General features: G+C 69.9%; 100 protein-coding genes. 40 read left to right on the top strand and 60 right to left on the bottom strand.

What is annotated here, in order from left to right; translation table 11 throughout:
* From DS837_RS25985 to DS837_RS25975, 3 genes are all read right to left on the bottom strand, one after another.
* On the bottom strand, positions 1-373 hold a 373-nt coding region (locus DS837_RS25985), incomplete at its 3' end, for a GntR family transcriptional regulator (RefSeq protein ID WP_149167382.1).
* A 295-nt stretch (positions 374-668) separates the two neighbouring features.
* Positions 669-1,553 carry a lipid kinase gene (locus DS837_RS25980; RefSeq protein ID WP_149167381.1) on the bottom strand — a complete coding sequence of 295 codons (885 nt, stop codon included), beginning with the start codon at positions 1,551-1,553 and terminating at the stop codon, positions 669-671.
* Positions 1,550-2,227: an HAD family hydrolase gene (locus tag DS837_RS25975; protein ID WP_149167380.1), complete on the bottom strand. Its 678-nt coding sequence runs from the start codon at positions 2,225-2,227 to the stop codon at positions 1,550-1,552. The genes DS837_RS25980 and DS837_RS25975 overlap by 4 nt, the downstream gene beginning before the upstream one ends.
* Before the next feature lie 228 nt (positions 2,228-2,455).
* Here DS837_RS25975 and DS837_RS25970 point away from each other — a divergent pair, with 228 nt between their 5' ends.
* The 3 genes from DS837_RS25970 to DS837_RS25960 all read left to right on the top strand — a co-directional run bounded on the left by DS837_RS25970 (position 2,456) and on the right by DS837_RS25960 (position 5,954).
* Positions 2,456-3,571, top strand: coding sequence for an AI-2E family transporter (locus DS837_RS25970; protein ID WP_149167379.1), 1,116 nt, complete (start codon positions 2,456-2,458; stop codon positions 3,569-3,571).
* 325 nt (positions 3,572-3,896) lie between these two features.
* Positions 3,897-4,511, top strand: a complete 615-nt coding sequence (locus tag DS837_RS25965) for a DUF2076 domain-containing protein (protein WP_170295978.1) — start codon at positions 3,897-3,899, stop codon at positions 4,509-4,511.
* A gap of 384 nt (positions 4,512-4,895) precedes the next feature.
* Positions 4,896-5,954 (top strand): Glu/Leu/Phe/Val dehydrogenase dimerization domain-containing protein, encoded by a 1,059-nt coding sequence (locus DS837_RS25960; protein WP_149167378.1) that lies wholly within the window; start codon positions 4,896-4,898, stop codon positions 5,952-5,954.
* Between the two features lie 10 nt (positions 5,955-5,964).
* Here the strand turns inward: DS837_RS25960 and DS837_RS25955 are convergent, their stop codons facing one another.
* Positions 5,965-6,630, bottom strand: coding sequence for a MarC family protein (locus DS837_RS25955; RefSeq protein ID WP_149167377.1), 666 nt, complete (start codon positions 6,628-6,630; stop codon positions 5,965-5,967).
* A gap of 253 nt (positions 6,631-6,883) precedes the next feature.
* Here DS837_RS25955 and DS837_RS25950 point away from each other — a divergent pair, with 253 nt between their 5' ends.
* The 3 genes from DS837_RS25950 (at position 6,884) to DS837_RS25940 (ending at position 8,987) form a co-directional block, all read left to right on the top strand.
* The gene (locus DS837_RS25950) at positions 6,884-7,885 is read left to right on the top strand and encodes an alpha/beta hydrolase family protein (RefSeq protein ID WP_247890136.1); all 1,002 of its coding nucleotides are present in this window, start codon (positions 6,884-6,886) and stop codon (positions 7,883-7,885) included.
* Between the two features lie 60 nt (positions 7,886-7,945).
* A complete protein-coding gene (locus DS837_RS25945; protein ID WP_149167375.1) occupies positions 7,946-8,629 on the top strand; it encodes a class I SAM-dependent methyltransferase in 684 nt (227 codons plus the stop codon).
* 124 nt (positions 8,630-8,753) lie between these two features.
* The gene (locus tag DS837_RS25940; protein WP_149167374.1) at positions 8,754-8,987 is read left to right on the top strand and encodes a hypothetical protein; all 234 of its coding nucleotides are present in this window, start codon (positions 8,754-8,756) and stop codon (positions 8,985-8,987) included.
* Positions 8,988-8,990: 3 nt separating this feature from the next.
* Here DS837_RS25940 and DS837_RS25935 read toward each other — a convergent pair whose 3' ends face one another.
* Positions 8,991-9,809, bottom strand: coding sequence for a coiled-coil domain-containing protein (locus tag DS837_RS25935; RefSeq protein ID WP_149167373.1), 819 nt, complete (start codon positions 9,807-9,809; stop codon positions 8,991-8,993).
* A 351-nt stretch (positions 9,810-10,160) separates the two neighbouring features.
* Here DS837_RS25935 and DS837_RS25930 point away from each other — a divergent pair, with 351 nt between their 5' ends.
* On the top strand, positions 10,161-10,940 hold the full coding sequence (locus tag DS837_RS25930; protein WP_149167372.1) for a response regulator transcription factor: 780 nt from the start codon (positions 10,161-10,163) through the stop codon (positions 10,938-10,940).
* 38 nt (positions 10,941-10,978) lie between these two features.
* Here DS837_RS25930 and DS837_RS25925 read toward each other — a convergent pair whose 3' ends face one another.
* The 7 genes from DS837_RS25925 to fliF are packed head-to-tail and all read right to left on the bottom strand — an operon-like array spanning position 10,979 to position 16,575.
* Positions 10,979-11,620 (bottom strand): hypothetical protein, encoded by a 642-nt coding sequence (locus DS837_RS25925; RefSeq protein WP_149167371.1) that lies wholly within the window; start codon positions 11,618-11,620, stop codon positions 10,979-10,981.
* 11 nt (positions 11,621-11,631) lie between these two features.
* Complete coding sequence (locus tag DS837_RS25920) at positions 11,632-12,660, bottom strand: flagellar motor switch protein FliG (RefSeq protein ID WP_014200129.1); 1,029 nt, start codon at positions 12,658-12,660, stop codon at positions 11,632-11,634.
* A 9-nt stretch (positions 12,661-12,669) separates the two neighbouring features.
* The gene (locus DS837_RS25915; protein ID WP_247890135.1) at positions 12,670-12,993 is read right to left on the bottom strand and encodes a hypothetical protein; all 324 of its coding nucleotides are present in this window, start codon (positions 12,991-12,993) and stop codon (positions 12,670-12,672) included.
* Between the two features lie 4 nt (positions 12,994-12,997).
* Positions 12,998-13,780, bottom strand: coding sequence for a flagellar type III secretion system pore protein FliP (fliP, locus tag DS837_RS25910; protein ID WP_149167369.1), 783 nt, complete (start codon positions 13,778-13,780; stop codon positions 12,998-13,000).
* Positions 13,781-13,814: 34 nt separating this feature from the next.
* Positions 13,815-14,156, bottom strand: a complete 342-nt coding sequence (fliN, locus tag DS837_RS25905) for a flagellar motor switch protein FliN (RefSeq protein WP_149167368.1) — start codon at positions 14,154-14,156, stop codon at positions 13,815-13,817.
* Positions 14,144-14,875, bottom strand: a complete 732-nt coding sequence (locus tag DS837_RS25900; RefSeq protein WP_149167367.1) for a FliH/SctL family protein — start codon at positions 14,873-14,875, stop codon at positions 14,144-14,146. The genes fliN and DS837_RS25900 overlap by 13 nt, the downstream gene beginning before the upstream one ends.
* Positions 14,875-16,575 (bottom strand): flagellar basal-body MS-ring/collar protein FliF, encoded by a 1,701-nt coding sequence (gene fliF, locus DS837_RS25895; RefSeq protein ID WP_149167366.1) that lies wholly within the window; start codon positions 16,573-16,575, stop codon positions 14,875-14,877. The genes DS837_RS25900 and fliF overlap by 1 nt, the downstream gene beginning before the upstream one ends.
* A 187-nt stretch (positions 16,576-16,762) precedes the next feature.
* Here fliF and DS837_RS25890 point away from each other — a divergent pair, with 187 nt between their 5' ends.
* Genes DS837_RS25890 through DS837_RS25865 form a run of 6 tightly spaced genes read left to right on the top strand, consistent with a single transcriptional unit; the run spans position 16,763 to position 21,747 of the window.
* Positions 16,763-17,263, top strand: coding sequence for a flagellar basal body-associated FliL family protein (locus DS837_RS25890; protein WP_149167365.1), 501 nt, complete (start codon positions 16,763-16,765; stop codon positions 17,261-17,263).
* 17 nt (positions 17,264-17,280) lie between these two features.
* Positions 17,281-18,384: a flagellar motor switch protein FliM gene (gene fliM / locus DS837_RS25885; RefSeq protein WP_149167364.1), complete on the top strand. Its 1,104-nt coding sequence runs from the start codon at positions 17,281-17,283 to the stop codon at positions 18,382-18,384.
* Positions 18,365-19,006, top strand: a complete 642-nt coding sequence (locus tag DS837_RS25880; RefSeq protein ID WP_149167363.1) for a DUF6468 domain-containing protein — start codon at positions 18,365-18,367, stop codon at positions 19,004-19,006. The genes fliM and DS837_RS25880 overlap by 20 nt, the downstream gene beginning before the upstream one ends.
* Before the next feature lie 3 nt (positions 19,007-19,009).
* Complete coding sequence (locus DS837_RS25875) at positions 19,010-19,732, top strand: MotE family protein (protein ID WP_149167362.1); 723 nt, start codon at positions 19,010-19,012, stop codon at positions 19,730-19,732.
* A gap of 47 nt (positions 19,733-19,779) precedes the next feature.
* A complete protein-coding gene (locus tag DS837_RS25870; protein WP_149167361.1) occupies positions 19,780-21,081 on the top strand; it encodes a flagellar hook-length control protein FliK in 1,302 nt (433 codons plus the stop codon).
* 15 nt (positions 21,082-21,096) lie between these two features.
* Entirely contained in the window at positions 21,097-21,747 is a 651-nt protein-coding gene (locus DS837_RS25865; protein WP_149167360.1) for a flagellar hook assembly protein FlgD, read from the top strand.
* Between the two features lie 73 nt (positions 21,748-21,820).
* Here DS837_RS25865 and DS837_RS25860 read toward each other — a convergent pair whose 3' ends face one another.
* The 5 genes from DS837_RS25860 to DS837_RS25840 are packed head-to-tail and all read right to left on the bottom strand — an operon-like array spanning position 21,821 to position 25,976.
* A complete protein-coding gene (locus DS837_RS25860; protein WP_145626312.1) occupies positions 21,821-22,441 on the bottom strand; it encodes a NapC/NirT family cytochrome c in 621 nt (206 codons plus the stop codon).
* Complete coding sequence (locus DS837_RS25855; RefSeq protein WP_109070348.1) at positions 22,438-22,932, bottom strand: nitrate reductase cytochrome c-type subunit; 495 nt, start codon at positions 22,930-22,932, stop codon at positions 22,438-22,440. The genes DS837_RS25860 and DS837_RS25855 overlap by 4 nt, the downstream gene beginning before the upstream one ends.
* A gap of 11 nt (positions 22,933-22,943) precedes the next feature.
* Positions 22,944-25,454 carry a nitrate reductase catalytic subunit NapA gene (gene napA, locus DS837_RS25850; protein WP_149167359.1) on the bottom strand — a complete coding sequence of 837 codons (2,511 nt, stop codon included), beginning with the start codon at positions 25,452-25,454 and terminating at the stop codon, positions 22,944-22,946.
* A gap of 44 nt (positions 25,455-25,498) precedes the next feature.
* The gene (locus tag DS837_RS25845) at positions 25,499-25,792 is read right to left on the bottom strand and encodes a chaperone NapD (protein WP_149167358.1); all 294 of its coding nucleotides are present in this window, start codon (positions 25,790-25,792) and stop codon (positions 25,499-25,501) included.
* Positions 25,793-25,799: 7 nt separating this feature from the next.
* Positions 25,800-25,976, bottom strand: a complete 177-nt coding sequence (locus tag DS837_RS25840; RefSeq protein ID WP_149167357.1) for a periplasmic nitrate reductase, NapE protein — start codon at positions 25,974-25,976, stop codon at positions 25,800-25,802.
* Positions 25,977-26,285: 309 nt separating this feature from the next.
* On the opposite strand from DS837_RS25840, the gene DS837_RS25835 reads away from it, so the two are divergent.
* Together DS837_RS25835 and DS837_RS25830 are read left to right on the top strand one after the other, a co-directional pair.
* On the top strand, positions 26,286-26,933 hold the full coding sequence (locus DS837_RS25835) for a DUF47 domain-containing protein (protein ID WP_149167356.1): 648 nt from the start codon (positions 26,286-26,288) through the stop codon (positions 26,931-26,933).
* A gap of 110 nt (positions 26,934-27,043) precedes the next feature.
* Positions 27,044-28,249, top strand: coding sequence for a S41 family peptidase (locus tag DS837_RS25830; protein ID WP_149167355.1), 1,206 nt, complete (start codon positions 27,044-27,046; stop codon positions 28,247-28,249).
* A 4-nt stretch (positions 28,250-28,253) separates the two neighbouring features.
* Here DS837_RS25830 and DS837_RS25825 read toward each other — a convergent pair whose 3' ends face one another.
* The 4 genes from DS837_RS25825 to DS837_RS25810 all read right to left on the bottom strand — a co-directional run bounded on the left by DS837_RS25825 (position 28,254) and on the right by DS837_RS25810 (position 30,376).
* A complete protein-coding gene (locus DS837_RS25825) occupies positions 28,254-28,427 on the bottom strand; it encodes a DUF1328 domain-containing protein (RefSeq protein ID WP_014199667.1) in 174 nt (57 codons plus the stop codon).
* Between the two features lie 146 nt (positions 28,428-28,573).
* On the bottom strand, positions 28,574-28,888 hold the full coding sequence (locus tag DS837_RS25820; protein ID WP_149167354.1) for a hypothetical protein: 315 nt from the start codon (positions 28,886-28,888) through the stop codon (positions 28,574-28,576).
* 100 nt (positions 28,889-28,988) lie between these two features.
* A complete protein-coding gene (locus tag DS837_RS25815) occupies positions 28,989-29,414 on the bottom strand; it encodes a PAS domain-containing protein (protein ID WP_149167353.1) in 426 nt (141 codons plus the stop codon).
* A 35-nt stretch (positions 29,415-29,449) separates the two neighbouring features.
* Positions 29,450-30,376 (bottom strand): PDR/VanB family oxidoreductase, encoded by a 927-nt coding sequence (locus DS837_RS25810; protein ID WP_149167352.1) that lies wholly within the window; start codon positions 30,374-30,376, stop codon positions 29,450-29,452.
* Between the two features lie 290 nt (positions 30,377-30,666).
* Between DS837_RS25810 and DS837_RS25805 the strand changes: the two genes are divergently transcribed.
* A complete protein-coding gene (locus DS837_RS25805; RefSeq protein ID WP_149167351.1) occupies positions 30,667-32,421 on the top strand; it encodes a thiamine pyrophosphate-dependent enzyme in 1,755 nt (584 codons plus the stop codon).
* A gap of 33 nt (positions 32,422-32,454) precedes the next feature.
* On the opposite strand, the gene DS837_RS25800 is transcribed toward DS837_RS25805, so the two are convergent.
* Positions 32,455-33,582: a saccharopine dehydrogenase family protein gene (locus DS837_RS25800; protein WP_149167350.1), complete on the bottom strand. Its 1,128-nt coding sequence runs from the start codon at positions 33,580-33,582 to the stop codon at positions 32,455-32,457.
* Positions 33,583-33,713: 131 nt separating this feature from the next.
* Between DS837_RS25800 and DS837_RS25795 the strand changes: the two genes are divergently transcribed.
* A complete protein-coding gene (locus tag DS837_RS25795) occupies positions 33,714-34,142 on the top strand; it encodes an Lrp/AsnC family transcriptional regulator (RefSeq protein WP_040138311.1) in 429 nt (142 codons plus the stop codon).
* Between the two features lie 45 nt (positions 34,143-34,187).
* On the opposite strand, the gene DS837_RS25790 is transcribed toward DS837_RS25795, so the two are convergent.
* The 9 genes from DS837_RS25790 to DS837_RS25750 form a co-directional block, all read right to left on the bottom strand.
* Complete coding sequence (locus DS837_RS25790) at positions 34,188-34,727, bottom strand: hypothetical protein (RefSeq protein ID WP_149167349.1); 540 nt, start codon at positions 34,725-34,727, stop codon at positions 34,188-34,190.
* 114 nt (positions 34,728-34,841) lie between these two features.
* Positions 34,842-35,942 carry a flagellar biosynthesis protein FlhB gene (gene flhB, locus DS837_RS25785; RefSeq protein ID WP_149167348.1) on the bottom strand — a complete coding sequence of 367 codons (1,101 nt, stop codon included), beginning with the start codon at positions 35,940-35,942 and terminating at the stop codon, positions 34,842-34,844.
* Positions 35,943-35,966: 24 nt separating this feature from the next.
* Entirely contained in the window at positions 35,967-36,725 is a 759-nt protein-coding gene (locus tag DS837_RS25780; RefSeq protein ID WP_149167347.1) for a flagellar biosynthetic protein FliR, read from the bottom strand.
* 25 nt (positions 36,726-36,750) lie between these two features.
* Entirely contained in the window at positions 36,751-38,844 is a 2,094-nt protein-coding gene (flhA, locus tag DS837_RS25775) for a flagellar biosynthesis protein FlhA (RefSeq protein ID WP_149167346.1), read from the bottom strand.
* A 70-nt stretch (positions 38,845-38,914) separates the two neighbouring features.
* Positions 38,915-39,685, bottom strand: coding sequence for a lysozyme family protein (locus tag DS837_RS25770; RefSeq protein WP_149167345.1), 771 nt, complete (start codon positions 39,683-39,685; stop codon positions 38,915-38,917).
* 1 nt (position 39,686) lies between these two features.
* On the bottom strand, positions 39,687-39,953 hold the full coding sequence (gene fliQ / locus DS837_RS25765; RefSeq protein ID WP_149167344.1) for a flagellar biosynthesis protein FliQ: 267 nt from the start codon (positions 39,951-39,953) through the stop codon (positions 39,687-39,689).
* 117 nt (positions 39,954-40,070) lie between these two features.
* Entirely contained in the window at positions 40,071-40,433 is a 363-nt protein-coding gene (gene fliE / locus DS837_RS25760) for a flagellar hook-basal body complex protein FliE (RefSeq protein ID WP_149167343.1), read from the bottom strand.
* Between the two features lie 13 nt (positions 40,434-40,446).
* Positions 40,447-40,866 (bottom strand): flagellar basal body rod protein FlgC, encoded by a 420-nt coding sequence (gene flgC, locus DS837_RS25755; protein WP_149167342.1) that lies wholly within the window; start codon positions 40,864-40,866, stop codon positions 40,447-40,449.
* A gap of 20 nt (positions 40,867-40,886) precedes the next feature.
* Complete coding sequence (locus DS837_RS25750) at positions 40,887-41,279, bottom strand: flagellar basal body rod protein FlgB (protein WP_247883365.1); 393 nt, start codon at positions 41,277-41,279, stop codon at positions 40,887-40,889.
* 125 nt (positions 41,280-41,404) lie between these two features.
* Here DS837_RS25750 and fliI point away from each other — a divergent pair, with 125 nt between their 5' ends.
* From fliI to DS837_RS25730, 4 genes are all read left to right on the top strand, one after another.
* Positions 41,405-42,745, top strand: coding sequence for a flagellar protein export ATPase FliI (fliI, locus tag DS837_RS25745; protein ID WP_149167341.1), 1,341 nt, complete (start codon positions 41,405-41,407; stop codon positions 42,743-42,745).
* The gene (locus tag DS837_RS25740) at positions 42,742-43,380 is read left to right on the top strand and encodes a hypothetical protein (protein ID WP_149167340.1); all 639 of its coding nucleotides are present in this window, start codon (positions 42,742-42,744) and stop codon (positions 43,378-43,380) included. Before fliI ends, DS837_RS25740 begins: the two co-directional genes overlap by 4 nt.
* Before the next feature lie 73 nt (positions 43,381-43,453).
* The gene (locus DS837_RS25735; protein WP_149167339.1) at positions 43,454-44,464 is read left to right on the top strand and encodes a hypothetical protein; all 1,011 of its coding nucleotides are present in this window, start codon (positions 43,454-43,456) and stop codon (positions 44,462-44,464) included.
* 2 nt (positions 44,465-44,466) lie between these two features.
* Positions 44,467-45,495: a hypothetical protein gene (locus tag DS837_RS25730; RefSeq protein WP_149167338.1), complete on the top strand. Its 1,029-nt coding sequence runs from the start codon at positions 44,467-44,469 to the stop codon at positions 45,493-45,495.
* 12 nt (positions 45,496-45,507) lie between these two features.
* On the opposite strand, the gene DS837_RS25725 is transcribed toward DS837_RS25730, so the two are convergent.
* Complete coding sequence (locus DS837_RS25725) at positions 45,508-46,380, bottom strand: LysR family transcriptional regulator (protein WP_149167337.1); 873 nt, start codon at positions 46,378-46,380, stop codon at positions 45,508-45,510.
* Positions 46,381-46,530: 150 nt separating this feature from the next.
* On the opposite strand from DS837_RS25725, the gene DS837_RS25720 reads away from it, so the two are divergent.
* Positions 46,531-47,727, top strand: a complete 1,197-nt coding sequence (locus DS837_RS25720; RefSeq protein WP_211102412.1) for an MFS transporter — start codon at positions 46,531-46,533, stop codon at positions 47,725-47,727.
* A gap of 15 nt (positions 47,728-47,742) precedes the next feature.
* Here DS837_RS25720 and DS837_RS25715 read toward each other — a convergent pair whose 3' ends face one another.
* From DS837_RS25715 to DS837_RS25685, 7 genes are all read right to left on the bottom strand, one after another.
* Positions 47,743-48,777: a hypothetical protein gene (locus DS837_RS25715; RefSeq protein ID WP_014199647.1), complete on the bottom strand. Its 1,035-nt coding sequence runs from the start codon at positions 48,775-48,777 to the stop codon at positions 47,743-47,745.
* An 88-nt stretch (positions 48,778-48,865) separates the two neighbouring features.
* Positions 48,866-49,660 carry a DUF1217 domain-containing protein gene (locus DS837_RS25710; RefSeq protein ID WP_119510512.1) on the bottom strand — a complete coding sequence of 265 codons (795 nt, stop codon included), beginning with the start codon at positions 49,658-49,660 and terminating at the stop codon, positions 48,866-48,868.
* Positions 49,657-50,034: a FlaG family protein gene (locus DS837_RS25705; protein ID WP_149167336.1), complete on the bottom strand. Its 378-nt coding sequence runs from the start codon at positions 50,032-50,034 to the stop codon at positions 49,657-49,659. Before DS837_RS25705 ends, DS837_RS25710 begins: the two co-directional genes overlap by 4 nt.
* 5 nt (positions 50,035-50,039) lie before the next feature.
* Positions 50,040-50,477, bottom strand: coding sequence for a flagellar biosynthesis repressor FlbT (locus DS837_RS25700; RefSeq protein WP_149167335.1), 438 nt, complete (start codon positions 50,475-50,477; stop codon positions 50,040-50,042).
* Complete coding sequence (flaF, locus tag DS837_RS25695; protein ID WP_109072449.1) at positions 50,467-50,859, bottom strand: flagellar biosynthesis regulator FlaF; 393 nt, start codon at positions 50,857-50,859, stop codon at positions 50,467-50,469. The genes DS837_RS25700 and flaF overlap by 11 nt, the downstream gene beginning before the upstream one ends.
* 110 nt (positions 50,860-50,969) lie before the next feature.
* Positions 50,970-52,214, bottom strand: a complete 1,245-nt coding sequence (locus tag DS837_RS33150; RefSeq protein WP_149167334.1) for a flagellin N-terminal helical domain-containing protein — start codon at positions 52,212-52,214, stop codon at positions 50,970-50,972.
* 339 nt (positions 52,215-52,553) lie between these two features.
* Positions 52,554-53,348 carry a response regulator transcription factor gene (locus tag DS837_RS25685; protein ID WP_149167333.1) on the bottom strand — a complete coding sequence of 265 codons (795 nt, stop codon included), beginning with the start codon at positions 53,346-53,348 and terminating at the stop codon, positions 52,554-52,556.
* Between the two features lie 355 nt (positions 53,349-53,703).
* Between DS837_RS25685 and DS837_RS25675 the strand changes: the two genes are divergently transcribed.
* From DS837_RS25675 to DS837_RS25640, 8 genes are all read left to right on the top strand, one after another.
* The gene (locus DS837_RS25675; protein ID WP_149167332.1) at positions 53,704-54,177 is read left to right on the top strand and encodes a hypothetical protein; all 474 of its coding nucleotides are present in this window, start codon (positions 53,704-53,706) and stop codon (positions 54,175-54,177) included.
* A gap of 179 nt (positions 54,178-54,356) precedes the next feature.
* Positions 54,357-55,310: a DMT family transporter gene (locus DS837_RS25670; RefSeq protein WP_149167331.1), complete on the top strand. Its 954-nt coding sequence runs from the start codon at positions 54,357-54,359 to the stop codon at positions 55,308-55,310.
* Between the two features lie 152 nt (positions 55,311-55,462).
* A complete protein-coding gene (locus DS837_RS25665; protein ID WP_149167330.1) occupies positions 55,463-56,395 on the top strand; it encodes a sugar kinase in 933 nt (310 codons plus the stop codon).
* Positions 56,396-56,417: 22 nt separating this feature from the next.
* A complete protein-coding gene (locus tag DS837_RS25660; RefSeq protein ID WP_149167329.1) occupies positions 56,418-57,182 on the top strand; it encodes a GntR family transcriptional regulator in 765 nt (254 codons plus the stop codon).
* On the top strand, positions 57,179-57,814 hold the full coding sequence (eda, locus tag DS837_RS25655) for a bifunctional 4-hydroxy-2-oxoglutarate aldolase/2-dehydro-3-deoxy-phosphogluconate aldolase (RefSeq protein ID WP_149167328.1): 636 nt from the start codon (positions 57,179-57,181) through the stop codon (positions 57,812-57,814). The genes DS837_RS25660 and eda overlap by 4 nt, the downstream gene beginning before the upstream one ends.
* Before the next feature lie 6 nt (positions 57,815-57,820).
* Positions 57,821-58,855, top strand: a complete 1,035-nt coding sequence (locus tag DS837_RS25650) for a Gfo/Idh/MocA family protein (protein WP_149167327.1) — start codon at positions 57,821-57,823, stop codon at positions 58,853-58,855.
* A gap of 290 nt (positions 58,856-59,145) precedes the next feature.
* The gene (gene msrP, locus DS837_RS25645) at positions 59,146-60,093 is read left to right on the top strand and encodes a protein-methionine-sulfoxide reductase catalytic subunit MsrP (protein ID WP_149167326.1); all 948 of its coding nucleotides are present in this window, start codon (positions 59,146-59,148) and stop codon (positions 60,091-60,093) included.
* A 1-nt stretch (position 60,094) separates the two neighbouring features.
* Positions 60,095-60,748 (top strand): protein-methionine-sulfoxide reductase heme-binding subunit MsrQ, encoded by a 654-nt coding sequence (locus DS837_RS25640; protein ID WP_149167325.1) that lies wholly within the window; start codon positions 60,095-60,097, stop codon positions 60,746-60,748.
* Here the strand turns inward: DS837_RS25640 and DS837_RS25635 are convergent.
* Genes DS837_RS25635 through DS837_RS25625 form a run of 3 tightly spaced genes read right to left on the bottom strand, consistent with a single transcriptional unit; the run spans position 60,736 to position 63,603 of the window.
* Entirely contained in the window at positions 60,736-61,554 is an 819-nt protein-coding gene (locus tag DS837_RS25635; RefSeq protein WP_149167324.1) for an ABC transporter ATP-binding protein, read from the bottom strand. The two genes, DS837_RS25640 and DS837_RS25635, sit on opposite strands and share 13 nt — an antisense overlap.
* Positions 61,551-62,543, bottom strand: coding sequence for a FecCD family ABC transporter permease (locus DS837_RS25630; protein WP_247890134.1), 993 nt, complete (start codon positions 62,541-62,543; stop codon positions 61,551-61,553). The genes DS837_RS25635 and DS837_RS25630 overlap by 4 nt, the downstream gene beginning before the upstream one ends.
* Before the next feature lie 13 nt (positions 62,544-62,556).
* Positions 62,557-63,603: an iron ABC transporter substrate-binding protein gene (locus DS837_RS25625; protein WP_149167323.1), complete on the bottom strand. Its 1,047-nt coding sequence runs from the start codon at positions 63,601-63,603 to the stop codon at positions 62,557-62,559.
* 317 nt (positions 63,604-63,920) lie between these two features.
* On the opposite strand from DS837_RS25625, the gene DS837_RS25615 reads away from it, so the two are divergent.
* Together DS837_RS25615 and purT are read left to right on the top strand one after the other, a co-directional pair.
* On the top strand, positions 63,921-64,418 hold the full coding sequence (locus DS837_RS25615; protein WP_149167321.1) for a hypothetical protein: 498 nt from the start codon (positions 63,921-63,923) through the stop codon (positions 64,416-64,418).
* Positions 64,419-64,508: 90 nt separating this feature from the next.
* Positions 64,509-65,678 carry a formate-dependent phosphoribosylglycinamide formyltransferase gene (purT, locus tag DS837_RS25610; protein WP_149167320.1) on the top strand — a complete coding sequence of 390 codons (1,170 nt, stop codon included), beginning with the start codon at positions 64,509-64,511 and terminating at the stop codon, positions 65,676-65,678.
* A 22-nt stretch (positions 65,679-65,700) separates the two neighbouring features.
* On the opposite strand, the gene DS837_RS25605 is transcribed toward purT, so the two are convergent.
* The 10 genes from DS837_RS25605 to DS837_RS25560 form a co-directional block, all read right to left on the bottom strand.
* Positions 65,701-66,471 (bottom strand): SDR family NAD(P)-dependent oxidoreductase, encoded by a 771-nt coding sequence (locus tag DS837_RS25605; protein ID WP_149167319.1) that lies wholly within the window; start codon positions 66,469-66,471, stop codon positions 65,701-65,703.
* A 26-nt stretch (positions 66,472-66,497) separates the two neighbouring features.
* Entirely contained in the window at positions 66,498-67,211 is a 714-nt protein-coding gene (locus DS837_RS25600; RefSeq protein ID WP_247890133.1) for an ABC transporter ATP-binding protein, read from the bottom strand.
* Positions 67,198-67,947 carry an ABC transporter ATP-binding protein gene (locus DS837_RS25595; protein ID WP_149167318.1) on the bottom strand — a complete coding sequence of 250 codons (750 nt, stop codon included), beginning with the start codon at positions 67,945-67,947 and terminating at the stop codon, positions 67,198-67,200. The genes DS837_RS25600 and DS837_RS25595 overlap by 14 nt, the downstream gene beginning before the upstream one ends.
* Before the next feature lie 38 nt (positions 67,948-67,985).
* Positions 67,986-69,245: an ABC transporter substrate-binding protein gene (locus DS837_RS25590; protein ID WP_149167317.1), complete on the bottom strand. Its 1,260-nt coding sequence runs from the start codon at positions 69,243-69,245 to the stop codon at positions 67,986-67,988.
* A complete protein-coding gene (locus DS837_RS25585; protein WP_170295976.1) occupies positions 69,242-70,246 on the bottom strand; it encodes a branched-chain amino acid ABC transporter permease in 1,005 nt (334 codons plus the stop codon). Before DS837_RS25585 ends, DS837_RS25590 begins: the two co-directional genes overlap by 4 nt.
* Before the next feature lie 5 nt (positions 70,247-70,251).
* Positions 70,252-71,109, bottom strand: coding sequence for a branched-chain amino acid ABC transporter permease (locus tag DS837_RS25580; protein ID WP_040137922.1), 858 nt, complete (start codon positions 71,107-71,109; stop codon positions 70,252-70,254).
* A 100-nt stretch (positions 71,110-71,209) separates the two neighbouring features.
* Positions 71,210-72,487: a metal-dependent hydrolase family protein gene (locus tag DS837_RS25575; RefSeq protein ID WP_149167315.1), complete on the bottom strand. Its 1,278-nt coding sequence runs from the start codon at positions 72,485-72,487 to the stop codon at positions 71,210-71,212.
* A gap of 124 nt (positions 72,488-72,611) precedes the next feature.
* Positions 72,612-73,007 carry a DUF1636 domain-containing protein gene (locus tag DS837_RS25570; protein WP_149167314.1) on the bottom strand — a complete coding sequence of 132 codons (396 nt, stop codon included), beginning with the start codon at positions 73,005-73,007 and terminating at the stop codon, positions 72,612-72,614.
* Entirely contained in the window at positions 73,007-73,771 is a 765-nt protein-coding gene (locus DS837_RS25565; protein WP_149167313.1) for an alpha/beta fold hydrolase, read from the bottom strand. Before DS837_RS25565 ends, DS837_RS25570 begins: the two co-directional genes overlap by 1 nt.
* Before the next feature lie 38 nt (positions 73,772-73,809).
* Positions 73,810-74,691 carry a fumarylacetoacetate hydrolase family protein gene (locus DS837_RS25560; RefSeq protein ID WP_149167312.1) on the bottom strand — a complete coding sequence of 294 codons (882 nt, stop codon included), beginning with the start codon at positions 74,689-74,691 and terminating at the stop codon, positions 73,810-73,812.
* 222 nt (positions 74,692-74,913) lie between these two features.
* Between DS837_RS25560 and DS837_RS25555 the strand changes: the two genes are divergently transcribed.
* A complete protein-coding gene (locus tag DS837_RS25555) occupies positions 74,914-75,690 on the top strand; it encodes a FadR/GntR family transcriptional regulator (protein WP_149167311.1) in 777 nt (258 codons plus the stop codon).
* Positions 75,691-75,718: 28 nt separating this feature from the next.
* On the opposite strand, the gene DS837_RS25550 is transcribed toward DS837_RS25555, so the two are convergent.
* From DS837_RS25550 to DS837_RS25520, 8 genes are all read right to left on the bottom strand, one after another.
* A complete protein-coding gene (locus DS837_RS25550) occupies positions 75,719-75,994 on the bottom strand; it encodes a cytochrome C oxidase subunit IV family protein (protein ID WP_149167310.1) in 276 nt (91 codons plus the stop codon).
* Between the two features lie 4 nt (positions 75,995-75,998).
* Positions 75,999-76,601: a cytochrome c oxidase subunit 3 family protein gene (locus tag DS837_RS25545; protein WP_149167309.1), complete on the bottom strand. Its 603-nt coding sequence runs from the start codon at positions 76,599-76,601 to the stop codon at positions 75,999-76,001.
* Between the two features lie 110 nt (positions 76,602-76,711).
* Positions 76,712-76,867, bottom strand: coding sequence for a hypothetical protein (locus DS837_RS32190; protein WP_170295975.1), 156 nt, complete (start codon positions 76,865-76,867; stop codon positions 76,712-76,714).
* A gap of 93 nt (positions 76,868-76,960) precedes the next feature.
* Positions 76,961-78,166: a CoA transferase gene (locus DS837_RS25540; RefSeq protein ID WP_149167308.1), complete on the bottom strand. Its 1,206-nt coding sequence runs from the start codon at positions 78,164-78,166 to the stop codon at positions 76,961-76,963.
* Positions 78,167-78,266: 100 nt separating this feature from the next.
* A complete protein-coding gene (locus DS837_RS25535) occupies positions 78,267-79,019 on the bottom strand; it encodes a glucose 1-dehydrogenase (protein WP_040137916.1) in 753 nt (250 codons plus the stop codon).
* Positions 79,020-79,153: 134 nt separating this feature from the next.
* Positions 79,154-80,113, bottom strand: a complete 960-nt coding sequence (locus DS837_RS25530) for a LysR family transcriptional regulator (RefSeq protein WP_014199620.1) — start codon at positions 80,111-80,113, stop codon at positions 79,154-79,156.
* Between the two features lie 112 nt (positions 80,114-80,225).
* On the bottom strand, positions 80,226-81,914 hold the full coding sequence (locus tag DS837_RS25525) for an acyl-CoA dehydrogenase family protein (protein ID WP_149167307.1): 1,689 nt from the start codon (positions 81,912-81,914) through the stop codon (positions 80,226-80,228).
* A 42-nt stretch (positions 81,915-81,956) separates the two neighbouring features.
* Positions 81,957-84,635 (bottom strand): 2-oxoglutarate dehydrogenase E1 component, encoded by a 2,679-nt coding sequence (locus DS837_RS25520; protein WP_149167306.1) that lies wholly within the window; start codon positions 84,633-84,635, stop codon positions 81,957-81,959.
* A gap of 373 nt (positions 84,636-85,008) precedes the next feature.
* Here DS837_RS25520 and DS837_RS25515 point away from each other — a divergent pair, with 373 nt between their 5' ends.
* The 7 genes from DS837_RS25515 to DS837_RS25480 all read left to right on the top strand — a co-directional run.
* Complete coding sequence (locus tag DS837_RS25515) at positions 85,009-86,094, top strand: TRAP transporter substrate-binding protein (RefSeq protein ID WP_145626188.1); 1,086 nt, start codon at positions 85,009-85,011, stop codon at positions 86,092-86,094.
* 103 nt (positions 86,095-86,197) lie between these two features.
* Entirely contained in the window at positions 86,198-86,845 is a 648-nt protein-coding gene (locus DS837_RS25510; protein ID WP_247890132.1) for a TRAP transporter small permease subunit, read from the top strand.
* A 169-nt stretch (positions 86,846-87,014) separates the two neighbouring features.
* Positions 87,015-88,805 carry a TRAP transporter large permease gene (locus DS837_RS25505; protein ID WP_345772129.1) on the top strand — a complete coding sequence of 597 codons (1,791 nt, stop codon included), beginning with the start codon at positions 87,015-87,017 and terminating at the stop codon, positions 88,803-88,805.
* A 31-nt stretch (positions 88,806-88,836) separates the two neighbouring features.
* Positions 88,837-89,820 carry a ketopantoate reductase family protein gene (locus tag DS837_RS25500; RefSeq protein ID WP_149167304.1) on the top strand — a complete coding sequence of 328 codons (984 nt, stop codon included), beginning with the start codon at positions 88,837-88,839 and terminating at the stop codon, positions 89,818-89,820.
* 151 nt (positions 89,821-89,971) lie between these two features.
* The gene (locus DS837_RS25490; protein WP_149167303.1) at positions 89,972-91,426 is read left to right on the top strand and encodes an aldehyde dehydrogenase family protein; all 1,455 of its coding nucleotides are present in this window, start codon (positions 89,972-89,974) and stop codon (positions 91,424-91,426) included.
* A 29-nt stretch (positions 91,427-91,455) separates the two neighbouring features.
* Positions 91,456-92,925: an FAD-binding oxidoreductase gene (locus DS837_RS25485; protein WP_149167302.1), complete on the top strand. Its 1,470-nt coding sequence runs from the start codon at positions 91,456-91,458 to the stop codon at positions 92,923-92,925.
* A gap of 31 nt (positions 92,926-92,956) precedes the next feature.
* Positions 92,957-93,417, top strand: a 461-nt coding sequence (locus DS837_RS25480; protein WP_149167301.1) for an electron transfer flavoprotein subunit beta/FixA family protein, incomplete at its 3' end; no start/stop codon positions are given.

The following is a 93,417-nucleotide window of genomic DNA, read 5'->3' as shown; positions in this document are numbered from 1 at the left end:
CGAAGGTCTCGTGCAGGTCGGCCATGCCGCGCTCGTCGGCGCGCTCGACGAAGAGGCGGGCGGCCATGCCCTCCAGCGCCGCGCAGACGGTGATCATCTCGATGATCTCCGCCTTGGTCTTGCGCACCACGAAGATGCCGCGCCGGGGCATGGAGCGGATGAAGCCCTCCTGCTCCAGCAGAGCCATGGCCTCGCGCACCGGGGTGCGGCTGACGCCCAGCGCCTCGCAGAGCTGGCGCTCGTCGAGGCGGATCTCGCTCGGCCCGCCATAGATGTCCATCTGGGTGATGGCCTGGCGCAGCGACTGGTAGGCCTTGGCCTTGAAGCTCATCCCCTGATCCAGGGGTGCGACCGAGAAACTCATCGTCTGCATTGGCGTTCCCGTCCCTGACTCTTCTTTCCCCTCGCGTGGGAGGGCCCCCGGCTGAAGGGGTCTGGGCCGCGGTTTCGTTGCCCCGGAGAAGGGAAGCGGCTTGGATTGGTGATACGGTATACCAGATACCACTAGCCCGCAAGCGATTATGTTCGCTCAGCGAATTGTTTCACGAGCGCACAGGGAGTGCGGGGAGAATGTCGCGCAGGGGTTGCGGGGAGGGCTGACGCTTCCCCCACCCCGGCCCTCCCCCGCTGGGCGGGAGAGGGCTAGGGAGGGGGCAAAAGTCCGCGCCTCACCGCGGCGGCGCGATCACCGCGACGGCTCCGGGCCGTACGCGGAAGCGCGCCGGGGTGTGGGTGGTGATGTCGCCGTCCGTGTTCACGGGGCGGCGGTGGCGGGTGGTGATCTCCACCTCCTGCCCGTACCAGGCGTGAACGTTCTTCCAGTGCCCGTGCCGGCCGCGCCGGAAGTCCGGGTACAGCAGGGGCCACTCCCACCAGCCGCGCAGGTCGATGCTGTAGACGTCCAGCTGCCCGTCGTCGGGGGCGGCGTTCTCCTGCACGGTCATGCCGCCGCCGTAATGGCGCCCGTTGCCGACTCCGATCTGCACCGACTTGACGCGGTGCCGCGTCCCGTTGATGCGGATCTCGGCGCGGAAGGGCGCCATGCGCCGCGCCACGCGGAAGGCCGCCACGGCGTAGCCGAACACGCCCCAGCGCCGCTTCATCTCGCGCGTCAGTTCGCGGGCCAGCTCGACGCTGAGCCCGATGCTGGCGACGTTGAAGAAGGCCACGCCGTTGACCTCGCCCAGGTCGATTCGGCGGATCGGGCCGCTGACCGCCAGCTTCGCCGCCTCCCGCACATCCAGCGGGATTCCCAGCGTGCGCGCCAGATCGTTCGCCGTGCCCATCGGCAGGATGGCGAGCGGCAGGCCGGTGTCGGCCAGCGCCGGGGCGGCGGCGTTCATCGTGCCGTCACCGCCCCCGATGATGACCATGTCCACCGAGTCGGCATGGTCGCGGATCGCCTCGGCGATGTCCTCCCGCTCGCGGCACTCGGCGCGGATCAGGGTGACGCCCGCCTTCGCGGCCTCCTCCCGGATGTCGTCGAGCGCGCGCCGCCCCTGGCGGGCCTTCCCGTTGACGATCAGCAGCGCACGGCGTCGGTCGGCGCTCAGCGTCGGCCTCCCACCTCGTCGAGATGCTCCAGCAGGCTGGCCGGGTCCTCATAGACGCGGAAGGCGCCGGCCCGCTCCAGCTCGTCCTGCCCGTAGCCGCCGGACAGCAGCCCGATGCTGAGCGCGCGGGCGCGCCGCGCGGCCAGGATGTCCCACACGCTGTCGCCGACCACGATGGCCGACTCGATGGGCACGGCCAGCCGCTCCGCCGCGGCCAGGAACAGGTCAGGGTCGGGCTTGGCGTATTTCACCTGATCGCGCGTCACCACCGGTATCCTGTCGGGGTCGACGCCCAGAGCCTCAAGGCCGGAGCGCGCCGTCTCGATCCGCCCGCTGGTCGCAATGGCCCAGGGGATGCCCGCCGCCGTCAGGTGGGACAGCAGCTCCTGCGCGCCGGGCAGCGGGCGGACGCGCCCGGCCAGCCCGCGGAACGCCTCGGCATGGCGGCGGCGCAGCCGTTCCAGAAGCTCCGGGCTGATGGCGAGGCCGGTCTCACGCAGCAGCATGTTGGCGAACAGGCCGCCGCTCATGCCGATCTTGCGGTGGATGCGCCAGACCGACAGCTCGATCCCCTCATGGTCCAGCGCCTCCTGCCAGGCCAGCACATGCTGGTAGACGCTGTCGATCAGCGTGCCGTCGAGGTCGAACAGGAAAGCCGTGTTGATGCGGTCCATGGCGTGTGTCCCCAAGGCTGAATCCCGCTCCGGCGGAGCCGGCCCCAGTGAGTTGGTGCCGGGCCTGCTGCGCCGCAACGTCCCCCCGGCGGCAATTCTGCGCCCCCGCCGGGAACGGGGCGCGGCGGAACATCGCGGCCGGTTCCGCGTCAAGCTCATGCTGCCCCTCGGGCGGCGCATTGCAACGATAGGCGCAACGACAGGCGCAACAGCGGGGAGCGGACGGCCTTGGCACAGCGAGAGGACGCGAACGGGAATCGGCGCTGGTCCATCGACCGGATCACGCTCGGCCTCTGGCTGCTCGGCCTGCTGGCCGCCCTGGCCGTCCTGTGGGGCCTCGGCGCCGCCGCGCCGGTGCTCATCCCGCTGGCCGGGGCCTTCTTCGTGGCGGTCGCCGTGGCGCCGGTCGGGCGCTGGGTGCGCGACCGGGTGCCGCCGCGGCTGGCCTTGCTCGGCCCGCTCGCCGCCATGCTGACGGTGCTGCTGGTGCTGGCCGTCTTCGCCGGGGGCCTGTGGTTCATCGGCCAGCGCGTGGCCGGCGAGGTGCCGCGCCACGCCGAAGAGCTGCAACGCCTGTGGGGGCAGGCGAACGGCTGGATCGACGGGCTGCGCGAGCGGTTTCTCGGCAATTCCAGCAGCAGCGACTCCGGAGGCGGCGGGGCGGAGGCGCTGTCCGGCCTCGTCGCGTCGGTGCTGACGGCGGCCCGGGAAGCCGTCTCGACGGTGGTCATCGTCCTCTTCCTCGCCCTGCTGATGCTGGTCGAGGCGCCGGTCTGGCGCGAGAAGATCGTCAAGACGCTGGGGCCGGAGCGCTGCGCCACCACCGTCACCGCGGTCACCGCCATCGCCCAGCAGTTCCGCCGCTTCCTGCTGGTCAGCACGACGCTGGGGCTGATCACCGGGGCGCTCTACATCGGCTGGCTGTCGCTGTTCGGGATCGACTTCCTGTTCCTGTGGGGCTTCCTGGCCTTCCTGCTGAACTACATCCCGGTGATCGGGTCGGTGGGAGCGGCCACCCTGCCCGTTCTGATGGCGCTGGCCCAGAGCGGTTCGTCCACCGCCCTGATGGTCGCCGGCGGGCTGCTGGTGATCGAGCAGGTAATGGGCAACTTCATCGGCCCGCGGCTGGAGGGCAAGCAGCTCGCCATCTCGCCCCTGGTGATCGTCAGTTCGCTGCTGCTGTGGAGCTGGCTGTGGGGGGCCGCCGGGACCGTGCTGGCGGTGCCGATGACCGTCCTGATCGCCATCGCGCTCAGCCACATCGACGCGCTGCGCCCCTTCGCCTTCGTGCTCAGCGACAAAAGCGACCGCCGCCGCTTCGAGGCGCGCACCCGGCCCGAATAACGCAGCGCTGTTTTCCGTTGTTTTTCTGGCGCCCCCCTCTCTTGACAGGTTTCCCGGCCCTCCCCACGTCTCCGAGACCTGTGATCCGGGCCCCTCTGGCGACTTAGACGTGGTCGCGATGTCGGATCTCTTCACCTGCTCTTGCGCCGACGGGCGTGACCGCACTTGGAGGGACTGAATGCTCCCATGGACCCGCGATCCCCAGACCTCTCCCACACCCTCCACATCTTTCCGGCCCCCTCCGGACGCCGCCGCCCATCCAATGGGCGACGCACCGGGGCACGGCCGGACCATCCCTCAAACCACCGAGAGCACGAGCACCGCCATGGACCAGACCGAACGCCAGATCATTGACGACCTCTTCGCCAAGCTGCGTCAGGCCGAGGCCCAGTCCGGCCCGCGCGACCCGCAGGCCGAAGCCCACATCCGCGACACCATCGCCCGCCAGCCGGGCGCGCCCTACCTGATGGCCCAGGCCATCGTCATGCTGGAGCAGGCGCTGGCCGCCTCGCAGAACCAGAACCAGGAGCTGGAGCGCCAGCTTCAGGAGCGCCCGGCCGCGGCGGCCGGCGGCGGCGGCATCTTCGGCGGCCTGTTCGGCGGCGGCGGCGCCAAGCCTGCCCCCGCCCCGCAGCAGCGCCCCGGCGGCTCGCCCTGGGGCCAGGCCCCCGGCGCCGCCCCGGCCTACGGCGACCCGCGCGTCGCCGCCTACGCCCAGCAGCCGCAGCGGGCCGGCGGCGGCTTCATGGCCGGCGCCATGCAGACCGCCATGGGCGTGGCCGGCGGTATGCTGATCGGCAGCGCGCTGTCCAGCGCCTTCTCCGGCGGCGGTGAGGCCATCGCCCAGGAGGCCCAGGGCGCCGTCGATCAGGTGGCCGAGGAGATCCCCAGCGAAGAGGATTCGTGGGGCGGCTTCGGCGGGGACGAGGAGGAATTCTGATCCCGCGGGGACCGGCCGGGCGGGCTCCCCCCAACGCCCGGCCGGTCCCCGGCCTCTTTCCCATAGGATAAGCGGACCGGAAATTATCGTTCGCGGTCCCGTCCGCGACACTTTCCCGCCGCCGGACCGCCCCGGCGCTCATCTCCTTGCTTTTTGCAGGCCGGCCAACCGTCCGTCTTGCCAGCATTTTCATGCGCATCTAGTTTCCTTCAAGAGAACAGCCCGTCGCTTCCCCGCCCGACCATGCAGGGGTGAAGCACAGGGCAAGGAAAAGCGGACACGCCGTACCACCGCACGGCGCGCGGACCTCTTCCGCGCGCAACGCCCGAGCTTTGCGTCCCGGTGATTTCCGCTTTTTCAAAAAGAAAAAATTTGGAGGAAGCCGTGCAACTGTTCGACCATCCCGATTTCGACGACCATGAGCAGGTGGTCTTCTGCTCCGACGCCGCGTCCGGCCTGCGCGCCATCATCGCCATCCACGACACCGCGCTCGGCCCGGCGCTGGGCGGTTGTCGCATGTGGCCCTACGCCAGCGACGAGGAGGCCCTGCGCGATGCGCTGCGCCTGTCGCGCGGCATGACCTACAAGTCGGCCCTGGCCGGCCTGCCGCTGGGCGGCGGCAAGTCGGTCATCATCGGCAACCCGCGCACGGACAAGAGCGAGGCGCTGCTGCGCGCCATGGGGCGCCACGTCGAGCGGCTGGGCGGACGCTACATCGTCGCCGAGGATTCCGGCACCGGGGTCCCCGACATCAAGACCATGGCGCTGGAGACCGCCCATGTCTCCGGCGTCGTCGAGAAGGCGACCGCAAGCGGCGGCACGCGTAGCGGCGACCCTTCCCCCTCAACCGCCTACGGCGTCTTCGTCGGGCTCCGCGCGGCGGTGCGCCATCGCCTGCACCGCACCGACCTGGAGGGGCTGACCGTCGCCATCCAAGGGGTGGGCAGCGTCGGCGGGCATCTCGCCCGCTATTTGGCCGAGGCCGGGGCGCGGCTGTGGGTCGCCGACATCGACGAGGCGCAGGCGCGGCGCGTGGCCGACCGCGTCGGCGCCACGCCGGTGTCCGCCGACGCCATCTTCGATCTGGAGGTGGACGTCTTCGCCCCCTGCGCGCTGGGCGCCGTTCTGAACGACGCCACGATCCCGCGGCTGACCGGCCCGGTCGTCGCGGGCGCCGCCAACAACCAGCTCGCCGAGGCCCGGCACGGGCAGGCGCTGGCCGACCGCGGCATCCTCTACGCCCCCGATTACGTCATCAACGCCGGCGGGGTGATCGACGTTCATTACGAGCGCGCCGGTTACGACCACGGCCGCGTGATGAGCCACATCGAGCGGATCGCCGACACGCTGACCGAGATCTTCGCCCGCGCCGACATAGAGCGCAAACCGACCGCCGCCGTGGCCGACCGCATGGCCCGCCAGCGCGTGGGGCGCGCACGCTGATTTGGGCTGGTCAGCGCCCCGAGGCCAGCGCGGGGAAGGCGTCCAGGATGCCGGTCAGCAGGATCTGGACGCCGACGCAGAACAGCAGGAAGGCGAACAGCCGCGTCAGCACGCGGGCGCGGGTGTGGCCGAGCAGCGCCACCAGCCGGTCGGCGGAACGGTAGGACAGCCAGATCAGCAGCGCGATGGCCAGCGCCGCCGCCGACACGCCGATGAAGAATTCGGCGAGCCCCTCTGTGCCTCTGGGGCGGGTGGCGCCGAGCGCGATGGCGACGGAGATGGTGCCGGGGCCGGTGGTGAAGGGAATGGTCAGGGGGAAGAAGGCCGATTCCCCGACATCGGATTCCCCGGCATCCTCCGCCGGTGCGGCCTGCTCCTGCTTGCGGGCCTCGTGGGCTTCCGGCGCGCTCAGCAGCGCCCAGGCGCGCTCCGCCACCACGAAGCCGCCGGCGATCCGCAGCGCCGCCAGCGAAATGCCGAAGAAATTCAGCACATAGGACCCCGCCCACAGGGCCGTCAGCATGACGATGGCCGAATAGACGGCGACCAGCGTGGCGAGTTGCACCCGCTCGCCGTGGCTGCGCTCCGCCGTCACTTGGCTGAAGATCAGCGCCATGGCGATGGGGTTGACGATCGAGAACAGCGCTGTGAAGGCGAGAAGGAAGCTGTCGAACATGGGACGGGCCGGCCTGTGCCTTGGCGGTTCGCTGGGCTCACCGCCGTGGTACAGCGCGGCCCGTTCCTTGGCAAGGCGCTATGATTTGCGGATCCCATTGTTCAGGCCCCATTGTTTAGAGGGAAGACACGACGCTCTTGCCGTTCGACCGGCAAGACGGCCACACTCCCCCCTAGCGGGGAAGGCTTCGAGACATAATGCCGGAGGGGTTGCGATGAGTCCGCGAACACGGCGGTGGGTTCTGGCTCTTGTGATGACCGGGCTGCTCCCGATCCTGCCTGCGCGGGCGGAAACGCCGGCCCAGTTCCGGGCGGCGGTGTCGCAGATCGCCTACGCCGATCCGGGCACGGGCAAGACGGTGCCGATCCTGTTGCTCTACCCGACGCGCGATCCCGTCCAGCCGATCCGGCGCGGCCCCTATCACCTGAACGTCGCCCCGGAGGGCGGGCCGGCGCTGAATTCCATGCCGCTGGTGATGATGACCCAGGGACCGGCGCGCAACGGGCTGGCGATGGTCAGCGTCGCCCTGTTCCTGGCGCGCCGCGGGATGATGACCGCCATCGTGACCCATCTCGGCGGCATGGAGCCCGGCGCCGATCCCGGAACCGGCAGGGGCGACCGGGTCGGCACCGTGCCGCTGTGGCCGGAACTGCCGCTGCAGCTCCGCGCGGCACTGGACGCCGTGCTGGCCTCCTCGCCCATGGGCTTCCGGGTGGACCGGCAGCGCATCGGCGTGCTCGGCTACGCGGCCGGGGGCCATGCGGCGCTGGCGGTGGCGGGCGGGGTCGCCGAACCGGGGCGGCTGGCCCAGGTCTGCACCACCCATCCGGACAATAGCAGCCTCTGCCCGGCGGGCGCCAAGACCACCGCCGCGGCCGCCCCGAAGCGGCTGGAAGCCGCCACCGACTCCCGCATCCGGTCGCTGCTGCTGATGGACCCGGTCGGTGCGCTGTTCGGGGACGGCGCGCTGTCCCGCGTCACCGTCCCGGTGCGGCTGTACGAGGCGGAGAAGGGCGACGAGAGCGGCGCCCTCCAGGTGGCGCGGGTGCGCGGCCTGCTGCCCCGGCCGCCGGAATACGACCTCGTCCCCGGCGCCGGCCACTACGCCTTCCTGACGCCGGTCCCGGCCAGCGCCGCCGCCCGCTTCGGCGCGACGGTGCAGGACCCGCCGGGCTTCGACCGCGCCGGCTTCCACGCGCGGCTGAACGACGAGGTCCTCGACTATTTCCGGCGGACGCTGAACGCCGCGCCCTGACCCACCAGGGCCGGAACGCCCCCAACACCTGCCAACCATCAAGAAAAACGGAAACGCACCATGACGACGATGACCCTGAAGGACGCCCTGGCCGAGATTCTGGACCCGCGGGACCGGACCGTGGTGGATGTCGGCTGCGGCGACGGGGCGCTGACCCGCCATTTCGCGGGACTCGGCGCCCGGGCCATCGGCATTGAGATCAGCGAGGGCCAGCTCGCCCGCGCCCGCAAGGCGGAACCGGTGGCCGGCGCCGACTACCGCGTCGGCAAGGGGGAGGCGCTGCCGCTGGCCGACGCGTCGGTGGACGCCGTCGTTTACTCCAACAGCTTCCACCACCTGCCGCTGGCGGTCATGGCCGACGCGATGGCCGAGGCGGCGCGGGTCCTGAAGCCCGGCGGCACGTTGGTGGTGGTGGAGCCGATCGCCGAGGGCGCCTATTTCGAGGTCATCCTGCCCATCGAGGACGAGACGGAGGTGCGCGCCGCCGCCTACGACACGCTGAAGCATCCGCCGCTGCCGCTGCAGGCGGTGGACGAGACGGTCTACGGCACGGTGGTGCGCTACCGCGACGCCGATCATTACCTGACCCACGTCACCGCCGTGGACCCGGCGCGGCGCGAGCGCCTGCCTCCGGTCGAGGCCGAGGTCCGCCGCCGCTTCGCCGCCAGCGGGCGGATCGACGCGGAGGGGATGACCAAATTCGACCAGCCGATGCGGCGCATGGTCTTCAAGAGGCTGTCTTAAGCAGGACCCGCTTGGCAGCGATACGGCGGCGTGACAGCATGAGCGCCGCCGTTTGGTCACAGGCGCGCCATCGCGCGTCCGGGGCATAGTGGAGCGGCGTCACTCCATTCAAAGGTCGAAGACCATGCCACGCCCCGCCCTGTCCCGCCCTGCCCTGTCCCGCTCCAGCTTGTTTGCCACCGCCCTGATCCTTCCGGCGGCCTTGTTTCTGACCGGTTGCGGGGTGGTGGTCGCCACCGTGGACACGGCGGCCAGCGTCGCCGGGTCCGCGGTCAGCGTCGCCGGCGACGTGGTGTCGGCCACGGCCCATGTGGCGACCGCGCCCTTCCGCGGCGGCGATAGCAAAGACGATGAATAAAGCTCAGCGCTGGAACAGGCGGCGCCACCAGGGGCTCTGCCGCCGCGCCAGCTCGGTCACCAGGATGCGGCATTGGTCGCGCATCGCCTCGTAGGCAGCGACCTCGGCCTCGCGGTCGCGGCGCAGGCCGTCCAGCGTGCCGGTCAGCCGCTCCAGCCGTTTCTCCAGCTCCACGCCGGTCCGGCGCTCCCGCTCCAAGGCCGTTTGCGCCTCCTCGCTGCGGCGTTCCGCCGCCTCGATGCGCTGACGGAAACCGCGTTCCCGCGCCTCCGTGTCGGCGATCAGCCGTTCCACGAGGTCGCCGATGCGCTTGCGCTCCGCCTCCCGGTCGGCCTGGAGCCGGTCCAGAGCCACCGCGTGGGACAGGCGCAGGGCGGCGATCTCAGAATTCACCGCGGACAGCCGGTTCTCCGCGTCCTGAAGCGCACGGGCCATGCCCTGCTCGCGCGCCGAGGTTTCGGCGATCAGCGTCTCGACGAGTTGATTGATGCGGTCGCGCTCCGCGTCGCGATCGCCTTGGAGGGTCCCGACCTCCCCGGAGCGCACCCGCTCCACCTGCCCGATGGCCTCGCGCCAGCGTTCGCGTTCGGAGGCGTGCTCGGCGATCACCCGCAGCCGTTCCGCCCGTTCGCTGTCCGCCGCGGCCTCGGCCTTGGCGATCTGTTCGCCCAGCGTCGCGACCTGGTCGCCATAGACGCGCAGGAGTTGCGTGGTTTCCTCCGACGGCGCCTTTGCCGCGCGCTGACGGGTGGTCCGCTTGGCCGGCGCCGCGGGCGGAGGCGTCGTATCCTCGGCGTTGGAGAGCGGCATCATCTCGGTCATCGCGGCTTATCCTGACAGTCGGGCCTGCACCGCCACAGTAGCGCGTCCGGCGCGCCGCGCACAGGGACCTTTTTCCATAGGCCAGGACAGGGAGACAGCCGGCAAAAGCGGAGCCGAGAATTCGTCCTGTATTTTCACGGCTTTCGCCGGCAAATTTCCCAAAATCATTTCTGTTAACGGGTTTTAAAACCGCTTTAACGCCGACTCCCGTCTCTCGCCAAGGTATTAACTCCAACGATTGACAGTACGGATTTCGATTGGTTTTTTGAATGATGTTTGCAGGCGCGAAAAAAGACTTTTCCTAAAAAGCAAATCAATCGCCCTGGCCGATCCGATTCTGCGGAGAACCCCATGCGTGCTGTCCTGGTTGAACCAAATCCGTTGATCGCCGACGCGCTCGGCCGTCAGCTCGGCATGGGGAAGATCCGCTACGACCGCCAGGACTGGGCCGGGCTGGAGGAGCTTCTGCGGGAGCAGGGCGCGGACGGGCTGGGCTACGACGCCATCGTCCTGGGCGGCGTCGATGACCCGGCGCGCTGCGTGGCGGCGCTGCGGGCGCATCAGGTCGGGGCGGCGATCCTCTGCCTGCTCGACCGGCGCTGCGTGACGACGACGGTGGAGCTGCTGCACGCCGGGGCCGACGACGTGCTGGTCAAGCCGGTGGTCAGCGCCGAGGTGCGGGCGCGCATTGAGGTGGCGCGGCGGCGCTCGCGCGGCCTGCTGAGCAACGCGGTGCGGGTGGGCCGGCTGACGGTGTTCCTCGACGGGCGCGACCCGGACGTCGATGGCGAGCGGCTGCGGCTGAGCCAGCGCGAGCACGCCATCCTCGGCGTCCTGGCCGCCCATCACCGCCGCGTCGTCTCCAAGGAGCACATCTACGACGAGGTCTACGGCCTGTCCGGCGCCGACCCGCTGGACAAGGTCATCGACGTCTACATCTGCAAGCTGCGCAAGAAGATCGCCGAAGCCACCGGCGGCGCCCGCTACATCGAGACCGTCTACGGCCGCGGTTACAAGTTCGAGGCCCCGCCCGAGCATGAGGACCCTGCCCCGGCCCTGCCGGCGCGCCGCGTGTTGCCGGGCTATGTGGGGTTCGGGCGCGGGGTTGGCGAGGCGCGGCTGGCGGGGTGAGGGGGAATTGGGGGCCCGGCGCGACCACCTCCCACGCCCTACCCAGACCAGTCCGCGCTGAGCGCCTCCTCCTCCAGGTCCAGCCACGCCCCGGCCAGCGGTCCGACCGTCAGGTCGCCGCCCAAGCCCGCGTCGCCCATGGCGCCGGCGAAGCCGTCCTGCATGTCGGCCAGCGCGGCGGAGGACAGGCCGCCGCCGGTCTGCAGGGTCACGTCGAACCGCCGCCCCTCCCCCGCCGCAACGAGCTGCACCGCCCCCAGCGCCGGCAGCCGCATCTGCAGGACCAGCGCGCTTCCCGTCTGAAGGTCCGCCCCGTCGGATATGGCGCAGAGCAGACCGCGGCAGCCGCCCGCCGCCGTGCCGTCCATCACGGGGATGCTCATCACCCGCCACTCCCGGCCGTCGGCGGTGCGGCGGTGGCGTGGCGCCAGCGCCAGGTCGAGGTCGTCCAGCAGGGCGCCGCCGTCGAGCTGCTCCAGCAGGCGGCAGCGCTTCGGCCCCAGCCACGCCCGCGCGCCGTTGGCGGTCGCCGCCAGGAAGAAGGCCAGCCCGAGACCGAAAGTGGAATCGCAGCGCGGCAGCCCGCCGCGCAGCTCCTGCGCCGCCCGCGGCTCCAGCGCCTCCACCACCGCCAGCAGATGGCCAACCTCGGCGACCGCGTCCGGCATCAGCACACCCATCGGTAGACGACTCAGTAGACCACGGCGTCCGCTTCGTCCGATTGCGGAAGGACAATCGCACCGTCGTCGGCCATGGCCTTGGCGACCTGCACGATCTCCGCCTGCGCCTCGTTGACGTCGCGCATGCGCACCGGCCCCATGTTCTCGATCTCGTCCTGGAGGATCATGCGGGCGCGCTCGGACAGGACGGACAGGAAGTGGTCGCGCTGCAGCGCCTCCGCCCCCTTCAGCGCGATGGCGAGCTGGCCGGTGTCGCAACGCCGGATCACCGCCTGGAGCGACACGCGGTCAAGCCGCAGCAGATCCTCGAAGGTGAACATGAGCTGGCGGATGCGGTGGGTCGAATCCGGCATCACCGCGTCCAGGTCGGTGAAGATGTCCGCCATGGTGTCGCGGTCGATGCGGTTGAAGATGTCGGCCATCCGCTCGTGCGTGTCGGCGCCGTGGGTGCGGGCGTAGTTCGCCATGAACTCGTTGTGCAGGATGGATTCGATGTCCAGCAGCACCTCGCGCTGCACGGATTCGATCTGGATCATCCGCTCGATCACCTCCAGCCGCAGCGCCGGGGCCAGCAGCGGCAGCACCTTGGCGGCGTGGTCGCTGCGCATGCGGGACAGGATGACCGCCGCCGTCTGCGGGTACTCGCCGGCCAGATAGGTGGCGAGCACGGCCTCGTTCACGTTGGACATCTTCTCCCACATGGTGCGGCCGGCCGGGCCGCGGATCTCCCCCATGATCTCCGACACGCGGTCGTCGGGCAGGAAGCGGGAGAGCATGCGCTCCGTGCTGTCGTAGGAGCCGACGACGGAGCCGGTGTTGGCGAAGCGCTCCGTGAAGCTGCGCAGCAGCGCCTCGACGAGGTTGGAGGTGACGTTGCCCAGGCTGGCCATGGCGCGGCTGACCATGCGGATCTCGTCGTCGTCGAGCTTCTCCATCAGGCGGGAGCCGCGTTCCTCGCCCAGCGCCAGGAAGATGACCGCGGTCCTCTCCGACCCGCTCAGGCTCTTGAAATTGTCTCGGATCTTGATCGGCATGCCCATGCTGGCACCTCAGAAGAAGCGGTCGGCGGTCAGGGTGGAGTGGTCGGAATCGTCGTCCCGTTCCAGCGGGCGGTCGCCCTGCAGGCGGTCGTGACGGAAGGCATTCGCCAGGACGCTGCCGGCGACCAGCACCATGCGGTGCGGCACCAGCGGGTTCGGGTCGAGCGCGTTCAGAAGCGTGACGACGGCCGTCTCGTCGTCCACCGTGACGCCCCGCCGTCTGGCGAAGGCGGTCACGCTGTCGGCCATCCCCGACGCCCCGGAGGGGGGTGCTGTGGGAGGCGCCGACAGGCCGGCGGAGGGAACGGCGGGCAGCAGCCGGGGCTCGGTCATCGCGTCAGGTTCCCCCATAGGAGCGGATCAGGCTGTTGGCGATCAGGAACCAGCCGTCGGTCAGCACGAAGAAGATGATCTTGAAGGGCAGCGCGATCATCACCGGCGGCAGCATCATCATGCCCATCGCCATCAGCACCGCCGCCACCACCATGTCGATCACCAGGAAGGGCAGGAAGATCAGGAAGCCGATCTCGAAGGCGCGGCGCAGTTCCGACAGCAGGAAGGCCGGGACCAGCACGCGCAGGTCGGCGGTGGCCGCCGTCTTCGGCTGCTCCGCCTCCGGCTTGCCGGTGAAGCCGACGAAGGCCGACAGGTCCTTGTCCCGCACCTGGGAGGCCATGAAGTTGCGGAAGGGCTCGACCATCCGCTCCAGCCCCTGCTCCTGGGTCACCTGCTCGTTCAGCATGGGGCGCAGCCCGTCCTGCCACGCCGCGTCGAAGACCGGTCCCATGATGTGGAAGGTCAGGAACATGGCGAGGCTGATCAGCACCATGTTCGGCGGCGACTGCTGAAGCCCCAGCGCCGAGCGCAGCAGCGACAGCACGACGATGATCCGGGTGAAGGAGGTCGCCATGACCAGCAGGCCCGGCGCCACGCTGAGCACCGTCAGCAGGACGATGCCCTGGATGACGCGCCCGGACAGCGACCCGCTCTCCCCCGTGGCGCTGCCGAGCGCGCTGCCGATGGAGGACAAGTCCAGCCCGCCGCTCTGTGCCCAGGCCGCCGCGGGAAGCAGAACGGCGAGGACGAGGGCAAGGGCGGGCGGAAGCAGGCGTCGGATCATGGTGGGAACCCGGTGGGTGCGGTGCCGAGGGGTTTCAATCGATGGCCAGATCGGTGCGCACGATCTCGGTCAGCGTGACGCCCAGACGCTGATCCTCGACGATCACCACCTCGCCGCGGGCGACCAGACGGTGGTTCACCAGGACCTCCACCGGCTCGTCCACCTTGCGCTCCAGCTCCACCACGGCGCCGCGGCCGAGCTTCAGGAGCTGCGCCACCAGCATGCTGGTGCGGCCCAGAACGACCTGCACGTCCACCGGGACGTTGTAGATGGCGTTCATCGATCCGCCGGCCACGGCCGCGGCGGGGATGCCGGCGGCGTCCTTCTCGCCGGGCTTGGCGTCGTCTTCCAGAACGTCGAGGTTCAGTGGGGCCATGATGCGGTGCTTTCCGTGTCGGTGAAGAGGTCATGTTCGGTGGACAGGGCGGCCAGCGCGCGGTCGCACAGGCCGTCGACGGCGCGCTCCACCGCGGCGGGGTCGTAGCGCAGGCCCCCGGCCTCCCAGGCGGCGTCGAGCCCGCCGGGCGGCAGGGACGGGTCGGCGACGACCTCCAGCGAGCCTTTGAAACCAAGGGAGTCAGGGTCGGCCAGCTTGGCGCGGACGGGCTCCGCCAGAGCGGGATGGACGCGCAGCCGCAGCCGCGGCGAGCCGCCGGCCAGCCGCAGGGCGTCCATGGCGAGCCGGTCGGTCTCCGCCGCACCGATGCGCTCCAGCAGCGCCGGGGCGAGGCGGCGGACGAGCGCCAGCATCACCGCCGACCCTTGCGCCTCGACCCCGCGCAGGGCGTCGGCGAAGCGGTCGTCCAGCGCGGCCAATTGCTCGTCGAGGTGGGAGAGCGCCTGCGCCAGAGCGGCGTCGGTGCGCGCGGCGGCCTCCGCCGCCCCCTCGCGCCGGCCCTGCTCCACGCCCTCGGCGAAGGCGCGGACTTCGGCGCCGTAGACGGCGGCCTGGAGATGGCGTTCGGAATGGACAATCTCGTCGAGCGGATCGACGGGGTCTGGCTCGGGAGGGGCGCCGAACTCCGCCGCAGCCTGCGCCGCGGCCTGGGCCGTGCTGTCGAAGCGCAGGTCGAAGCGGTAGCGCGGGTAGCCCATCAGACCGCCTCCTCGTAGAGCCAGGAGCGGAGGATGTCGATCGCCTCGTCGGGATACTGGTCGACGATGTCGCCCAGCCGGCGGATCGAGGAGGCGCGCACCCGGCCCTCCACCGTGCGCAGCTCGATGAGTTGGTCCATCGTCTCCTCGATGCCCGGCAGCGCCGCGGTTGCCGGATCGCCCGCGTCGGTGAGCTGCGCCGCCTGCATGGCGGGATCGCCGCCCATGGCCGGGCCGGTGAGCTGCGGCATCGCCCCTCCCGCGGTCAGCGCCGGGGCGGCGGTTTCCGCCGCCGCCGGTTCCGGCGCCGGGAAGACGCGGCGGATCAGCGGGCGCAGCCCCAGCACGATCAGCAACCCGCAGAGCACCAGCAGGATCACCCACTGGATCAGCGTCATCACGTTGCGGCTGAGCGTGTCGACGATCTCCGCCATCGGCTCGCGGGCGCCCAGCTCGGGGGCGAGGTTGACGAACTCCAGGTTGTCGACCGTGACCCGGTCGCCGCGCGCCTCGCTGAAGCCCATGGCGGAGCGCACCAGCTCGGTGATGCGCTGCAACTCCTCGGGCGAGCGGCCCTCGTAGCTGCGGGTGCCGTCCTGCGCCGTCGCCCAAGTGCCGTTGACCAGCACGGCGACGCTGACCCGGCGGATGTCGCCCGGCTCGATCACGGTTTCGCGGGCGACGTTGGAAATCTCGTAATTGATCGTCTCCTCCTGGCGTTTGGAGTCGGAGGAGGAGCGGTTGTTCTGGGCCTGGGCGCGGACCTCGCGCTGCGGCAGGTTCTGCTCGGCGGTGACCGGCGGCTCGCCCGTGCTGTCCAGGCTGCGGTCCTGCTCCTGCACCGTCTGGGTGGAGCGGACGACTTGACTGTTCGGGTCGAAGCTCTGGCTGCGCACGACCTCGCGCTTGGTTTCGACGTCGACAGCAACCTGAACGCGAACATTGCCCTGCCCGAGCCGCGCCACCAGCATCTGCTCGATGGCGCGGGAGATGCGCGTCTCGTGGCCGGCGCGCAGCCCGTCCACCTTCGCCGAGGACCGGGCGTCGCCGTCCTCCTCGGTCAGCAGCACCTCGCCGGAGGCGTCGAGCACGGTGACGGCGCTCGGCTTCAGGTTGGGCACGGCGGCGGAGACGAGGTGGCGGATGGACAGCGCCTGCCGCCGCTCCAGCGGCGCCCGGCCCCGCATCCGCACCACGATGGAGGCGGTGGGCGTGGGGGCGGCGCGCGAGAACTCCTCGCGGTCGGGCAGAACGATGTGGACGCGCGCCGCCTCAATGCCGGACAGCGTCTCGATGGTGCGGGCCAGTTCGCCTTCCATGGCGCGCAGCCGGTTCATCCGCTGCATGAAGCTGGTGATGCCCAGCGGCTTGTCGGTGTCGAACAGCTCGTAGCCGATGCCGCCGCGCGACGGCAGGCCCTTCTCGGCCAGCAGCATGCGCAGCCGCGGCACCTCGGCCTCCGGCACCTGGACGGCGGTGCCGTCGAAGGCGGCGGACACCGGCACGCCCATGGCCTCCACCGCCTTGACGATGCGCCCGGCCTCCGCCGGTTCCAGACCGGTGTAGAGCGGCGTCATGTGCGGCCGCGACAGCAGAACCGCCATGGTGGCGACCGCCAGGACGATGCCGACACCCGTGCCGGCCAGCACCAGAAGGCGCGTGCGCCCAAGCGTCCGCAGATTGTCGATCAGTCCCGTCACGACACCCGCACCTTTAAAGTTTCCGAAAAGCGGGGACCGTAATGTTCACCCCGTGAGCCTTCACAACCTACCGGGATGACTTTTAAGCGGAGTAAAAGCCGCGAAGATAGACCGGAAGGAAGTCGCTAAAACTTGATCGTTTAAAACAGTATCTCAAATTTTCGGTATTTTGGAGGCGCCGGCCGCGATGAATACAGATGCTGGAAAGGCAAGGACGGGAACGCCGGGCCGGCAGCGGATGTACGTCATCGTGCTGCCGCTGGCCCGGCTGGCGCTGGGGGCGGCCGCCCTGTGCGGCGTCGCCGCGGCCGGGTTCGGCGGCTACTGGATGGCCGTGGGGCCGGACGGGGTGGCGCGGCTGTTCGAGGGCACGCCCATCGTAGAGCCCGCCCAGGCGACGCTCGACCTGCCGGAACTGCTGGTGAACCTGCGCCCCGACACGCCGTCGCGCTTCATGAAGATCGGGGTGACGCTGGCCCTGGCGCCCAAGGACCGCGGCCGGGTGGAGGAGGCGATGCCCCACCTCGTCAACGCCCAGCAGGAGTTCCTGCGCAACCTCGACCAGCACGACCTGCGCGGTTCCGCCGGCCTGCTGCGGCTTCGCGAGGAGCTGCGCCGCCGCTTCAACCTGATCCTCGGCCCGGACACGGTGTCCGACGTCCTGCTGCGCAGCCTTCTCACCCAATAGCCGACCCAGAGGAACGGATGAGCACTCCCATCGACACGGACGACGGCGGCGAAAACGGCGGCACTGGGGACGATCTGGACTGGGGCCTGGACGCCGGCTCCGGTGAGGCCGAGGCCGCCGCCCTGATGGCCGACACCAAGGAGCTGAGCCAGGAGGAGATCGACCGCCTGCTGAACTTCGCCGTCGGGCCGCAGACGGAATCCGCCGGCCAGACCCGCGCCATCGAGCGGCTGATCAGCACGACGACGGTCAACAAGGACCGGCTGCCGATGCTGGACGTGGTCTTCGACCGCATGGTCCGGCTGCTCAACACGTCGCTGCGCCAGTTCTCCTCGACCAGCGTGGAGGCCAGCCTGCTGCGCATCGACTGGCTGCGCTACAACGAGTTCCTCGACACCATCGAGCTTCCGGCCCTGGTCGGCGTCGCGCGGGCGGAGCAGTGGGACAACCACATCGTCGTGTCGGTGGACAGCGCGCTGATCTACTGCATGATGGACGTGCTGCTGGGCGGACGGCGCAGCCGCGCCCGGCGCATCGACGGGCGCACCTACACCTCCATCGAGCGCAAGATCACCGAGCGGCTCATCCGGGTCATCCTTCAGGACCTCAGCCAGTCCTTCGACCCGATCACGCCCATAGACTTCACCTTCGACCGGCTGGAGACGAACCCGCAATTCGCCACCATCACCCGCGCCACCAACGCGGTGATCCGCGTGCGCATCGCGGTGGAGGTGGAGCGCCGCGTCGGCCACGCCGAGGTGGTCATCCCCTACGCCACGCTGGAGCCGGTGCGCGGCAAGCTGGTGCAGACCTTCATGGGCGAGAAGTTCGGCCACGACACGGTGTGGGAAAGCCACCTGAAGGCCGAGCTGATGCGGGCCAAGCTGGACCTTGTCGCCGTGCTGCAGCAGACGCAGGTCTCGCTGGGCGAGGTGCTGAACTGGGAAAAGGGCACCTCGCTGAAGCTGCGCATCGACCCCGACGCGCCGGTGGTGCTGCAAAGCAAGACCACCCCCCTCTTCGCCGGCCACATGGGCCAGCGCAACGGCAACATCTCCGTCAAGATCGACACCGACCTGGAGACCAAGCAGGAGCTGATCGATGGTCTCATTCCTCATTGACGCCGTCCTGGCGATCATGCTCGTCACCGCCACGGTGTTCCTGGTGATCGTCAACAAGCGGTTGAAGGTGATGCGCTCCAGCCAGGCCGAGATCGGCGCGCTGATCGGCACCTTCTCTAAGACCATCGACGAGACGGAGGCCTCGGTGCAGCGGCTGGTCGCCGCCGCGACGGAGGCCTCGGCCAAGCTGTCCGACGGGCTCGACCGCGCCAAGGGCGTGACCGAGGAGGCGGCGCTGGTGCTCGGCTCCTGCGAGCGGGCGTCCAAGCGCATCGAGGCGTCCGTGCAGGAGGCCCGCGCCCTGGTCCGCCGGCTGGAGGACGGCCCGGCGCCGCGCCCGCGGCCCCGCCCGGTGCCACCGCCCGCCGCCATGGTGGAATCGGTGCCCACTCCCGCGCCGGACAGCGACGCGCCGGAGGATGAAGACGGCTTCCGCCCGATGCGCGTCGCCGCGCTGGCTGGCGCCGCCGCACGACCGGTGAATGAGTCGCCGCACGCCCCGGAGGCCGCCCCGATGGCCGTCACCGAGACCGCCGAATCCACCGTTGACATCGGCGGCGCGCGGCAGCAGGCCGCCAACGCCTTCTACGCCCGGCTGCGGGCCATCGGACCGGAGCGCTGAGCCATGCTGCGCGTGCTTCCCATCACACTGGTGGCGATCCTGATGGTGCTGCCGCTCAAGCTCGGCTCGCTGATGGAAGGGCTGCCGGTGGTCGCCCAGCAGTTCGACCGCGAGTTCGGCAAGCATGAGCGCCCCTGGGCCAAGGACCTAAAGGGCGACGCGGAGTCCTCCTCCCCGGACGCCCCGCCAGCGCCGGCCCCCGCCCTGGCCGCGCTGCCGATGACCGCAGCGGCTCCGCCCGCCGACGCCGCCCTGCCCGTGGCGAGCTGCACCGATCCGGCCCTGCGCGCCGCCATCGCGGAGCAGAAGGCCGACGTGACCGCCCGCACCCGCCATCTCGGCGAGGCCGAAGCGGTGCTGACCGCCGCCGAGACCCGCGCCACCGCCCAGATCCAGAAGCTCAGCGCCATCAAGCGCGACGTGGAAGCGCTGATGCAGCAGCGCTCCAACCTCCAGGCGGAGGATCTGAAGCGCATGGTGACGATCTACGAGACGATGAAGCCGCGCGACGCCGCGCGCATCTTCAACGACCTGGAAACCGACATCATCATCGACGTGCTGGACCGCATGGCCGAGCGCCGCTCCGCCCCGATCATCGCGGAGTTGGAGGACGGCAAGGCGCGCGAGGTCACCCGCCTCGTCCTGCAACGCCGCGCCCTGCCCGGCGACCGCCCGCCGCCGCCCGCCCCGCTGCCCGTCCGCCTGATGCAGACGCCGACGAATTGAACCCGGCCCCCGCTGCCAAACACGCGGTTCTCTCACCAAGAGACATCATGCCCAGCCTTCCCGACGTCATCGCCGCCCCGCCGCCCCGCCCCGCCCGTTCCGCGGAGGCGACGGCGGCGCCGTCCCCCGGAGCGCCGGGCGAGCGCGAGGCGTCCGGCACGCCCTTCGCCGACCTGCTGGACGACGCAGCGGGACGCAGCGGAGCCGATGCGGACGGCGAGCCCGCCGACCACGCCGAGACCTCCGCCCAGAGCGGCGGCGCGCCGGCCGGAGCCGACGCCGCTCTGGCCGCACTCCTGCCGCTGCTGAGCGCACCGCCGCCGGCGACAGTGCCGGGCCTTGCGGACTCCGGCTTGGTGCCGGAGGCCCTGCCCGCCGCCAACGGTCTTCCCCTGGTTCCTCCCGTCGCGACACCCCCGGCGGAGACCGCCACGGCGCCCCAGCCTGCGGTCCCGGCCCAACCCGGTGCGCAACCGCCAGCCGCGGTGCTCGCCGCCGCGGCAGGACCGGCGATCCCGGATGCCCCGCCCGACGGAATGACGCCGGAGGCCACGGCCGACAGCACGCCGCCCGCCGCCCCGGCCGTTCCGTCGCCGGCCTCCAACGCCAAGCCGGACTCGGCACCGCTGTTCCAGGCCGCAGAGCCCGCGGCACCCGCCAAGGCGGACGCGCCGCAGGCTCCCTCCCCCCAGGTTCAGCAGGCGATGGCCCAAGCGGGCGGCAACGCCGCGTCCAACGGCGGCACCGGCCAGAATTCCGGCCAGGGCCGTGGCAACCCGTCCGCCGGAGCAGAGGCGCTGTCGGCATCCTCCGCCCTGACCGACCCCGCCGGGACGCCGCCGCTGCCCGCCGCCCTGGCCCCGCCGGCCGCCCACGCGGTGGCCCATTACGCGGCGCATCCCGGTGACGCCGCCGCGGCGCGGCTGCCCGCCGCCCAGGTGGCCGGCCAACTGATGCGCGTCGTCGAGGCGGGCGGCGGGGAGTTCCACATCGACCTGAAGCCGGAGGAGCTTGGCCCCGTCCGCGTCGTCGCCGAGTTGAGCGGCGCCCGCGTCTCCCTGCATGTCCAGGCCGAAAGCCCGGAGACGCTGGCCCTGCTGCGCCGGGACATCCATCATCTGGAGCGCGCGCTGTCCGACGCCGGGTTCGAGCTGGACGGCGGCACCCTGAACTTCTCGCTGCGCGGCGACGGCGAGCCGCGCGGCTTCGCCTTCTCCGGCCAGGGCGACGGGACGGGCGGACGGGAGGACGGCCCCGGACGGGCCTTCCGTCCCGCCGATCCCATCGGCGCCCTGCCGCCGGAACGCGCCGCCCGCCCCATCGACGGCCTCGTCGACATCTCCGTCTAGCCGCAAGGACCCGCCATGACCACGACCGCGGCCACCAACACGGCCACCACCCCCCCCTCCGCCGCCGCGAAGAAGCAGACGGTGGATTACGAGGCGTTCCTGAAACTGCTGACCGCGCAGCTCCGCAACCAGGACCCGCTGTCACCCATGGACGCGACCCAGTTCATGACGCAGCTCGCCCAGCTCTCCACGGTGGAACAGGGCGTGCAGACGAACCAGACGTTGGGGCAGGTGCTGGACACGCTGAAGAACAGCGGCATGCGGCTGGACATGGCCTATCTGGGGCGCAAGGTCGAAGCGGCGTCGGACCGCATCAGCCTGTCGGAGGGCAAGGCGGAAATGGCCTACGCCATCGACGGGGCCGCCGCGTCGGTGAAGATCGAGGTGGTGAACGACGCCGGGCAGGTGATCTACAGCGCCCCGGGCAGCCCGAAGACCGGCCGGCAGACCTTCACCTGGGACGGCAAGCGCAGCGACGGCGCCACCGCCGCGGACGGCAGCTACCTCGTGCGCGTGACGGCGAAGGACAAGGCCGGCGCGTCGCTGACCACCGCCACCGTGACGACCGACACGGTGAAGGAGGTGCGCAGCGTCGACGGCGAGACGCAGTTCGTCCTGAAGGGCGGCGCCGTCGTGAAGGGCACGGACATTCTGTCCGCGTCGTAAAATCCGTCTTCAACAAACGAAAACCCCTTCTTCCGGTCTCGGAAGAAGGGGTTTTTCGTTGTGATCCGGCGCGTCACTTCGCCGACACGGTTCCGGTCCAGCCGGGCTCGACGCCCTTCATGTCGGGAAGCCGGTGGGCGATGCCCTTGTGGCAGTCGATGCAGGTCCGCTCACCGGTGAACAGGTAGGTCTCGTGCATCTTGGCCGCCCGCGGGTTCTGGCGGGTGATGTCCATGGATTCCGCGCTGTGGCAGTTGCGGCATTCCAGGGAATTGTTGGATTTCAGCCGGTCCCATTCGTGGGTGGCCAGTTCCAGCCGCTTGTCGAGGAACTTCTCGCGGGTGTCGATGGTGCCGAAGATCTTGCCCCAGACCTCCTTCGAAGCCTGCATCTTGCGGCCGATCTTCTGCGTCCAGTCATGCGGGACGTGGCAGTCCGGGCAGGTGGCGCGCACGCCGGAGCGGTTGGTGAAGTGGATGGTCTGCTTCAGCTCCTCGTAGGGGTTGTTCTTCATCTCGTGGCAGGAGATGCAGAAGGCCTCCTTGTTGGTGACCTCCAGGGCGGTGTTGAAGCCGCCCCAGAACATCACGCCGGCCAGGAAGCCGCCCAGCGTCAGGAAGCCCAGGCTGAAATGCACGCTGGGCCGCGAGAAGACGCGCCAGAAGCGTCCGGCGAGACTCAGAAGGCCCTTCATTTGGCGCCTTCCTTTCCGCCGGCCTTTCCGCCCGCCAGGATGCTGTCGATGTCGCGGAAGCGGTTGCCGGTGATCGGCTGGGCGTCGGTCTGCGGCACGTGGCACTGGGTGCAGAAGTAGCGCCGCGGGCTGACCGCGCCCAGCGTCTGGCCGTCGCGGTCCTGGAAGTGGGTGACCGAGATCATCGGGGCCTGCGAGCCCTCGGTGTTCTTGCGGTCATGGCAGGTCATGCACTTGTTGATGTTCAGGTCGATCTGGTAGTCGCGGATCGCGTGCGGGATCAGCGGCGGCTGGTCGGCGTAGTTCCGCGCCCGCTTGTGATCGTCGGTGATCTCCTTCGCCATCGGATCGGCGGGGATCTCCTGGGTGATCGGGTGCGGGCCGGAGGGAACCTTCGCGGGGGCGGCCCCGTCCGCGGCGAACACGCCGGACACCAGGAGCGGCATGGCCGCGGCCAGCGCGAGGGCGGCAAAGGTGATGCGGGTCTTCATGGACGGGCTCCTCACGCGACAGGAATGATCTTGACCGCGCATTTCTTGAAGTCGGTCTGCTTGCTCAGCGGGTCGGTGGCGTCCAGCGTCACCTTGTTGATGAGCACCGTGTGGTCGAAGAAGGGCACGAAGACGAGGCCCCGCGGCGGCTTGTTGCGGCCCCGCGTCTCGACCCGCACCCGCACCTCGCCACGGCGGGAGGCGATGCGCACCTCCTGCCCGCGCCGCAGGTTCAGGTCCTTGGCGTCGTCGGGATGGATGAAGACGACGGCGTTGGGGAAGGCCTTGCGCAGCTCCGGAACGCGCAGCGTCATGGAGCCGGAGTGCCAATGCTCGACCACGCGGCCGGTGCAGAGCCAGAACGGGTAGTCCTTGTCCGGCGATTCCGCCGCCGGCTCATAGGGCAGCGCGAAGATGTTCGCCTTGCCGTCCTTGTTGCCGTAGAAGCGCACGCCCTCCCCCGCCGGGACGTAGGGATCGAAGCCCTCGCGGTAGCGCCACTTCGTCTCCTTGCCGTTCACCACCGGCCAGCGCAGGCCGCGCTCCTGGTGGTACATGTCGTAGGGGGCGAGGTCGTGGCCGTGGCCGCGCCCGAAGGCGGCGTATTCCTCGAACAGGCCCTTGTGGACGTAGAAGCCGAAGGCCTGCGACTCGCGGTTCTCATAGGCCGGGTCGCAGTCGGACAGCGGGAAGGCGTTGACCTGGCCGTTGCAGTACAGCACGTCGTAGAGCGTCTTGCCGCGGACCTCCGGCTTCTTGGCGATCAGCTCCTCCGGCCACACCTCCTCGATCGCGAAGCGCTTGGAGAATTCGATGATCTGCCAGAGGTCGGAGCGCGCCTCGCCGGGCGCGCCGACGAGCTGGTGCCAGACCTGGGTGCGGCGTTCCGCGTTGCCGTAGCCGCCTTCCTTTTCCACCCACATGGCGGTCGGCAGGATCAGGTCGGCGGCGAGCGCCGTCACCGTCGGATAGGCGTCCGACACGACGATGAAGTTCTCCGGGTTGCGGTAGCCCAGATAGGTCTCGTTCGCCGTGTTCGGCGCCGTCTGCATGTTGTTGTTGCACTGGACCCAGTAGGCGTTGAGCTTGCCGTCCTTCAGCATGCGGTCCTGCTGGACGGCGTGATAGCCGACCTTGTCCGGGATCGTGCCTTCGGGCAGCTTCCAGATTTCCTCGGCGTGCTTGCGGTGTTCCGGGTTGGTGACCACCATGTCGGCGGGCAGGCGGTGCGAGAAGGTGCCGACCTCGCGCGCCGTGCCGCAGGCCGAGGGCTGGCCGGTCAGCGAGAAGGGGCCGCAGCCCGGCTGGCTGATCTTTCCGGTCAGCAGATGGATGTTGTAGACGAGGTTGTTGGCCCAGACGCCGCGGGTGTGCTGGTTGAAGCCCATGGTCCAGAAGGACATGACCTTCACCTTCGGGTCGGCGTACAGCTCGGCCAGCGCCTCCAGCCGGTTCTTCGGCACGCCCGACAGCTCGTGCGCCTTCTCCAGCGTGTAGGGCTCGACGAACTTCGCGAACTCCTCGAAGGAGATCGGGTCGGACTCGTTGGCCTTGGCGGCGTTCTTCGCCTGCTTCTCCAGCGGATGCTCCGGCCGCAGGCCGTAGCCGATGTCGTCGCGGCCGCGCTTGAAGTTGACGTGCTTGGCGATGAACTCCTGGTTCACCCGCCCCGTCTTGATGATGTGGTTGGCGATGTAGTTGAGGATCGCCAGATCGGACTGCGGCGTGAAGACCAAGCCGATGTCGGCAAGGTCGAAGCTGCGGTGCTCGTAGGTGGACAGGACGGCGACCTTGCAGCCCTCATGGGTCAGCCGGCGGTCGGTGACGCGGGTCCACAGGATGGGGTGCATCTCCGCCATGTTGGAGCCCCACAGCACGAAGGCGTCGGCCTGCTCCATGTCGTCGTAGCAGCCCATCGGCTCGTCCATGCCGAAGGTGCGCATGAAGCCGACCACCGCCGACGCCATGCAATGGCGGGCGTTGGGGTCCAGGTTGTTGGAGCGCAGGCCCGCCTTCATGAACTTGGAGGCGGCGTAGCCTTCCATGATCGTCCACTGGCCGGAGCCGAACATGCCCACCGCGGTCGGACCCTTCTTCTTCAGGGTCTCCTTCCACTTGGTGGCCATGATGTCGAAGGCCTGATCCCAGGAGATCGGGGTGAATTCGCCTTCCTTGTGGAACTGGCCATCCTTCATGCGCAGCAGCGGCTGGGTCAGCCGGTCCTCGCCGTACATGATCTTGGACAGGAAATAGCCCTTCACGCAGTTCAGGCCGCGGTTGACCTCGGCCTTCACGTCGCCGTGGGTGGCGACGATGCGCCCCTCCTTCACGCCGACCATGACGCCGCAGCCGGTGCCGCAGAAGCGGCAGGGGGCCTTCGACCAGGTGAGCTTGGCGTCGGCGCCGGCCGTCAGGGTGCCGGCCTCGGCGGGCTGGATGACGGACGGCAGGCTCACACCGGCCGCCGCCGCCGCTGTCACGGCGGCTTGGACCTTCAGATAATCACGGCGGGTCAGGGACATAGGGGGGTGCCTCCTGGGGCGGGTCGTCTTTTCTTGGACGGACGTCAATGGGCGTGAGGGACGAGAGCGGTGTCGGCGGGCATCGGCTCCGCGCAGCGCTCGGCGTCCTCGTAGTGGTGGTAGACCAGCGTGGTGGTGTGGACGCCCGCCATGGCGTTGATGTCGGCGATGCGGTCCAGGACCTCGGCCTCCGTCGCGGTTTCCAGCGTGACGATGGCCTTGCCGTTCTCCGACGCGTGCCAGTCGGCGCCGGCGAGCGCCAGGACCACCTCCTTCAGGGCGGTGGTGCGGTCCGGCGCGTGCTGGATGACGAGGCTGGAAATGTGCAGTTCGGGCATGGCCGCCTCACATCCCGCCGGAGTGTGACAGGATCTGGTACATCCAGACGGAGAAGCCGTAGGCCCCGACCAGCCCGATCGCCAGGAACGGCCAGATCAGGATGGACAGGGCGAAGAAGACCAGCCCCTCGAAGCGGCGGGTCGGGGCGGCGGTATCGGCGGTGCGGACGGGCGGCGCGTTCATGGCGATCCCATGGATTGATCGAACGTTATCGCCGCGGAGCTTCATCCTTTCGCCCAGGAAGCGGCTTGACCAAGGTCAAGTGCCGGCACCCTCTCCATCCCTAAGTACCGGCACTTTCGTCGTTCTGGACGTTTTGCCGCACATGCACGCCGTCCCGCCCCAGAAGGGGTTCGCACCACAGGCGCCGGAAGAAGGGATGGGGCGCCTACGTCAGGGCAGACAGGCCCCGCCCGTATGACGTTTTTGCTGCTAATTCATGACGCCCGGCGTTAAGAGGAAACGGCAGAACCGATCGAGAGAACCGTTTCCATGCTGCTGCTGCGCGCCATCCGCTCCATGATGCCGAAGGAAGAACGGGTCATTGAGCAATTCATCGAACAAGCCCGCCACATCGTCGACGCCGCTGCCGCCCTGGAAGCCGTCATGCAGGCCGGGCCGGAGGAGCGGGGCGAGCGCACCGCCGCGCTGAAGCGGATCGAGAAGGATGCCGACCGCATCGCCAAGGACGCCGGGCGCGGGCTGCACCGCACCTTCATCACTCCCTTCGACCGGTCGGAGATCCAGGCGCTGATCAACGCGCTGGACGACTGCATCGATCTTATGGACGAGGTTCCTGGCCTCGCCGCGCTCTACGGCATCGAGACCTTCGACGACCGGATGATGCGCATGGCGGCGATCGGCCGCCGTCAGGCCGCCCTGCTGTCCGAGGTCATGCCGCTGCTGACCCGCATCACCGTCAACGCCGACCGCATCCTGCACATCTGCGGCCAGATCTCCGACCTGGAGGACGAGGCCGACGAGATTCTGCGCGACGCCATGAAGTCCCTGATCGCCGAGCGCCCGGAGATGATCGACTTCCTGGGCCGCCGCGAGGTCTACGAACTGCTGGAAGCCGTCACCGACCGCTGCGACGACGTGGGCGACCTGATCGAAGGGATCACCTTGGATCAGGCGTAAGGGCCGATCACAGGCAGGAGCCAACACGCTCCGGTTATGGTTAACGGTGCATAAACCAATTCACGGCTAATTTCGAAGCATCGCCGCTCCGATCCCGAGAGATTGCCGCCGTGAAGCTGCGCCTCGTCACCGCCGCCGCCCTTTGCGCCTTCCTCGCGATCCCGGGGGGCATGACCACCGGACGAAGCGCGCAGGCTGCGGGCGACTCCACCCCCTACGGCCACAGCACGGAGGCGGAGGAGGTCGACCGCTTCCTGCGGGCGCTGCGCACCATCCGCGGCCAGTATGTCGAACCGCTGACCGACCGCGAGCTGGTGGACATCGCCATCAAGGCCATGGCCGGGCAGGACCGCTACTCCGCCTATCTGGACGACGGCGAATACCGGCAGTTGCAGGCGTCGAACGACGGCGCCTTCGCCGGGCTGGGGATCCGCTACGAGGCCCACGGCACCCGCGTCCGCATCGCCGAGACCGTTCCCGAGTCCCCGGCGGAGGCCGCCGGGCTGCGCTCCGGCGACGTCATCCTGGCGGTGGACCAGCAGCCGGTGGGCGGGACGGAGCTGGCGACCGTCAAGCAGATGCTGAGCGGGCCGGAAGGGGCGGCGGTGTCGCTGACCGTCCTGCGCGCCGGAATGCCGGACCCCTTCGAGGTCAGCGTCGTCCGCGGCAAGCTGCGCATCCCCTCGGTTCGGCTGGCCGCCGTCGGGACGGTGGGCTACATCCGCATCGCCCGCTTCGACCGCCAGACCGCAACCGGAGTCAGCACGGCCATCCGCTCGCTGCGCGAGCGGATCGGGCCGGACATCGGCGGCTTCATCATCGATGTGCGCGACAACCCCGGCGGGCTGGTGCAGGCGAGCGTCCGCGTCGCCGACGCCTTCCTCGACAAGGGAACGATCCTGACCGCCCGCGGCCCCGGGCGCGGGGCGGACAAGACCTACATTGCCACGCCGGGCGACGAGACGGACGGCCTGCCGCTGGTGGTGCTGGTCAACGCGAAATCCGCCTCCGCCGCGGAGATCCTGACCGGGGCGCTGAAGGACCACCGGCGGGCGACGGTGATCGGGGCGACGACCTTCGGCAAGGGGATCATTCAGAGCGTCATCCCTTTCGACAGCGGGGCGCTGAAGCTGACCACGGCGCGCTACTACACACCGTCGGGCCAGTCGATCCACCAGATCGGCATCCAGCCCGACGAAACCATCGCGGAGCCGGCCGCGGAGGACGGGCCATCCGCCCCGCCCTCCGGCGGCATCCCCAGCGCCGCCGACGATCAGGCCTTCGCCCGCGCGCTGTCCATACTCCGGTCCCGCTGACGGATCAGAAGATCACCTCGCCGGCCAGCAGGGCGAGCACCAGGAAGACCAGGAAGATGATCAGCGCGATCCCGAAGAGGATCTTCGCGACTCCCGCGGTGGCCGACGACACGTTGGTGAAGCCGAGCGCGCCGGCGACCAGAGACACCACGAAAAAGATCAACGCCCATTTCAGCATGGACCGCTCCTGCGCGTTCTGAAACCCAGCCGGCACGTCCGGCAGGGAAGGAACCTCGCGGACCGCCGCAGGTTCCAGCGCAGACCGGTCAGGCTCCCCCTATTCGCTCGAATCCGGAATTCCGCAGGATGCCGCGCCGTTGCGGGTTACCACCCGGTGCCGGAGCGGTTCGGCAGGGACTGGCGCGTCATGCCCTGGTCCATGCCGGATTCGTTGGGCGACCGTGTGCGGCTTTGCGGCTCGCTCACCCCGGACCCGCTGTAAGGGCCGGGGCTGGAACTGGTCGCGTTCGGATTGACGTCGGGCTCGTCCACGCCCTGGCTGCCGGACGTGCCGCCGCCCGTAAGGCCACCGCCGGAGCCGCCGCTGTTCATCCCGCTGCCGCTCGTTCCGCCGCCACCCATGCCCGAACAGGCGGTCAGAAGCATCGCGGCCGACGCCGCGATTATCAGATTGCGCATGACGCACTCCCTACGCTGATGTCTTGAGGATATCGCCCCCTCTCAACGGACCCCGTCCTGGAGGGTTCCGATTTTGGGCGCCCGGGCATCAACGGGCGTTTCAGCGTCCGGCGGCTTGGCGGCGCAGGGCCTTCACTTCGTCGAACCGGGCGGTGACGTCGCGCATGACCGCCGCCATCCCCAGCATTGCGCCGTCCGCGTCTTTCAGAGGCACGATGGTGAACTCCACCGAGATGCGGGTTCCGTCCTTGCGCGTCGCCGGCACCGACAGCAGATCGCCGCTGCCGTAACGGCTTTCCCCCGTCTTCATCACTTGGTCGTAGCCGTCCCAATGGCGTTGGCGCTGACGGTCCGGAATGATGATGTCCAGCGATTGGCCGAGCGCCTCGTCGGCGGTGAAGCCGAACACGCGCTCGGCCCCCGCGTTCCAGAAGCGGATGATGCCGTCCCGGTCGGAATAGGCGATGGCCTCGGCCGGGCTGTTCAGCAGCGCAAGCCCCAGCCGTTGCAGGTCGTTCTCGGTCATAAATCCCCCTATCCTTCCGTTGCGATGCGCCCGATTCAAATGTCCAAGACAAGACGTGCGCTGCGGGCGCGCGACACGCAGATCATCATCGTCTTTCCGGCGGCGCGTTCGGCGTCGGACAGGACGCTGTCGCGATGGTCGGGTTCCCCCTCCAGCACCGTCGTCTCGCAGGTGCCGCAGATGCCCTGCTCGCACGAGGAGGTGACCGGAACGCCCGCGGCGTCGAGCGCGTCGAGCACGCTGGTCCCCTCCTTCACCGCGACGGTCACGCCGGAGCGGGCGCAGACGACCTCGAAGCGATCGTCCGGCGCCGCGTCACGCCCCGCATCCGAGCGCGGCGTGAACCATTCGAAGCGCACATCCTGCGACGGCCGCGCGGCGCTCGCGACGGCGTCCATCAAGCGTTGCGGGCCGCAGCAATAGATCAGGGCATCGTCGGGCGTCGCCTCCAGGAGGTCGGGCACCGCCAGCCGTCGGCCTTCGTCCGCGGCGTGAGCCACCACGTCGCCGTTGCCCAGCGCGCGAAGCTCGGCGAGGAACGGCGCCTCGGCCGCGCTGCGCACGCAGTAATGCAGGACCCAATCGGCTCCCCGGCGCGCCGCCTCGCGGATCATCGGCAGCAGAGGCGTGATGCCGATGCCGCCGGCGATGAACAAATAACGCGGTGCGGCGTCGAAGCGGAAATTGTTGCGGGGCGGAGCGATGGCGACGGGGGTGCCGAGCCGCAATTCCCCATGTATGAAGCGCGATCCCCGCCCACCCGGCAGATTCAGGACGGCGATCCGATAGGCGGAGCGATCCGCCGGGTCGCCGCACAACGAGTAGGAGCGCACCGCCCCGTCCGGCAGATGCACGTCGATGTGCGCGCCCGGCTCGTAGGGCGGCAAGGCCTCGCCGTCCGGGTCGCGGAGTTCCACCAGGAGCACTTGCGGCGCCACCCGCTCCGTATGATGGACGTGCAACGACCGCGTCGTCGAAGACGGCCGCTGTGCACTCTCCCTTTGAACGGTTGTCGTCATTCCTTCGCCCGCCACGGTGGTTGTTCGATCCTGCACACCGGCCTGCGTTCGGACGCCCGGACTGGGCAGAGCGTCACTGGCATGCCAGATACATTGGCGCCATTCTAAAACCTCAACTTAACTTGAGGTCAAGGCCCAATAAGATCCCACCGTTCGGGGAACCGTCCCGGCTCCGCTCGGTTGCCGAAGGGTTGAGCGACTTCATCACGACCGTTTGCGACGGAGACTCCCGCATGGCGAGCACGGCTTCCGACATCCTGGTGGATGTTCTGGTGGATTGGGGCGTGGACACGATCTTCGGCATGCCCGGCGACGGCATCAACGGCATCGTCGAGGCGCTGCGCCGCCGCCAGGACGAAATCCGCTTCATCCAGGTCCGTCACGAGGAGGCGGCGGCCTTCGCCGCCTGCGGCTACGCCAAGTTCACCGGGCGGCTGGGCGTGTGCATCGCCACCTCCGGCCCCGGCGGGCTGCATCTGCTGAACGGTCTCTACGACGCCAAACTGGACCATCAGCCGGTGCTGGCGATCACCGGGCTGCAATACCACGACCTCGTCGGCACCTACACCCAGCAGGACGTGGAGCTGGACAAGGTGTTCCAGGACGTCGCGCTCTACAACCAGCGCATCATGGGGGCGGCGCATGTCCGCAACATCGCCAACTTGGCCTGCCGCACCGCGCTCGCCCACCGCGGCGTGTCGCACATCACCATCCCCGTTGATTTGCAGGAGCAGGGCATCGGCGCCGACATGCGGGCGCCGCGCAACGTGAAGGGCCACAACACCGCCCTGTTCGCCCCCCAGCTTCCCGTCCCGTCGGAGGCGCAGACCCGCCGCGCCGTGGAGGTCCTCGACGCCGGCAAACGCATCGTCATCCTGGCCGGCCAGGGCGCGCTGAGGGCGACCGATCAGCTCGAACGGCTGGCCGACAAGCTGGGTGCGGTGATCGTCAAGGCGCTTCTGGGCAAGGCCGCGGTGCCGGACGACAGTCCCTTCACCACCGGACAGGTCGGTCTGCTCGGCACCGCCCCCTCGCAGGAGGCGCTGGAGACCTGCGACACGCTGCTGATCGCCGGCTCGACCTTCCCCTACATCGAGTATTACCCGAAGCCGGGGCAGGCCCGCGCGATCCAGATCGACATCGACGCGGCGCGCATCGGCCTGCGCTATCCGGTGGAGGCCGGGCTGGTCGGCGACTGCGGGCTGGCGCTGGACATCCTGACCGAGCGGGTGCGGCGGCACGAGGACCGCTCCTTCCTGAAGACGGCGCAGGCGGGCAAGGCGGAGTGGATGACGCTGATGGAGGAGCGCGGCACCCGTCCTGACCTGCCGATGAAGCCGCAGGTCGTCGCGTGGGAGCTGGGCAAGCGACTGTCCGACACGGCTATCGTCGCCTGCGACAGCGGGACCATCGCCACCTGGTGGGCGCGGCAGATCCCGGCGCGGCGCGGCCAGATGCATTCCCTGTCCGGCAACCTCGCCACCATGGCGCCGGGCGTCCCCTACGCCATCGCGGCGCAGCTCGCCCATCCCGGACGGCAGGTGATCGCCTATGTCGGGGACGGCGGCTTTTCCATGCTGATGGCCGACTTCGCCACGGCGGTGAAGTACAAGCTGCCGATCAAGGTCATCATCAACAACAACAACTCGCTCGGCCAGATCAAGTGGGAGCAGATCGCCATGCTCGGCAACCCCGAGTATGTCTGCGACCTCCAGCCCATCGACTTCGCCAAGGTGGCCGAGGCCTGCGGCGGCCGGGGCTTCACCATCACCGACCCGAAGGACTGCGGCGCCACGCTGGACGCCGCGCTCGCCCATCCGGGGCCGGTGGTGGTCGACTGCCTCGTCGACACCAACGAGCCGCCGATGCCGCCGAAGGTCCAGGCCAAGCAGGCCCTGCACTTCACCGAGGCGCTGGCCCGCGGCACCCCCGACGCCCTGAAGATCGCCGCCACCGTCTTCAAGGGCCGCGCCCGCGAGGTGATCTGAGGCGCGGCCCGGCGGGGAAGGAGGGGCGGCCGCTCAGGCGGCGCGCCCCGCCCCCTGCTGCGATCCCTGCTGGGGCGCCGCGTCGGTCATCGCGTAGTTGCGCCCGAAGCGGTTGGCGATGAAGTCGGCGTAGCGCACCTCCTCCTGCTTCACGAAGCCCCGCTGCGGCAGCGTGCCGTCGGCCAGCAGGTCCAGCACGGCGCACATGCCCGACGCGGTGGTGATCTGGATGCCGTTGTAGAAGGTGCCGCCGATCTCCCGCCCGTAGATCTTGTTGGCGTAGGTTTCCTGGAGCAGCCGCCCCCGTTTCGTCCCGGTCACCGTCACGAAGATCAGCACGACGTCCTGGAGGGTCGCCGGGATCGAGTGCTCCAGAATGTCCTTCAGCAGCTCCCGCCGGCTGCCCAGCCGCAGGTCGTGCAGCAGCGCCTTCATCAGGTCGCGGTGCCCCGGATAGCGGACGGAGCGGTAGTTGAGCGTCCGCACCTTGCCCGCCAGCGTCTCGCACAGCGTGCCCAACCCGCCCGAGGTGTTGAACGCCTCGTACAGCACGCCGTCGAGGGAGAATTCCTCGCGCTCCTCCAGCGGTGGCACGGAGACGAGGCGGCCTTCGACGATGGCCTCGCAGGGCTCCAGATACTCGTTGATGACGCCCTCGGTGCTCCAGGTCAGGTTGTAGTTCAGGGCGTTGGACGGATACTTCGGAAGGGCGCCGACGCGCATCCGCACCGTGTCCAGCGTGTCGAAGCGCGAGGCCACATCGTTGGCGACGATGGAGATGAAGCCCGGCGCCAGCCCGCATTGCGGGATGAAGGCCGAGCGCGCGCCGTCGGCCAGCTCCTTGACGCGCCGCGTGCTCGCCACGTCCTCCGTCAGGTCGAGGTAATGGGTGCCGGCGTCCCGCGCCGCTTCCGCCACGCCGACCGTCAGGTGGTAGGGCAGCGCGCTCAGCACCGCGAACTTGCCGCGCATCGCCTCGGCGAGGTCGGCGGGGTTGGCGGCGTCCACCACGCGCGCCTCCATGCGCGGATGGGAGGGCAGCCGCTCCAGCGCGTCCGCCGAACGGTCGGCGACGGTCACCCGGTAATCGCCCGTGGCCTTCAGGAAGTCGCCGATGGTTTCGCCGATCTTGCCGCCGCCCATCAGAAGAATGTCGCGCATCGTCCCGTACCCCCTGTTTGTTGGCTTGCGTCGTTATGACGCAATCTTGACCGGACGGCCTGTCGATGTGCAGGGTGCAGGGTGCCGAAACGCCTGATAATGGTCGGCGGATTGACGGAAGGGCCGGCGATATGATGGACGAGCTGGATCAGCATCTTCTCGACGCGCTTCAGGACAACGCGCGGGAGCCCACCGCCGCGCTGGCCCGCCGCCTGCGCGTGTCGCGCAGCACGGTGCAGAGCCGCATCCAGCGGCTGGAGGAGCGCGGGGTGATCGCCGGCTACACGGTGCGGCTGTCGGACGAGACGGCGCGCCGGATGATCCGCGCCCATGTCTCGATCAACCTGTCGCCCAAGCTGACCGCCGCCGTGGTCCAGGCGCTGAAGCGGATTCCGGAGGTGCGGGCGCTCCACGCCATCAGCGGCGCACACGACCTGATCGCCGTGGTGCGGACCGGGACCATGGAGGAGATGGACGCGCTGATCGACCGCATCGGCGCCATCGACGGCATCGAGCGAACGACCTCGTCGATCATCATGGCGACGAAGTTCGAGCGGTGAGGGTTCGAACGGTGAAGAAAGGTGACAGCCGCCCGGCTGCCGCGATCAGCGCTTCACGGCGGGCGTGATCTCCCCCGCCTCTTCCAGCCGCCGCAGGCAGGCGACCAGGGCGCGCTGGAAGTTGCGGCCCTCGGAGGGGAGGTTCACCCCCTGGCCGGTCGTCCAGAACTCCACGAAGGCGCAATCGGCCGCGCGGTCCGCGGTCGGCCATTCGATGGCCACGCCCAGCCCGAGTTCCGCCGTGCGGCGGCGGCTGTCGGTGACCAGGATCTTCGCTTCCCAATGCATCCCGCCGCTGCCCGCCTCGGCGCGGCGGTGGCTCCACAAGCGCAGGTAATCGCGGAAACTTTCGGATGAGCGGTCGTGCTGAAGGTAGCTGCCACGGTCCACCACCGCGGGGGCGAGGCGCAGCGTGTAGCGGGCCTGGGCGAGCGCCTGGGTCACCTCCGGGATCAGCCGGTCCATCTCGGCGAAGCTGCGCCGCACGTTGTCGGCCAGCGCGGCGGCCAGCGCCTCCCCCTTCAGCGCGCCGGAGGCCGCGCGGTCGGAGCGGTACATCTCGAACAGGTCGTCGCCGTCGCTCATTGCCGTGATGCGCCGCGGAAGGTGAGGAGTTCCTTCGTCTACCGCCAAACCCGTTGAGAAGACATTAAGCTGAATTCCAAACCATCCGGCGTCCGCCGGATCATGCCCACCCCATCACGCCCGCTGTGCCGGCTGCGTGCCCCCGCCGTTCTTCAGGCGCAGCACATACATCATCACCTCGGCCACCGCCTGGTAATGCTGGAGCGGGATCACCGCGTCGACCTCCGACGCGGCGTAGAGGGCGCGGGCCAGCGGCGGGTTCTCGATCACCGGCACGCCGTTCTCCTCCGCCACCGCGCGGATGCGCAGCGCCACGAGGTCGGCCCCCTTGGCGAGGCAGACCGGCGCCGGCATCCGGGCGCGGTCGTACTCCAGCGCCACCGCGAAGTGGGTCGGGTTGGCGATGACCACCGTGGCGCGCGGCACGTTCGCCATCATGCGGCGCTTCGAGCGGTCGCGCCGGATCTCGCGCAGCTTCGCCTTCAGATGCGGGTCGCCCTCGGTCTGCTTGAACTCGTCCTTCAGCTCCTGGAAGGTCATGCGCAGGCGGCGCCGCCATTCCAGCCGGTTCCACAGCACGTCCACGGCGGCCATCACCACCGTCGCCAGGAGGACGGCCAGCAGCAGCCGCAGGGTCAGATCCCGCAGCAGGTCGGGCAGCGCCGCAACGTCCATGCCCACGATCCCCTCCGTCCAATCGATGTAGGGCGCCACGGCGAACCAGACGGCGCAGGCGATGATCGCCAGTTTCACGAGACTCTTCACGAATTCGACCAGCGCGTGGCGCGCGAAGATGCGGCGCCAGCCGCTGAGCGGCGACAAATGCGACAGCTTGGGCCGGATGCGGTCGCTCGCTGCCAGCAGCGGCCCCTGCCCGACCGCCGACACCACCGCCCCGCCGACCAGCAGGCCCAGCACCGGCAGCATCGCCACCGCCACCCCGCCGATCAGCCAGCGCAGGCTGTTCATCACGTCGTAGGGGCCGCCGTCGAGCCGGATGTCGTTCGGATTCTCGATCAACGGCAGCAGCACCTCGGCGATGCGGGAGGCGGCGAGCGGCCCGCCGGCCGCGGCGATCAGCCAGGCCGCCGCCATGGTGGCGGCCAGACCGACATCGCGGGCGCGAGGGACGTCGCCCTTGTCCATCGCCTCGCGCAGCCGCTTCTCGGTCGGCTCCTCGGTTTTCTGTTCCTCGTCCTGGGTGTTGTCGGACATCGCCGCCCCCTCACCGCCCCCTTCTCATCGCCCGCCGAGCCAGCCGGCCAGCGCCGCCAACGTGGCGGTGACCATGGCGCCGGCCGTCACCAGGAAGACCAGCATCCCGCCGCCGACCATCGCCGGGGTGGCGACGAAATAGACGGGCATGGAGGGCATCACGCGGTTGACCAGGGCCAGCGCCATGTTGGCAATCATGCCGAAGACCAGGAAGGGAGCGGCCATCTGCACGCCCAGCCGGAAGGTGACGCCGACGAGCTGGGCGTAGCGCCCCGCCACCATGCCGGGATCGGGCAGCGTCGCCGCCGGCCAGCTTCCGTAGGAGCGCACCAACGCGTCGATCATCAGGTAATGCAGGTCGAGCGCGAACAGCAGCGCCAGCCCGGCGATGACCAGCGTGCCCGACAGGATCGATCCGCTCTCGAACCCCGCCGCGTCGGTGCCGAAGGGATTGGCGAGGCCCATCGCCTGGGCGGCGATGTTGCCCGCGACCTGGAGCGAGGCCAGGAACAGCTTGGCCCCCAGCCCGAGGAAGGCGCCCGCCATCGTCTCCGCGAAGATCTGCTCCAGCATCACCGCGGCGTCGGGGGGCAGCCGGTCGGGCAGGCCGGGCACGGTCGGGGTCAGCGCCAGCGCAACGGGAATCGCGATGCACAGCCGCACGCGCGGCGGCACCGCCAACTCGCCGAAGCCGGGCAGCAGGCTGACCGCCGCGGCGACGCGGGCGAAGACCAGGAAGGCGCGGTAGACCTCCAGGCTGAGCAGGTCGGCGAGCGTGTCCATCACTGTTCTTTTCCTTCCCGGCCCTTCACACCTGGTCGATCGTCTTGACGGACACCTTGCGGTGCAGCTCCGCGTGGCTGATGACCGGGGTCATCGGGCTGACCCGCTCCAGCAGGGAGCGCACGAAGGGCCGCACCTCCGCCCCGACCAGCAGCGCCGGCCAGACCTGCGGCGTGGCGTGCTTCTGGATGGTGATGCGCAGCGCCGTCAGGAACTCCTGCACCTGGGTCGGCGGCATGGCGAAGCGGCGGTCCTCGCCCTCCGCGATGACGCTCTGCTGGAGCGCCTGTTCCCACCGCGGGGTCAGGACGATGACCGGGACGAAGCCGTCGGGGGCGGTCAGCGACTGGCAGATCTGCTGGCCCAGCCGCGCCCGCACATGCTCGGTGACCAACGTGATGTTGCGCGTCCAGTTCACCGCCTCGGCGATGGCCTCGACGATGGCCGGCAGGTTGCGGATCGACACCCGCTCCGCCAGCAGCGCCTGGAGCACGCGCTGCACCACCACCAGCGTGATGCGCGACGGCACCATGTCGGCGATCAGCTTCTGGTACTCCCGGCCCAGCCCGTCGATCAGCTTCTGCATGGCGGCGAAGGTCAGCAGGGTCGAGAGGTGGTCCTTGATGACCTCGGTCAGGTGGGTGGTGATGACGCTTTCCGGGTCGACCACCGTGTAGCCCTTGGCGATGGCCTCTTCGTGCCGCGCCGGGTCGATCCAGCGGGCCTGGAGGTTGAAGGTCGGCTCGCGCGTCGCCTCGCCGGGCAGGTCGGGGGCGGCCCCGCCGGACGGGTCGATGGCGAGAAGCTGCTTGGGCCGCACCTCGCCGCTCGCCACCTCGACGCCCATGACGCTGACGACGTAGCCCTTGGGCGGCAGGAAGCTGCTGTCCTTGATGCGCACCGACGGCAGGATGAAGCCGAATTCCTTGGCGAAGCGCTTGCGCAGCGTCTTCACCTTGCCGGTCAGCGGGCCGTTCTTGTTGAGGATCAGCGGGACGAGGTGGTTGCCGACCTCGACCTTCACCTCGTCCACCTTCAGCATGTCCTCCACCGATTCCTCGGCGGGGGCGGTCGGGGCCTTGCGGCTTTCCTCCAGCCGGGCGAGTGCGGCGCGGCGCATCTTGCCGCGCATCGCGTACCAGCCCGCCGCGCCGAAGCCGCCGCCCAGCAGGACGAAGGGGGCGGCCGGCAGGCCCGGCGTGACGCCCAGCGTGACGAGCAGCCCGCCCGCCACCATCAGCGCCTTGGGATAGCCGCCGAGCTGGGCGAGCACCGCCTGATCGGCGGAGCCGACGTTGCCGCCCTTGGTCACCAGCAGGCCGGCGGCCAGCGAGACGACCAGCGCCGGGATCTGCGTCGCCAGACCGTCGCCCACCGTCAGGATGGTGTAGACCGACGCCGCGGACTCGAAGGACATGCCCTGCTGGGCCATGCCGATGGCCATGCCGCCCAGCACGTTGATGGCGGTGACGACCAGCCCGGCCACCGCGTCGCCGCGCACGAACTTCGACGCGCCGTCCATGGCGCCGAAGAAGGTGCTCTCGTCCTCCAGTTCCTTGCGGCGGCGGCGGGCCTCGACGTCGTCGATCATGCCGGCGGACAGGTCGGCGTCGATGGCCATCTGCTTGCCGGGGATGGCGTCCAGCGTGAAGCGCGCGCCGACCTCCGCGATGCGGGAGGCGCCCTTGGTGATGACCACGAAGTTGATGACGATCAGGATGGCGAAGATCACCACGCCGATCACGAAGTTGCCGCCCATGATGAACTGGCTGAAGCCCTCGATCACATGGCCGGCGGCGGACGGGCCGTTGTGCCCGTGGCTGAGGATCAGGCGGGTCGAGGCGATGTTCAGCGCCAGCCGGAGCACCGTGACGACCAGCAGCACGGTCGGGAAGGAGGAGAAGTCCAGGGGTTTGCTGATCCACAGCGAGACCATCAGGATCAGCACGCTGACCGCCAGCGACAGCGTCAGCCCGAGGTCGAGGAACCAGGTCGGCACCGGCAGGAACAGCACGGCCAGCACCAGCAGGATGCCCAGCGCGAACAGCACGTCGCGGTTCGCCAGCCCGGCATCGCCGAGGCTGGTCATCCGGTTCCGAAGGGTGTCCGTGAAAGCCATGCGGGAACTCCAGGGTGCGGCACCGTTGGTACGCTAGCGCCCCGCGGTAAAACCGGCTTTTACGTCGGGGTCAGTCCGCGCCCGGCAGAAGGGGTTTCGCCGCCGCGTTGGCGTAGAGGCTGGACAGGAAGGACAGGCGGCCAAGCTCGGCCTTGCCCCAGGCGGGCAACGCGCCGGGGGCGGCTTGGGAAGCGGCCGCTTGGGGACCGGCAGCCAGCGCCTTCAGGTAATCCATGGCGCCGGCCACCCAGCGCCGGTTGCCGCCGACCCGCTCGCGGTAGGCCGCCCCGCGCTCCGACTGGGCGGAGTGGTAGCGGGCGATGGCGGCGTCCAACGATCCCTGCGCACGGTGCAGGTCGCCCAGGAAGCGCGCGGCGTAGCGGGCGTTGGCGCGCGGGTCGAAGGCGGTCTCCAGGTCGGGGAAGGCGTCGGGGTGCCATTTCAGATTGACCTGAAGACAGCCGACGTCGATGGAGCGCGTGCCCCGCGCCTGCGCGGCGCGCACGAAGGCGATGGCCTCCTCCCGCGTCGGGAAGTAGCTGGAGGCGCCTTCGGTGTTGACGGTCCAGGGCCAGACGGTGAACAGCCGGTCGGCGGTCATCCGCCCGGCCTCAGTGAAACCCATGGCGAGCAGCATGTGGTCGGTCACCCCCGCCTCACGCTCCGCCGCCAGGATGGCGTCGATGCAGGCGGCCTCCGGCGGCAGGCTGCGCGCGGGCAGGACGCGCGGCGCGTAGAGGGCGGTGGACCAGGTGCCGATCTGCGCGGCCGGCGGCTTCACCTCCGCGGCGGTCGCGGTCCCGGCCAGGAGCAGCGCCGCCAGTCCGGCCAGCCGGCGCATGTCACCGCACCGAGACGATCAGGCTGCCCAGCCGGTCGGCGTAGGTGGTCAGGGCGCCGTACATGAAGGGCAGCGCCAGCACGGTGGTGACCAGGATGGCGACGATCTTCGGCACGAAGGTCAGCGTCATCTCCTGCACCTGGGTCAGCGCCTGGACGAGCGAGATCGCCACGCCCACCAGAACCGCGATGATCAGCGGCGGCGCGGCGATCAGCAGCATCGTCCAGATGCCCGTGCGCAGGACTTCCAGCACGTCGGCTTCGTTCATGGGGGTTCTCCTGGGGGAGCGGTTGCCCCACCCTTCCCGCTTTGCGGGCCCCTTCCCTCCCCTGCGAAGCGGGGGAGGGTTAGGGAGGGGGCAATAACGCTCCAATCACCGCACAGCTCAAATCGCCATCCGCATGACGTCCTGATAGGCCTGCACCATGCGGTCGCGGATCGACACCACCGTCTGCACGGTCATCTCGGCGGCGAGCACGGAGCGCACGACCTCGTGCGTGCCGGCCTTGCCGGCGACGGCGGCGACGGACATGCGCTCGCCCTCGTTCAGCGTCTCCACCGCCTGCGATACCTGCCGGTCGAGGAAGGCGCCGAAACTGCTCTCCGCCGACGCCGCCGTCTCGGTGGACGGCGACGTCACAGCAGCAGCCGCAGGAGACGTGGCGAGCGAGGCGGCGGGCGCCGGCTGGGCCAGGGGCGCGCGGTGGAGGCCGTAGGCGGCGGCGGCGCGGCCGATGGGTTCGATCATGCTTCAGGTCTCCTCAGCCGCGCAGAAGGTCGATCATGCGGCTCATCATGGTCCGCGACTGCTCGATCACGTTGACGCTCGCCTCGAAGGAGCGGCTGGCCTCGCGCATGTCCATCATCTCGATCAGCGGCTGGACGTTCGGGCGCTTGACGTAGCCCTTCTCGTCGGCGGCGGGGTGTGAGGGCTCGTAGACGAGCTGGAAGTCGCTGCGGTCGCGCCCGATCTGCTTGACCTTGACGATCTCCGACCCGGCGGCGCGGTCCATCGTGGTGGCGAAGGAGACGGTCTTGCGGCGGTAGGGATCGCCGCCCGCGGTCATGGCGGTGGAATCGGCGTTGGCGATGTTCTCGGCGACCACGCGCAGCCGGGTGCCCTGCGCCTGCAGGCCCGAACTGGCGATCCGCATCGTCGCGGCCAGGGGATCGGTGAGCATGGGAGGGGACTCCGAGGTCGTCAGCCGGCGCGCCAGGCGGCGCGCAGGATCTGCAGGTTGCGCTGGAACAGGCCGGCGGTCAGGGCGAAGGCGTCGCGCGTCTCACTGCCCTTGGACATCTCCTGCTCCAGCGACACGGCGTTGCCGTCCGGCGTGGTTTCCCACTGCTCGGGCTTGCGCGCCTCCTGCACCGCGCCGGACGGGTTGAAGCCCGTCAGGTGCATGGGCGAGGTGAGCGCGGGCGCCACCGACTGAGGGCCGTCCATCAGCGCCGCGAAGGGCTTCAGGTCCTTCGGCTGATAGCCGGGCGTGTTGGCGTTCACGACGTTGGCGGCGATCAGCTTCTGCCGCTCCGCCAAGTAATCGAGGCGCGCGCCGGTCAGCCGGAACACCGAAATATTGCTAAAATCCATTGGAACGGCCCTATCGCAAAGCCGGAAAGCAAGGCAGGGCCAAGATGACGCCCGCCGTTTAAAACCGGATTTAAAATCCTCGTGGCAGGATCACCGCATTCCGACACGGCGGAGACGTCCCGGCGATGCGCGTGCTTTCCAACCTTCTGTCCGAGATCGAGCGGATGCCGACCCGTTCCTGGCGCGGCGAGATCCGCAGCGCCGCCGGCATGACGCTGGAGGTGGAAGGGCTGCGCCGCGTCCTGGCGGTGGGCGACAAATGCTGGGCGGAGACGGCGCGCGGCCAGCGCCTGCTCTGCGAGACCATCGGCTTCCGCCAGGGCCGCACCCTGCTGATGGCCTTCGACAACCTCGACGGCGTGGCGGAGGGATGCGCCGCCGTCACCGACGACACCGCCTTCACGCTGCGCCCCGGCCCCGGCTGGCTGGGCCGCGTCGTCAACGCGCTGGGCGAACCGATCGACGGGCGCGGCCCCTTGCGCAACGGCCACCACGCCCGCCCGCTGCGCACCGCACCGCCGCCGGCCTACGCGCGCCGTCGGGTGGGGGCGAAAATGGACACCGGCGTGCGCGCCATCGACGTTTTCACCCCCATCTGCCGCGGCCAGCGCATGGGCGTCTTCGCAGGGTCGGGCGTCGGCAAGTCGACGCTGCTGTCGATGGTCGCCCGCCACGCCGGGGCCGATGCCATCGTGATCGGGTTGGTCGGCGAGCGCGGGCGCGAGGTGCAGGAGTTCATCCAGGACGATCTGGGCGCCGACGGCCTCGCCCGCTCCGTCGTCGTCGTCGCCACCTCGGACGAGCCGCCGCTGATGCGCCGGCAGGCCGCCTATCTCTGCCTGACCGTGGCGGAGGAACTGCGCGACCGCGGCCTGCACGTCCTCTGCCTGATCGACAGCGTGACGCGCTTCGCCATGGCCCAGCGCGAGATCGGGCTGGCCGCCGGGGAGCCGCCGACCGCCAAGAGCTACCCGCCCAGCGTCTTCGCCGAACTGCCCAAGCTGATGGAGCGCGCCGGGCCGGGCCGGGAGGGCCAGGGCGACATCACCGGCATCTTCACCGTTCTGGTGGACGGCGACGACCATGACGAGCCGATTGCCGACGCGGTGCGCGGCATCCTCGACGGCCATATCGTGCTGGACCGCCGCATCGCCGAGCAGGGGCGCTACCCCGCCGTCAACGTGCTGCGCAGCGTGTCGCGCCTGCTGCCCGGATGCCACACGGCGGAGCAGAACGCCCTGCTGCGCCGCGCCCGCAGCCTCGCCGCCACTTACGACAACATGCGGGAGCTGGTGCGCATCGGCGCTTACAAGCAGGGCACCGACGCGGAGGTGGATGGCGCCGTCGCGCTGAACCCGGCGCTGGAGGAGTTCCTGCGCCAGGGCAAGGACGACGCCACGCCGTCCCTCGACTCCTTCCGTTTCCTCGACCGCATCCTCGCCGTTCCCGCCGGAGTTGTGCCATGACCGACGCCACCGCGCTCGCCGCCCGCGCGCTTGCCCCGACCACCGCCGCACGGGACGCCGTGAAGGCCACGGCGAAACAGGAGGCGACCGACCTCAGCCTGGATTTCGGAGACCTGCTGGACGCGGTGAACCCATTGCAGCATCTGCCGGGAGTGTCGCAGGTCTACCGCCACGCTACCGGCGACGCGATCGGGCTGCCGGCGCGGCTGGCCGGCGGCTTCCTGTTCGGCGGCCCCATCGGCCTGCTGGGCAGCGCCGCCATGGCTGCCTTCGAGGCGGTGACCGGCGACGACCCGCTGGGCCACCTCGTCACGCTGGCGGAGGGCGGCGCCGAGGAGACGAAGGCCCCGGCGAAGGAAACGCCCGCCAACGCCCCGCCCCTGCCCTTTCTCGCCGACCCGGCGCAAGAGCCGCAGACGGAGCCGCCGCCGGACCATCGCCCGTCCCCCGCCGTGCTGGCGGAGGCGCTCGCCCGCAAGACGCCGGACACCGACGCCGCGGCGGATGTTCCGGCGCCCAAGGCGGAGCAGCCCGCCCCGCAAATCCTGGCGAAGCTCTACGAACTGCACGCCACCCAGCCGGCGGAACGGCGCCACGCCATGACGGGATCGGGGGACGGAGCGGTCGGGGGGTAACCCAAAATGGTTGAACCCTCCACCATTCTGCGTTGAAATGTCGGGAGGTGACGGGGCAGGGACGGGAAACGTCATGAAACAAGAGGCAATCGGCCATGGGCTCGCCGTCACGCTCGCGGCGCTGATGCTTGCGGGATGCGACGGAGCCTTGTCGCACATCGAGACGCAAAAGCGTCTGGACGCGGCCTTTGCTGGCTTTCCTCCGGTCCTCGACGATCCGGTGTTGTCACGATACCGCGCCGCTTACCTGACCGACAAGGCGGCCTACGACGCCAACCCCGACGCCGTCCTGGGTCTCGACAGCCCGGCGCGGGCCTGCGACCTGCCGGAAGACACGCGGCACGCCCTGGCGGACCGCGGTTTTCAGCTCCGTGTCTACGAACGCAATCCCGGCTTCGCCGACTACATGGCCAAGCACGGGCAGGGCTTCGGCACGCCGGTCTACGACCGCGTGACGGTGCGGCGGATCGACGGCGACTGCTCCGGCGGCGCGCTGGACGGGCCGGCCGACATCGTCATGACCTATCTGCGCCTGACACCCCACGGCCAGTTGGGCAGTCACAAGGTCTACGAAATGGTGGTTCGCGAGTCCTGCACCTTCCGCGGATCGCTGCGCGACGGGCCATGCAAGCGCATCGTCCGCACGCGGCACTGGTCGGGCCAGTTCACCAAGGACGGGCGTCTGGTGACCGCTCCGCGGGCGACCTACGAAACGATGCGCGCCCTGAACGCACCGGGGCTGACCGAGCCCAACGACGAGGACTTCATCACCACCACGACCCGCTTCGACTATGGCCCCTACGCCGCCGGGCGCGAGGCCGGGCCGGGCGTGGCCTTCGAGACCACGCCGATCGCCGGGGACGGCGTGAACGCCGTGGAGAACAACACGCTGACCCGCCAGACTTTGCCGGACGGCCGGGTCCGCTACACCGAATATATGGGCGGAACGGTGAAGGCCACCTACCGGCTTCGCGGCGGCGTCCCTGACGGTGAGCTGGTCTGGTCAGTGCCCCAGCCCGGCGGGGAGCAGCGGGAATGCTTCGTCGACGGCGAAAAGGTTCTCACCCGCAACTGCGGAGCGTGATTATGGGCGGAGCGGCGGTGGGGCGTCACGCGACGTTGGGGGTCCTTGCCCTGTGCCTCCTGACGGGCGGTGTCCAGGCACAGGACGGGCCGGGCCTACGGCTCAGCCCCAAGGCGATGGACGCGGTGAAGGAGGCCGCGTCGCGGGACGGCTTCCACCCGCCGTCGGATCAGGCGAGCCGCCCGCCCGACATCCGCGCCACCGGCGGCGGCTACGGCGAAGGCGCGGTCTACATGCGGTTGGGGACCTTCGCCGGCCGGCTGAAGCGGACGACAAACCCGTTCAACGACGCATCGCGGCCCTGGGTCTTCGACGAGGGTCTGTACGTGCTCCACGACGGCAAGCGCTACGCGGGCCGCTTCCATTATTTCCACAAGAATTGGGGCGAGCACAGCCACCACCAGGACGATTGGGTGGTGGCCTTGGACGGCACCTACATCCTGGCCGGCAACCGGGCCGACGCGCAGGGCAAAACCGTCACCGGCCTGTTCAAGGCGGACATCACCCCCAGCGGCGTGTCCGACTTCACCCCGGCGGACGACGCCTATCTCGCCTGGTTCGAAGGGCGCTACCAGGATCAGGTGGCCGCCTTCAAGCGGGCGGAGCTTGCGGAGCGCAACAGCGGCGTTTCCTTCGGGCAGGTCCTGGCCCTGGGTCTCGGCGCCTTCGCGCTGTCGCAGGCCGACATTCCGGCGGTGAAGGCGGTGGACATCGGCGGCGCTTTCGCGGCGGACGTCCTGTCCGGCGGGCGAACGAACGCCCTGTCGCGCCGGACGGAGCCGCCGCGGACCGCCTCGGCGAAGCCAGCCGCCGGCCCGTCCGCGTCCGTGGACGGGCACCGGCAGGACAGCGTGTCGATCACCTGCCCGACCGGCGTGTCGGCCAGCATCCCGCTCAGCTACAAGACGCAGGCCTGCCGGTCGGCGATGATCGACTTCGCGCGCGCCTATTCCTGCAACCTCATCGACGACTTCGCGACGGTCACCCGCCAGTGCGCGAGCGCCTGCGGCAACAACCAGTGCCGGGAATGACGTCCCGCCGGGTCAGCGGAGCGCCCTCGCCAGCGCCGCCGTGAACAGACGGACCTTCGGCGGCACGAAGCGCGAGGACGGGTGGATGGCCCAGACCGCCAACTCGTCCAGCGCGCCGTCGCTCAGGTGAAGCGGGACCAGCGCGCCGGCCTCCACCTCCTCCCGCACGTCCCAACCGGACAGGATCGCGATGCCGAGCCCGGCGAGGCAGACATCCCGAACCCCCTCGATGGAGTTGGCGGTGAAGCGGCCCTGCACCCGGACGCGCCGTTCCCGCCCGTCGGCGATGAAGCGCCAGTGCGTGACCCCCGACAGGCACAGGCAGTGATGCTCCGCCAGATCGGCCACGGCGGCGGGAACGCCGTGGGCAGCCAGATAGCCGGGGGTCGCGTAGAGCGCCCTTGGGTTGGCCGCCAGACGCATCGCGACGAGCGTGCTGTCCCTCAGGGTCGCGATGCGGATGGCGAGGTCGATCCCCTGCCCGACGATGTCCACCAGCGCGTCGGTCAGAAGCAGATCGACCGAGACCTGAGGGTTGTCGGTCATGAACTCCGACACCACTGGCACGATCAGCTTGCGCCCGAAGGCCGCCGAGGCGGTCACGCGCAGCAGCCCGGACGCCCCGGCGGATGACGGGCGGACGCTGGCCCGCGCCGCCGCCTCGTTCTCCAGCATCGCCTGGGCGAAGGGCAGCATCGCCTCCCCCTCCGGCGTCAGGGCGAGGGAGCGGGTGGTCCGCTGCATCAGCCGCGCGCCCATGGCGTCCTCAAGCGCGGCCAGCCGCCGGGTCGCCATCAGCGGCGAGATGCCCAGCCGCCGCGCCGCGCCGGCAAGGCTGCCGGCCTGGGCGGCTTCCACCAGAACGGCGAGTCCGGCAAGGTCCATTGCTTCATATTCCGATGCACAGGCCATTCATTCTGCATGACTGATGCGGTTTTTGAAAGTGCGATAGGGTCCAGTCCAGAAATTACCGCCTTGGGCTTCCGTAACCCTCTCCCCTCTGGGGAGAGGGGATGTTGCAAAAGGACCCCTGTCATGAGCATCACCGACACAATGCCCCACACCTCGACCCACGCACCCGACCAGACCCGGCTCGGGCGCGGGCTGACCTTCGCCATGGCGACCGCCGCGGGGCTGGCCGTCGCGAACATCTACTACAACCAGCCCATGCTGGGCCTCATCGAAGGCGACCTGCCCGGCCCGCTGACCGGCATGATCCCGACCGCGACGCAGCTCGGCTACGCCGCCGGCCTGCTCCTGCTGGTGCCGCTGGGCGATCTGGTGGAGCGGCGGCGGCTGATCGTCGGGCAGTTCCTGCTGCTGGCCGCAGCGCTGGTCGCGACAGCGCTGGCGCAGGGTCCGGCCCTGCTGGTCGCCGCCTCGCTGCTGCTCGGCGTCTCGGCGACGGTGGCGCAGCAGATCGTCCCCTTCGCCGCGCACCTCGCCTCGCCGCAGCGGCGCGGGGCGGCGGTGGGAACCGTCATGTCGGGGGTGCTGACCGGCATCCTGCTCAGCCGCACGCTGGCCGGCTTCGTCGGGACGCACGAGGGCTGGCGCGCCATGTTCTGGCTGGCCGTGCCGCTGGCGCTGGGTGCCGCCGCGCTGATGGCCGTCATGCTGCCGCGCAGCCACCCGAACGCGTCCTTGCGTTACCCGGCGCTGATGCGCTCGCTGGTCCATCTGTGGCGGGAGTTCCCGGCCCTGCGGCTGGCCGCGGTCACCCAGGGGCTGCTGTTCGCCGCCTTCACCACCTTCTGGACCATCCTGGCGCTGCGTCTGGCCGAGCCGCGCTTCGGCCTGGGCGCCGACGCCGCGGGCCTGTTCGGCATCGTCGGCGCGGTCGGCATCCTGGCCGCTCCGATGGCCGGGCGGATCGCCGACCGCAGCGGGCCGCACCGGGTAATCCTGCTGGGCACGCTGCTGACGCTCGCCTCCTGGCTGCTGTTCGGGCTGTGGACGTCGGTCGCCGGTCTGGTCGCCGGGGTGATCCTGCTCGACTTCGCGGTTCAGGCGGCCCTGGTGTCGAACCAGCACATCGTCTACGCCCTGCGCCCCGAAGCCCGCGCCCGGCTGAACACCATCTTCATGGGCGGCATGTTTCTGGGCGGCGCGCTGGGGTCGAGCGCGGCGACGCTGGCCTGGAACGCCGGGGGCTGGACCGCCGTGACCGGTCTGGGCATCGCCGTCGCCGCGGCGGCCACCGCCCTGCAGCTCACCGCGCGGCGCCGGTAGGAGAGATTGGGGGGCCTACCGCCCTCCGCTCCGCGCCGAGCGTTCCAGGGAGCGGATGTGGGACAGGCCCGGCAGAATCTCGGAGCGGATGAACTCCAGCCGGCGCACCGGGCCGCCGCCACTGGAAAAACGGGCCTTCCACAGCGCCATCTTCACCGCCAGCCCGCACAGCACGCCGCCGATGGTGACGTGATGATTGGTGATCAGGTCGCGGATGCTGCGGAAGCTTTGGGCGTTGATGTTGCGCCAGAAATCCTTGGAGCGGTTGTCGAAGCTCTCGAACCGCCCGGTGATCGAAGCGGCGATCTCCGTCAGGTCGCGACCCACCTCGTCGAGCATCCGGGCGTGGCGGGCGTCGCGGCGGACCTCGCTGAAGCCGCGCACCGCGTCCATCCAGGCCAGGAAGGCCTGCACGTCGGGCACGATCTCGTCCAGGCACTGCTTGAAATAGGCCAGCGACAGGAAGATGTCGCCGTACTCCTCCAGGAAGGCCGGGATGTCGGCCATGGCGATGTCCAGCCGGTCGGCCATCATGGTCAGCCGGCGCCGCACCTCCGCCAGATCGGGTTCGGCGAACAGGCGGATCAGGTCCTCGACATTCTGCACCTGCACGTCGTCGCTGCCGTAGACGCTTTCGATCAGCGGCCGGGTGAAGACGCGCATGTAGCGGGTGAGCTGGTCCTTGCGGCGCTGCGACAGGCGGAGCGCCGCGTGCTCGTCCACCGCGATCTTCAGGCGCCGCAGCTCGATGCGCAGGGAATAGACGTCGAAGCTGGCGGCCTGGGCGATCTGCCCGATCATCAGCAGGTCGCGGTCCAGCTCGGGCGAGCGGTTGCCGAAATGCAGCGGCAGCTGGCTGGGCATCACCTGCCCGCTGCCGGCGTGGACGTCGTTGAACAGCTCCACCACCGTCTGGAGCCGGACGTTCTTGATCAGCCGCGCCCGGCGCAGGCCCGGAGTCTCCAGCGGCAGGATGGTCATCGGCAGGATATGAAGGGAGTCGCGGGCGGTGTCCTCGTCCCGGTCGTCCGGGCCGGGCAGCAGGGCCACGACGTGCGGCCACGCACCCGGCGGCCTGGCCTGTCGGCTCGGCTGCACAGCCAATCTCCCGGAATTCGGCCTGCCGGAACTCCGCCGCTCAGAAGCGCGGGAAGTTCAGCAGCGACATGGTGATGGACGGGTCGATGGCGATGATCGAGGAGCGTCCGCGGCTGTTGATCGGCCCGATGTAAGGGAGGTTTGTGGAGGCTCCCGCGGGCCCGCCGTTCTTCAGGTCGTACATGGCCGAGAAGCGGTCCAGGAACTTCCCGAGCTTGGCCGGGTCCTTGAAGTCGGCGATGTCGAAGCGCTTCTTCAGCTTGTCGACCAGCCGGTCGAGGTCGCCCAGCGCCGACTGCTCGGGAATGTCGAGCGCGGTGAAGACCACCTTCTGGAGCGCGCGGTCGGCCATCACCTGGTACCAGTTGGTGATGCGCGGCGCCTTGCGGTCGAAGTAGAGCGCCAGACGGACTGCCGGATTGCTCTCCTCCGCCTTCACCTCCAGCGACACGTCGACGTAGCGGTCGACGATGGCCTTGACGATCGCCGGCTCCTTCAGCGTGGCGCCCCCCGTCTCCTTGAAGGACAGGACGGTGGCCATCTCCTTGAACTTGGCGTCGTTCATGCGGTTGGCCAACGCCTCCGGGTCCTTCACCCCCTGGTCCAGCACCTTGCGGATGAGGGCGCGCGCGTAGGTCTGGCTTTCCAGGTCGAAGGCCACCATGACGAAGCGGTAGAGCTTGTCGTCCTTCAGCAACTCCTCGGCACTGGAGATCTTGCCGATGTTGGCCTCGAAATAGGCGATGTTGCGCTTCACGTCGGGGCGCGAGCGGATCATCGCGTCGTAGCGGTCCTGATTGCGGACGATCTGGCGATAATCCTGGAGCGTGCTCATGCCGTCACCTCCGGGGCCTTCGGCCGCCCGCTCTCCTCCGCCGCGTCCTCCGCCGGATCGGCGTAGGAGGGCGGGATGCGCAGGATCACCTCACCGGTGTGGGTGTCGAGCACCTCGGTGGACAGGCGGCCCGTGCCGGGGTCGAGGTTGACCCGGTAGGGCGGGATGGGGTCGGGCCGGCGGCCGTTGTCGGATTCCGCCGGCGCGCGGGTTTCCTCGACCACCTCGGTGGCCTTGACGGCTTCGACCTGGGCGGCGCGCAAGCGGTCGGCCTGGCGCTGGCGGGCTTCGGCGATCAGGTCGGCGCTGGCGGTGCCGCGCTCGCCGTTGACGCCGGACACGCCGCCGGTCAGCCCCTGGATGGGTGCGGGCATGGCGGTCACGCCTCCACGCGAGTCTCGGGGGCGCGCTCGTCCCGCGGGGGGCGCTGCGCGTTCAGCAGCCCGTCCTCGTAGGCCATCACCGGCCGCAGGCAGGCCAGCGCCTTGTAGTAGTCGCGGTCGCTGACGTTGCGCATCGCCTGCATGATGCGGTCCTGCATCTCCGGATGCATGAAGGCGGTGTAGAGCTTGGCCATCATGCCGGCGACGACGCTGCCGTACTCCTCCGCGGCCTGGGGGTCCAGAAGCATGCTCTGGATCACGAAATAGGCGCGGCGGACCGGCGTGTCGGCCTCGTCCTCCTGCATGATGTCGCTGCCGCGGATGATCTGGGCGAAGTTGCTGACGGTCAGGGTGTAGCGGCGGTTCTCGTTCTGCACGACGCAGCCATTGATGACCACGCGCTCGCAGGGCTTGAGGCGGAGCTTAAGCGCCATAGGACGCCTCCATCGGAGCGGGAGCCTCCGTGCGGGCCACGCCTTGCAGGCCGCGCATGACCGACCGGTTGATGTCGATCAGGACACCCGCGTCGGCCTCGCCGCGCAACACCTGGGTCGTCTGGCGGGCCACCGAGAAGGACAGCGAGACCAGCCCGGCGCGCAGCGCCTCGGGCAGCGCGTTGCCGTCCTCCAGCAGGTCGGCGCGCAGCGTGTTCCAGAGTTCCAGGTTGCGCCACAGCGCGTCCTTCAGCGCCGCCGACCGCCAGCCGGCGTCGCGGTTGGCCTCCAGATCCAGGGTGATGCGGAGGAAGACCAGATATTCGATGCGGCGCGGGTCTTCGCACTCGGCCATCGTCTGCTGGTAGGCGGCGATGCTCATGGTCGCACCTTATGCAACGCGCACGGGGGCGCCGGAATGGGGCTGGGACTGGATGTGAGACGAAAAAATGGCCGGCGCCCCGTCGGGAGCGGGACGCCGGCCGGACCGGGTTAGCGGAACAGCGAGAGAATGTTCTGCGGACCCTGGTTGGCGATCGACAGCGCCTGGGTGGCGAGCTGCTGCTGAACCTGGAGGGCCTGCAGGCGGCTCGATTCCTCGTTCATGTCGGCGTCCACCAGGGAGCCGATGCCCTTGTTCATCGAGTCGGTCAGCTTCGACACGAAGTCGTTCTGCACCGACACGCGGTTCTCGATGGAACCGATCACCGCGGCCTTGCCGATGGCCTTGTCGAGCAGGCCGTTGATGACCTCGAGCGACTTGGTGGCGTTGGAGGTCACGTCGATCTGCGTCAGGTCGGCCAAGCCGCCGAAGGCGTCACTTTCCTTCGAGCCGACCCACAGGCTGTCCACCTTGGCGGTGAAGTTGCCGTCGGTGTTCAGGTCCTGGTCGGTGAATTCCAGCTTGTCGCCGTTGAAGGCCACCTGGAAGTCGCCGCCGGCCGTGGTCAGGGCCGCGTTGACCGCGGTCTCGATCAGGCCCTGGGTGGTCGCCAGATCCGTGGTGTAGTCGATGCCCGACAGGTCCACCGTCACGGCGGTCTTGGTGCCCGCCTCGTTGGTGACGTTCAGGGTCAGGTTGCCCAGGCCCAGGTTCTGGCCGTCGATGAAGGTGGTGTCCGGCGCACCGATGGCGATGCCGACGCTGGCCTTCAGGTCGTTGGTGGAGTCCACCTGCTGCTCGATCGTGGCCTTGCCGACGATCGAGGAGACCTGCATGTCCTGGCGCTGGAAGCTGATGTAGCTCGGATCGACCGTGCCGGCGCTGCGGCTCAGCGACGCCAGGATGTCGACGTTCTGGTCCTTGGCCGTTCCGTCGTTGGAGTAGGTGATGCGCAGCAGGTTGTCGCCGTTGAAGGAGGCGTCGGCGGCAGCACCCTTCACCAGCTTGACGAGCTGGTCGATGTCGTTCTGGATCAGCGACTTGTCGACGCCGTTGGTCTGGCCGGCGATGACGCGGGCCTTCAGCGTCTGCAGGTTCTCGACGATGTTCTTGGACGCCACCGACGCGGTGTTGGTCGTGCCCGAGCCCAGCTCCAGCGATTCCTTCACCGCCTTGAAGCCGGCGACGTCGGCGCGCATGGTCGTGGCGATCGACCAGTAGGCGGCGTTGTCCTTGGCGTTGTTGACCTTGAGACCGGTCGAGATGCGATCCTGGGTGGTCGCCAGATCGTCGGTCACGCGGCGCAGCGTCTGCAGCGCGGTCATTGCCGAGGTGTTGGTCATGATCGAGGCCATGTGTATCTCCATTCGCGAGATGCAGAGCGCCTTTCTGACGCTGGGGCCGGGCTGCGCGGGCCTTCCCACTTGGTTTTATGGGCGCGCAACCGACCATTCGACTGTGACCGACCCCGTTTAAACCGGAGTAAAAAACCGCAGCATTTCCAGGGTGACGCATTCGTCTTTCAACGATGGGCATCTTTTAAAAGTAATCGCGTATTTTATAAAAATGCGGCGACCGCGCAAAGCGGCTCAGCCGCCGTCCTCCGGAGGGCCGCGGCCATGGCGTCTTTCAAAGTGTTGGGGGCAAAATGTCGGAAGCGGAGCGTAAGGCGGGACTTTGAAAGTAAGGCGCCGTCACTCGGCGGCGACGAGACAGCCGGGGTGCAGGCCGGACGCGGCGAAGGGGATGGCCGGGAAGCGGCGGGCGGCGGTGGCGGGTGCGGCGACCGGAGCGGCCTCTTCATGCTCGGGCGGGGCCTCGAACTTGTAGCCGCGGCCGTAGACGGTCTCGATGTAGCGGGCGCCGCCGGTGGCTTCGGCGATCTTCTTGCGCAGCTTGCAGATGTAGACGTCGATGACCTTGTCCAGCGGGTCGGCGCCGGACAGGCCGTAGACCTCGTCGTAGATGTGCTCCTTGGACACGACGCGGCGGTGATGGGCGGCCAGGACGCCGAGGATGGCGTGCTCGCGCTGGCTCAGCCGCAGCCGCTCGCCATCGACGTCCGGATCGCGCCCGTCGAGGAACACCGTCAGCCGGCCCACCCGCACCGCGTTGCTCAGCAGGCCGCGCGAGCGCCGCCGCGCCACCTCAATGCGCGCCCGCACCTCGGCGCTGACCACCGGCTTGACCAGCACGTCGTCGGCCCCGGCGTGCAGCAGCTCCACCGTCGTCGTCACGCAGCGCCGGTCGAGCAGGCAGAGGATCGCCGCCCCGACCTGATGCGCCCGCAGCGCCGCCACGCAACGCGCCGGGTCATCGACGCCGCCCAGAACGATGGCGTCGTAGCCCAGCCCGTCCGCGCCCTGCTCCCGCAGAAGCTCCTCCAGCCCGGCCCAGTCCTGGCGATCGTAGCGGATCTTCCCCATGCCGAGCTGACGGCCGAGCGCGTCGGCGATCAGGGGGTTCGGTTCAACCAGGACAGCGCGCATGGGATTCTCCGCAACAGGGGTTTCAACTAGAGGGCGGGAGGACAAGGCACTTAAAATTTTCCTTAATTCCGAGTGCTTTATTTTCTCACACCCTCAGGTAATAGCCTTCCTGTACCGCGAGTCAACCATTCGGCTTACCTCAAGGGATAATGTTACGGCCCGCTTTTATATGACTTTTAATATCCGTTAAGGCGTAGATTCTTGGCTGCTCTTTGCCTCGAAATTCGAAGCATTTTCCTCCCGAGTTGCCCGCAACGCCGTACCTCCCCAGCCCACCTCGCTCCGGCTTGAACCGGGCTTTAATCCGACTGTATTTCACTGGTGGCGAGAGGATGCGAACGGGGGAGAGGAACCGATGCCGCGCAACAGACAAGCGATTGCCGGAACCGCCCTTGCGGGCGTCCTCCTGCTGGCGGGCGGCTGCGCGATGACCTCCCCGCCCCCAGACACCGCCTACCGGCAGGCGCTGGAGGCGGCGGTGGAGGCCGGGCGGTGCGAGGGGCCGACGGTGGAAGCGCTATGGACCGCCTACGACCGCTGGTTTGCCGTGGCGGCCAGCCTCGCCTCCTACCACCGCGGGACGGAGGCCGGTGCCCTGCTGCGGCAAGGGGAAGCCTTCCGCATCCTGGGCTGCCCCGCCGCGGCGCGCGACACCTATGAGACGCTTCTGCAACGCTTCCCCGACCCCGATTACGAGCTGGAGCGCAACGCCGCCCGCCGCGGCCTGATGGATCTGCCGATCACCCCGCCGACGCCCCTGCTGCGCCCGGCGCCCGCCGTCACCTCGGCCCTGCGCGGCCCCGTCGCCACGGACCGCGACGACGGCTGAACTGCAGGCCCGTCTTGTGGATTCGCGGGGCCGGGCCGTGGGGCCGGGCCGTATGGCTGCCATGACGCTCCGCACCATTGTTCCCAGGCATGATATATCAGTAACCTGACGGTCAACCGGGCCGAGACCCGGGCCATCCTTCAGATTGCTGCCCTCCTGCCTGGAAGCGCCCTCCGGCCATGCCCGACTGCTCCCGCTCCCCGGAAGGGGTGTCCGCCGCCCAGCCTGCGCCGTCCTACGGCCGCGAGCGCCGCGACGATCCCGTGCGCGGGATTCTGATGGTCGTCGCCGCGGTCTTCTTCTTCTCCTGCTCCGACGCGACGGCGAAGTATCTGGCCCAGACGCTGCCCTCCATCGAGATCGGCTGGATGCGCTACGTCGGCTTCACCACGCTGCTGCTGCCGCTGATGATCCGCGGCGGTCCGCCGGTGATGAAGACCGCCAGCCCCAGCCTGCAGGTCCTGCGCGCTCTGGGGATGCTCGGGTCGGCGTTGTTCTTCATCATGGGCATGCGTTATCTGCCCCTGGCCGAGGCGGCGGCGACCAGCTACGTCTCGCCCGTCTTCGTCACGGTGCTGTCGATCCTGGTGCTGGGCGAGAAGATCGGACCGCGCCGTTGGGCGGCGGTCCTGGTCGGGCTGCTCGGCGTGCTGATCGTCATCCGGCCCGGCGGGGCGGCCTTCCAGCCGGCGGCCATCTTCCCCATCCTGTCGGCGATGAGCTGGGCGACCGGCGTGGTCATCACCCGCAAGATGACCGGGCAGGAGCATCCCACCACCACCCTGATCTGGACCGCCCTGACCGGCCTCGCCGTACTGACCATTCTGCTGCCCTTCAACTTTGCCATGCCGACCGGAACGGAGGTGGCGTTGGGCGCCCTGATCGGGCTGGTCTCCACCATGGGGCAATGGCTGATGGTCCAGGCCTACCGCTTCGGCGAGGCGTCGGTGCTCGCCCCCTGCTCCTACGTGCAGATCGTCTGGTCCACCCTGCTGGGCTTCCTGATCTTCGGAGCGCTGCCCGACCACTGGACCTTCCTGGGCGCCGGGATCATCATCGCCAGCGGCCTCTACACCGCCCATCGCGAGCGGCTGCGCAAGAAGCAGCAAAACACCGCAGCGCCCGCGCGATGACCCGCGATCGGCATGACCGGCGCCCGAAAAGCCTTGCCTCGGGCATTGATATATTAGTATACTTGGCCCTAGGAGGCACGGGACTAAAAACCCGTGTTGTTCGAAGTCTTTAGCAGGAACCGGCGGGCTCGACCGCCGGACGGGGGATGGCGATGGGTGAGTCCGCGCGCCGGGTTGCGGCCCTTGGCGAATGCATGATCGAACTGGTGCGCCGTCCCGACGGGACCTTCACCATGGGCTTCGGCGGCGACACCCTGAACACCGCCGTCTACATGGCGCGGCTGGGCGTGGCAACGGATTACGTGACGGCGCTGGGCGACGACACCAACAGCGACGCCATGGTCGCCACTTGGGAGGCCGAGGGCGTCGGCACCGGCCATGTGCTGCGCGTCCCCAACCGCGTCCCCGGCCTCTACATGATCGAGACGGACGACAGCGGCGAGCGGCGCTTCCTCTACTGGCGCGATTCCGCGCCGGCCCGCGACCTGTTCGTGCTGCCCGACAGCCCGGCGCTGGTCGCCGATCTGGAAGGCTACGACCTGCTCTACATGTCCGGCATCAGCCTAGCCATCTGGGGCGAGCGCGGGCGGGAGGTGCTGTTCCCCATGCTCGACCGCCTGCGCGAGCGTGGCGGCCGCGTCGCCTTCGACACCAACTGGCGTCCCCGCCTGTGGCCCGACCGCGAGACGGCGCAGCGCGCCTACGACGCGATGCTCCAACGCACCGACATCGCCCTGCCGGGCGTCGAGGATCTGCGCGGCCTCTACGGCGACGCCGATGCCGACACCGCCATGGCCCGCGTGCGCGGCGCCGGAGTGACGGAGATCGTTCTCAAGCTGGAGAAGCCGGGCTGCATCGTCTCCGCTCCCGGTGTCGAGGAGACCGTGCCGTCGGAAAAGGTCGCCAAGGTCGTGGACACGACCGCGGCGGGCGACAGCTTCAGCGCCGGCTATCTCAGCGCCCGCCTGAAGGGCCTCGGCCCGGTGGAGGCGGCGCGCTCCGCCCACCGCATCGCCGCCGTGGTCATCCAGCACCGCGGCGCCGTCATCCCGCGCGACGCCATGGCGTCCGTGCTGGACGGCTGATCCCCTGACGGAGGGACCCTCCATGCCCCCAGGCCAACCCTCTACGGGCCAACCATCCACAGGCCTAGCCACGACCGTTCCCGCCATCGTCAAACCGCCCCGCGCGTCGCAGCGCGGGACAACGGCGGCGGCGGCCATCTACCGCGACCTGCGGGCCGACATCGTGTCGCTGGCCCGCAAGCCGGGCGACCCGATCGTGGAGAAGCTGGTGGCCGAAGCCTTCGGCGTCAGCCGCACCCCGGTGCGCGAGGCCGTCCTGCGGCTGGCCGACGAGGGATTGGTGGAGGTCTTTCCGCAATCGGGCACCTTCGTGGCGCGCATCCCCATCGCCGACCTGCCGGAAGCCAACCTGATCCGCAAGACGCTGGAGCAGGCGACCGTCCGCTTCGCGGCGGAACGCGCGACGCGCAGCCAGATAGCCGCCCTCCAGGCCAATCTGGAGCGCCAGCGCGAGGTGGACGCCTCGGGCTGCGCCGACGGCTTCCATCAGGCGGACGAGGCGTTCCACGCGCTGATCGCCGACATCGCCGGCTATCCCGGTTTCTGGCCGATCACCCAGCAGGTGAAGGTGCAGATCGACCGCTGCCGCCACCTGACCCTTCCCTTTCCCGGCCGCATGGCGACCGTCATCGCCGAGCACGAGGCCATCGTCGCCGCCATCGCGGACCATGACCCCGACCGCGCGGTGAAAGCGCTCGGCGACCACATCGACGGCCTGCTGCTGACCATCGACGACATGCGGCTCGCCACCCCACTGTATTTCTCTCCTGCCGAGGCCCTGACATGACCCACCCGCGTCTTGAACCCTCCCTGTCCGGCCCGCGCATCGTCCCGGTCCTCGTCCTCGACGAGCCGGACACCGCGGTCGCCCTGGCCGAGGCGCTGGTCGCCGGCGGCCTGACCACGCTGGAGGTGACGCTGCGCACCCCCGCCGCCCTGGCCTGCGCGGAGGCCATCGCCGCCCGCGTTCCGGGCGCCCTGGTCGGCCTCGGCACGCTGATCCGGCCCGAGCAGTTCGCCCAGGCCCGCGACGCCGGCGCCCGCTTCGTCGTCAGCCCCGGCCTGACCGACCGTCTGGCGGAGGCCGCCAAGACCGCCGGCCTGCCCTATCTGCCGGGCATCGCCACCGTGACCGAGGCGCTGATCGCCATGGAGCACGGCTTCCGCGAGCTGAAGTTCTTCCCGGCCATGCTGAACGGCGGCGCCCCGGCGCTGCGCGGCATGGCGCCGCTGATGCCGGAAATCCGCTTCTGCCCGACCGGCGGCCTCAAGGCGGAGCATGTGAAGGAGATCCTGTCGCTTCCCAACGTCTTCGCGCTCGGCGGCACTTGGCTGACTCCGGCCGACGCCGTAAAGGAGCGCCGCTGGTCCGAGATCGAGCGGCTGGCCCGCGAGGCCTCCGCCCTGGCCCAGGGCTGATTGACGATGGCGGGGCGGCGCCGCGTCGGCGTGATCGGGCTGGGCATGGCGGCGACGCCGCACGCCCAGAGCCTGCTGGATCTGGCGGACCGCGTCGAGGTGGCGGGCTGCTTCAGCCCGTCCGCCGAGCGCCGCACCGCCTTCGCGGCGCGCTTCGGCCTGCCGGCGGTGGACCGGGCGGAGTCGATCCTCGATGATCCCACCGTCTCCGCCGTCCTGCTGCTGACCCCGCCGGACACCCACGCCGACCTCGTCGCCCGCTGCGCCGCCGCCGGCAAGCACGTCCTTCTGGAGAAGCCGCTCGACGCCACCCCCGCCGGCTGCCGCGCGGTGGTGGAGAGCATGGAACGCGCCGGGCTGACACTCGGCGTCATGCTCCAGCACCGCTTCCGCGCCGCCGCGGAACGGCTGGCGGAGCTGCTGCGCAACGGCACGCTGGGCCGCCCGCTGTCGGCCTCCGTCGTGGTGCGCTGGTGGCGCGACGACGCCTATTACGCCCAACCGGGGCGCGGCATGAAGGCGCGGGACGGCGGCGGGGTGCTGCTGACCCAGGCCATCCACACGCTGGACCTTTATGTCAGCCTGCTCGGCCTGCCGCGGGAGGTCGCCGCCTTCGCCAACACCAGCGGCCTGCGCCCCATCGACACCGAGGACGTGGTGTGCGCCGCCCTGCGCTACGACGGCGGGCTGCTCGCCACGGTGGACGCCACCACCGCCGCCTATCCCGGCTATCCGGAGCGCATCGAGATCGCCGGGACCGCCGGCTCCGCCCTGCTGACCGGCGACCGGCTGGAGGTGCAGCTGCGCTCCGGCGGGACGGTCCAGGCCGGGGAGACGGCGGGCACGCTGGGCGGCGGGGCCGATCCCATGGCCTTCTCCAACGCCCACCACCGCGCCGTCCTGGCCGACTTCCTCGACGCGCTCGACCGCGGCGGCCAGCCGCGCGTGTCCGGGCGGGAGGCGCTGAAGGTCCACCGGCTGATCGAGGCGATCCTCCGGGCGTCCGAAAGCGGCGCCGTCACGGCGGTTCCGGAGAGCTGAACCAAGTGGCCACCATGCCCCCTCTCCCGCCCCGGGAGAGGGGGCCCGCGCAGCGGGCGGGTGAGGGTAGAATCAAGGATCAAGCCCCGATCCTCGGCGTTACCCTCACCCTTCCCACGCTTCGCGCGGGCCCCTTCCCTCTCCCGGGACGGGAGAGGGCATTCGAGAGCCCTTCACGTCACGCTCACGAACTCGTGTCCCGCGCTTGATTTGCCGGGACCGGCGACCAAGGCTAGATGAGGGACGGGGGGCGCTGTCGCCTCCCGGCGGCTTTCCTGTGGAGAGTGTTCATGCTCATCAAAGTCCGGAGCGCGTCGCAAGCCAGCGAGAACGAGGTGACGCCCCGCGGCCTGTTCCTGTCCCGGCGTTCCATCATCGCCGGAGGCGCCGCAGCCTTGGCGCTCGGCGGCACGGGTGCCGTGCCGGGTCCGGCGCTGGCCGCGCCCTTCCAGGCCCCGCTGACGGTCAGCCCGAAGGACCCCAAGATGGACGCCCAGACTCCGATGAAGTCGGCGACCAGCTACAACAATTTCTACGAGTTCGGGACGGACAAGACCGACCCGTCCGAGAACGCCGGCTCGCTGCGCACCCGCCCGTGGGAGATCGCGGTGGACGGCGATGTCGGGAAGCCCACCACCTTCGGCATCGAGGACCTGCTGTCCTTCCCGCTGGAGGAGCGCGTCTACCGCCTGCGCTGCGTCGAGGGCTGGTCGATGGTCATCCCCTGGGTCGGCTTCCCGCTGGCCGAGCTGCTGAAGCGCGTGGACCCGACCGGCAACGCCAAGTACGTCGCCTTCCAGACCCTGGCCGACCGCTCCCAGATGCCCGGCCTGAAGTATCCCGTGCTGCAATGGCCCTATGTCGAGGGGCTGCGCATGGACGAGGCCATGCACCCGCTGACCATCCTGGCGGTCGGCATGTACGGCGAGACGCTGCCAAACCAGAACGGCGCGCCGGTGCGGCTGGTCGTGCCGTGGAAGTACGGCTTCAAGTCGATCAAGTCGATCGTCCGCATCACCCTGACGCAGGACCAGCCGCCGACCTCCTGGAACCGCTCGCAGCCGCGCGAGTACGGCTTCTATTCGAACGTGAACCCGGAGGTCGACCACCCGCGCTGGAGCCAGGCGACGGAGCGCCGCGTCGGCGAGTTCTCCCGCCGCAAGACGCTGCCCTTCAACGGCTATGGCGAAGAGGTGGCGTCGCTCTACGCCGGCATGGACCTGCGGAAGAACTACTGAGATGGCCGCCGCCCAAAAAAGTGTGTCGAAAGGACCGGTCGCCCAGGCGCTGTCCTCGCGCGGGGCGAAACCGGCGGTGTTCGCCCTGGGCCTCCTCCCGCTCGGCTGGATGGTCTGGCTGGGCGTGAGCGGCGGGCTGGGGGCGGAACCGGTGGCCGAGGCGGTGCGGCAGAGCGGGCTGTGGGCGCTGCGCCTGCTGCTGGTAGCACTGGCCGTCACGCCGCTGCGCATCCTGACGGGTCAGGCGGGGCTGGCGCGCTTCCGCCGGATGATCGGGCTGTTCGCCTTCTTCTACGCGCTGCTGCACGTCTCCGTCTATGTGGGGGTGGACCAGTTCTTCGACTGGGCGGCGGTGTGGAAGGACATCGTGAAGCGGCCCTACATCACCGTCGGCATGGGCGCCTTCGTGATCCTGACGGCGCTGGCCGCGACCTCGACCAACGGCATGGTGCGGCGGCTCGGCGGGCGGCGCTGGAAGGCGCTGCACAAGGCGGTGTTCGTCGCTGGGGCGGCGGGCTGCGTCCATTACGTGATGCTGGTCAAGGGCTGGCAGTACCCGCCCTTCGTCTACGCGGCGATCTTCCTGGGTCTGGTCGCGCTGCGCTACGCGAAGTCGCCGGCGGCGGGACGGCTCTCCCCGTCCTACCGGACCTGAGCCCGCACCGCACGCCTCAGCCCGAGCGGCAGGCACACCCGCATCCCGTCCGCCCCCACGGCCACCACCTCGACCTCCGTCCCGTAGACCTCGCGCATCATCGCGGCGGTTATGACCTCGTCCGGCGTGCCGAAGCGGGCCAGCCGCCCGCCATGCAGCAGCGCCACCCGGTCGGCGATGGCGAAGGCCTGCTCCGGGTGGTGGGTGGAGAAGACGACGGTCAGAGCCTCCCCGCCCTCGCCGTCCGCCAGCCGCCGCACCTGCTCCAGCACGCGCACCTGATTGCCGAAGTCCAGGCTGGCGGTCGGCTCGTCGAGCACCAGCACGCGCGGCGCCTGGGCCAGGGCGCGGGCGATCAGGGCCATCTGCCGCTCACCGCCGCTGATGCGCAGCCAGTCGCGCTCGGCCAGATGCCCGATGCCCAGCCGTTTCAGCGCGGCCTCGGCGGCGGCGTGGTCGGACTCGGCGGGGGCGCTGAAGGCGCCGCGGTGGGCGGTGCGGCCCATCAGCACCATCTCGCGCACGGTGAAGGGAAACTGCCCCGCCCCCGCCTGCGGGACATAGCCGAAGGCCAGCGCCCGGCGGCGCGGCGACCAGCCGGCGGTGTCCTCCCCATCGACCCGCACCCGCCCGCCGCGCGGCGGCAGCAGGCCGAGCAGCGTCTTGAACAGCGTCGTCTTGCCGCCGCCGTTGGGGCCGAGCAGGCACAGCACCTCCCCCGCCGCCACGGCGAAGCCGACCCCGGCGCCGACCACCCGCTCGCCATAACCGAAGGCGAGGTCCTCCACCGACAGCCGCGCGCTCATGACCAGCCGCGCTTTCCGAAGGCGAGCAGCCAGAGGAAGACCGGCGTGCCGATCACCGCCGTGAGCACGCCCAACGGCAGCTCCACCGGCCCCAGGCTGCGCGCCAGCGTGTCCACCGCCAGCAGATAGGCCGCCCCCAGCAGCACCGCCGTGGGCAGCAACCGGACGAAGGCCGGGCCGACCATCAGCCGGGCAAGGTGCGGCACCAGCAGCCCGACCCAGCCGACGATGCCGCTGACCGACACCGCGGCGGCGGTCATCAGCGTCGCCGCCACGATCACCACGATCCGCACCGCCCGCACCGGCACGCCAAGCGCCGTCGCGTCCTCGTCGCCCAGCGTCATCACGTCCAGCCGCCAGCGCAGCAGGACCAGCGGCAGCAGCGCCACCGCCACCGGCGGGACCAGCGCCGCGAGGTCGCCGCGGTTGACCGCCGACAGGCTGCCGAGCAGCCAGAAGGTGATCGCCGGCAACTGGTTGTAGGGGTCGGCCAGATACTTCAGCAGCGCCACGCCGGAGCCCAGCAGCGCCCCGATCACCACGCCGCCCAGCACCAGGACCAGCACCGGGTCCCGCCCGCGGATGGCCGAGGCGACGGCCAGCACCACCCCCACCGCCAGCAGCCCGCCCGCGAAGGCCATGCCCTGGATGGCAAAGACCGGCAGCGAGGCGAAGATGCCCAGCACCGCCCCCAGCGCCGCCCCCGACGACACGCCGAGGATGTCCGGCGAGACCAGAGGGTTGCGGAACAGCCCCTGATAGGCGGCACCGGACGCCGCCAGCCCCGCCCCGACCAGCATGGCGGTCAGCACGCGCGGGCCGCGGATGTCCCAGATCACCGTCTCCACCGCCGGGGCGACGGTCACGCTGCCGCCCAGCTTCGCCCATAGCAGCCCGGCCAGCTCCCCCGGCGAGACGGGATAGGCGCCGACGCTGAAGGCGACGCAGACCGCGGCGACCAGCACCGCCGCCACCCCGCCCAGAGTCAACGCGAAGGGGACCTCACCCCGGCGGACGGCTGCCGGCGAGGAGGGCGTCGATCTGGCTTGCGGTGGGCTCCCGGTGGTAGAAGAGGGCATAGAAACGTCGCGTCTCCTCGCGCAGATCCTCCGGAAACAGCTCCGGATAGAGGACGGCGCCCAGCCAGCGCAGGCCGAGCAGGCGGTTGGCGGCGGGCGGGGAATCGATCCAGGTGAAGGGCAGCCCCGGTGAGAGGTAGACGCGCCGGTCGCGCACCGCCTTCACCCCCTGCCACAGCGGGTCGGTCCACACGCTCTCGTAAAAGCCGCGGTCGATGGTGACGATGGCGTCCGGCTGCCAGGCCAGGACCTGCTCCATTGACACGTTGACCAGCCCGCCGTCGCCGAGATTCTCCGCCGCGACGTTGCGCACCCCGGCGACGTCCAGCGCCTCGACGTTGATGGAGCCGCGGATGCCGGTCTGCAGGCCGCGCGGCCCGCGCGCCATGTAGACCTTCAGCCGCTGGTCTTCCGGCACGCCGTCGAAGCGCCGACGCACCTCGGCCAGGGTCGTTTCGGCGTAGCGGGCCAACTCCTCCCCCCGCTCCGCCACGCCCATCAGCGTGCCGAGCGTGCGGAAGGTGCGCGCGGAGTCGGCGAGATGCCCGTCGATCAGCAGGGTCGGCACCCGCGTCTGCTCCTGCACCCGGTCGGCCAGCGACACGAAGGTCGGGGCGGTGCTGCCGACATCGACGACGACGTCCGGCCTCGCCGCGACCACGGTTTCGAGGTTGACGGTGTTGCCGCGCCCGGTCAGCCGCCCCAGCTCCGGCAGGTCGGCGTAGCGGTCGGGGAGGAAGGGCCGCTCCGGCGGGCTGATCGCCCGCGTCCAGCCCAGAAGTTTCTGGGGCGCCAGCATGTAGACGACGACGGAGGCCGGCGGCCCGGCAGGGAACACGCGCTCCACCCGGTCCGGCAGGGCGACGCGGCGTCCGGAGAAATCCGTGACCATCCGCTCCGCCACCGCCGGCCCGGCCAGCAGCGCGAGCAGCAGCCCGGTGCCCGCGATCCACCTATGTCTGCCCACCATGCCGATCCTGCTTCTTCCGTAGCGCCCTTCCAAAGCATGGGGTCTGCGCCCGCCACCGTCCATACGACAGTTGCTATTGAATCCCCTCTCCCGTCCCGGGAGAGGGGAGGGGCCCGCGCAAGGCGCGGGAAGGGTGAGGGGACTGGCAACGGGCAAGCGCCTTGATCCTCGGCTTTACCCTCACCCGGCCCTTCGGGCCACCCTCTCCCGGGGCGGGAGAGGGACACCGCCCGCGAAGGTCACGCTTTGGCCACGGGCGGCCTCCCCATCCGAACGGATAGGGTGCGGCGGTCCGCTCACCACCCCCGTGCCGCCCGATGACCGCATCCCCGCTCCGCCGCACCGCCCTCGCCACCGCCGCCCTGCTCGCGCTGTCCGGCTGCGCCGGGTTCGGTTCGGCGGTCACCGGGGTGACCACGGCGGGCGTGGCGGCGACGGTCGGTTCGGCCACCGGCAACCCGGTGCTGGGCATCATCGCCGGCGCCGGGGCCAGCTACGGCATCGACCAGGGCGTGAAATACGCGGAGCGGCGGATCACCGACAATGTCCACAACGCCGTCGCCCGCGCCGCCGGCCCGCTCGCCGTCGGGCAGGCGGCGACCTGGACGGTGGAGGAGAAGCTGCCGCTCAGCGGCAAGACCGGCACCGTGCAGGTGGCGCGCGGCTTCGGCGAGGCGATCCCCTGCAAGGACGTGGTCTTCACGCTGGACGACGCGCCGGACTTCAACGTCACCACCATCTGCCGGGCCAAGGACGGCCAGTGGCGCTGGGCGTTGGCCGAGCCCTCAACCCGGCGCTGGGGCAGCCTGCAATAACGCATGCAGTCGGCCATGTACGCACGGCCCGCGATGGGGTAAAGCTCCGCGGGCAGTTGCGTCACGGGTTTGCGTCACGGGAGTCCGCGCATGTTCACGGCCAAAATCCTTCTTCTCGGCTCGGGCGAACTCGGGAAGGAGTTCGTCATCGCCGCCAAGCGCCTCGGCTGCGAGGTCATCGCCTGCGACAGCTACGCCAACGCTCCGGCGATGCAGGTCGCCGACGCCGCGGAGGTCTTCTCCATGCTCGACCCGGACGCCCTGCGCGCGGCCATCGCCAAGCACACGCCCGACTTCATCGTGCCGGAGGTCGAGGCCATCCGCACCGAGGTGCTGCACGAGTTCGAGGACGCCGGCCTGACCGTCGTGCCCTCCGCCCGCGCCGCCACCATGACGATGAACCGCGACCGCATCCGCGAGGTCGCCGCGGTGGAACTGGGCCTACGCACCTCCAAGTACCGCTACGCCGAAAGCCTGGAGGAGGTTATCGCCGGGGCGGAGCACACCGGCCTGCCCTGCGTCATCAAGCCGGTCATGTCCTCCTCCGGCAAGGGGCAGAGCACCGTCCGGACCAAGGAGGAGCTTGAGGCCGCCTGGACCTACGCCGTCGCCAACATGCGCGGCGACCGCCGGAAGGTCATCGTCGAGGAGTTCGTGCCCTTCGAGTACGAGATCACCCTGCTGACCGTCCGCACCCGCGAGGGCATCCTGTTCTGCGAGCCGATCGGCCACCGGCAGGAGCGCGGCGATTATCAGGAGTCCTGGCAGCCGGTGCCGATGCCCGCGGCGCTGCTGGACGACGCCAAGGACATGGCGGCCAAGGTCGTGGACAATCTCGGCGGCTACGGCATCTTCGGCGTCGAGTTCTTCGTCACCAGGGACGAGGTGGTCTTCTCCGAGCTGTCGCCGCGCCCACACGACACCGGAATGGTGACCCTGCTGTCGCAGAACCTGTCGGAGTTCGACCTGCACGCCCGCGCCATCCTGGGCCTGCCGATCCCGGCGATCCATGTCCGCGGCCCGTCCGCCTCCGCCGTCATCCTGGCCGACCGCGAGGCCGAGCGCTTCGCCATCGAGGGGCTGGCCGACGCGATGCGCGTGGGCAGCGCGGAGCATGACGTGGATGTCCGCCTGTTCGGCAAGCCGACGACCCGCAAGAACCGCCGCATGGGCGTGGCGCTCGCCGCCGGCACGGACACCGACGACGCGCGCGACCGGGCGCTGAAGGCGGCCTCGGCGGTCAGCATCCGCTACGAGTGACACCCCCCGCGATTGATGGCGGTCAGGTAATCGTCAGGCCGCCGTCGATCGCGAAGACCGCCCCGGTGGTCCAGGCGGCCTCCGGCGCGGCCAGGAAGACGGCGATGCCGCCGAGATCGCTGGCCTCGCCGATGCGGCCCAGAGGGTAGAGCCGCTTGACCAGCTCCGCCATGGCGCGCTGGTCGTCCTCGGGCATCGCGGCGATGGTGCGGCGGCGCAGCTCGGTGTCCACCGTGCCCGGTGCGATGGCGTTGACGCGAATGCCGCGCGGCGCCAGCTCATAGGCCATGGCCTTGGTCAGGGAATTGAGCGCCCCCTTGGTCAGCGAATAGAGGCTGGACGGCCGCCCCGGCAGCATCTTCCCGGCGAAGTAGGACGAGATGTTGATGACCGCTCCCCCCTCGGCGGGCATAAGCGGCACCAGCGCCTGGGTCAGGAAGAAGGGGGCGGTGACGTTCAGGGCGACGCTGTGCTCGTACTGCGCCCGGTCGGCCTCCAGATAGGGGACGAAGGTCGCCGTGCCGGCGTTGTTGACCAGCGTGTGGACCGCCCGGCCGAAGCCCTTGATCTCCGCCACCGCCCGCTCCAACCCGTCCGGCTGCCCCAGATCCGCGGCGACGGTCACGACCCGCGTTCCGTTCGCGGCGAGCCGCGCCGCCGCGTCGGCGAGCTTCCCGGTGTTGCGCGCGACGAGGCAGAGATCCGCCCCCTCCCGCGCGAAGGCCTCAGCGATGGCGCAGCCGATGCCGTCCGACCCGCCGGTGACGACGGCGAATGTGTTTGAAAGCCTCATCCGATCCCTGTCCTTTTCCGGTGGGGTCAATGGGCCGACACGCCGAGATAGCGCTGCTGCAAGCCGTCGTCCTCCCACAACTCCTTGGAAGACGTGACCAGAGCGATCTGGCCGCCGGACATGATGGCGACGCGCTCCGCCGCGCTGGTGCCGACGCGCAGGTTCTGCTCGACGATCAGGACGGATGTGCCGTCGCGGCGCAGATCGCCCAGCACCTCCAGCAGATGATCGACGATCTTCGGGGCCAGCCCCTCCGACGGCTCGTCGAGGATCAGCAGGCGCGGGTTGGTCAGCAGCGCCCGCCCGATGGCCAGCATCTGCTGCTCGCCGCCGGAGAGCTGGTTGCCGAAGTTGCGGCGGCGCTCGGCCAGCCGCGGGAAGACGGTGTAGACGCGCTCCACCGTCCAGGGGCCGGGCCGCCGGCCCTCCATCAGGCGCAGATGCTCGTCCACGGTGAGCGAGGGGAACACCCGCCGCCCCTGCGGGACGATGGACACGCCCTGCCCGGCGATGTCGTGCGGCTTGCGCCCGGCCAGTTCCACGCCGTTGAAGCGGATCGATCCCCGCCCGGCGGGCAGCAGCCCGATCAGCGCGCTGCACAGCGTCGTCTTTCCCGCCCCGTTGCGGCCGAGGATCGCCAGGCTCGGCCCGTCGAGCCGCAGTTCGACGCCGTGCAGCACCGGAAGCGCGCCGCGCCGCACCTCCAGCCCGCTGACGACCAGCGCGTTAGTGCTTTCCACCAAGATAGATCTCCCGAACCAGGGGGTTGGCGCGAATCTCCGACGGGGTGCCCGACGCCACCACCGCGCCGTCGCGCATGACGGTGATGCGGTCGGCCAGCGACAGCGCCACGTCCATGTCGTGCTCGACGAACAGCATGGTGATGCGGCGCGGCAGCCCGCGCAGGATCTCGACCAGACGGCCGCGGCCCTGCGGGGACATGCCGGCGGCGGGCTCGTCCATCAGCAGCAGCTCCGGCTCCCCGGCCAGCGCCATGGCGATCTCCAGCTCCCGCTGCTGGCCGTAGGACAGGGTGGCGACCGGCTGGGCCAGCACCTCGTCCAGCCGGAAGCGCGCCGCGCAGGCCCGCGCCGCCTCCACCTGCTCGCGATGGTGCCGCCAGGGGCGGACGCTGAAGCGCGGCCCCCGGCTGCCCATCACCGCGACGCGGAGGTTGTCCTCCACCGAGCGGTCGGCGAAGGTCAGGCTGGTCTGGAAGGTGCGCCCGATGCCCAGCCGCGCCCGCTGGTGCGGGCGCAGGCGCGAGATGTCGCGGGTCTTGAAGGCGATGCCGCCGGCGGTCAGCGGCACCTCCCCGGAGATGGCGTTGAACAGCGTCGTCTTCCCGGCCCCGTTGGTGCCGAGCAGGGCGTGGCGCTCCCCCGGCGCCAGCGCCAGGGACACCCCGTTCACCGCGCGCACGGCGCCGAAGCTGATGGACACATCCCGGACGGTCAGGATCGGCGGCGTGGGCATGGCGGGCCTCCGGAGGACGCGGCGTTCTGGCGCGGCGGTCAGTTGCAGGACGGGTTGTCGCGCGAGGCCGGGCCGAGCGCCAGGAACTTGGCCCGGTCCATGCCGAGCGCCTGATCGACGCCCTTCGCCACCTTCACCACCTTGCTGTAGAAGGCGCCGTCGGGCCGCTGGGCGACCTCCGTCACGAAATTGTCGGCGATGGCCTGCCGGTTCTCGTCCAGCCGGATCGCACCGGTCGGCGAGCGGTCGGTCAGCTCGGTCTTCGCCAGCGCCGCCTGGAACGCCTTCTGCCCGTCGTCCAGCGTGCCGCCGACCTGATCCAGCGCCTGGAGCACCGCCAGCGTGCTGATGTAATAGCCGTGGGCGAACAGCGACGGCGATTCCAGCCCGTCCGGGAACTTCGCCTTGTAGGCCTTGACGAACGCGACCCATTTCGGGTCCTCGTTGGAATCGGCGACCGGGCCGGCGGCGATCATCCCCAGCACCTTGTTCTTGAAGGCGCCCTTGGAGCTGAGAACGGTCTGGTCCACGGTGACGCTGCTGCCGATCAGCGGCGCCGTGCCGCCGGACTGGTAATATTGGGTCAGGAAATTCACCGCGTCCGCCCCGCCCAGCAGGACATACACGGCGTCCACCTTGTCCGGCAGCTTGGCGATGACCGAGGTGAAGTCCTTGGTGCCGACGGGCACCCAGTTCTTCTGGGCGATCTTGCCGCCGCGGCTGCAATATTCTGCCTGGAAGCCCATCACCTGGGAATAGGGAAAGGAATAATCCTCCGACACGACGGCGATGTGGCGGTAGCCCTTGGTCTCGTAGGCGTAGCTGCCCAGCCCGGCCTGCCACTGCGCGCCGTCCAGGGTGAAGCGGTAGAAGTTCGGCGCCGGGTCGCGCAGCGTCGTGTCCTGCGCGCCCGAGGTGCCGTTGACGAAGGTCTTGGACGGGACCGACTTGGCGTATTCCTTGACGGCGATGCCCTCGCCGCCGGACAGCGGGCCGACGACGATGTCCACCTTGTCCTGCTCGATCAGCTTGCGGGTCTTGGCGACCGCCACGTCGGGCTTGGCGTTGGAGGATTCCTTCACCAGCACGATCCGCTTGCCGGCGACCTGCCCCTTGAAGGCGTCCACCGCCAACTCCACGCCGCGCATGCCGTCCAGGCCGGATTGCGCGAAGGGTCCTTCCAAGGTGGCCAGCGCGCCGATGCGGATGTCTTGCGCGAAGGCCGGGGACAGGGCCGTGCCGGACAGGAGAGCCGCGACGCCGGCGGCGCCCAGCACCGTGTGCAAGGTCGTCTTCATACCGTTTTCCTCCCGTTTTTTGCGCACACGCCGGTCCAGGCCGGCTTGATCTGGGCGCGCAGTTGTTGGATCAGTCCGATCAGGCCGTCCTTCGCGAAGAGGACGATGACGATGAAGACGGCCCCGATCACCAGATTGAAGCGCTCGCGGTCGATCACCGACGCGGCGTAGTTCTCCAGAAGGACGAAGGCGGCGGCCCCCAGGAAGGCGCCCAGCGGGTGCCGGATGCCGCCCAGCACCGCGACGACCAGCAGGTTGACCGCCGCGTGCACGTCCACCGCCCCCGGCGACATCTGGCCGCTGAACCAGGTGTTGAGGACGCCGCCGACCGAGGCGATCAGCCCGGCGATGCCGAAGGCGGCGATGCGCAGCAGCGTCGTGCTGAAGCCGAGCGCCGCGACCCGCCGCGGGGCGTTGCGCAGGGCGTGCAGCTGCAGGCCGAAGGGCGTGCGGTCGAGATGCAGGACAGCGGCGGCCGACAGGACGGCGGCGGCCAGCGCCATGCCGTAGAAGGGGATGGGCGCCCGCAGGTCGATGCCGAACAGCTCCGGCGGTTTAAGCCCGTTGATGCCGTCGAAGCCGTTGAAGACCTCGGTGTTCTGCGAGACGAGGTAGAACAGGCTGACCGACATCGCCAGCGTGATCATCAGCAGATAGATGCCGCTGGACCGCACCGACACCCAGCCGACCAGCAGGCCGGCCAGCGTCCCCATGCCCAGCGCCGCACCGACCGCGAGCGGCCAGGGCACCGCCATGCCGACGCCGGTGATGTTGGGTGACAGCAGCGCCAGCGTGTAGCCGGCCACCCCCGCCACCCCGGCCTGGGCGAAGGACACCAGCCCGGCGCTGGAGGTCAGGAAGGTCAGGCTCAGCGCCATGGTGCCGATGATCAGCACGCGGGCGGCGAGGGTGCCGACCCAGAAGTCGCCGGCGACCAGCGGAAAGGCCAGACCGGCCAGCGCCAGCCACAGAACGGGATGGCGAAGGAGTTGCTGAGGCATCGTCGTCATCCCCGTCCGAGAAGGCCCTGGGGCCGGACCGCCAGCACCGCGACCATCAGCAGGAAGGTCAGCAGCGTCGCGTAGTTCGGGATGAAGGCGAGGCCGAACTGCTCGGCGAAGCCGATCAGCAGCGCGCCCAAGGCCGCCCCGGCCAGACTGCCCATGCCGCCGATGATGACGACGACCAGCGAGGACAGCAGGAACCGTGCGTCCTCCCCCGGCGAGATCGACAGGGCGCTGCCGCCGATCACCCCGGCCAGCCCCGCCAGACCGGCGCCGAGCGCGAAGACGAGCAGGAGCACCCGCTGCACGTTGAAGCCCATGGCCGACAGGATGTCGCGGTCGTCCACCCCGGCGCGGATCAGCATCCCCACCTTGGTGCGGTGGATCAGCAGCCACAGCCCCAGCCCGACCAGGAGCGCGCTGGCGATGACCACGAGGCGGATCGTCGGGTAGCCGCGAACCACCGGCAGCGGCGTCGTGCCGTAGAGGATCTCGGGCGGGGTGAACTGGTAGGTGATGCCGCCGTAATGGGCCAGCAGCAGGTCGCCGACCACGATGGCGAAGCCGATGGTGACCAGCGCCTGCCGCAGCTCGTCGCCGCCCAGCGTGCGCAGCAGCGTCAGATGCATCGCCAGCCCGACGACGGCCACGGCGACCGCCGCCCCCACCAGCCCGAGCAGCCAGGACCCGGTGTAGGACGCGATGTCGTACCCGACATAGGCGCCCAGGAGATAGAAGGCGCCGTGCGCCATGTTGACGGTCCGCAGCAGCCCGAAGATCAGCGAGAAGCCGCTGGCCACCAGGAAGTACAGAGACGCCACGGTCAGCGCGTTCAGCGACAGGAGAAGGTAAAATCTCATGCTCGGCGGCCCCGATGCTGGGGATGGCGGGCGCAAAGCCCGCCCGTTCCCTCCGCCACGGCTGTGGAGGAGGGTCGCGGCAGGGGGAAGAGGCGCCGCCTCAGGCGGCTACGCTGACCTGCGCGCGGGCCGGCGGCGTCATCTCCTTGTGGAAGGAGCCGTCCTTCATGATCGCCAGGATGCGGCTGCGGTCCTGGAACAGGGTGATGTCCTGCAGCGGGTCGCCGTCGAGCAGGATCAGGTCGGCCAGATAGCCGTTGCGCACCAGCCCCAACTCGCCCGGACGGTTCATGATCTCGCCGCCCAGCAGGGTCGCCGACTGGATCGCCTCCATCGGGGTGAAGCCCAGCAGCTCGACGAAATATTCCAGGTCCTTGGCGTAGGTGCCGTGCGGGGTCCAGGCGAAGCCGTAGTCGCCGCCGGGCAGCACGCGGATGCCGCGCTTGCGCATCGCCTTCATCGTCTCGACCGCGGCCTCGAGCTCGCGGAAATAGCCCATGTTGCGGGCGACTTCCTCGGTGATGCCCCAGTCGGCGGCGGCGTAGCAGGTCTGGTAGACCCAGGCGAGGCCGGGCGCGACGAAATGCTTGTCCTTGTTGGCCTCCAGCAGATCCAGCGCCTCCTCGTCGGCGAAGCTGGCGTGGTAGACGATCTCAATGCCGTGCTTGACGCAGAGCTTCACGGATTCGGCGCTGCGCGCGTGGGCGCAGATGCGCACCCCCCGCTTGCGATGGGCCTCGCGCACCGCCTCGGCGACCTCGTCCTCGGCCATCGGGGTGTCTTCGGCCCGGCACTTGGTGATCTCTTCGCCGGAGAGGTTCAGCTTGATGAGGTCGACGCCCTCCTTCAGCAGGCGGCGGACGCAGGCGCGCATCTCATAGGGGCCGTTGACGACCTCCACGAAGGTGTAGGCGCCGACATGGCTGGGATTCAGGTCGCCCAACCCGCCGATGGTGGCGATCTCCGGCCCGTTGGCGAGGTAGCGCGGGCCGGCGATGCGGCCCTTGTTGATGTAGTCGCGGACGACGACGTCCAGGCGCGGCTTGGCCGCCGCGGCGCCGACGCACATCGTGTAGCCGCAGTCGAGATAGGTGCGCGCGTTGTCCGCCGCCTCCAGGATGTGCTCCTCGACCGGCATCAGGCCGATGGGGTCGAGACCGGCCTGGTTGATCCAGCTGAAATGGGTGTGGGCGTCGCACAGGCCGGACATCAGCGTGGCGCCGCCGCCGTCGACCACCCGGTGCTCCTCGCGGGAGATGGCGCCGGCCTGCCGGGAGACCTCGGCGATCCGGTTGCCCTGGACGAGCACTTCTCCGGCGAAGGGCTTCTCACCGGTGCTGTCGAGAATCTGGACGTTGGTGAACAGGGTCGTGGGCATCGTTTCCTCCGGTTGCGGGGGCAGCTTCTTTGTCTTGGCGCCTCACCGCGGGTGATGATGGGGTCGGGTGATCGTTCGTGGATCGTCGCCTTGGTCTGTTGTGAGCTTCAGATTGATTTGGGCCTCAGGTTGAGTTGGAGGGCGGCGGGACGGCGGAGGCGATGCGGCCCTCCAGCCCGAGCGGCCCCGCCTCCCCCCGCACCTCGCCGCCGGCGCTGTCCAGATAGCGGCGCGCCAGGACGACCAGCGGCTCCGCCTGCTCCGGCCCGACGTTGTTGAAGCGCAGCCGGGTCTTGCCGAAGGCCGACAGCGACACGTTGCAGGGATGCCGGCACCCGCTGAGGCATTCGACGCGCCGCAGGGTCAGCCGCTCGGCCAGCGCGGTTCCGGCGATCAGCGCCTCCAGCCGGTCGGCCAGCCGCTCGCCGGGCGTCGGTTCGCCGGGGCTGCGCGCCGCGTAGCGGTGGCAGGTTCGGCACACCGACAGGATGTGCCGTACGAGGGCCGGCGGCCTGTCCATCAGTCCACCGAGAACAGGAAGTTCACCAGCGCCTCGTTCACCTCGGCGGGGCGTTCGAAGGTCGTCCAGTGGCCGCAGCGGTCGAGGATGCGCAGGGACGACCCGGCGATCTTCCGGTGCAGCGCCCGCACGGCGGTCGGTGGCGCCGTGCCGTCCTCGTCGCCGGTGACCAGCAGCGTCGGGCAGGCGATCCGTGCGACGTCCGCCGGCTCCGCCGCGGCCAGCGCCTCGCAGGTGCGGGCGTAGCCCTCCGGGTCCTGGCGCATCAGGATCTCGCGGACCAGGGCGGCGACCTCCGGCCGGTTGGCCTTGGTGTCCGCCGAGGTGCCGGCCTGGACGATGGCGTCGGCGATGCCGACCATGCCCTCCGCCCGCGCCTTGGCCGCGCGGTCGCGGATGACCGGACGGGCGGCGTCGGGCGGCGCGTGGAGCGGGCCGATCAGCGCGAGGCTGCGGACGCGGTTCGGACGGCGCGCCGCGACGTGCTGGCAGACGATGGTGCCGAGCGAGTGGCCGACCAGATGGACACGGTCGAGCCCGCGCTCGTCCATCACGCCCTCGATCGCGTCGGCAAGGCCGGCGATGGACAGCGGCCCGTCGGCGGGGCTGCGCCCGGAGCCGGGAAGGTCGGGCCGGATGCACTGGAAGAAACGCGACAGAACGCCGACCTGCGGCCCGAACACGTTGGAGGTTCCGCCAAGCCCGTGGACCAGCAGGACCGGATCGCCGTTGCCGTGCACCTCGACGGCCAATTGCGGTGCCATATGCCCCTCTCTTCGGTTGATGGTTGTCCTATTGCCAGTCAGGCCAGCGTGTTGCTCAGCGCGCCGATGCCGCTGACCTCGACCGTGACGCGGTCGCCGGGGAACAGGAATTTCGGCGGCGAGAAGCCCAGCCCGACACCCGCCGGGGTGCCGGTGGCGATGATGTCGCCGGGGTACAGCGTGATGCCGGCGGACGCCGTCGCGACGAGGGTCGGGATGTCGAAGATCAGGTCGCGGGTGTTGGCGTTCTGGCGCAGCTCGCCGTTGACCCAGGTCTTCACCTGGAGGTCGGTCGGGTCCAGCTCGTCGGCGGTGACGACCCACGGCCCCATCGGGCAGAAGGTGTCGAAGGACTTGCCCAGCAGCCACTGCTTGTGCCGCTTCTGGACGTCGCGGGCGGTCACGTCGTTGATGACGGTGTAGCCCCAGACATGCCGGTGGGCGTCCTCCGGCGCGATGTTCTTGCCGCCCGTGCCGATCACCAGCGCCAGTTCGACCTCGTAATCGATCTGCTCGCTGATGCCGCGGGGGTAGAGGATCGCCTCGTCCGGCCCGATGACGCTTTCCGGAACCTTGGTGAAGAAGATCGGCAGGGCCGGCACGGCGTCCGCGGCGCCGGTGGCGCTGCTGTCGTAGCCGCTGCCGGCGAATTCGCGGGCGTGGTCGTGGTAGTTCTTGCCGACGCAGAAGATGTTGCGCGCCGGGCGCGGGATGGGAGCCTCCAGCCGGACGCGGGAGAGGCCGATGCCCTCCCCCTCGACGTTGATGCGCCCCTTGATCTCGTCATAGCGGCGGATGACGTCGAGGAGATCGTCCACCGGCTCGCCGAGCAGCGATTCCAACGGCCAGACCCGCTTCTTGTCCGGATCGATGACCGCGACGGCGCGGCGTCCGTCAAGCTGGATGGTCGCAAACTTCATGGTGTTTCCTTCTCGCCCATTGTTGAGCCAATTTCTCACCAAACCAGAACCGCTGATCAGCTTGTGAGCCAATTAGGCCGGCTTGGTGATTGTTTGGTCAACTGAAAAAAAGAAAGTATGACGTTTGGTTGTGGTGAAAATGAGAGGTTTGCGTTGCGAAACGCCCAAGAGCTGGCTAGAATTGGATCATGTTTGGATCATCTCCTCGAAACGAGGACGGGAATGGACACGCTGAATCTCAGGGACCGGGCAGCCAACGGCGCCAACGCCGTCGTGCAGTTCATCGAGCGCAACATCGCCGATGGCAGCTGGGGCCCCGGCACCAAGCTGCCGACGGAACGGGATCTGGAGAAGCGCTTCGGGGTGTCCCGCAACACGTTGCGCAAAAGCCTGCGGCAGTTGGAGGACCAGGGAAAGATCGTCCGCCATGTCGGCCGCGGCTCCTTCGTTGCGGGCAGTTTGGAGCCGGCGCTCGGCGCGGCGATCCGCCTGCTCGCACCGCAGGACGGCGAAAACCTCGTCCGGCGCATCCACGGCGCCAGCCCGACCGAGGTGATGGAGGTGCGGCTGATGGTCGAGCCGCTGGCGGCGGAGCTGGCCGCCAGCCGGGCGAACGCGGCCGACCTGCAACGGCTGGAGGAGTGCCTGCTGCGCGCCGACCAGGCGCGCGACGTGCCCGACTTCGAGCATTGGGACGGGATGCTCCACGTCGCCATCATCGCCGCGACGAAGAACGGCCTGCTGATGGACATCTATGACGCCATCAACGACATCCGCAACCAGCCCGAGTGGGGCCGGCTGAAGGCGCGCAGCGTGACCCCACAGCGCCGCGCGATCTATCAGGAGCAGCACCGCCGCATCGTCTCGGCCCTGCTCGACCGCGACGGGGCGAAGGCCCGCGCCGAACTGCTCCAGCACCTGACGCTGGTCCGCGCCAATCTGCTGGCGGCGTCGAGCCAGGGAGCCGCGGCGGAGCCGGACGCGGCCATTGACCTGTGACGGCCCGGCGGCGGACCCGAACCGCCGTTCAGCGAAGGGCCGGACCGATCATCGGGACAAGCACATAGATCCCGAAGATCGCCATTCCCAGCAGGGTGAGCAGAGTCCGGAACGCCGCCCGCCAGCCGCCGTCCGCGCGGCGGAGGTCCAGGTAATGGGTGAGAATCCGGTCGGCCTTGAGATTGGCGGCGGCGAGGACGAGGCCGATTCCAAGTGGACCGAGACCGTCGCCGCCATGCCCCGCCCACATCGAGACGGCAGTGAGCAGCATCAGCACCATCCAGGTGCGTGTCAGGATCGTCATCGCCTCACCTCAGCAGATAGACGATGGGGTAGAGCAGCACCCAGATCAGGTCCACCATGTGCCAGAAGGCGGCCCCGGTCTCCAGGTTTTCCAGGCTGTCCCACCAGGTGACGATGCCCAGGATAACGATCCCCGCGGCGACGTGCATCGCGTGGAAGCCGGTCAGCAGATAGTAGAGCTGGAAGAAAGTGTTGGTCTCCAGCGTCAGGTCCCGGCCGATCTTGTCGCCATACTCGACCGCCTTGATGGCGAGGAACACACCGCCGAGGGCCATCGCGCCAAGCATCGCCACCCGGTGGGAGCGGCCCGAGGCCCGGCGCCGCACGGCGACCGCGACCAGCCAGCCGCTCGTCACCAGGACCATGGTGTTCACGCCGCCGAGCAGACGGTCCAACTGCGCCTGCGAGGCGTCGAAGGTCGCCGGGTCCAGGGCGCGCGCCACCGCGAAGCCGAGGAACATCGCCCCGAAGGCCGCAAGCTCCCCCAGGATGAGAATCCACATCATGGGGTTGCCGGGCAGGCTGGAGAGAGGCCCCCAATCGGCGGCCTCCCCGTCCGCAGCCCCGTCCGCGATGACGACCGCCGTCGGCGCGGAAATCTCCGTCATGTCCGCTGTCCTTCCGGAAGTGATGACCGGAAGGGACCATGACGCGGGAGAGGAGGGCCGTCTTTGCCCAGGGGCAAACTCGCGGCCCGTTTTCGATCAGTTGGAACCGGTTACTGATAGCCGCCCTTGTCCGCGCGCTCCCGCGCCGCGTCCTCCTGGGCCTTGGTCATCTCATCCTTGGTCGGCGCCGGCTTGTCATCGGGCTTGCCGGTCGCGCGGTCCTTCTCGGCTTGCGGTTGGGAGTCGGTGTTGCGGTTGTCGCCCATCGCGTCATCCTCCGGCATGAAGCGGGCCGATGCGGCCCGCCGTAAGCCTCACCAACACCCCCACGCGCCGGTCGTCTCGCCCCGCTCACATGGTCAGGCGACGATGCCGGCGTCGTGCAGGCGGCCGATCTCGGCGGACGGCAGGCCGAGTAGGTCGGCCAGCACCGCGTCGGTGTCCTGCCCCAGCACGGGCGCCGGGCGGTGGTCGGTGCGCTCGCCCAGGCCGGAGAAGCCAAGGGGCGAGCCGGGAACCAGCAGCGGCCCGACCTCCGGCTGCTCGACCTCGCGGAACAGCGGGTTGGCGGTGGAGCAGCGCGCGTCCTCCGCCACCAGCTGGCCGAAATCGCGGTAGGGCCCCCACAGCACGCCCGCCCCGGCGAAGGCGCTTTCCACCTCGGACAGGGTGCGGGCGGCGAACCAGGGGGCGAGCACGGCGGAAATCGCGTCGCGCGCCAGGAAACGCCCGCCCTCGTCGTTCATGTCCACGTCCATCAGCGGGCCGATCATCGCCAGCCGCTCGGTCAGCCCGGTCGCCTTGCCCAGCGCCTTCCACTGGCGGTTGGAGATGGCGACCACCATTGCCCGCCGCCCGTCGGCGGTGGCGAAATCGCGGCCGTAGGCGCCGTAGAGGTCGTTGCCCATCGGCGGGCGCACCGCGCCGTTCACCCGGACGTCGGCGAGGTAGCCGAGGTTGCCGACGGTCGCCAGCATGACGTCGGCCAGCGCCACCGTCACCTCCTGCCCGCGTCCGGTGCGGCGCCGGTGCCGCTCCGCCGCCAGCAGGCCGGTCGCCAGATAGAGGCCGGCGGCGACGTCCCAAGCCGGCAGCACATGGTTCACCGGCTCGCCGCCGCGACCGGTCGCCATCGGGAAGCCGCTGGCGCAGTTGACGGTGTAGTCGACCGCCGCCGACCCGTCCGGGTTGCCGGTCAGCCGCAGCATGATCAGGTCGTCGCGCTTGGCCGACAGCGCCTCGTAGCCCATCCAGCCGCTGGCCGGCAGGTTGGTCAGCAGGAAGCCCGCGTTCTCGCCCGAGGCGGTGATGATCGCCTGGGCGATCTCCCGCCCCTCCGGCCGGTCGAGCGCCAGCGTCACCGACCGTTTCGCCTTGTTCAGCGCGGTCCAGTAGAGGCTGGTGCCGTTCGGCGCCACCGGCCAGCGCCGGTAGTCGATATTGCCGCCGATGGGGTCGATGCGGATCACCTCCGCGCCCAGCTGGGCCAGCGTCATGCCGCCCAGCGGCGCGGCGATGAAGGCCGACACCTCGACGACGCGCAGATCGGAGAGAAGCGAGGACATGGGAGACTCGATCCAGATGGGAACAATGCGGTTGACGGGTGCCCCCACCCCGGCCCTCCCCCGCTGGGCGGGGGAGGGCCGGGGTGGGGGCTAACGATCCTTAAACGCAACGCCCGCCGTCGATTTCCAGCACCACGCCGGTCAGGAAGGCCGCCTCGTCCGACGCGAGGTAGAGGGCGGCGTTGGCGACGTCGGTCGGCTGGCCCAGGCGGCCCAGCGGCACGATGCCCATCATGCGCGCGCGCTTCTCCGGGGTGTCGCCGCCCATGAAGGTGGCGAGCAGCGGCGTCTCGGTGGCGACCGGGGCGAGCGCGCAGACGCGGATGTTGTCGGGCGCCAGTTCCAGCGCCAGCGACTTGGTGATGTTGTGCACGGCACCCTTGGTCGCGTTGTACCAGACCAAGCCCGGACGCGGCCGCAGGCCGGCGGTGGAGCCGAGGTTCAGGATCACGCCGGACTTCTGCGCCCGCATGGTCGCGACGACCGCCTTGGAATAGAGGTAGATCGACTTGACGTTCAGCGCGAAGACGCGGTCGAACTCCTCCTCCGTCACGTTCTCGAACGGGCCGTTGGCGTGGGTGGAGCCGGCGTTGTTGACCAGAATGTCCAGCCGTCCGAACTTTTCGACGGTGGCGGCGATGGTCATCTCGACGTCAGCCATCTTGGTCACGTTGGCGGCGATGCCGATGGCGGACTCGCCCAGACGCTCCGCGACCGCCTTGGCGGCGTCGCCGTTGATGTCCACGACCGCCACGCGGCCGCCCTCGCGCACGAAGGTCTCGGCCATCGCGAGGCCCAGCCCCTGCGCCGCACCGGTGATCAGGGCGACCTTGCCGTCCAGACGCTTCGTCATTCTTGTTTCCTCCCCAAGGGATTATGTGGTGATGGGGAGGCTATCCGCGCCGCACCGGCCGTGCTATGGACCATCCGTCATAGCTGCTATCAGCCCGCACAGCCGGTCATGAGCATCACGTCATGCACAGCGGGTCAGGGGGCGCTGTTCTCCCCGGCGCTGCCCGGAGCGACGACCTTGCCCTTCAGCACGCCGTTGGCGACGCATTTCGCCACCTCGGCGTGGATCAGCCGCAGCAGGGCGCGCGTCGCCTTCGACACCGGCTGGTGCAGCGGCGTCGCGGTGACGAGCATGGCGTGCATGTCCTTCGAGCTGATTTCGCGCGCGATCAGCCGGCCCTGGCGCACCTCGCGATGGACGGCGCCGAAGGGCAGGATGGTCGAGCCCATGCCCTCCTCCACCAGCTGCTTGATGGCGGTGACGGAATCGATCTCCATGTCGACCTGCAGGTCGATGTCGGCCCGCCGCACCGCGGCGTCGACCACCCGGCGCAGGCCGTTCTCCAGTCCCGGCAGCACGAAGCGCAGGCCGCCCAGCGTCTCCACCTCGACCGGCCCGTCGTCGCCGGCCACCGCGTCCTTGGCGGGCTGGACGAGCAGCAGATTTTCGACGAGCAGCGGCGAGGACAACATGCTGCGCCCGCGCCGGGCGTCGTAGAGCACGGCGAGATCGAGCCGCCCGCCCTCGACCCATTCCAGCAGCGTGCCGCTGAACACCTCGTGGATGCGCAGCGTGGCGTCGGGGTAGTTCTCGTGGAAGCGGCGGGCCAGCGGCGCCCCCAGCGTGGCGCAGATCGACGGGGGAAGGCCCAGCGTGACCGAACCGGTCAGCCGTTCCGACTGGTCCTGGATCTCCTCCTTGATCTCCGACAGCGCGCCCAGCAGATGGCGCACCACGTCATAGAGCTTGCGCCCCTGCTGGGTCAGCGAGACGCCGCGGCCATGGCGGTAGAACAGGCTGGTGCGCAGCTCGTGCTCCAGCTTCTGGACCTGCCGGCTGAGCGCCGGCTGGGTGATGCCAAGCTTGACCGACGCCTTGGAAAAGCTGCCAAGGTCGGCCACCTGAACAAAGTAGCGCAGTTCCAGAAGTTCCATCGCGGGACAGGTCTCGTCGTTCGGTCTCCGGGTCGGATAGCGAATACGCCGGTATGACACAAGCGGAGTCCGGACAGGTCAGTCCTGCCCGGCCCTCCGCGGTGTCTCGCGATCAATTGCGCCGGGTGAGCAGGCCGCGCGCCACAACCTGGGCCTGGATTTCCGCCGCCCCTTCGAAAATATTCAGAATGCGGGCGTCGCACAGCACACGGCTGATCGGATACTCGACCGCGTAGCCGTTGCCGCCGTGGATCTGCACCGCGTTGTCGGCGTTCGACCAGGCGACGCGCGCCGCCAGCAGCTTGGCCATGCCGGCCTCGATGTCGCAGCGGCGGTCGCTGTCCTTCTCACGCGCGGCGAAGTAGGTGAGCTGGCGGGCGATCATCGTCTCCACGGCCATCCAGGCGATCTTGCCGGCGACCCGCGGGAAGGCGGCGAGCGGGCGGCCGAACTGGACGCGCTCCTGGGCGTAGCGCAGGCCAAGCTCCATCGCGTTCTGCGCCACGCCGACGGCGCGGGCGGCGGTCTGCACGCGGGCGGATTCGAAGGTCGCCATCAGCTGCTTGAAGCCCTGGCCCTCGACGCCGCCCAGCAGGTTTTCGCGCGGAACGGCAAAGCCGTCGAAGCCGATCTCGTACTCCTTCATGCCGCGATAGCCGAGCACCGGGATCTCGCCGCCGCTCATGCCCTCGGCCGGGAAGGGGTCCGCCTCGGTGCCGCGCGGCTTCTCGGCCAGCAGCATCGACAGGCCGCGGTAGCCGGGGGCGTCCGGATCGGTGCGCACCAGCAGCGTCATCAGGTCCGAGCGGCTGCCGTGGGTGATCCAGGTCTTCGCCCCGGTGACGCGGTAGGTGTCGCCGTCCAGCACGGCGCGGGTGCGCAGGCTGCCCAGGTCGGAGCCGGTGTTGGGCTCGGTGAAGACGGCGGTCGGCAGGATCTCGCCGGACGCGAGGCGCGGCAGCCAGCGCGCCCGCTGCTCGGCGGTGCCGCCCAGGCGGATCAGCTCGGCGGCGATCTCCGCGCGGGTGCCCAGCGAGCCGACGCCGATGTAGCCGCGCGACAGCTCCTCCGTCACCACGCACATGGCGAGCTTGCCCATGCCGAGCCCGCCGTCCTCCTCCGGCACGGTCAGGCCGAAGACGCCCATCTCGGCCATCCGCTCGACGACCGGCATCGGGATCAGCTCGTCCTTCAGGTGCCATTCGTGGGCGTGCGGCTCCACCACGTCGGCGACGAAGCGGCGGAACTGCTCGCGCACCATGTCGAGCGCCTCGTCCTCCAACGCCGCCTCGCCGAAGCCGCCCCCGTGCAGCGCATCGGCCAGCAGCTCGGCGATGCGCAGCCGCAGGGTGGAAGCGTTGCCGGCGGCGATCAGCCGGCGCACCGCGTCGGTGCGGAAGGCGGCGCGCTCCGCCTCGTCCAGCCCGAAATCGGCGGGGCGGACGATCTCGCCCTGGCTCATCGCCAGACCGCCGTCGAGCTGGGCCAGATACTCGCCGAAGGCGGCCTGGAGCATGCACGCCTCCAGCTCGCCCAGCCGGCCCGCCCGGTCCAGCCGCTCCGCCCAGCCCTGCATCTGGCGCAGCGCCTCGGCGTAGGTCGCCACCCAGGCGAAGCCGTGCGCCGCCACCTGATGGCGGTCGAGCGCCGTCGCATCGACGCGCCCGTCCGGCGCCACCAGCGCGGCGACGCCGCGCTCGGCGGCCTCGGCCAGCCGCGCCACCGCGTCGAGCGCCGCCGCCGTGGTGGTCAGCAGGTCGGACGGCGACAGCGGGCTGTTGGAGGTTGGGGTGGACGACATGGCGCGTTTCCTCGGTGCGTGTTGCTTTGGTGTTGTTCTTGCTCAGTCCGCCGCGATCGTCTCGCGGGGCGGGAGGGACGCGGCGATCCCGGCGAAGGCCTGCTCCACCAGCCGGCGCTGATCGGCCTCGTGGTCGCCGTGGAAGCTGCCGGCGGGCGACGCCGCCTCGTCGCGGGCCACACAGCCGACGCGCGGCTCGGCGCAGCCGGCGGCGGCGCGCAGCGCCTCCAGGCGGCGGTCCAGATAGGTCCAGGCGCCCAGGTTGCACGGCTCCTCCTGGACCCAGACGCAGGACGCGCCCGGCCACCGGCGGAACAGCGCCGAGAGCGCGGCGTCGGGCAGAGGGTACAGCATTTCCAGCCGGACCACCGCCACACCGTCGGCACCGGTTTCTGGCCCGCGCTCGGCCCGTTCGCGCTCCAGCTCGTAGGCCAGCTTGCCGCTGCACAGCAGGATGCGCTCGACCCGCGCCCCGGCGGTGACGATGACCGGCTGGAAGGCGGTGCCCGGCGCGCAGTCGGCCAGGGTCGACACGGCGGCGGGCAGGCGCAGCAGCGTCTTCGGGCTCAGCACCACCAGCGGCTTGCGGTCGCGGCGCAGCATCTGCCGGCGCAGCAGGTGGAAGTAGTTGGCCGGGGTCGAGGGGTGGGCGACGCGGATGTTGTCGCGCGCCGCCATCTGGAGGAAGCGCTCCGGGCGGGCGGAGGAATGCTCCGGACCCTGCCCCTCCAGCCCGTGCGGCAGCAGGATGACGAGGCCGGAGGGCTGGCGCCACTTGTCCTCGGCGCTGACGATGAACTGGTCGATCATGATCTGCGCGCCGTTGGCGAAGTCGCCGAACTGCGCCTCCCAGATCACCAGCGCGTCGGGCCGCTCCAGGCTGTAGCCGTACTCGAAGCCGAGGACGGCGTATTCCGCCAGCGGGCTGTTGACCACGTCGAACCGCGCCTGCTCCACACCCAGATGATTCAGGCTGACATGACGGCGCCCGGTGACGGTGTCGGTCAGCGCGAAATGGCGGTGCGAGAAGGCGCCGCGCACCACGTCCTGCCCGGTCAGCCGGACCGGCGTCCCCTCGGCCAGCAGCGTGGCGAAGGCCAGCGCCTCGCCGGTCGCCCAGTCCAGCGGCTCCTCGGCGCGGCGGCGGATGACGCGCTCCACCTTACGGTCCACGGCCAGCCCATCGGGGATGGCGGCCAGCGCCGCCAGCAGCCCGCGCAGCCGGTCGTCGGCGATGCCGGTGTCCGGTTCGGCGGGAAGCGTGCCGGCCGGGGCGAAGGGCGCCCAGCGCCCGCCGGGGAAGCCGTCGTGGTTCGGCCGATGGTCGGAGGCCGCGGCCAGCGCCTCCTGGAAGCGGGTCTTGTGCCCGGCGGCCAACGCCTCGGCCTCCTCGGGGCCGACCAGCCCGTCGGCGGCCAGCCGCTGCGCGTAGAGCGCGCGGGCCGGCGGGTGGGCGTCGATCGCCTTGTAGTCGAGCGGCTGGGTGAAGCGCGGCTCGTCGATCTCGTTGTGGCCGTTGCGGCGGTACCCCACGAGGTCGATCACTGCGTCGCGCCCATGCGCCTGCCGGAACGCCACGGCGAGGTCGGCGGCGCGCAGGGCGGCGTCGGGATCGTCGGCGTTGACGTGAAGGATGGGGCTGTCCACCGCCTTCCACAGGCCGGTGCAGTGGAGCGAGGTCCGCGCCTCCTCCCGCTCGGTGGTGAAGCCGATCTGGTTGTTGACGATGACGTGGATGGTGCCGGCGACGGTGAAGCCGGGAACGCCGGACAGTTGCAGCGCCTCCGTCACGCTGCCCTGGCCGATCACGCTGGCGTCGGTGTGCAGCAGCACGCAGAGCACCCGCCTGGCCTCACCCCCACGCTCCTTCTCCAGATCCTGGCGCGCCCGCGCGCGGCCCAGCGTGACCGGGTTGATCGCCTCCAGATGCGACGGGTTGGGCGACAGGGTCAGGGCCAGCGACCGCTCGCCGAACGAGAGGTTGCTCTCCACCCCCATGTGATAGGGCACGTCGGCGGGAACCGGCGGGTCGGCCAGGAAGGGGTGCATGCCCTTGATGCCGGCGAACAGCTCGACCAGCGGCTTGCCCAGCGCGTTGGCCATCAGGCTGAGCCGGCCGCGGTGCATGGTCCCGACCTGCACCTCGGTGACGCCCGCCGCCGCCGCCGCCGCGAGGATGCGGTCGAGCAGCGGGATCAGCGTCTCCATGCCTTCCGCCCCAAAGCGCTTCTTGGTCGGGTAGCGGACGCCGAGCAGCCGTTCGAACTCCTCCGCCGCGGTCAGCAGCGCCAGCGCGCGGCGGCGCGCCTCGGCGGGCGGAGTGGTCTCCGCCCCCTCATAGGCGTCACGCAGCCAGGAGCGCAGGGCCGGATCGTCGATGTGCGCGGTCTCCAGCGTCAGCGTGCCCTGGTAGAGCCGGCGCAGGCGCGCGGTCCCGCCGTCCTCGGACGCGGCGACCAATGGAGCGGCGCGGCCTAGGGGATCGAGGGCAGCGGCGGCGTGGCCGCGCTGGCGGATCTCCTCCTGCCGCAGCGGAACCGCCGGATCGCCGGCCGGACAGCCCGGCGGTGCACCGGCGGGAACGGCGCCCAGCTCGTCCAGGATCTGGAAGACGGCGCGCCAGCTCACGTCCACCGACGCGGGGTCCTCGCGGAAACGTTCCTGCAACGCTTCGAGATAGGCGGCTCCGGCGGCGTTGAGCGGAGAGGACAGCCTAGACATGGCGCACACCGTTCATGCGATTGAACATCCGTCGGTTTGATGGCGGTCGAAGACCAGTTGCCCTCAGCTTATCGACCCATCGCGCGGTGCGGAGCGCGTGGCGTGCCTGTAGCAGATATTCATTGCGGGCATAGCAAACCGTCCGCGCCCGCACCGTTCACGGTGGCTCGCCGCGGGTTTCGGATGAAACCGTTCGCTCCGCTGATGGCTTGCCGCGCTTATGGCTGATATGCCGGCGAAACGCATTCCGCTGTGCGGCCGCCTGATCCACTGTCAGGGTCACCACACCCTCCCCGGCCACCCACCGGGGACCAAGCGCGTCGGACCGGCATCGCCTCGTCCGGGCGACAAAAATCTCGGGAGGAAGATCCACATGAAGCGCCGTCAATTCTTCAAGGGTGCCGCCGTCGTTGCCGGCGCCTCCACCCTCGCCGCCCCGGCCATCGCCCAGTCGGAGCCGACGATCCGCTGGCGCTGCGTGTCCAGCTTCCCGAAGAACATTGAGGTGCTCTACGGCAGCGCCGAAGTGCTGGCGAAGAACATCGCCGAGGCCACGGACGGCAAGTTCCAGATCCAGGTCTTCGCCGCCGGCGAGCTGGTCCCGGCGCTGCAGGCGCTCGACGCCGCCAGCAACGACACGGTGGAGATGGCCCACACCGCCTCCTACTACTATGTCGGCAAGGACCCGAGCTTCGCCTTCGGCTGCTGCCTGCCCTTCGGCCTGAACACCCGCCAGCAGAACGCCTGGTTCTACCATGGCGAAGGCGGCAAACTGCTGGAGGAGTTCTACGCCGGCCACAACCTGAAGGCGCTCGCCGGCGGCAACACCGGCTCCCAGATGGGCGGCTGGTTCCGCAAGGAGATCAAGAGCGCGGAGGACCTGAAGGGGCTGAAGTTCCGCATCTCCGGCCTGGGCGGCCAGATCCTGTCCAAGCTGGGCGTCGTGCCGCAGCAGGTCAGCGGCGGCGACATCTACCCGGCGCTGGAGCGCGGCACCATCGACGCCGCCGAGTTCAACGGCCCCTACGACGACGAGAAGCTCGGCCTCTACAAGATCGCGCCGAACTACTACTACCCGGGCTGGTGGGACGGCACCTCGCTCCAGCATTTCTTCATCAACACGAACCGCTGGAACAGCCTGCCAAAGCACTACCAGGCGGCGCTGACCTCGGCGGCGGCGCTCGCCAACGTCGACAGCGTGGCGCGCTACGACGTACTGAACCCGGCGGCGCTGAAGCGCGTGGTGGAGAAGGGCGCCAAGCTGCGCGCCTTCCCGCAGGACGTGCTGCAGGCCAGCCACAAGGCGGCCATGGAGCTTTACGACGAGCTGTCGGACAAGAACCCGACCTTCAAGAAGTTCTACGAGAGCTACCGCCGCTTCCAGACGGACTCGAACCTGTGGAACCAGGCGTCGGAATACGCCTACGACAGCGCCGTCCTCCGCCTCGCCCGGCGCTGATCCGGCACGTCCTCAACCATGACCGGGGAGCGGGGCCGCCGCTCCCCGGTCATGGCATCGTCGCGTTCCGCGCGACCGGCTTTTCCCGGAGGGCCTGCCCACCATGCCGACCCCCAACGCTTCCCCCTTCATGACGGCCCTGGTCGGGGCCTGCCGGCTGGTCGACGCGGTCACCGCGCGGCTGGGCAAGGCGATATCCTGGCTGATCGTGCTGGCGATCCTGGTGTCGGCCGTCAACGCGGTCGTCCGCAAGACGTTCGACGTCAGCTCGAATTCGTGGCTAGAACTGCAATGGGTGCTGTTCGCCGCGGTGTTCCTGCTCTGCTCCCCCTGGACGCTGAAGGAGGACGAGCACATCCGCATCGACATCGTGAACGCGCAGCTCGGCAAGCGCGCCCGCGACACCATCGACCTGTTCGGCCATCTGGCCTTCCTGCTGCCCTTCAGCTTCGTGATGATGGTCACCTCCTGGCCCTTCGCCATCGCCTCCTACGCGATCGAGGAGCAGTCGATGAACGCCGGCGGCCTGCCGCAATGGCCGGCGAAGATGCTGATTCCTCTGGGCTTCACCGTGCTGTTCATCCAGGGCCTGTCCGAGCTGGCCAAGCGCGCCGCGATCATGTCCGGCCACCTGGAGGACCCCAACCAGCGGGCCGGCGGCCATCAGGCGGCGGCCGAGGCCGAGGCGGAACGGTTGCTGGCCGCCGAGCGCGAGCGCACCTCCCACCCCGACACCCTTTCCAGCCGGTGACCGCGCGATGAGCACGACCTCCCCCTCCCTTTCGCCGCGCGCCGTCCGGCTGTCCGTCATCTCCCTGGTGCTGCTGGCGGTGGTCGCCGTGGCGCTCTACGTGCTGCCGGTGCCCGGCGCCGCGGCGCTCGCCGAACAGGACGGCTGGCGCGGCTGGTTCGGCCACAACATGGCGCCGATCATGTTCGCCACGCTGGTCGGCATGCTGCTGCTGGGTTATCCGGTGGCCTTCGCGCTGGCCGCCAACGGGCTGCTGTTCGGCCTGATCGGCATCGAGATCGGTCTGTTCCGCCCCGACCTGTTCCAGGCGCTGCCGGAGCGCGTCTACGGCACGATGAACAACGACGTGCTGCTGGCCGTGCCCTTCTTCACCTTCATGGGTCTGGTGCTGGAGCGCTCCGGCATGGCCGAGGACCTGCTCGACACCATCGGGCAGCTGTTCGGCTCGATCCGCGGCGGCCTCGCCTACGCGGTGATCTTCGTCGGCGCGCTGCTTGCCGCGACGACGGGCGTGGTGGCCGCGTCGGTCATCTCGATGGGCCTGATCTCGCTGCCGATCATGCTGCGCTACGGCTACGACCGGCGGCTGGCGTCGGGCGTGATCGCGGCGTCGGGCACGCTGGCCCAGATCATCCCGCCGTCGCTGGTGCTGATCGTCATGGCCGACCAGCTCGGCCGCTCGGTCGGCGACATGTACGAGGCCGCCTTCGTGCCGGGCCTGCTGCTGTCCAGCCTCTACGCCGGCTACGTCTTCATCGTCTCGATGATCTGGCCCAAGGCCGCCCCCGGCCTGCCGCCGGAGGCCATCGCCCACCGCGAGCCGAACGGCGCGCGCGGAGTCTGGCAGCTCGGCCTGCTGGCCCTCTTCGCGGGCGCGGTCGCCACCTGGGTGATGGGCCGCACCGATGTGAAGTCCGGCGCCGACTACGTCGTGCTGCTGCTCTCGGTGGCGGTGCTGGTCGCCTTCCTGGCGGCGGCCTTCAACCGCGGCTTCGGCGCTCAGCGCCTCGTCCTGCAATTCATTGCCACGGCGGCGCTGACGGCGGGGGCAGCGTGGCTGACGGTGAACGGGTGGACCACCCTGGCCCTGATCGGCGATTCCATCGCGGCGGGCGCGCTCTACGCCCTGGCCGTGGCGGTCGTGGAGCGGGCGACCGGCAAGCGCCTGATCTCCCGCATGGCGGAGCAGGCGACCTTCGTCATGGTGCCGCCGCTGGCGCTGATCTTCCTAGTGCTGGGCACCATCTTCGTCGGCCTCGCCACCCCGACCGAGGGCGGCGCCATGGGTGCGGTCGGTGCGCTGGCGCTGGCGGCCATGAAGAAGCGGCTGAACTTCGACATGGTGCGGCAGGCGACCTACGCGACGGCCAAGCTGGCCTCCTTCGTGCTGTTCATCCTGATCGGCGCGCGGGTGTTCTCGCTGACCTTCTACGGCGTCAACGGCCACATCTGGGTCGAGGAGCTGATGGTCTCCCTGCCCGGCGGCCAGATGGGCTTCCTGATCGCGGTCAGCGTGATGGTCTTCCTGCTGGCCTTCTTCCTCGACTTCTTCGAGCTGGCCTTCATCGTCATCCCGCTGCTGGCCCCGGCGGCGGATCGTCTGGGCATCGATCTGGTGTGGTTCGGCATCATCCTGGCGGTGAACATGCAGACCAGCTTCATGCACCCGCCCTTCGGCTTCTCGCTGTTCTTCCTGCGCTCGGTGGCGCCCAAGCTGCCCTACATCGACCGCATCACCAAGAAGGAGACGGCCCCCGTCCTGACCAGCCAGATCTACTGGGGTGCGGTGCCCTTCGTGGTCATCCAGCTCGTCATGGTGGCCCTGGTGATCGCCTTCCCGCAGATGGTCATGCACTACAAGTCGACCGCCACCAAGCTCGACGACAAGCAGATCGAAGAGCAGTTCAAGGGCCTCGGCGGCGACCTGAACGACGACCTGCCGCCGCTGGAATTCAAGTGATCGAGACCAAGACCGAGAGAGGGAGAGCGACATGCGCATCGCCGTCGTAGGAGCCGGGGCCGTTGGCGGCGCGCTGGCGGGGTATCTCGCCGCCACGGGCCGGCACGAGCTGTCGCTGCTGGCCCGCGGCGCCCATCTCGCGGCGATCCGCGACGGCGGGCTGACCGTGCAGACGCCGAAGGGGACGCTGACCAGCCGGCCGCGGGCCAGCGATTCCGCCGCCGACCTCGGCCCGCAGGACGTGGTGATCGTCACGGTGAAGGGGCACGGGCTGCCGGCCCTGGCCGCGTCCTTCCCCGCCCTGTGCGGGCCGGACACGCTGGTGGTGGCGGCGCAGAACGGCATTCCCTGGTGGTACCTGTACGGCGCCGGCGACGGCGTGACGCCGGAACCGCTGGAGGTGGTCGATCCCGGCGGCGCCATCTGGTCGGCCATCGGGCCGGAGCGGGTCGCCGCCTGCGTGATGGAGGTGCTGCCCGCCCGCATCGTCGAACCGGGCGTCGTCGCCCACACCGCCCTGCCCGTGCTGGCCTTCGGCGCCCCCCGGCCCGGCGACCATGCGGAGAAACTGGCGGCCCTGGCGGATTCCTTCAATGCGGCGGGCGCCACCGCCCGCCTGCCCGCCGACATCCGCGTGCCGCTGTGGAGCAAGCTGATGCTCAACATGGCGGTCGGCCCGACCAGCGTGCTGACTGGCGCCACCATGGGCGCCATGGAGCAGGCCCCCGGCATGGCCGCCGTCCAGGGCCGGCTGATGCGCGAATGCCTGAACGTCGCACATGCCTGGGGCGTCGCCCTGCCCGACGACATCGACGAGCGGCTGAGCCGGGGCAGCGGCGTGCCCGGCCATAAGCCGTCGATGCTCCAGGATTTCGAGGCGGGCCGCAGCATGGAGATCGACCCCATCGTGACCACCGTCCTGGAACTGGCCCGCCGCCGCGGCGTGCCGGTGCCGACCATCGAAACGCTGTGGGCGCTGACCGCCCTGAAGGAGCGGGTGGCGCGCGCCGACTGAGCGCACGTGCCCCCACCCCGACCCTCCCCCGCTCACGCAGGGAAGGGGACTGCCGCCGCTTCGCCTAAGGCACCCTCTCCCGCCCAGCGGGGGAGGGTCGGGGTGGGGGCAGGACCGGCGCCACCAAAGAACGTCCCCGGAGAAAAACGACATGTCCCCCGCTTCCGATCGCATCACCAACTTCATCGCCGGCTCCTGGCGTCCGGGCCGTGACCGGCTCGACATCTTCAACCCGTCGAACCTCGACGAACTGGCCGGCTCCTACTCGCTGGCCGGCGCCGGCGACGTGACGGAAGCCGTGGCCGCAGCGCGCGCCGCCCAGCCGCAATGGCGCGCCGCCACGGTGGAGCAGCGCTCGCTGGTGCTCGACGCCATCTCCCGCGCGCTGTTCGACCGCAAGGACGAGCTGGCGCTCATCGCCGCGACCGAGGGCGGCAAGACCATCCCCGACGCGCTGGGCGAGATCACCCGCGCCGCCCACCTCGCCCGCTTCTTCGCCGCCGAGGCGCTGCGCGCGCCGGGCGAGACGCTGGGCTCGGTCCGGCCCGGCGTCGAGGTCGACGTGACGCGCGAGCCGGTCGGCGTCATCGGCCTCGTCACGCCGTGGAACTTCCCGGTCGCCACGCCGATGTGGAAGATCGCCCCGGCGCTGGCCTTCGGCAACGCGGTGATCTGGAAGCCGTCCGAGAAGACCCCCGGCATCTCGATCGCCGTCACCCGCCTCATTGCGGAGGCGCTGGAAGCCCACGGCATGCCCGCGGCGCTGTTCAATCTGGTGATCGGCGCCGGCCCGAACGTCGGTGCCGCCGTGGTCGACGCGGTGGACGCCGTGTCCTTCACCGGGTCGGTCAACACCGGGCGGCGCATCGCCGTGCGCTGCGCGGAGCGGATGATCCGCGTCCAGCTGGAGCTGGGCGGCCAGAACCCGCTGGTCGTGCTGGGCGACGCCGACCCGGAGCGCGCCGCCGAGATCGGCGTCAACAGCGCCTATTTCCACGCCGGCCAGCGCTGCACTGCCACCGGCCGCTTCATCGTCGAGGACTCCATCCACGACGCCTTCGTCGCCGCCATGACCGAGCGAATGGCGGCGCTGCGCGTCGGCCACGCCCTGCAGCCGGAGACGCAGATCGGCCCGGTCATCGACGAGTTCCAGCTCACCAAGAACCTGCAGTACATCGACACCGGCCTGAAGGAAGGCGCGCAATTGGCCTCCGGCGGCGGGCGGCTGGACCGGCCGACGCGCGGCTGGTTCCTCGCCCCGACCCTGTTCACCGAGACCAGCAACGCCATGACCATCAACCGGGAGGAGGTGTTCGGCCCGGTCGCCAGCGTCATCCGCGTCAAGGATTACGAGGAGGCCCTGGCGGTGGCCAACGACACCGACTACGGCCTGTCGTCGGGCATCATCACCAACTCGATGAAGCACGCCCGCCACTTCCAGGCCAACATCCAGGCCGGCATGACCATGCTGAACCTGCCGACGGCCGGCGTCGACTACCACGTCCCCTTCGGCGGCCGGAAGATGTCGAGCTACGGCCCGCGCGAGCAGGGACGCTCCGCCATCGAGTTCTACACCATCATCAAGACGGCCTACCGCGCGCTGTGACGCCGAACCGAAGCCCAGGGAGAGTCTCCTTGTCCAAAGACATTTCGGGGTCCAACCACACCCTGACCGCCGGGCGGCCGGACTTCGCGACGGCCGTGCTCGCTCCCATCCACGCCATCGTCGGCGACCGCGGGCTGATCACCGATCCCGGCACCATGCAGCCCTTCATGGAATCCTGGCGCGACGGCTGGGTCGGCCGCTCCCCCGCCGTGGTGCTGCCCGACAGCACCGAGGCGCTGGCCGCCGTCGTGCGCATCTGCGCGGAGACGCGCACCCCCATCGTGCCCCAGGGTGGCAACACCGGCCTGACCGGGGCCAGCCAGCCGCACGCCGACGGGACGGAGATCGTCCTCTCGACCAACCGGCTGAACCGCATCCGCGAGATCGACATCGACAACGACACGATGACGGTGGAAGCCGGCTGCATCCTCGCCAACATCCAGAACGCGGCGCGCGACATCGGCCGGCTGTTCCCGATGAGCCTCGCCGCCGAAGGCTCCTGCCAGATCGGCGGCAACATCGCCACCAACGCGGGCGGCGTGCAGGTCGTGCGCTACGGCAACATGCGCAACCTCGTCGCCGGGCTGGAGGTGGTGCTGCCCGACGGGCGGATCTGGGACGGCCTGCGCGGGCTGCGCAAGGACAACGCCGGCTACGACATGAAGCAGATCTTCATCGGGTCGGAGGGCACGCTCGGCATCGTCACCGCCGCGGTGCTGAAGCTGTCGCCGCTGCCGCGCGCCACCGCCACGGCGCTGGTCGCGGTGTCGGCGCCCAGCGACGCCGTCGATCTGCTGACCCGCGCCAAGGGTGTGGCCGGCGACCGCATCATCACCTTCGAGCTGATCCAGCGCGACTGCATCGACGTGGCCCGCCGCCACGTGCCGGACGTGCCCGACCCGCTGCGCGACCGCTACCCCTGGTACGTGCTGGTCGAGCTGGCCGACCAGGACGGCGGCAACCGTCTGGCCGAGATGCTGGAAGGCATCCTGGAGGCGGGGATGGAGGCCGGCGAGGTGCTGGACGGCGTCGTCGCCGCCTCCAAGGCGCAGGCCGATTCGCTGTGGCGCATCCGCGAAGGCATCCCGGAGGGCCAGAAGCGCGAGGGCGTGTCCTTCAAGCACGACGTGTCGGTGCCGATCTCCCGCGTGGCGCGCTTCCTCGACCGCGCCAACGCGGCGCTGGAGCGGGAATGCCCGGGCATCCGCCCCTTCGCCTTCGGCCATCTCGGCGACGGCAACATTCATTTCAACCCGATCCAGGCGGAGGGCGGCGACCCGGCCGAATGGAAGGCGAAGCTGGCGACGGTCAACGCCATCGTCCACGACATCGTCGTCGATCTCGGCGGTTCGATCTCGGCCGAGCACGGCATCGGGCGGCTGCGCATCGACGAGATGCCGCGCTACAAGTCCCCGGTCGAGCTGGACATGATGGCGACGCTGAAGCGCGCCTTCGATCCGCACAACATCATGAATCCGGGCAAGATCCTGCGCGCCTGAGGGCCGCCCGGCCATATAAGGACCGTTTCCGATGAAGATCCTCGTCCCGGTCAAGCGGGTGGTCGATTACAACGTCAAGATCCGCGTCAAGGCGGACGGTTCCGGCGTTGAGACCGCCAACGTGAAGATGAGCATGAACCCCTTCGACGAGATCGCTGTCGAGGAGGCCGTCCGCCTCAAGGAAGCCGGCAAGGCGACCGAGGTCATCGTGGTCACCGTCGGCCCGACGGCGGCGCAGGAGACGCTGCGCACCGCGCTCGCCATGGGCGCCGATCGCGGCATCCTGGTGCAGACCGACGCCGAGACGCAGCCGCTGGCCGTCGCCAAGGTGCTCAAGGCGCTGGTCGACAAGGAAGGCCCGACTTTGGTCATCCTGGGCAAGCAGGCGATCGACGACGACTGCAACCAGACCGGCCAGATGCTCGCCGCCTTGCTGGGCTGGCCGCAGGGCACCTTCGCCTCCAAGGTCGTGCCCGGCGAGGGCTCGGTCAC

This window comes from Azospirillum brasilense, assembly GCF_008365405.1.
Taxonomy (GTDB): domain Bacteria; phylum Pseudomonadota; class Alphaproteobacteria; order Azospirillales; family Azospirillaceae; genus Azospirillum; species Azospirillum brasilense_D.
Note: the sequence above shows the minus strand (reverse complement) of the source record. Positions and strands in the feature narration are given on the sequence as shown.

Excerpts from the sequence above, each read along its gene's own strand:
- DS837_RS25975 (WP_149167380.1), bottom strand. The coding sequence starts at position 2,227 with ATGGACCGCATCAACACGGCTTTCCTGTTCGACCTCGACGGCACGCTG.
- DS837_RS25965 (WP_170295978.1), top strand. The coding sequence starts at position 3,897 with ATGGACCAGACCGAACGCCAGATCATTGACGACCTCTTCGCCAAGCTG.
- DS837_RS25955 (WP_149167377.1), bottom strand. The coding sequence starts at position 6,630 with ATGTTCGACAGCTTCCTTCTCGCCTTCACAGCGCTGTTCTCGATCGTC.
- DS837_RS25950 (WP_247890136.1), top strand. The coding sequence starts at position 6,884 with ATGACCGGGCTGCTCCCGATCCTGCCTGCGCGGGCGGAAACGCCGGCC.
- DS837_RS25945 (WP_149167375.1), top strand. The coding sequence starts at position 7,946 with ATGACGACGATGACCCTGAAGGACGCCCTGGCCGAGATTCTGGACCCG.
- DS837_RS25940 (WP_149167374.1), top strand. The coding sequence starts at position 8,754 with ATGCCACGCCCCGCCCTGTCCCGCCCTGCCCTGTCCCGCTCCAGCTTG.
- DS837_RS25935 (WP_149167373.1), bottom strand. The coding sequence starts at position 9,809 with ATGACCGAGATGATGCCGCTCTCCAACGCCGAGGATACGACGCCTCCG.
- DS837_RS25930 (WP_149167372.1), top strand. The coding sequence starts at position 10,161 with ATGCGTGCTGTCCTGGTTGAACCAAATCCGTTGATCGCCGACGCGCTC.
- DS837_RS25925 (WP_149167371.1), bottom strand. The coding sequence starts at position 11,620 with ATGGGTGTGCTGATGCCGGACGCGGTCGCCGAGGTTGGCCATCTGCTG.
- DS837_RS25920 (WP_014200129.1), bottom strand. The coding sequence starts at position 12,660 with ATGGGCATGCCGATCAAGATCCGAGACAATTTCAAGAGCCTGAGCGGG.
- DS837_RS25915 (WP_247890135.1), bottom strand. The coding sequence starts at position 12,993 with ATGACCGAGCCCCGGCTGCTGCCCGCCGTTCCCTCCGCCGGCCTGTCG.
- fliP (WP_149167369.1), bottom strand. The coding sequence starts at position 13,780 with ATGATCCGACGCCTGCTTCCGCCCGCCCTTGCCCTCGTCCTCGCCGTT.
- fliN (WP_149167368.1), bottom strand. The coding sequence starts at position 14,156 with ATGGCCCCACTGAACCTCGACGTTCTGGAAGACGACGCCAAGCCCGGC.
- DS837_RS25900 (WP_149167367.1), bottom strand. The coding sequence starts at position 14,875 with ATGGGCTACCCGCGCTACCGCTTCGACCTGCGCTTCGACAGCACGGCC.
- DS837_RS25890 (WP_149167365.1), top strand. The coding sequence starts at position 16,763 with ATGAATACAGATGCTGGAAAGGCAAGGACGGGAACGCCGGGCCGGCAG.
- fliM (WP_149167364.1), top strand. The coding sequence starts at position 17,281 with ATGAGCACTCCCATCGACACGGACGACGGCGGCGAAAACGGCGGCACT.
- DS837_RS25880 (WP_149167363.1), top strand. The coding sequence starts at position 18,365 with ATGGTCTCATTCCTCATTGACGCCGTCCTGGCGATCATGCTCGTCACC.
- DS837_RS25875 (WP_149167362.1), top strand. The coding sequence starts at position 19,010 with ATGCTGCGCGTGCTTCCCATCACACTGGTGGCGATCCTGATGGTGCTG.
- DS837_RS25870 (WP_149167361.1), top strand. The coding sequence starts at position 19,780 with ATGCCCAGCCTTCCCGACGTCATCGCCGCCCCGCCGCCCCGCCCCGCC.
- DS837_RS25865 (WP_149167360.1), top strand. The coding sequence starts at position 21,097 with ATGACCACGACCGCGGCCACCAACACGGCCACCACCCCCCCCTCCGCC.
- DS837_RS25860 (WP_145626312.1), bottom strand. The coding sequence starts at position 22,441 with ATGAAGGGCCTTCTGAGTCTCGCCGGACGCTTCTGGCGCGTCTTCTCG.
- DS837_RS25855 (WP_109070348.1), bottom strand. The coding sequence starts at position 22,932 with ATGAAGACCCGCATCACCTTTGCCGCCCTCGCGCTGGCCGCGGCCATG.
- napA (WP_149167359.1), bottom strand. The coding sequence starts at position 25,454 with ATGTCCCTGACCCGCCGTGATTATCTGAAGGTCCAAGCCGCCGTGACA.
- DS837_RS25845 (WP_149167358.1), bottom strand. The coding sequence starts at position 25,792 with ATGCCCGAACTGCACATTTCCAGCCTCGTCATCCAGCACGCGCCGGAC.
- DS837_RS25840 (WP_149167357.1), bottom strand. The coding sequence starts at position 25,976 with ATGAACGCGCCGCCCGTCCGCACCGCCGATACCGCCGCCCCGACCCGC.
- DS837_RS25835 (WP_149167356.1), top strand. The coding sequence starts at position 26,286 with ATGCTGCTGCTGCGCGCCATCCGCTCCATGATGCCGAAGGAAGAACGG.
- DS837_RS25825 (WP_014199667.1), bottom strand. The coding sequence starts at position 28,427 with ATGCTGAAATGGGCGTTGATCTTTTTCGTGGTGTCTCTGGTCGCCGGC.
- DS837_RS25820 (WP_149167354.1), bottom strand. The coding sequence starts at position 28,888 with ATGCGCAATCTGATAATCGCGGCGTCGGCCGCGATGCTTCTGACCGCC.
- DS837_RS25815 (WP_149167353.1), bottom strand. The coding sequence starts at position 29,414 with ATGACCGAGAACGACCTGCAACGGCTGGGGCTTGCGCTGCTGAACAGC.
- DS837_RS25805 (WP_149167351.1), top strand. The coding sequence starts at position 30,667 with ATGGCGAGCACGGCTTCCGACATCCTGGTGGATGTTCTGGTGGATTGG.
- DS837_RS25800 (WP_149167350.1), bottom strand. The coding sequence starts at position 33,582 with ATGCGCGACATTCTTCTGATGGGCGGCGGCAAGATCGGCGAAACCATC.
- DS837_RS25795 (WP_040138311.1), top strand. The coding sequence starts at position 33,714 with ATGATGGACGAGCTGGATCAGCATCTTCTCGACGCGCTTCAGGACAAC.
- DS837_RS25790 (WP_149167349.1), bottom strand. The coding sequence starts at position 34,727 with ATGAGCGACGGCGACGACCTGTTCGAGATGTACCGCTCCGACCGCGCG.
- flhB (WP_149167348.1), bottom strand. The coding sequence starts at position 35,942 with ATGTCCGACAACACCCAGGACGAGGAACAGAAAACCGAGGAGCCGACC.
- DS837_RS25780 (WP_149167347.1), bottom strand. The coding sequence starts at position 36,725 with ATGGACACGCTCGCCGACCTGCTCAGCCTGGAGGTCTACCGCGCCTTC.
- flhA (WP_149167346.1), bottom strand. The coding sequence starts at position 38,844 with ATGGCTTTCACGGACACCCTTCGGAACCGGATGACCAGCCTCGGCGAT.
- DS837_RS25770 (WP_149167345.1), bottom strand. The coding sequence starts at position 39,685 with ATGCGCCGGCTGGCCGGACTGGCGGCGCTGCTCCTGGCCGGGACCGCG.
- fliQ (WP_149167344.1), bottom strand. The coding sequence starts at position 39,953 with ATGAACGAAGCCGACGTGCTGGAAGTCCTGCGCACGGGCATCTGGACG.
- fliE (WP_149167343.1), bottom strand. The coding sequence starts at position 40,433 with ATGATCGAACCCATCGGCCGCGCCGCCGCCGCCTACGGCCTCCACCGC.
- flgC (WP_149167342.1), bottom strand. The coding sequence starts at position 40,866 with ATGCTCACCGATCCCCTGGCCGCGACGATGCGGATCGCCAGTTCGGGC.
- DS837_RS25750 (WP_247883365.1), bottom strand. The coding sequence starts at position 41,279 with ATGGATTTTAGCAATATTTCGGTGTTCCGGCTGACCGGCGCGCGCCTC.
- fliI (WP_149167341.1), top strand. The coding sequence starts at position 41,405 with ATGCGCGTGCTTTCCAACCTTCTGTCCGAGATCGAGCGGATGCCGACC.
- DS837_RS25740 (WP_149167340.1), top strand. The coding sequence starts at position 42,742 with ATGACCGACGCCACCGCGCTCGCCGCCCGCGCGCTTGCCCCGACCACC.
- DS837_RS25735 (WP_149167339.1), top strand. The coding sequence starts at position 43,454 with ATGAAACAAGAGGCAATCGGCCATGGGCTCGCCGTCACGCTCGCGGCG.
- DS837_RS25730 (WP_149167338.1), top strand. The coding sequence starts at position 44,467 with ATGGGCGGAGCGGCGGTGGGGCGTCACGCGACGTTGGGGGTCCTTGCC.
- DS837_RS25725 (WP_149167337.1), bottom strand. The coding sequence starts at position 46,380 with ATGGACCTTGCCGGACTCGCCGTTCTGGTGGAAGCCGCCCAGGCCGGC.
- DS837_RS25720 (WP_211102412.1), top strand. The coding sequence starts at position 46,531 with ATGAGCATCACCGACACAATGCCCCACACCTCGACCCACGCACCCGAC.
- DS837_RS25710 (WP_119510512.1), bottom strand. The coding sequence starts at position 49,660 with ATGAGCACGCTCCAGGATTATCGCCAGATCGTCCGCAATCAGGACCGC.
- DS837_RS25705 (WP_149167336.1), bottom strand. The coding sequence starts at position 50,034 with ATGCCCGCACCCATCCAGGGGCTGACCGGCGGCGTGTCCGGCGTCAAC.
- DS837_RS25700 (WP_149167335.1), bottom strand. The coding sequence starts at position 50,477 with ATGGCGCTTAAGCTCCGCCTCAAGCCCTGCGAGCGCGTGGTCATCAAT.
- flaF (WP_109072449.1), bottom strand. The coding sequence starts at position 50,859 with ATGAGCATCGCCGCCTACCAGCAGACGATGGCCGAGTGCGAAGACCCG.
- DS837_RS33150 (WP_149167334.1), bottom strand. The coding sequence starts at position 52,214 with ATGGCCTCGATCATGACCAACACCTCGGCAATGACCGCGCTGCAGACG.
- DS837_RS25685 (WP_149167333.1), bottom strand. The coding sequence starts at position 53,348 with ATGCGCGCTGTCCTGGTTGAACCGAACCCCCTGATCGCCGACGCGCTC.
- DS837_RS25675 (WP_149167332.1), top strand. The coding sequence starts at position 53,704 with ATGCCGCGCAACAGACAAGCGATTGCCGGAACCGCCCTTGCGGGCGTC.
- DS837_RS25670 (WP_149167331.1), top strand. The coding sequence starts at position 54,357 with ATGCCCGACTGCTCCCGCTCCCCGGAAGGGGTGTCCGCCGCCCAGCCT.
- DS837_RS25665 (WP_149167330.1), top strand. The coding sequence starts at position 55,463 with ATGGGTGAGTCCGCGCGCCGGGTTGCGGCCCTTGGCGAATGCATGATC.
- DS837_RS25660 (WP_149167329.1), top strand. The coding sequence starts at position 56,418 with ATGCCCCCAGGCCAACCCTCTACGGGCCAACCATCCACAGGCCTAGCC.
- eda (WP_149167328.1), top strand. The coding sequence starts at position 57,179 with ATGACCCACCCGCGTCTTGAACCCTCCCTGTCCGGCCCGCGCATCGTC.
- DS837_RS25650 (WP_149167327.1), top strand. The coding sequence starts at position 57,821 with ATGGCGGGGCGGCGCCGCGTCGGCGTGATCGGGCTGGGCATGGCGGCG.
- msrP (WP_149167326.1), top strand. The coding sequence starts at position 59,146 with ATGCTCATCAAAGTCCGGAGCGCGTCGCAAGCCAGCGAGAACGAGGTG.
- DS837_RS25640 (WP_149167325.1), top strand. The coding sequence starts at position 60,095 with ATGGCCGCCGCCCAAAAAAGTGTGTCGAAAGGACCGGTCGCCCAGGCG.
- DS837_RS25635 (WP_149167324.1), bottom strand. The coding sequence starts at position 61,554 with ATGAGCGCGCGGCTGTCGGTGGAGGACCTCGCCTTCGGTTATGGCGAG.
- DS837_RS25625 (WP_149167323.1), bottom strand. The coding sequence starts at position 63,603 with ATGGTGGGCAGACATAGGTGGATCGCGGGCACCGGGCTGCTGCTCGCG.
- DS837_RS25615 (WP_149167321.1), top strand. The coding sequence starts at position 63,921 with ATGACCGCATCCCCGCTCCGCCGCACCGCCCTCGCCACCGCCGCCCTG.
- purT (WP_149167320.1), top strand. The coding sequence starts at position 64,509 with ATGTTCACGGCCAAAATCCTTCTTCTCGGCTCGGGCGAACTCGGGAAG.
- DS837_RS25605 (WP_149167319.1), bottom strand. The coding sequence starts at position 66,471 with ATGAGGCTTTCAAACACATTCGCCGTCGTCACCGGCGGGTCGGACGGC.
- DS837_RS25595 (WP_149167318.1), bottom strand. The coding sequence starts at position 67,947 with ATGCCCACGCCGCCGATCCTGACCGTCCGGGATGTGTCCATCAGCTTC.
- DS837_RS25590 (WP_149167317.1), bottom strand. The coding sequence starts at position 69,245 with ATGAAGACGACCTTGCACACGGTGCTGGGCGCCGCCGGCGTCGCGGCT.
- DS837_RS25585 (WP_170295976.1), bottom strand. The coding sequence starts at position 70,246 with ATGCCTCAGCAACTCCTTCGCCATCCCGTTCTGTGGCTGGCGCTGGCC.
- DS837_RS25580 (WP_040137922.1), bottom strand. The coding sequence starts at position 71,109 with ATGAGATTTTACCTTCTCCTGTCGCTGAACGCGCTGACCGTGGCGTCT.
- DS837_RS25575 (WP_149167315.1), bottom strand. The coding sequence starts at position 72,487 with ATGCCCACGACCCTGTTCACCAACGTCCAGATTCTCGACAGCACCGGT.
- DS837_RS25570 (WP_149167314.1), bottom strand. The coding sequence starts at position 73,007 with ATGGACAGGCCGCCGGCCCTCGTACGGCACATCCTGTCGGTGTGCCGA.
- DS837_RS25565 (WP_149167313.1), bottom strand. The coding sequence starts at position 73,771 with ATGGCACCGCAATTGGCCGTCGAGGTGCACGGCAACGGCGATCCGGTC.
- DS837_RS25560 (WP_149167312.1), bottom strand. The coding sequence starts at position 74,691 with ATGAAGTTTGCGACCATCCAGCTTGACGGACGCCGCGCCGTCGCGGTC.
- DS837_RS25555 (WP_149167311.1), top strand. The coding sequence starts at position 74,914 with ATGGACACGCTGAATCTCAGGGACCGGGCAGCCAACGGCGCCAACGCC.
- DS837_RS25550 (WP_149167310.1), bottom strand. The coding sequence starts at position 75,994 with ATGACGATCCTGACACGCACCTGGATGGTGCTGATGCTGCTCACTGCC.
- DS837_RS25545 (WP_149167309.1), bottom strand. The coding sequence starts at position 76,601 with ATGACGGAGATTTCCGCGCCGACGGCGGTCGTCATCGCGGACGGGGCT.
- DS837_RS32190 (WP_170295975.1), bottom strand. The coding sequence starts at position 76,867 with ATGGGCGACAACCGCAACACCGACTCCCAACCGCAAGCCGAGAAGGAC.
- DS837_RS25540 (WP_149167308.1), bottom strand. The coding sequence starts at position 78,166 with ATGTCCTCGCTTCTCTCCGATCTGCGCGTCGTCGAGGTGTCGGCCTTC.
- DS837_RS25535 (WP_040137916.1), bottom strand. The coding sequence starts at position 79,019 with ATGACGAAGCGTCTGGACGGCAAGGTCGCCCTGATCACCGGTGCGGCG.
- DS837_RS25530 (WP_014199620.1), bottom strand. The coding sequence starts at position 80,113 with ATGGAACTTCTGGAACTGCGCTACTTTGTTCAGGTGGCCGACCTTGGC.
- DS837_RS25525 (WP_149167307.1), bottom strand. The coding sequence starts at position 81,914 with ATGTCGTCCACCCCAACCTCCAACAGCCCGCTGTCGCCGTCCGACCTG.
- DS837_RS25520 (WP_149167306.1), bottom strand. The coding sequence starts at position 84,635 with ATGTCTAGGCTGTCCTCTCCGCTCAACGCCGCCGGAGCCGCCTATCTC.
- DS837_RS25515 (WP_145626188.1), top strand. The coding sequence starts at position 85,009 with ATGAAGCGCCGTCAATTCTTCAAGGGTGCCGCCGTCGTTGCCGGCGCC.
- DS837_RS25510 (WP_247890132.1), top strand. The coding sequence starts at position 86,198 with ATGCCGACCCCCAACGCTTCCCCCTTCATGACGGCCCTGGTCGGGGCC.
- DS837_RS25505 (WP_345772129.1), top strand. The coding sequence starts at position 87,015 with ATGGCGCCGATCATGTTCGCCACGCTGGTCGGCATGCTGCTGCTGGGT.
- DS837_RS25500 (WP_149167304.1), top strand. The coding sequence starts at position 88,837 with ATGCGCATCGCCGTCGTAGGAGCCGGGGCCGTTGGCGGCGCGCTGGCG.
- DS837_RS25490 (WP_149167303.1), top strand. The coding sequence starts at position 89,972 with ATGTCCCCCGCTTCCGATCGCATCACCAACTTCATCGCCGGCTCCTGG.